Source organism: Alphaproteobacteria bacterium, assembly GCA_019635875.1.
GTDB lineage: Bacteria > Pseudomonadota > Alphaproteobacteria > Reyranellales > Reyranellaceae > JAFAZJ01.
On record JAHBYP010000009.1, the window covers coordinates 1 to 107,561 of the forward strand.

Below are 107,561 nucleotides of genomic sequence, written 5' to 3' on the forward strand. Positions count from 1 at the left end.
GAAGCGTCCGGTTCTGGTCATTGGCGGCACTCGCGGCACCGGGCTTCTGATTGTCCGCCTGCTGCGCCAGCGCGGCTATCGGATTCGGGTGCTGGCACGCGACACGATTGGGGCCGCTGCCGAACTGGACCGCTCTATTGAGATCGTCGCCGGGGATCTCACGAAGGCGGAGACGCTTCCTGCAGCGGTGGCGGACGTGGATCACATTATTTTCACCGCCGGCGCGCCGAGCGGGCGCTACGCGCCGGAGCGCGTCGTCAAGGCGACCGACTATCAGGGCGTGGCGGACACGATCGCGGCTGCTCACCAATCTGGGTTCCTCGGTCGCTTCGTCTATCTCAACTCGATCGGCATCGCGACACCTTCCTGGTCCGCAACTCTGATCAACCTGCTCAAGAGGAATACGCTAGTCTGGCGTCGGCGCATTGAAGATGACATTCGTGCCAGCGGCTTGGACTACACGATCATCCGCGTGGGTTTCCTGCTTGATCGGCCTGCCGGGAAACATGCAATCGACCTCGGGCAGGACGCACTGCCGCTGGCCCCCCGGAACCGGATCGCCCGCGCCGATGTCGCGGAGGCGTTCGTCGAAGCCATGGAGCATCCGCGCGCCTCCCGGACGACGTTCGAGATTGTGTGGGGCAAGGGCGCGCGACGGGAGAGCTGGACGTCCCTGCTCGATCGGCTCAAGCCTGACCCCGGATGACAGGTGCCCAACCGAAGGACCGCAGGTACGCGACAATGGCGTCCCCAACGGGAAGGTAACGGATGGGTGATTTCAATAGGTTAGACTGGCCGATGTTGCCGGAAGGTACTCGTGGAATCGCGTATCATTCCACCCCCGGCGCGGGCGCGGCATAGGAGGCGCGGGATGCCCATTCGTCCAGAGAACCGCAGCCGCTATCCGAAGGACTGGCCGGCGATTAGCCAGCGCATCCGGCAGCGCGCCGACGGCAAGTGCGAGGAGTGCGGCGTTCCGAACTACGAACTTGGCGGGCGGCTCGATGGCGATTGGTTCAAGGCCCTGCCGACAGGAGACAACGGGCTCCGCCTGACATGGCCGCAACCGGGAGAAGCCGGATGGTGCCGGCGCGGCGAGCGCACCGAGCGGCTGCGGATCGTGCGTATCATCTTGACCGTCGCACACCTGGACCACACGCCGGAGAACTGCGCCGACGACAACCTGAAAGCCCTCTGCCAGCGCTGCCACAACCGCTACGATTCGGCCATGCGCCGCTCGGGCATCAGGCAACGTGCGCGCGCCAAGATGGCGATTGGCGACCTGCTATGACCCGCCACGCGCTCGCCCTGCTCTGCCTGCTGCCCGTGGCCGCCGCGGCGGAGACGGTGACGGGCCTGCCGCACGTCGTGGACGGCGATAGTCTGCGCTTCCCCGGCGTCGAGGTGCGGCTAGAGGGCCTGGATGCGCCGGAATGGAACCAAACCTGCCGCCGCGCGGACGGCGCCGAGTACCGCTGCGGCCAGGATGCGACGGCCGCCCTGCGTGCCCTCATCGCCGGCCGCCCCGTGACGTGCGTAGGCGTGCCGCAGCCGGACGGGACGGAGCGCGACCGCTACGGGCGCCTGTTGGGCGACTGCCGCGCTGGCGACACGCACCTGAACGCCGCGATGGTCGAGGCCGGATGGGCGCTGGCGTACAGGCGCTATAACCTGCGCCTTGTGCCGCATGAAGACCGCGCGCGGGCGGCGAGGCGCGGGATGTGGCAAGGTGAGTTCGTGCCGCCGTGGGAGTATCGGCGGGAGCGGAGTGGACGGTGAGAGAGGCGGACGATGATGACGCGCGAACTGGCAATTGAGCGGTTGCAAGCCGAAGCGTCCCGGACGGACATCGAGTCAGCGCATCTCGCCGCCGACGAGGTGCTTTGCGATCTACTCAAGGCGCTGGGCTATACCGACGTGGTTGACGCCTACAACAAGGTCATCAAGTGGTACGCCTAGCCCCGCCGCGCATCCGAGGTTCCGCCCCGCGCGCGGATGGGGTATAAGGGGCGCGCTGCGTTTGGGGAGACGAGCCCCTACGGTACAACAGCCGCTTGCACGCCAAGAGCGGGTCGCCCGGAAGTCAATCGGCTGGGGTCCGCGACGTAACGCCGGAAGCCTCACCGGCCCGCAGCTACAGCCGCCCGCCTGACATCCTCGCCGACGCTCGCGACTACTGGCCCCGCTCCGCCTGCCAGCCCTTGATCCACTGATCGCACCGTCGAAGCTGGCCCTGGGCGGCCGCGGCGGCGGCGGCATAGACCACGGCCCGCTCCCGCCAGTCCACCATGCCCTCGACGTTGGGCGCGGGCTGCGGCTCGCAGGCGCCAGGCGGCGGCCCGGCTGGATAGACCCGTTCGATCTTGGTGACGACCTCAGGGGGCTTTGAACAGGCCGCAAGCAGAAGGGCGGCCATCAAGATAGCGCGGGTCATAGATTGCGTCCTGTGCTATGATTCTTCATGAACTTTTCAAGCGCCGACTTCGAGATAATTCGCGACATTCTTGCTGAGAACAGCATCCCGGAACCAAATTCTGGTTGTCACCTTTGGCTCGGATATGCGCCGGGATTCGGGCATGGCCGCATCAAGTACCGCGGCAAGATGATCTATGCCCATCGGGCGGCTTGGCTTTGTAGGCATGGCGACATAGCCGCGCCGTGCGTTCTTCACAGGTGTGATGTGCCAGGCTGTGTCAATCCCGACCATCTGTTTCTCGGCACGCGATCCGACAATGACCGCGACATGAGGACCAAGGGAAGGCAAAGCGGCGGGCGCGGACAAAAAGTCTGGACCGCCAAACTCGATGAGGCGGCGGTGTATGCCATCCGTGCTGACCTCCGGAGTCGCCGCATCATAGCCGCTGAGTTTCGCATCGACAGAAGCGTCGTTGATCGCATTAAGAGGCGGGCCAGTTGGGTGCATCTGCCCGACTAGTTCCGAAAAAGCCGATCAAGCGCCTCGGCGTCCATCGGGTCTATCTGACAGGCGCTTCCATTTCGGATCCTCTCTCGGATGGCGGCGACTTGGGCGCCCAGCTCGGCGGCGTCCTTGAGCGCGGTCGCGCTGATCGCCCGGTTGCGTTCGGCTTCGGCGACGGCGCGGCGGCGCTCGTCGAGCAGAGAGACGTTGGCCTCCAGCGCGGCGTTGAGCGCGACGCGCGCCATGGCCCGGCTTTCGTAGAGGTTCGGCACCCAGATCGTGAGCGTGCCCACCAGCGCGAGACCGGCGACGCCCAGCGCGCCCGCGAGGATCTTGGTGATCATGCGGCCACCTTCGCCGCCGCCATAGCCGCCCGCGTCTGCGGCCCGATCCAACCGTCGCGCGTGCCCACGTCGTAGCCCTTGATCAGCAGCTCGGCTTGCGTGCGCCGCGCCGCGTTGCGGCCGTCGTCGGCGATGCCCAGCCCAAGCCGGACCTCGCGCCAGCGCACGAGGTGATGCACCTGGAACTCATCGGCCGCGAGGCCGGGATTGGTGACGTGCATGGCGCGCAGGAACCCCGTCTCGGTGCCGGCCGCCGCGTGCGCGCCGATGCGGTTGATCTTGTAGAACGCCGCCGCCGCGCGCGAGCCCTCGACGGGATCGCTCAGCAGATCCGGGTTGGCGTAGAAGTCCGTCCCGGTCGCCTCGCTCACCGCGCGCTGGTTGTTGCCGCCCGTGATCTGCAGCGGCCCGAGCCCGCGGCGCCGGTAGCCGTCGCCATCCTGCGTATTGCCCAGCTTCGGATTGGCGGGCCGGCGATCGTCATAGAGCCAGTTGTAGAACTGCTCGTCGAAATACTGCTTTCCCCGCCGCTTCCATTCCAGCATCAGCTCGACGGGCGGCGTGCGCGCGGTGCCGAAGACGTAGACGATGCGCTCGGCCATCGTGCCGAAGTAGCTGACCTCGGCGAGCCGGGAGAGCTGGCCCGACTCGTTCGCCATGCTCGCCAGCCAGCACGCCATGACGTGCGGGTTGTCGGCCAGGCCGAACTCCTTGGCGGCGGCGTCGAAGCCCGGCCCCCAGGCAAGGCATGCCTCGCGCGTGGCGATGGGGTAGCAGGCGGCCAGCGTCGCGGGGGTCAGGTCCATCATGACAGTCCTTTCGTGCGCTCCCACGCCGCGCCGAAGACGTAGCTACCGACCGTGCTGGCGAGGATGCCGCCCAAAGTCATCACCGTGAGGCGGCCCAGCTCGGTGTCGTGCTTGTCGATCACGACGTAGGCGATCAGGCCGGCGCAGAAGACCAGCGTTCCGAAGACGGCAGAGCGCCGCCACTTCCAGCCGGTCGGGTTCTTTGGGTCTGGCGTCATCGCGGCCCCCCGCCCTTCGTGTCGATGAGCCGATCCATCCGCTCGACCAGCACCGCCGTCGAGGTGATCAGCTTGTTGGTCTCCGTCGTCAGCCGCTCGATGCGCTGGTCGGTGATGTCCATGCGGCGGGATTGGGCACTGGCCCTGTCATCGTTGGCCACGATCCGCGCCGTCAGCCGCGCCTCGACCTGGTCGACCCTGCTGGCCAGCTCCGAGCGCAGCAGCTTGAGCTCGGTGCGCATGTCGAGCAGGCCAAGGCCGGCAGGGACCAGCGCACCGCAGGCGATAACCATCGCTCCGCGCGCGATCAGCGTCAGGACGGCGTTGTGCGCCAGCTTCTCGGCCTTGGAGGCGGCGTCGGCCATCAGTCCCACCCCGCAGCGACGTCGATCGCCGCCAGCGCCTCGGCGTCTCTCGCGGCGAGGATGGCATCCTTGAGATCGCGCGCGCGGACCTGCAGCACGGTGACGACGCGGTCGGCCTCCAGGGCGAAGTCGCGGAACTGTTCGGCCGTCAGCACAGTGCGGCTGTTGTCGGCGGCGATGATGCCGATGTCGTCGGGCCAGTCGACGCCCGGCACGCCCGACAGCACCCAGCCGGCGCGCGTCGCGCGGCCGTTGATGAAGGCGCGGCTGCGTTCGTTGAGCTGGTAGGCCTTGCCGTCGTAGGTGAAGCCGGCGACTTCGCGGCGGGCGAGCTCGGCGGCGACTTCGGCGATGCGGCCTGCCTTCGCCACGTCGAGCGGCAGCGCCCAGCCGCCGTCGCTCCAGACATGGCGCGGCGAGGGCGGCGGCTCGGCGGTCTCGTCGTCCTCGACCACGCGGCCGGGCGCGACGATGGTGTGCGGCTGGCCGGTGTCCTTGTCGTAGACCACCTCGCCGCGATGATCCGCGACCAGCGACCAGCGCTCGCCGTCGAACACCGCCACCTTGCCGGGCTGCGGCGCCGGCGGCTCGACCCGCGTGGCGTTGGGCGGCAGCAGCCACACCGCGCGCTTGTCCGGCCACCAGTCGTTGGGCGACAGCCGCGCCTTCTGGCTGCCTTCGAGCGCGCCGTGCTCGTCGAACAGCCACACCGTGGGTGCCGGCGGCGCGTCGGCGAGGGCGCCCGAGGGGATGCCGGCGCGGCCGGCGCGGGTCGGTGTGTCGCTCATGTCTTGATGATCCAGTTCAGCGCGCGGTTCTTGGGGCGGGCCTCGCTGCCGACACTCGCCACCGTCAGCTCGCCGTTGTTGCTGGCGTTGGCGCCGACCTGCAGGCCCGCGCTGCCGCTGACGCCGTAGGACACGCCCGTGCCGTGCGCGTGCGCCTTGTTGTCGTCGGCCTCGTAGCTGCCCAGCGCCCGGCCGCTGGCCGCCTTGCCGCGCGGGAAGAGGTTGCGCAGGTCGGGCAGGTTGAAGGTGGTCGAGCCGTCGCCCAGGCCGTAGAGCGATCGCGTGTAGGAGTGCGTGCCGCTCTGGCCGCCCGAGGTGTTGATCGCCGTCCCGGCCGCCGCGTTGGCTTCCGTCGTCGCCAGCCGGAAGGTGTCGGCGTCGACATAGATGACGAAATATTCGTTGCCCGCCGTCAGGCCGGTCGGCAGCGCGCCGGTGGTCGACAGCCGCAGCCGCTCGCCGCCGGTGAAGCCGTGGCTGGTCTTGGTGACGACCCCGGGCGAGGCGATGGTCACGGTGAAGGTCTGCGCCGTGAAGCCGGGATCCGTCACCAGCGCGTCGAACAGGTAGGGGTAGGTGGCGCGCGACACCGCCGAGCCGTCGCACAGCAGGAAGGCGGCAGGGATGTCGCTCGTCGGCCAGGCGACGATGTAGCCCGAGGGAACGTGGTAGTAGACGTCGTCGGCCGGGATGGCCTGGTCGCCGGCGGTCGGCGACGGCACCACGACGGGCTCGGTGAAGACGTTGTTGCCGGTGAACTCGTTGTCGCCGGCCAGCGTCGGCACGTCTTCCGCGGCTGGCACGCCCATCGCCTCCCGAGCCAGCGCCAGCGTCGCCGCGGCCACCACCGGCGCCATAGCCAGCGACACGGCGCCCGACTCGGTCACGCCGCTGTAGAGCGCCAACTCGCCGTCCGGATCGAAGCCGACGAACTTGCTGGCCCGGTCGGCGTCCGTCGCATTGAGATCGCCGATGGCGGCCTGCGACGGCGAGAGCTTGAGCGCCCGGCCCTGTTGCTCGCGCACCTGCTGCAGCTGCATCGCCAGCAGATCCAGCGCGCGCTCAATAACCTCGGGATAGAACCCGCCCTGATTCTTGATGTCCGTCGCCTGCGTATAGGGCACCACGCGCAGGATCGTCAGCAGCGTGCCGGTGGCGATCGCCGGGGCGTAGGTCACCGTGCCGCCCGGGTTGGCCGCCTGGTCGGCGTTGAGCGCGACGGTGTAGACGCTGGGATCGAGCGTCGAGTCGGCGCCCTCCGCGTCGGTGTACACGACGGTGAGGTGCGTCTCGTCGAGCACCGCAAAAGTGAACGGCCACGACGTGGTGGCGTCGTTTCCGGTGCCGATGACTTTCGATGTGCTGGACGATACGGTCATCTACGCTACTCCACCGCCACGCGAATATAGGTGCGCCCTCGCGTGCGGGCGATTTTCCCCTCTAGGGTCGTTTCTCCGGGCCATACACAAGCCCGTCGAGCCAGTCCTTGATGTCCTTGGGCGACTGGTCGCCCTCGATCACATCCCACAGGAATTGCGACGTGTTGCCGAGCTGGCCGACCGGCAGGCCCAGCAGGTAGCCCGGAACCTCGATCGCGCGCTTGAGGAAGCCCTCGTTGACCTCGCCCTCGCGCGCCAGCTTGATGAAGTCGTTGCTGAGGCGCAGGAGCGTCTCGCCGGCGCGCGCCGCGGGCGTGAACTGGTAGCCACCCCGGAACTTGCCGCTGATGCTGTTTTCGAGCCCGGACGCCAGATCGCGCGCCACGGGCACGCTCATGGGCAGGTTGAACAGCACTTTGCGCGCGGCCCAGGCGCCCAGGTCTTCATCCTCATCCGGGCCCTGCCCGCCGGCCCAGGCGCCGAACAGCGCCGGCACGACCAGCAGCCACCACGAGCGCGCCGCGATCATGGCGAAGTCGCCGACCGACTCGGCTTCGCGCACGTCGCGGGCGAGCTGCCGCTGCCGTTGGTACAGGTGCGAGAAGTAGCTGTAGAACATGGTCGCCAGACGCCAAATCTCGTTGCGCCGCGACACCGCCGGCAAGTCCTTGGTGGCGCCGCTGCCCTGCGAGTCGCGCACGGCCTTGTTGGCGGCGTAGACCGCATCGCCGTCGTCCATCCCGGAGCGCAGCGCATTCTCGTAGGCGCCGATCCACGTCGGCACCGACACGGCCATGTCGAGCATGCCGATGCCGTAGAAGGCGAAGCGTCGCGCGTCGGCGATCAGGCCGCGCTTGTCGACCAGGTCGCGCACGTTGTCGCGGATGGACTGGTCGACCTGGTTGAAGCGCGCCGCCATCTCGTCGGACTTGCCGGTGACGAAGGCGTGCGCCTCGGCCGGGTTGCGCAGGAACGTCTTGACGCCCGACGCCAGCGCCCGCGTGCCGATGCGCTCGACCGAATCGCTCAGGCCGCCGAGCTGCGCCAGCATGGTGGTGAAGCGGAAGCCCATGCCCACCAGCGTGGTGTGAAGCCGGGCCTGCTTCATGAAGTCTTCCCAGAACTTCAGGCCCTTGTTGTCGTTGGCCCACTCGTTGGCGATCGATTGCAGCCACGGGCGGAACTGCTTGTAGTATTCGCGGCCCAGCGCCTCCTCTATCGCCTCGCGCACCCGGTTGTCGCCCAGGAACCGATCGGCCTGCATGATGGCCTCACGGTGCGTCAGGTCGTGGATGACCTCGGTGATGTGCCGGGGGATCACCTCCAGATCGAGCCACAGCGGCCGCGCGTAGCCCTCGGTGCGCTCTTTGGTGAAGCCCTTGGGCGTCGTGGCGCGCGTGTAGTTGTTCTCGAAAAGCTGGTCGGTGGTCTTCTGCGAGCGGGCATCCACGTCGAAGCTGCGGCGCGGATCGTAGACCAGCGGATAGTAGCCGCCGCGATAGGTGCCGTGCGGCGTCGCCACCTCGCGCGCCTCGACCTTCTCGGGCTCGACGCCGTTGATACGCCGTTCGAGCTCGGCGATCTGCGGCCACAGGGTCTCGATCAGATCCCATGTGCCCTGCACGAAGTCCCAATCCTCTTTCCGCAGCTCGCGCGCCAGCACGGCGTCGACCGCCTCGGCGTCCCAGCCCTCGCCCTTGAGCAGCTTGGCCCGGTTGCCCTCGTTGCCCATGTTGAGCGCCATCGCGACCAGGCGCGAGCGCAGCATGACCGAGGGGCGGCCGTCCCTGGTCGGCAGGCCCGGCAGCGTGACCTTCTCCTGCCAGCGCTCGACCGTGCCCTCGGGAAGCGCCTTCATCAGCGCGGCGAACCCGTCGAGCTTTTCCTTCTGCAGCTTGCGCTCGGCGGCCTGCGCTTCCTCCATCGGGCGGAAGACCACGCGGTTCATCACGCCGTTGCTGTCGCCGCCGTCGAGCCAGTCGACCAAGGTCTCGATCTTGAGCAGCGAGGCGTCGGCGCCACGGATGATGTCGCCCGCCCGCCCGAACTTGCGCTCCAGCGCGGTCAGGCCCCGATCATCACCCCCGCCTCCCCGCTGGGGGGTGAGGTTGATGGCGGCGACCGCCTCGTCAACCGTGGCGTCGAACTCGCGCTTTTCCTTGTTGAGCGTCAGTTCCTTTTTCAGCCGGCCCAGGTGCGCGATCTGGCGCACGCTGTCGTACAGGCCCCGGAACTCGCTCACCAGGATCTCGCTGTAGTGCCGGCGCTGCGCCTCGTCGAGCAGCGCCTCGGGAATCGCCACGTCGACGCCTTCGGCCTCCATCCGGGCCGCGAAGTCCCGCAGCGCCACGCGGCGCTCTGTGAGCCTGCGGGTCTCAGTGTGGAAATCGTAGCGCTCCAGCAGGCCGTGGATCTGTTCGAGGTAATCCTGATCCATCGACTTCAGCGTGCGGGCGCTGGCGTAGCGGTCCATCAGCCGCTGGCCCTTCTCGACCAGCTCGCGCGCCTTCTTCGCCTCGACGTACATCGCATGGGCGATCATCTGGCGCTGCTTCTGGCGGAAGGCTTCTTCGTGGTCGCCGGCCAGCACCGCGTCGAGTACCGCCCTGCCCGCCTTCGCCTCGGCGCGACGATGCAGGGCCACGTCGACCGCCTCGCGCACCGGCTGGGCGGCGATATGGTCGGCGGCGTAGCGGCGGATCACGGCCAGGGGCGATGGCTCGATTCCGGCCTTGCGGCCCAGTGACCGCAGCTCTGTCGCCAGCACGTCGAGCTGATCCTCGTTGTGGATCGCGTCGAGGGCTTCGCGCTGGATAGAGCCGTCGTTCAGAAGATCGCCGTGGCGCTCGGCCATGATGCGGTCGACCTCGGCCGCGATGGACGCCTCGCGCACGGAGCGGCCGTCGCCGGCAGCCTTCATGCCGCGCTTCTGGACCTCCAGCGCCAGCAGCGCGTCGACCATCTCGCGGCCCGACGCGAAGCCCAGCGACTCGGCGAGGATGTCGGGATGCACGCCGCCGGCCTCGACGTAGATCGGCGGGATACCCTTGGGCAGCGCGTCGAGCACCGTGGGCACGCTGTACATATCGAGCAGCGCGTCCTTGCTCAGCCGCATCCGGCCGCCCAGGGTGTCGCCCGCCAGCGTCTTGCCGGTGCGCAGGTAGTGCAGCGCGTTCAGGTCCGGGCGCTGGTCGATTTCCTCGCGCACCTCGGCGCGGACCCGGGCGGCCTCCTCGTTCCATTCGCGGGTGCGCCGCCGGCGGATCGCCTCCATCGTCTTGCGCAGCAGATCGGTTTCCGCCGTCGAGCGCGCGCGCTGCACCGACTCGGTGTAGGCGGCGAACTCCGCGTCCGTCATGCCGGCCTGGTCGGCGCTGGCGAAAAGCTGCTGCGCGGCCAGCTCGGTGCGCGCGAGATCGATCTGCTCGTCGGTCGCCACAAGCCGATCCATCACCGCGCGGATTTCATCGTTGATCGGCGAGTTGAGCCCGGCCACCGTGCGGTAGATGCTGACCAGCCACGCCTTGAAGCGCTGGAAGACGCCGCCCAGCTCCAGCGACGGCGCCTTGCCCTCCATGAAGTAGGTTTCGACCGCCCGGGCCCAGCGCTCGTGCTGGTCGACCGTGACCGCCTCGCCGGGCTTGATGCCGAGGAATTTCTCGACCGCCGCCCAATCGTCGCGCACCTGCTGTTGCGCGGCGGCGTCCGTCGAATCGGCCCGCAGCTCCTCCAGCCACAGGTGGCCCGTCTCGTGCAGGAACGTGCTCAGGTCGGCGCGGGCGAAGAGCGAGATGATCGACCGGCCGTCGCTGAAGGCGATCTTGCCGCGCGCCATGCCGCTGCCGTCGGGTTGCGTGTAGCCCCCCGCATCCTGCCCCAGCTTCGCCAGCGCGGCCTTGATCTCGGCGTTCGTGTTCTCCTTGCCGACGCCGGCGCGTGACGTGGCCTCGTCCAGGTCGGCCAGCGCCGCCGCATAATCCGCCCGCCAGTCGCGCGTGTTGTCGGCGACGTGGCGCTTGCGGCCGGCCAGTTCCTCGCGCATCGCCTCCAGCAGGTCGTCGATCGTCGGGCGCTCGGTAAACTCGGGGAAATACCCGTTCTCCCACGCCGACAGCGCCATGTCGTCGAGCGACAGCTTGGCCTTGTCCTGCACCAGCTTGCGCACGCCCGGCTTGCCCTTGTGCCACTTGTCGGCGTCCATCGCGGCCAGATCGCCGCCCTCGTCGACCAGCCCGCCCTTCTCGCTGACGAACTCCAGCAGCGACGGCCCCATGAGCTTGCGCTGCGACGCCGCCGCCTTGCCCTTGCGCCAGGCGTCTATCAGCAGGTCCATCTGGTCCGGCGGCACCCGCGCGATCGTGTCGGGCATGACGCGGCGCAGTTCGAGCCCGGAGCGCCGGTACGCCTCCATCGCATCGGTGCCCAGCCGCGCGCCGCGGGCCTGATACCGGGCGGCGTACAGCGCGGCGTACTGGCGGGCGACGTCGGGGGTGAAGCCGGCGTCCTGCGCCTTCTGCACCACGTCCTCGAACACCTGCTGACCGGGGGTCGCGGCCTTGGCTTCGGCGACAGCCTCGCGTCCGATGCGCGCGCCCTCGGTTTCGAGGAAGCTTTGATAGGTCGCTTCGAAGTCACGCGCCTGCACCAGCGACATGCCGCCGGGGGTCAGGCGCAGATCTTCCTTGAAATACTCATGGAAGCCCGCGGCCGCGATGTGCTGGGCATAGTCGGCCATCGGCAGCACCACGTCGCCGCCGACTGCGATCGCCGCCTTGACCTGCTCGTCGATCCCCATGCGGCGCACCAGCGCCTCGGCCTCGTCGGGCGGCAGCGACTGGAAGAATTCGACCACCTTCTCGGCGGGCAGGTAGACCTTGGCATCCGGCGCCACCTCGCCGACGAACTCGCCGAGCGCGCCGGGCGCACGCTGCGCCAGCGGATTGTTGGGCAGATCACCCATGGTCTTGTCGAAGCGCTCCAGACCGGCAACGGTGGCGGTGGCCTCGTTGCGCATCCGCTCGGCCTCGTTCGCCAGCTGCGCGCCACGGCCACGCCAGCGCATGCCGGCCACCTCAAGGGGTGCGCCGCTCAGCTCGCCCAGCGCCTCGGCCAGAACGGCGCCCGGCTTGATCTCGCGGCCAGCCGCCGCGGAACCCAGCGCCTCGCCGCCGGCGCCGGCGCCAGCCTGCACCCCCATCTGCGCCACGACGTTGGCCGCCTCGCGCCCAAGCCCGGCCTTGACGAAGGGGGTGAGCGTCGCGCGGCCAACACCCATGCTCGCAGCATCGATCGTGCCGACCACACCGGCCTTGATCGCCGAGCGCTGGAGAACCTTCTGCATCAGCGCCGGGTCGCTCAGCGCGACGGCGAGCTTGGCCTGATCCTTGGTGTCGACGCCCAGCTCTTCGAGATTGTCGACGATGCCGCTCAGGAACTCTTGGCCGAACGAAGAAAGGCCCGTCGCGGCAACGCCGGCCACCGGCCCGCCTACCACCGTGGCGCCGACGCCGACGGCGAGCTGGGCGGAACTCTGCGCCGCCAGATCGAAGATCACGCCCAGCGGGTCCTTCATGAAGGCGCCCCAGGCATCGGCCCAGGTTTTCGCCTCGCTCAGCTCGCGCATGGCGGGGCGCATCGGAATGTCCGCAGCGGCGGCGCCCGACGTGATCGCGTCGCGCACGGCTCCGGCCAGCACGCGCCGGCGTGCCTCCGGGCTGGCGTCCTGCGATCCAGCGATATGCGCGCCGATGAAGCCGAGCGCCGGCAGACCAAGACCCGCCGTCAGCAGCGGCAACACCTGCGGATCGGTGTAGCGCCACGTCTCGCCGCCCTGCGCCGCGTTGATCGCCCGCAGCGCGTCGAAGCCCTGGACGGTCCCGAAGTACGTGCGCTTCAGCTCGTTCCAGAACTTCTCGAACGCCCCGAGCTGTTCGTAGGCATCGACGGCCACGCGCGCGTTGAGGGGGTCGGTCAGCCACAGCCGCGTGCGCGGCAGTCCCGCCAGCAGCTTGTCGAACTCGTTGACCTGCGCCCGGCTCTCGATCGCCGGCAGATTGCGCTCGACGTAGGCGGGATCGACGCCCGCGCGTCCGGCCAGCATGGCGGCCTTCGCGGCCTTGTCGGGATTGGTCCCATAGGCGCCGAACAGCGAGGAGCGCAGCGCCGCCGTCTGCCGCGCGTCGGCCTCGCGCACCGCCTCGTCGAAGGTCGCCGGCTGATCGGGCTTCAGCAGGTCGCGAGTCGAGACGCCGTTGAGCAGGCCGTCGAACTCGTTCATTTCTTCTTCTCGATCGGCTTGAAGACCTCGCCGAGGCCCCTGTCCCACCACCGCTGCACCGCGCGCTCGATGCCTGTGCGCTGGCCGTAGTCGCGGCTGGTCACGGGCGGCGGCGCGTCCGGCGGCGGCAGGATGACCGCGCCCAGCTCATGCGGCTGCACTGGCGGCGGCGCGTCGGGCGACGGAACCTCGACAGTCGAACGGGCGCGCACCTGATTGGCGATGCGCCAGGCGTTGACGATGGAGACTTCCGTGACCGGCTTGCCCTGCCGGCGCAGCGATCCGACGAGCTGCGCCACGACCTCCGGCTTGCTCCTCAGGTCCGGCTCCATCTGCGTCGCCGCGAACATCGCCACCTTGAGATCGTCCGTGACGCCGGCGACCTTCTCGGCGGCAAAGACCTTGTCCCAGGTGGCGACCATCTCGCGCGGCACCTTGTCGACCGTGACCTCGAAGCGCGCCTTGTCGCTGCCGAAGAAGCCGCTGGTGCCGCTGACCGGCTTGGCCAGGCGGTCGACGATCGCCTGCGTCTCCTCCAGCGTCAGCTTCTTGCCCTTCTCGCGGGTCGAGCGCGCCACTTCGAAATCCACGGCGCGGCGGAAGGCGGCCACCCTCTTGGCGGCGTCGGTGCCTTTCTTTGGCGTCGGGTCGAGGCCCAGCACGCCGCGCAGGGCGTCGTCCTGCATCTGCCGCAGGGTGCGCTCGCCGGTGATGTTGCCGTCGGGATCGCCCTTGCGGATGTCGCCCTGCATGCCGACGAACTTGTCGAAGCTCGACTTGGACAGCTTGGCCCGGAACGTCAGCAGGTTGAGCGCGGCGAACGCGGCCCGCTCATTGGCGTTGTCCGAGGTCGCCATGCGATGCAGCGCGTAGTAGGCCTCGTCGTCGTCGGTGTCGGTGCCCTTGGCGACCTTCTTCGAGAGGTCCCTGATGCTCGCCTGTTGCTTCGGATCGAGCGCCAGCCACATCGCCGCCGGCATGGCCTCCAGCGCCTGCCCCGGATTGGCGCCGACCCACGCCACCGCGTCGTCGAGCGCCTTGTCCATGCGCTCCTTCCACAGCGCGTGCGCGCGGCCGAACTCGGCTTCCGCCACGCCGACGTACTTCTGCCGCTCTTGCGGATCGGCGATGCCCAGCGCATCCACGCGCGCGAGGTAGTCGGCGCGGCGAGGTTCCGGTGGTGGACCGGCCGTGGTCCGCGCCACCGGCTGATCCTCCATGCCCGGCTGCCCGGGCTTCAGCTTGTCGGCGATGCGCGGGAAGGCGGCGCGCGCCTCGCGATCGTCGGCGATGCCGAAGGCGGTGCGCGGCAGCCACACCTTGGCGCCGTCGGGGATCTTCTCGGGATCGCCACCAGCGGCCAGCCACTTGTCGACGTTGCCCGGCCCCCAGCCATAGGCCAGCCGCGCCAGCAGCCAGTTGCCGCCGTACTTGTCGGCGTACTGCTTCATGGCCTGCGCCGTGTGCTCGATCGACGCCTTGGGATCCTTCGGATCGAAGCCCCGGGCGCGCGCCCATTGCTCGCCCCACTGACCCAGCCCGACCGAATCGACGCCCGGCCCCTGGTCGTTGCGGTTGCGCGCGTTGGGGTTCCAGCGCGACTCGTTCCAGATGGTTGACGCCAGCAGCGCCTTGGGCACGCCGTGCTTGGCCGCCGCCGCATCCACGTCGGGGGCGAACTGCGACGGCACGGTGTAGACGCCGCCCGCGCTCCCGCCGTCCCGCAGGCTCTGGCCGAAGCGCAGCGCCGCTCGATTTTCCACCGACGCCTTCACCAGCGCGTCGAGCCGGTCTGTGTCGAGCGGGTCGAACTGCGCACGGTGCTTGGCGTACCACGCCGCCGCGCCGTCGGGATCGGTCGGCAGGCGGCCCTCAAGCTGCGCCTTGAACATGGCGCCGCGATACTTCCGCGCCTGCGCCTTCGCCACCTCGTCGCCCAGGTGCGCATTGGCCTGCATCACGGCCTGCTCGCCGACCGTCAGGGCGATCAGGAATTGCTTGTCATCGGTCGCCGCCGCGCCGTCGCGCAGCGCATCATCGGCCCGCGCCGTGAAGGTTGCCGTCTGCCACGCCTGCCGCTGCGTGCGGGTGTGGTCGTTCATCGTCTGCAGCGTCGAGTCGAAGTGCGCGCCGACGATGCGGTCGATCATGCGCTTCTGGTCTTCGTTGCGGCCAAGCGCCGTGTACTTGGCCCGCAGCTTCTCCAGCTCGTCGAACGTGCCCTTGAAGCGATCGATGGCGTCGCGGCCGCGCTGGGCAAGGAACCCGTTCGCGGGATCCGCCATCAGACGCGTGACCTCGCCGCGGAACTGGCGCTCCACGTCGTAGGCGGCGGCCTCATTGTCGCGCGCCGCTTCCTCGAGCAGCATGTCGCGCAACTCCCGCGACATCTGCCGGCCCTGAGCGCCCAGCTTCTCCAGCCCCGCGCCCGCGCCCTGCCCAAAGTCACCGGCGCCAGCGTTGATGTTCTGGTAGCCACCACCGGGCACCGGCTGCGGCGACACGCCGGCCGGCTGGTAGGGGGCGATGCGGATGCCGGCGGCCATCAGAAGCCCAGCCCGCTCAGGCGACTACCGGCGCCCGCCGGATTGCCCCAAAGCCTGATCCCGGCGCCCGTGCGCTGGAAATCACTGTACATCTTGGCCCCTTGGAACGCCCCGCCGAGGATCGACCCGCCGGCGCTCAGCCAGCTGCCCAGCGTCGAGGTGCGGCTATCGGCCAGGCGCGCGGCCGCGTCGTAGTTCATGCCCTGCACCCGGTGCCCATACGCCTCGCGCTGGAAGTTGCTGCGCACCGTGAGCGCGTCCATCTCGCCCAGCCCGGCGGTATCCATCTGGATATCGAGCGGCGAGCCTTCGTCGAGCACCGACCCCTGCCCGGCCAGCCCGGCGCGCTGCGAACCCAGGATCAGCGCCGCCCGCCGGCGCATCCGGTCTTCCTCGATGTCGCCGCGCTTCTCGGCGTCCTGCGCATTGCGCTCGGCGATGATCTGGTTGTTGCGCGCCACCTGCGCCTGGTAGGCGGCCTGCTGCGAGGCGGCCTGACCCTGCATGATCGTGCCGACGGCGCCGATCACCGCCGAGCCGATGGTGGCGATGGTAGCCAGCTCACACATCGGCGCGCCTCAGCTCGAAAGGATGGAACGGCAGCCGGGCGACGCCGTAGGGCACCGGCGGCAGGATGGTGAAGCCGATCCAGCGCAGCCAGCGGACGGAGAGCGCGTTGCGGGCATCGACCCAGTTGGACAGCAGCGGGAACATCGTCAGCCAGCGGCGCACCGTCGGACGGTTGCGGCGGGCGACCGCGAAGGCGTGGCGGGCGACCAGGTCGGAGCCCAGCAGCCAGGGCGCGCCGTGACCGCCCAGCAGGGAGAGCGGCCCGACGCCCCACAGCGCGATAATCCCCTCGGGGGTAGTCGCAGCCCACGCCTCGGAACTGCGCGCCAGCGAGCGCCGCAGCGCGTCCAGCGGGGCATCGCCCGACGCCGCCTCGATCTCCAGCCGGTCGGCCTCGCGCAGGTCAGGTGCCAGCGCCACCGCGTCGGCGTCCGTGGCGGGGCGGATCAGGATCTCAGCCACCGACGTCGAGCCTCGGGATGATCGCCAGCACCCGCGCCGGCAGGCCCGGCGTGGCCCGCAGGTAGACCCGGCCGCCGTCGCCCCACTTCGGCTCGATCAGCACCTCGCGGTCGCCGGTGAACAGCGCGATGGGCTCGCCGTAGGCTTCGTCCGAGCGTTCCTTGATTTCCGTGAGGCTGCTGGCGCTCGGCCCGACCAGCAGGCCGCGCGACTCGTCGACGCGCACCACCACCTGCCCGACCCGCTTGCGCCGGCCCTGCACCGTCGGCTGGCCGGCGTCGGCGTCGAGCGTCTGCAGGTCGCAATCGTAGGGCAGCCCGACCAGGGCACGCGAGGCGGGCCGCTCCAGCGCCGCGGTGCCGTTGCCGACCACCACCTCGGGCATCTTGCTGCCGTCGGCGAAGACGTCGACCGTGCGGCCCTCCAGGTGCCACAGGCCGCCGACCGAGGATGCCAGCAGCGCCCAGTCGGCGGTGTCCGTGTCCTGCAGGGCGGCCGGGGCGTTCGTCTCGAGGCGGGCCGTCACCGTGTCGCCATCGGTGTAGGCCGTGATCGTCGCCCGCACCTTGGCGTCGCCCGAGCGCAGCTCGTAGATCCTGCCGACCGAGGCGGCGGAGAACGGCGCGTGCCCGGTGGCCTGCAAGGTCACCGAATCGCCCATGTCGTAGCCGGCGCCGGTGATCTTGAGGTAGTCGTCCGTCACCGCGTTGTTGCCGTCGTAGGCCAGCGCGCAATCGAGGAACCAGGCATCCCGCAGCTGCGAGAACATGCGCGAGGCCATGCGCTCGACGTAACGCACCGTCTGGCCGCCGACCGTGCGCGCCACGGTCATGTAGAGCACGTCCTCGCTGCCCTCGCTGATCACGCACACCGATTCGACCGTGCCATCGGTGACGTGCCGGGCCCAGGCGAAGACCTCGTGCTCGCGCATGTAGGTCAGCGCCAGCAGTACGCCGTCGTCGCGCACCGCCCACACCACCTTGTGCGGCACCTGCGCCCAGGCCCATTCCTGGATCGCGTGGCCGTCGAACAGGTGCGCGGCCATCACCGACAGGTCGACGCCGGTCCAGCCGTCCTTTTCAAACTGGTAGCGCAGGTCGCGGACGATGCTGCCCTTCTCCTGCACGAACAGGATGGAGTCGTTGACCACGATCGGCGGCACATGGTTGGCGCCGGCGTAGCTCTGCGCCCGCAGGTTCGTGTTGGCCGGCGTCAGCACGTCGGCCTGCGCGCCCGGCCAGCACATCCACTCGGCGCCCGAGGTGAAGACGATCAGCGCGCCAACCGACACCAGGTGGCGGATCTCGTTGACCTGGCGCGAGGCGATGGTGCGGGTGATGGCGTCGTCGTCCTGCGTCGGCGTGCTGACGTTCATGTTCTTGTAGGAGCCGCTGGCGGTGGCCCAGATGGTCTGCGGCTTGTTGGCCGAGCCGCCGAAGAACTTGCGCTGCTCGTGGTAGTTGACGCAGCCCGGCCATTCGCCGGCACCGTCGAAGGGGTTGCGGCTGCCCGGCGGGGCGTCCGTGGTGTCGGCCCTGATCTTGTCGTCGACGAAGCCTGTGGGGCCATCGCCGGCGTTGCCGACGAATCCATAGATGCCGTTGCGCTGCTTGTAGACGTTGTAGGAGCCCGCGCCCGCGGCGTTGGTCCAGTGCACGCTGATGAAATCGCCCGTCGCCGCGTTCCAGTCGTGCTCCTGCTTGAACGTCGCATTGCCCGCGCTCGACGGCAGCGATTCCTCACCGCTTTCGGCGTTGATCGCGGTCACGACGTAGCTCCAGGGGGCCGAGCCGCTGACCGAGGACGGCGTCGCCGTGACGCCGGTCGGTGCCGCCTGCTCCGAGGCGAAGGTGATGGTGCTGAGCGCCCATGACGCATGGCCCGAGCGCGTCAGGTCGCGCGGCGCGTAGCCGGGATGCGTCAAGGTCAGCGTGTCGGCCGACTGCGTGAATTTCAGCGTCGGCAGGTCGGCGGCGGCGTAGGGCGTGGCGAGCGTGTAGAGCCTTGCGAAGGTGCCGCCCGAGGTGAAGGCGCCGTAGCCCGAGGTGTCCACGCCCGAAAGCTGGAAGGTATCGGTGGTGGCGCCCGCGACCGTGAAGTAGCGGCCGTTGAGCTCGGTCATGCCGCCGATGCCCGAGGCATAGACTCGGTCGCCGTTCGACCAGCCGTGCCCGGTTATCTCGATCACGCCGGAACTGGCATTCGACGCCGCGACGACGCTCTGCGCCGCTTCGGTGACATAGCCGCCATCCTTGATGACGCGCATCGTCTGGTGGCCGAACTCGAGCGCGTAGGCCTGCTCGGTGTTGAACTGGAACGGGATCAGCCGCGAGCGCACTTCGTGGTCGATGCAGGGCCCGACCCACAGCGTGCCCGGCCGGTTCTGCGCCCCGCCCTGCGCCATGATCATCCAGTTCAGGCAGGTCGCCAGGCCGATGTGGTACTTGGCGAGATCGACGCGCGCGTGCAGCGCCGGCGCGAGCTCGCCGGCGGCGAAGGACGGCTGGATCAGCGGCGTGCCCATGACTTGCTCCCCCTCAGCCCGAGTAGCCGCGCGCCTGCAGGAAGTCGGGCACCTGATGATCGGTGGTCCAGACGCCTTCGTTGGCCTCGCTCGCCATCGCCTCGGCGATCCTCGCCTGCGCGCGGCGCGCGACGGCGTCGGCCAGCGACTCCTTGTTGGTGATCGGCAGCGCGATCGCTTCCGCCAGCCGCCACGACAGCGCCTTGACGAATCCGGCACTGAAAAGCTCGCTGTTCTCGACGATGCGCGTGTAGACGCCCTCGGCCTGCGACTGGTTGGTGAATATCGCCACCACGTCGTTGCCGCTGCCATCGGCGATGCCGCCGAGCTGCCAGTCGACAGGCGCGCCGGTCAGCCGCGGCCCGGACCAGATGCCCCGGAAGCGCGCGCACTTGTTGGGCACGCTGTAGACGTAGCTCCAGCCGGTCGGCGCGGTCTCGCTGCGCAGGGCCAGGGTCTCGACCCGGCGCGCGAAGTTCCAATCGAACTCCCGCAGCAGCTCGTCCCTGACCTGCGTGTAGTTGGCCTTGCAGATCCGCGCCTCGACGCTCGCCTCGTCGAGAGAGGCGATGGTGTCGCGCGTGCCCAGTCGGGAAAGCGCGAGGTTGCAGATGGCGACGATGGAAGCCATGGCCCTACTCCATCCGCTCGCGCCACGCCCGCAGCCGGCAGGTCGCGCCGCACGGCTCTGCCGGGCGCACGCTCTGAATCGCCACCGCCTCGGCCGGCGTCGGACAGAGTCCCGTGCTCATCGGCTCCCAGCCGGCGCGGTAGACCATGCGACCGTCCGGCATCGGCTCGAAGCAGCCGGCCATGCCGCCGCGGTCGGGACCGCACGCGGTAAGCGCGAGCAGCAAGAGCGCGGCGCGGGTCATAGCGCCGCGAGATCGGCGCGAACCGCCGTCACGTCGGTGATGGCCTGCGCCACCGAACTGCCGCCTTCGTCATCGCCGAGATCGCTCAGGATGCTGACGATGTCCGTGTTGGCCTGATCCAGTCCGGCGATGAAGGCGGTCAGGGTCGCGTCGGCGGCGGCCACGTTGACGCCAGCCATGATGGCGCTCATGGCCTCCAGCAGCAGGCCCTCCAGCATCGCGATAACGGTTGAAACCGAGTCGCCGCCGGTGTCGGCGCCCAGCGCCGCCAGCGACGTCGCGGCGGCAGTCGCCTGCGTGATGATGTCGTCCTGCTTGGCCGTGGTGGCGAGACCTTCGGAGTCGATGGAAACACCCGCCACCACTACCGGCAGTGGGTTATCCTCGCTGACGACGGTCGGCGTGGCCTCGGAAGTAAGGAATTCGATCTGCATTACGCTACTCCTGCTGATCGAGAGAGGCCCGCGTCAGGCGGCCTTGGGCACGCCCATGCGGCGGGCGATTTCGGCCTTGATGAACTCGGTCGAGGCGGCAGCCGTGTTCACCGTGTCCGGCGCGCCCAGCTTGCTCGCCAGCAGGATGATCGAGCCGGCGTTGCCCTTCTCCCAGCCATCGGGGATCGGCACCACGGCCGCGGGCTGCGGCGGCGTGAACGGCGCGGGCACCGGCGTCGAGCCGGGCGGCGGCATGAAGACCTCGACCTCGCCGCCGGCCAGCGAATCGCGGCGCGCGACGGCGGTCTGCATCGTAATGCCCTTGCTCTTGAAGTAGGCGGCCTGCCGGCGCTCGCCGTCGGCGTCGGTCGGCACCATCTCGAGCCCGGGGTTGCCGGCATACTCGACGAACACCTCGGTCTCCGGCGGCACGACGCGCATGACACCGTCGACGTAGCTGGTGGCCTTCAGGCGGTAGCGGCAGGGCTTTTCGTAGACGCTCATGGTTCACCTCGGAAAAATCCGCCGCCGGCCCGCCAGGGAGGAGAGGATTGGCGTAGCGGCCGGCGGCGGTCGGAGAAGGCTCAGAAGCCGGTGGTGAGCAGGCCGCTGGCGTAGTGCGCCTGGGCCTGACGATCGCGCAGCAGGCCGGCGCGGACGGCGCCCGCCGTGAAGTCGGTCGTGCCCGGCGTGTAGTAGAGCCGGAGGTAGCGCTGTACGCCGGCCGGCAGCTTCCACTTGGCGATCTCGTAGCCCGCCACCAGCGACGCCTTGGCGACGCCGGAGATGGACTGGAGCGTGACCGCCGTCGCGAAGCTCGACTGCGTGTCGGTCTGCAGCGCCACGGCCAGGGTGGACGAGCCGCCCGAGAGCATGGCCGTGGTGACGCCGAGGAACACCTCCATCGGCTCGCCGACGCCGATGTCGCGCGACACGCCAAGGTCGATGTAGTCGGTGGAGGCCGCCGAGTCGGTGATGGCCTGGTCGTTGCTGAAGAGGTTTTCCTTGTCGAAGATCATGGACGGTACTCCGTGAATGGGTTGCGCCGAGGGCCGGTCAGGAGACGGTCGACTCGGTGTTGAGGATCGCATCGCAGGTGCGCAGCGGGATGCCCTGGAACGAGGTGCGCTGCTTGCCGTCGATCTCGTCGAACTTCAGCGCCAGCGTCGTCTTGTTGATCGCCTGGATGTCGAACCAGGTCCGCATGGCGCGGTTCATGTAGAACACCGGGCGGCCCATGCCCATCATCGGGATCTTGTTGATCGCCCTGATCATGTAGTTCATCAGGTTGATCGGCGTTGAGCCGGCGATGTCGCTGAGGTCGATGTTGCAGATGCGCACGACGTAGCGCCAGTCGCGCAGCGTCAGGCCCGCATCCCACTTGAAGTGCGTGCGATACGCCTCGTACTGGTTGCCGGCGGCGTCGAGCACCGTCTGCTGGCCCTTGTCGTTGTGCTGCAGGCCGGCCTTGCTGCCCTTGGGGAAGATGCCGTGACAGCTCTGATCGCCCCACACGACGAGCCAGATCGAGGTGTTGTCCGAGCCCGAGCCGCCCGCCTTGATGACGTTCGTGCCGTTGCCGGCGGTGCTGAGGTTGTAGCGCGGCTCCAGCCCGGTGATGCGTTCGGGGTTCGTGGCCTGGTTGCCGTAGAACAGCGCCGTGGCGAGCTGCTGGTTCATGCCTTCGATGAAGGCGCGGTCCTCGCTCAGCCGGAACTCGGCGGTGTTGCCGTTGAGATCGGCCAGCGCCTTGTCGATCTCGCTGTAGACCTCCAGCATGCCGCAGGCGTCGTCGACCTGCGCCGTCGTGCTCTTGGTCTTGGGGACGCCGTAGTTCAGCAGGCGCCAGGTGGCGGACGGCAGGCCTGTGCGGACCGTAGTGCGGTGGCCGGTCGGCAGGTTGCCTTCCATCCACAGCATGTCGGTGAGGATTTCGTTGGTCTGCCCGAGCAGCTCGACGATCTTGCTGATCTTGCCATCCGGGTCCGAGCGCTTCGCGTGGTCCGCGAGCGTCAGGGCAGTGGTGCCGATAGCGGCCATTGGTGGGTACTCCTACTCAACTCGTGCTGGCGGCCGGCCTCAGCCGGCCTTGCTCTGGTTGGGATACAGCGTCTCGGCGGCGCTCTTCTCGGCAGCGGCGGGGCCGCCGGCGAGCACGAGCTTGTCCTCCGAGATCGCTTTGCCCACGTTGACGACGAAGCGCACGATGTCGGGGTGATTCCCCGCGCCCGTGACCATCATCGCCTGACGCAGGCCGGGTGGGCCGAAGCGATCCATGGCCTTGCCAGCAGCGGATATCGACTCATCGAATCGATCACCGCCGATGTCCTTGTCGGCCTTGACCTCGCCTTTCCACTTCTCCTGCAGGTCGCCCCAGGCCTTCGCCTGAGCCTCGCTGAAGCTGTTGATCTTGCCGGTGTAGAAATCGACGAGCTGCTGCGCCTGTTCCTGCGGCAGCTTCATGCCGGCGAACAGAGTCTTGGCCTCGCCGAGCGTCGCGGCGTCCACCTCGACGCCTTCCGGCAGCTTGAAGTCCTGATACTCGATGGGCTTGTCGGCGTCGGCGGCCTTCGTGTCTTTTGACTCCGTGCCAGCCTTGTCCCCTGTTGCAGCCTTCGACGTCTCGGCTTCCGTGCCGGCGGTCGCCTTGGTCTCGGTCGCCGTCTGCTCTGCAGCGGTCACGGCCGCATTGCCCAGCACGTTGTCGGCGGTCGCCGTCGTGGTCGCCTGCGTCTCGGTTGCGGTCGTGGTCGTGGTCTCGCCACTCATGCTCTACTCCTTGCGCGCCCGAAGCGCGAAGCGGTGTCCATTGCCGTCGTCTTCCGACGCGACAATCTCGAAATCGCCGCGATACACGGCGCGGTAGTCGGCCATCGGCGTGACGCCCACCTGCTTCTCGTACTCGCCGCGATCGAGGAACGTCAGCGACGCCGGCGGGATCACGCGCGTATGGCCGGGATCGCCCCAGGCCCACGGGCTCGACAGGCTGGGCACCGTGGCGAACAGCACGCCGCCGGGCTTGAGGATCCGATGCAGCTCGTCGAACTGGCCGAAGAAGAACCGCCAATCGCCTTGCGAGCCGCAGTGCTCGAGCACCTCGTAGGCGGCGATCTCGTCGAAGGTGTCGGCGCGGAACGGATACGGCAGCACGTTGAGGTCGTGCAGCACGTCGCAGCCGGTGGCCGGGTCGATGTCGAGCGTGACCAGATGGCCCCACTCCGGCCAGTCGCCGGGCAGGCCGATGCGCCGGTCGCGCCGGTTGCCGCAGCCCAGCAGCAGCGAGCGCTTGACGGAGGTCGCCGCGTCAAGCATCGGCGTTCTCCTCGGTCATCGTCTTGAAGTGGTCCGGGCACACGCGCTGGAGCTGGGCCAGCAGCCGCAGGCCGACGTTGCGCTCGCCCTCGTGGAAGTACGTCATGTGCGGATCGCCCGAGCGCGCCGACGTGCGATACAGCCCGCAGGCGCCCAGCATGTCCCACACCCAGGCGCGGCCCTGCTTGTGCGACATGAAGGCCATGATCGCGGCGTCGAGTTCCTTCTGCCGGTCCTTCGCCGAGCGGGCACGGTCCTGCACCTGCTTCTGGTCGGCGACGTCGAGCGGGGTTCTCGGTTCGGCGCTCATGCCGCCCTCGCCGTCGCTTCCGGCAGCGGCTCGACGCGATGCGTCACGCAGCCGATGTGGCCGACCTGCGTCGTCAGCCAGTCGTCGCACAGCACGCGGTAGCCGGCCTCGCGCGCGCGCTCGAAGAACCAGCGGTCCTCGCCCGTCTCGCGGCCGGGCGTCTCGTCGAAGTTGAACCACGGCTCCGGCACGTCGGCGAAGACCCTCATCGACACCAGCACGCAGCCCATGCCGAGATAGCCCATCGCGGTCATGTCTTCGGGCACGCCGGCCTGATCCGGCAACATCGGGCCGATCACGCTGCCCTTGGGATCGTTGCGCCGGCGATAGGTCGCGCCGACGATCGGCTCGTTGTGCGACAGCAGCCGGTCGATCGTGTCGGGCGGGAACGTCATGTCGGAGTCGAACCACAGCGCCCAGTCTGCGCGGCGCTCCAGCGCCCGGCGCACCAGGTTGTTGCGGCTGCGGGCGAGGTTGCTCGACCGCTCGTTCATGATGTCGATCACCCGGGCAGAGCGCGAGCAGCGCACCACCGCGGCCAGCGACAGCGCGAAGTCGGCGTGCAGCAGGTCGCCCGAGGGGATCAGAATTGCGACATGACTCATTGCAGCCCCATCATCGTGGCGAGCGCGTTCTGCCCGCCGCCCACCTCGGTGTCCGCCAGCACGGCCGCGCCCTGCACCGCCGTCGGCGCCAGCTCGGCGGCCTTCTGCGCCGCGATCTCCTGAGCGCGCTGGGCGCGGATCGCGGCGACCGCGTCAGCATCGCGGATCATGTCCGGCGGCGCGTTGAGCATGTCGGCGTAGACCTCGGTGGCCCGGTCCTGGTCGATCTTGTCGAGCACGGCGGGATTGACCGCCGCCTGGTTGCCGACGAACGCCAGCAGCCGCTCGATGCTGGTCAGGCCGACCGACTTCTGCGCCTGGGCCAGGATCGAGATGTACTCGAACTGCAGATCGGCGCCCGACTCCATCAGCTCGCGCGGCGGCACCGGCAGGCGGTTGCGGCTGGCGAGGATCCCGATCACGCGGCGCAGGCAGCGGTCGAGCAGCTCGTCGTGCAGGCGCTCCAGCGCCGGCCCGAGCATCAGCATCTTTTCCTCGCGCCGCTCGATCACCTCGAGGTTCTGGCGCGGCTGGATACCGTCCATCTGCGAGAGCATCAGGAACAGGTCCTCGTAGAACGCCCGGCTGATGCTCTGGCGCACTTCCTTCTGCGCCTCGCGCACGGCCACGATGGAGCGCGCGTCGATCACGAAGGCCGGCTTGAAGGCGTCGCTGGTGTTGGTCGGCAGGAACGTCACGCCACCGGGAAGCGCGCTCATCGGCTCGTTGCGCAGAGCCACCGGCGCCTGCATCGGCGGGCGGCTCGTCTTGTCGACCAGCTCGGCGTGGCGACGGGCAAGCAGCTGCGCCGTGCGTACGTCGGGCAGCGCGTCCATGCCCGGGCTGCGGCCGTAGGCATCATTGCCCGTCGTGGTCCAGCGCGGGCACATCGCGGGGAACTCGTCATAGCCGCGATAGCTCAGCACGCCGTCGCAGTGCGTGCCCTTCTCGTAGTAGACCGAGCGGAACGGCTTGTCTTCGGAGAGCGCGCTGTCGGCGACCCGGCCGTCATTGGGCTCGATCGCGTGCACGACCTCCTTCTCAAGGTCGAGATCGCCGCGCTTGTAGGCGGTCTGCACGTCGACGCTGGCGTTCTCCAGGCCGAAGCGCTGCACGATCTGCCCGACCGTCATCGGGAACACGCGGTAGAGCGTGTCGACGGCCAGCCGCGCCGACGAGCCGAGGTAGTATTCCCCGACCGTCAGGGCATAGCAGCGGATGTCGTCCTCGTCGTCCTCGTCGATCAGCAGCACGCCGGTGCCGAAGACGCCGAGCTCCTCGTAGACCGAACCCAGCGCGTTGTAGGCGTTCGAGCGCGCCAGCGTGTCGAGCACCACCTGCCGCACGTCGTCGAGCCACGCCTTGACCGCCTGCGACTGGCGGCGCTCGTCGCGCATGCCCAGCGTGAAGCGGAACCACGGCCGCGCCGGCGAGGTGACGCCGGACATCATGCCCGCGGCGAAGGAGCGTGCGGCCAGCGCGGCGGTGGGGTCGAGGATCGCGGTGTTGAGCTTGTCGCCCTTGCCGCCCTGGTTGGGCGTCACGAGGAACCGGCCGCGCCGGGGGAGGATGAACTTGGCGAGTTCCTGATAGTGCGTGAACCACGACACGCGCTCCCGATCAAGCGCGGCCAGGCGGCGGTCGCACTGCTTGCGCAGCTTGGCGATCTGCTGACTGTCGCGGCTGTACGCTGCCACTGTCGACCTCCAGACGGGTCCGGCGCCCCGCCCTTACGCGACTACGCTACTGACGGCCGCCGGGCCGCCGCGCCCCCCGCAACGCTACTGACCCAAAAGAACCTTCCCGCCCGTCGTGCTGGCCCTCGACGTGTCGCCGCCGGGCCCGGTCAGGATGGTCGAGCTGTAGCCCTGAGCACCGATCGCCTTGCGCTTGGCCGATGCGCGCGCCTGCTGCACGCCGGGATCGACGTCGGTAGGCGGGTCCGGCGGCGGAGCGGGAACCGGCGGTACGGCCGGCGCTTTCGGGAAGAAGCACATGGCGGCAAAATACCGCCCGGCCGCGCAACGGCCTATTTTCCCACCCAGCGTCGTAAGCCTATGAAATCGCTTTCGATTGGCTAGATGGCCGCCAGCGGGTCGTAGTCAACCTGCACGCGGCCGGGCTGGCCGATGTGGATTCCGGCATACGCGCCGTGCCTAGGCTGCACCGGATAGGCGAAAGTCAGCGCCAGCGCGTCGCCCATGTCGGGCGAGGCCAGCCCGCGCTTCTTCATGTCCTCTTTCTTCTCGAGCTGGATTTCATCGCGGCTGTTGAAGCCGTACTCCGGGCCAGTCAGATCGTCCGCCAACTCGGCGTCGTCTGGAATCGCGCCGTCCTTCAACCACTCGCGCGCGTTGCCCCACATCTCGGCGCGCTTGTTGGCGTACTTGGCCGTGACGTTGTTGACCCGCGTGCCATCGGAGGCGCCGCCGAACTCGACGCCCATCACGCCGTAGGTGTTCAGCTGGGCCAGGCGGTCGACCACGCCCGCCCCCATGCCCATGTCGATGAAGATCGCGTCGGCATGGTGCGTGCGCGCCGCCTCGGCGATGCGAGCCGCCACCTGCATCAGGTCGGGGATGCGCATGCGGATGGGCGGGATGGTGCGCGCGTCGCGGCCGCGGCGGAAGAAGATCACCGTGCGGTCATCGCCACCGCGCGCGATGTCGCAACCCATCACCAGCGCATCCGAGAGCATGGAGCGCGCCTCTTCCTTGCGCGCCTTCTCGACCCTGTCGGACGGGATGAACTGGCTGTCGCCGGCGCGCGGGAACTCGCCCTTGATGCGCTTGCGGGCGAAGTCGCTGTCCTCGCCGTAGTCGTCGATCCATTGCTGAATCTGCGCCTTGTTGGTGCCGGGCACGGTGCGACTGTCGATCTGCCGACAGGACCAGCGGGCGCGATACCTGCCGAAGCACTCACGGAAGCGGCCGGTGTTCTGCGTCGGGTTGCCGAACACCACCCAGATGATCTCGGTCTCGGCATCGGTGAGCGCGCCCTCGGAGACTTCCCAGATCGAGTCGTCGATCGACGAGGCCTCGTCGAACAGCAGCACGATGCGCTTGCGCAGATTGTGCAGGCCGGCGAAGGCCTCGGTGTTGTTCGCCGACCAGGTCATGCGATCGCCGCGCCAGGTCTTCGACCGGCCTTTCTCCCGGCTGGTGATCGCCGTCTCGGTGATCTCGAACAGCTCGCTGCCGATCATCATGTTGAACCACTTCACCACCTGCGGCCAGGTCTTGGTCCGGAGCTGCTGTTCGGTGTTGGCGGTGATCGCGGTGATCGCATCCTCGAAGGTCGCCAGCGCCCACAGCTTGATCCACGCCATCAGCGCCGACTTGCCGATGCCGTGGCCCGAGGCGACGGCGATGCGGATCACCTCCCAGACGTTGGCCGCGGCGTTGGCCTTCAGCCGGTCGCCGATCTCGCGCAGGACGTCGCGCTGCCACTCGCGCGGCCCCGCTTCGTGCTCGAGCGGCCCAGGCTCCCCCCAGGGGAAGGCGTACTCAACGAAGCCGAGCGGGTCGCGCGTGTAGCTGCCAAAGCGCTCGGTGACTTCGTCGGCCTCGGCTTCGGTCATTTCGTCGGCACCCTCTTCCGCGCGCGCGCCAGCCGATCGGCGATGCTGCCGCGCAGGTCGACCTCGCTGCGGTCGACGAACATGCCCATGGTCTTGCCGAGCCAGCCCCAGGCGCTCACGCGCGCGCCGTGGGTGGTGTTGTCGCCTTCGCGATTGGCTTCCTTCAGCAGGCCCACGATCACCATCTGCTGCGTCAGCTCGGTCTTTTCGGCGAGCTTGGCGCGGCCTTCGGCAACCGCCGCCTGAACCTTAATATTCGCCAATAGCTGCGCCGCGCCCTGACTCGCCGTCTTGGCGCTGTACCCCGCGCGAATCGCCGCCTGCGTGGCGTTCAGGTCGATCAGATACTCGGCGACGAACCGCTCTTGTTTCGGGGTCAGGGGCATCAGAACCGCCCCGCAGCCGTGACGGCCGCGAGATAGTCCCGCGCCGGGGATCGCTCCACCTCACCGGCGCGCGGCAGAATTCGGCCCATCGCGCCCCGCTTGAACCGAGGCCTGGACCAACTCGTCCAGCGCCACCGATCGCCGACCATCACGCCCATCAGGCGCACCTTGAAGCCGCCGCGCGCGTTCGAGCCCCATATCACCAACTCGTCGGCGTCTTGCAGCATCCTGATCGCGAGCCTGACCGTGTCGATGTTCACTCCCACGGCCTGCGCCATGTCACCAAGCGTCGGGCACGGCTCACCGGCCGCGCGTGCGATCAGGTGGCGCACCTCGTCGAGCACCGCGCTGGCCGGGACTGCGGGCGGGCGGCCGCGGGGGAGCATCAGGCGGCGTCCTTGCGCCGATCGGGACGCGGCCCCCAGTGGTCGCGCCACTTCCACGCCTCGTCCCAAGTGCCGCGCTCGGCGTAGAGCCGCTCGAGCATCGCGCGCAACGGGCCATCGTCCGCCGATCCGTCGCCCGAGGCGTCCGGCAGCGGCGTGGTGTTGCGAGCCTTTGCTGCCGCGACGGCCTCCGCGAACCAGCCGAAGCCGCGCGGTGGTTTGGATTTGGCCTGCAATTTCAGGCACTCGCCGTCGATCGCCGGCAGCACGTCGCGCTCCAGATCGGCGCCCTCGGCAAGCCAGGCATCGATCTGCCCGAGGCTGGCCGTGAGCGAGGGATAGGCGCGCAAGTCGTTGCCGATGCTGGGGAAATGCTTCTCGACCAGCGCCAGACATCGGCCGCGCGGATCTCGGCGCAGGAACGCCGGCATGGGTCCGGGATCGCCGCTGGGCGAGGGCGGCGGAGGCGGGTCGGCGACCGAGCTCGGTTGCGCGGGTTCGGGACTCCCCCTCTGCCCTTGAGGTTCTGGCTTCTGGCCTCTGGCCTCTGGCATATGGGCTTTATGGGGGGGGTTAACCCCATTGCCGCCTTTTGGGTTATCCGGCGGCTTATCGTTGCCCTTAAGAGTGGGGTTGCCGCCACGGCCTCCGTTCTCGGCGTCCTTCTCGGCCTTGGCCTTATCCCTGACCATGCGACGGCTGAAGATCACGCCCTTGTCCGTCACGCTATAGACGCCGGCCAGCTTCAGCTCATCCAGCAGCTTCTTCACCTCGCGCTCGCTGCCCCCCAGGAGCGATGCGAGCTGGGCCGTCGTCGGCACGGTGCCCTTGACCACCAAGTGGCCGAACGGCTCGGCTTCCTGCATCAGGCTCAGCAAGTCGATCCATAAGCCGCGCGCCGCGAACCCGCACATGCGCAGCGCAGGGTCCGCGCGCCAGTCCGCGCCATACCACTTGATCCAGGGCTTTCGTGCTGCGCTCACATCAGCCCTCCATCGTGGAACTGCGTTCGCACGCCATCCCAGCGGCAATGCGCGGTGAAAGGCGCCTCGCCGTCGCGCTGCTTGGCGACGATGATCTCGGCCTTGCCGCGGGCGTTCTCGAGCCGGGACAGATGCTCCATCTCGTCGGCGACGGTCGGCGGCTTGCCGCCCCTGCCGGCCGGCTTCGACCGGGCGAGGTAGTATTCCTCGCGGTAGACGAACAGCACGGCGTTGGCGTCCTGCTCGATCGAGCCCGACTCGCGCAGATCGCCCAGGTCGGGCCGCTTGTCGTCGCGCACGTTGACGCCGCGGTTGATCTGGCTGAGCACGATCAGGGCAATGCCGAGTTCCTGCGCCAGCCCCTTGAGCGCGCGGGTCATCTGGCCCAGCTCCTCGGCGCGCGTGCCGGCGCGGCGCAGGCCATCGTCGGGCTGCATGAGCTGCAGGTAATCGACGATCGCCAGGCCGATGCCGTGCTGGCGCTTGAGCCGGCGCAGGCGGGAGCGGATCTGAGCCACCGACAGGCCCGGCGTGTCGTCGAGCCACATCGGGCGCCCCTTGAGTGCCCGGGCGGCGCCGTCGATCCGGTTGTACTCGCCCTGACTGATATCGCCATCCTTGATGCGCGTGCTGCTGATGCCGCTGTGGCGCGCCAGCCGGCGGGTTGCCCACTGACCGCTCGACATCTCCATGGCGAAGATGCCGACGCCGACGCCGCGCAGCTCGTTCGCCTCGGCGATGTTGTCGGCCAGGGCCGACTTGCCCGAGCTGGTGGCGCCGGCGATGTAGACCACGTCGCCCGGCTCGATCCTGAGCTTGGCGTCGAGCTCGCGCAGGCCGGTGACGATGCGCCTGGACTGGCGCTCCCGGTCCGGCAGGTCCCTGTCCCGCATCGCCGCGTCGGCGGCCAGCAGGGCGCCTTCCGTGCTGTCCTGCGCCCCCACGACGCGATCGGTGGCATGGCCCGACGTGTCGATCCCCGCCAGCATCGACTCGGCCTCGGCTACCAGCTCGCGCGCCGGCCGGTCGCCCGGCTCGTGCGCCGCGGCAATGATGGCGTTGCCGATGTCGCACAGCTGCCGGCGATGATGGAGGCTCACCAGCCGCTGGCCGTAGTCGGCCGCGTCGAGCGTGTGGATCGCCGCCATCGCCAGCTTGGCGAGATAGCCGACCGGAGTAATGCCGGTGCCCTTGAAGTCGCCTTCGGCCAGCATGCCGGCCACCATGTTGGGCGTGGCGACCACCTTGCGGTCGACCAGGCCGCGACAGGCGGCGAAGATCATGCCGTGCAACGGGTCGGCGAAGTGGTCGGGACGCAGGAAGTCGAGCGCGTGCATGGCGCCGTTGTCGACCAGGATCACGCCGAGCACGGCCTGTTCCATGGCGAAATCGTGCGGGGCCTCGCGATCCCCCGCCGCGTTGAGCCAGGCGACGTTGCTCATGCTGCCGCCTTGGCCGGCGCGAACCGGTCTGTTTCGAGCCCCCACACGGTCCATCCCGGCCTTTGCTGTCGGGCGAACAGCTCGAGGTAGGGGCCGGCGGCGTACTCGACGGCACGACGGTAGAACTCGTCCGGCTTGCGGCTGTGCTCGCGCACCGGGGCAAGGATGACCTCGCGCACCGACTTGCTGAGCCGCTTGGCGTTGCCGCGCCTGCCCAGCACCACGAACTCGGCGTTCTTGCGCGTCGTCAGGCCCAGCCCGACGTGCAGGTCACTTTCCAGCAGCCGCACGACCGAGAACTGGCGCGCGTCGATGGTCTTGCGCAGCTTGATCCAGGTGAAGGCGACCGAGGATGGCTTGAAGCCCCACGCCTTCATGATCGGCAGATGCTTGCCCTCGACGAACAGCGGGCCGGTGATCCAGAGCATCAGGTGCGCGTCGTCGGCGGCCAGATTACGCACCGGCAAAGCGGCAATGTCGTCTACGCCCATCACGCGGTAGTGCTTCTCGGCATCGCGCCGGCTCGTCCAGTTGGACATCTGCAGGGCGGTGCGCGCGCGGAAGTGCCACGGCGGATCGGCCGCGATCAGCCCGAAGTGCCGGCGCGGCAGGCCGGTGAACGGGTCGCCCGTCACGCCGCCCTCCCCAGCCCGCGATCCCAGCCGGGGGCGCGGCCGTGCGCGTGCAGGACGTGCGAGAGGATGCCGATGGCGTCACCCTCGTGATCGGTGCGCACGAGGATCCCGAGCTGCCGGCAGCGCGCCATCACCTGGTGCTTGTCGGCACGGCCCGAGCCGGTGAACGACTTCTTCCACGTCGGCACGGCGACTTCCTCGCAATCGACGCCGGCGTGCGCCGCGCCCATTTCGGCGATCGACACCAGCCCGATCAGCAGACGCACGGTCAGCCACATGGTCTGCAGGTTCTGGCCGCGCGGCGGGATCGGCGACTCGAAGGCGATCAGCGTCGGCTTGTGGAGCTCGATCGCCTCGCCCAGCCACAGGTCGAACGCGGCGAACCGCCCGCCGAAATCCTCGGGATCGGCCGGCCGCGGCAGCTTGTGCGTGCCGAAGATCGGCGCCGCGGCGGGGCCGCCCACCGCGAAGCCGACAGAGGTGCTTATGTCGAGCGCCAGGGCCTTCATGCGTGCCCGGCGACGCCTTCCGCCGTCTGCACGGCGCCGGCACCCTTGGCGTTCTGCTCGCCGACCCAGCCCTCGCGCCACAGCGCGTGCGCCTTGGCGTCGCCGTCGTAGGGATTGTCCGAAATCTCGACGCCATCGTGATAGGCCCGCGCGCCCTCGGCGCTGTACTCGGCCTCGACCTTGGCCTTGGCCGGGTCGCCGCCGTTCTTGTACTTGCGCGCGCCGGGCGCGTTCTCGGCCACCCAGCGGTTCCAGCCGCCGGTCCAGCGCGCGTGCTCCTCGGTGCCCGCCTGGTGCGGGTTGTTGCTCGCCGGCTCGCCGTTCTTGCCGGCGTGGTAGCCCGCCGCATCGGCGTCCATGACGTCGACGGTCTCGACGTCGGCGAACAGGTTCCATTGCGTGCCCAGCGGCGCGTTGAGCATCTTCAGCACGCGGCCGACGTTGCGGTAGTGCGAGACGACCTCGCCGGCCTCCTGCTTCTTCAGGCCCAGCGCCTCCATGATCGCCGCGACCGGCGCGCCGGCCTTCTTGGCCGCCTTCTTGATGGCCGCGAACTCGCCGCGCACGCTGGCCGTCTCGCGCAGCTTTTCCTCGAGCCGCAGATGCGCGCCCTGGATCTGGTCGATGTGATGCTGCAACGTCGCCTCGTCGAACTCGGCCGGCGGCGTCTTCGAGTTGTGCCCCTTGCCGCCGCGCGTCGGCGTGTCGACCTTCTCGGCGTCGGCGAGGCGATCCATCGCGGTCTTGGTCTTCGATCTGCGGGCCATGTCGGCTCCTTCGTGAGAGAGGGCGTCGATGCCGTCGACGCGGCGGACTCAACGCAATGTCGGGGCGGTCACTTCCTCCGCTTCCTCGGCAGCACCGTGATCACATGCCCGCCCGGCGCGACCACGGCGATGAGCGCGGTCTTGCCCACCAGCACGGCATGGCGCTGCGAACTGTCCGGCTGCGTCGAGAGGTGCAGCGACTTGCCGGCCGCGACGTCGGCGGTGATGCGGTCGAGGTCGGCGCCGGTCAGCTCGAGCCCGTAGCGCTGGCGGGCGCGGGTGATGGCGTGGGGTTCGGGCATCAGGCGACGCGCGACAGGCGCGCGGCGTTACCCTGCATCCGATCGAGCTCGCGGGCGATCTCGTCGAGCAGCGCGTTTGCCAAACCGACGAAATCGGCCGGTGTCGGCGCCTGTGCCGACCCGACGTCTTTGCCGGGGCTGGCGCCGCACAAACGATCCAGCGACATGGTCATCGCGCCGTTGTGCTGCTGCATCATCGACGCGGTCATGCGCAGGCGGTCGACGATAACCTCGGCCTGGCTCTTGTCGCGGGCCTCTGTGGCGCCTTCGCCAAAGCTGCGAGTTGAGAGAGCTTGCATTGTCGTCTCCTTCGTTGAAGTCAAACAGCAGCAGCCACCGCCACGACGATCATCGCGACGATGGCGATGCAGGCGTACAGCACGGCGCCGGCGATCAGCGAGCGGCGGTCGTTGATGAAGGCCGGTGCGTCGCGGCACGGCGTGATGCCGCCGCCGGCGAGCATGTTGCGGGCGAACGGCGAGCCCTTGGCCGTGCGTGCGGGCGTCATGCGGCTTCCTTCCCCATCAAGAGCAGCTGCACGCGCTCGGCCTCGCGCTCGTACTCGGCCGGGCTCATCCGCAGGGTCCGCAGGTTGTCGAGCGTTTCACGGATCACGGAGCGAAGGTCGATCCGCTCGGCAATCGTGAGGCTGCCGGCCTTGCAAAGCCTGTCGTGCCAAGCGGTTAGCTTTTCGGTGATGTCGGGCTGGCGTCGCTCGGTCATGGCGCCGGTCCGTTAAAACGCTCGGTGACGTACCGCCCATCGCGCAGGAACCGGCGCAGGTGCGTGACCTTGCCGGTGACGAGATTCGTCTGCGTCGGGCCGATCCATTCCCGCTCCTGCAGCTCGGCCGCGCGCTGCGGCGAGACCTCGACGCGGGGAGCGGGGATGTGTTCGATGATCTCGGCCATCTCGGCGCGCACCGCTTCCTCGGCGAGCCGCTTCTGCTTCCGGCGTCGCTGCCAGGCGGCCAATGCACTATCGCCGGACTGCTTCCAGCCGCTGTTGGCGAGCTGCCCAGGCGCGGCGAAGATCGTCTTGCAGCGCGCGAGCTGCTTCGGGCCGTTGCGGTTGCGCTTCGGGGGCGAGGCGAGCGCCGCCGGATCGAACTGCTCGACCCCGCTGCGGCGCATGCGGTCGCGCTCGCGGGCTTTGGTGTGATCGATCATCCGGCCCATCACATCATCTCCCTCTTGTCGCCCCAGCCCCACGGCGGCTCGGTCGCGGCACGCGGCCCCTGTTCCGCCGCCTCCATCTCGGCGATACCCGCCTCGACTCGATCCAGCGCAGCGATGGCGTCGCGCATGTCAGCGGCAAGCCGCAGCGGCAGGCCGGGCCGACGCAGCAGGGCACGCAGCGCATCGGCGGTGGTGTCAGCGGGGCGCATGTCAGGCGGCCTCGTGGTTGGGCGCGCGCTTGCCCGAGCCGCTACCGGGCGGCAAGGTCAGGCCGAAGCGCAGGGAGGCGACAATGGCGAAGGTGGTTCGGCTCACGCCGCAGATGGCGCGGGAGCTATTCGGCGACACGCTGATGGCGCCGCCAGTGAAGACGGTCGACATCATGCAGGGCGAGCCTCCGGGCGGTCTGACGATTGGTCTGCGACTGACAGATGGGTCGTACCTCCAGCTACCGTTTCCACCCGAATCGCTGGGCCTCGTCCGTCAGATGCTCGGAGCGTGTAGCGCTCTACTTCGCACCCCAGACGACGCAACGAAGCAATGAGCAGGTCGATCAGGTCCATCCGCAGTCGCTCGCGAAGGCCGACCGACCGCAGCCGCGCGAACATGCCCGGGCCGACCAGGCCGCGCGTCGAGACCCGATCCGCCCCGGGCCGCGACCGCCCGTTGAACCGCGCCACGTCGATGCCGATGATGTTGCGGTCGTTCATGCGGCGTCCTGGGCGGGGGTTGGGGTGATGCCGGGGCGGCGAGGCCTCGGCTTGGCGAGCATCGTCGCGGCCCGCCGCATGAACTCACGACCATCGACCTGTTGCCGAACGGACCCCAAATGATCGAGGGCCACGCGAGCATCGGGCGAGATCGCCACCGGCGGCGGGGAGGGCGATTGCCGATCGGTCGATTCGCCCGGGAACTGCATGCGCGGAGACATCAGGCGGCGTCCCGATCAGCCGACTGGTCGATGCCGTAGAAGTCGGCGGCCGTGACGGCGCCGTTCGCCATGGCGATGATCGCGCGGCCCTCGTCCGGCGCTGGCTGGCGCTGGCCGAGCACCACGCGGCGAACGGTCCAGAAGCTGATCGGTCGGTCCAGGCGCTCGCGGAGCTTCTTCGTCAGCCAGGTCACCGACCGATCGTCGCCATCCAGCCAAGCCTTGAGCTTTTCGCGCTGCACAACATTCGGGGTGGCTGTCATTTCTTCCGGCCTATTAGGAGGGTGGCTTGACAATGTGCCGATCTCGCACAATTGTCAACTGCCTTGCAGGTCGCCCATGTGCAACATTCGGCAAAGACGCCCTGTGCGCCATTCGCACATATCGCGCGGATGGGAAACCGTCTTCGAAGGATCAGGGAGTCACAGGGTCGAACGCTGGAGGATGTTGCCAGCGAGGCCGGGCTGTATCACGGCACGCTCAGCCGGCTCGAGCGCGGCGGGATCCTCAAGGACTATCAGATGACCGCGCTCGCCAGGGCGCTCGGCGTGCCGACGTCGGACATTCCCGAAACCGAGATGGTGCCCGCGATCAACTACATCGGCGCCGGCGCCGAGTTCTATCCGATCGACGACTATGCCAAAGGTCAGGGCCTTGGCGAAATCGAGTGTCCGCGCGGCCTAAACCCAGCAACCACCGTCGCCGCCATCGTGAAGGGCGCATCAATGGAGCCGATGGTCTTCGACGGCTGGTATGTCTTCTACAGCCGCGAGCCCGAGCAGGATGTCTATGGCGTGGTCGGAAAGCTCTGCGTCGTGAAGCTGGCCGACGGCAGGATGATGCTCAAGCAGGTGCGGCGAGGCCCGACGCCCGGCCGATTTAATCTCATCTCGATCAACGCCGGCCTGATCGAAGACGTAGAGCTAGAATGGGCGTCACCCGTGAAGCACATGCAGGCGCCAGAGTAGACGGCGGATATCAGCCGCGAGCCCTCATGGCGGCCTGGTTGGCTTTCAGCAGCGCACGAAGCGCATGCGCGTACTCAGCGCGTTCGTTGACCAAGTCCCAGAGATCCTTGGGCATCGGGCGCTTCGTCTTCATGTTGTAGTCGATGTGATAGTCTCGCATTTCGCGCAGATACTCGATGTGCTCGGTCGCGTAGTCGTCCAGGCTGGCTTCGTCAATCAGACGGTCCCTCCAGCGGCCCTCAGGCTCAACCTCAGGATCGAAGTTGCCCGACCTAATAATCTCTTGCGCCTCTTCGGCCGCGAGTAAGCCAACCGACATCACGCCAAGCTGATAGGTCGCCTCATCCGGCGCCCCGGCCAGTGGCAGGCTGGAACGCCGCGGCCTCGCCTCGCCGAAAAGGTGTCGCAGCCAACGCACGCCATCACCCGAACGTAAACACGAAGGGCCGGCCACCGATGTTGCCCTGCCCGGTCCCGCGCGTGCCGGTCGACACAAACTCAAATGGCCCGCTGCGACCGTCAGCGCAGACGAAGGTGCCCGCGCCTTGGCGCCGGTTCACGTAGACGAAATCCCCGGAGCACTGCGCACCCTTCGAGGAGTAGATCGTCAGAGTGCCGCCGCCGTCCATGTAACCCGTGGCCTTGCCCGTGAAGGTCTCGTCCGAGTCGGACATGCGGCCACGAACGTCGAGCGTCATCGAACAGGCGGACAACGCCGCCGCGCACGCGGTGATTGCCAAGAGGCGCCCCAACTTCCCCTCCCCGGTTGAGATTCCGGCTGATCATGCGCGGGACAAAGCCAGAACCTCAGAGCGTATTCGGCACATGACCCGGCGGACGCTGAGCGGCTTCTACGCAGAAATGTGCCAAACACGCACATTTTGCGATTGACTTGAATGTGCCGATCCTGCACATTTCCACCCGTGCCGGCGCTGGTGCCGGTTCGTGGGGACAGGGGCGGCGGTGCGGGCGAACAGCCGGCCGCCGATCCCGGTCAGAGGAGCGGGCGATGACCGAAGCGGAGCGGATCGAGCTGATGGACAAGGCGGCCCGCGCGGTCGGCCACATCGGCAACGGCCATTACCTGCTCGCCGAGTGCCTGCTGTCCGACGTGATGGCGAAGCTCGCGCCAGCCGGTGCGGCCCAGGTCGCCGCCCAGCGCGCCAAGCTGTTCGGGGAGAAGCGCGATGCCGCGTGACATCGCCGCCCTCCCCGTCGCCACCAAGCCGAGCCCCGACACGCTGGCCCAGGCACGCGAGCGGCGCGCCGAGCTGTTCGGCCGCGATCTGCCAGACGGCGATCGTGAGCCCGGCCTGCTCGCCAACCTCGCGACGATGCGGCGGCGCGGCATGCATCCGTTCGAGCGCGCGACGCTGCCGATGCTGCGGCGGACGCTCGCGGCGGTGAACCGGCAGGCGTTCAAGGTGCTGCCGTGACCCGCGAATCCTGGATCGTCTCGTGGCTCGACGCGGCCGCCGCCAAGGACGAAGACCGCGACCTTGCCGACTTCGCCTGCGAGCGCACGGCCCTCAATCGCGGTCACGCCGAGAGCGTCGGGCGCAAGCTGCTGAAGCAGGGGAAGGTCTGCGGCAGTTCGGTCGAGATCAAGCGCGTCCGCTACTTCCGCGACGAAGATGGTGTGCCGGATGAGACCATCCTCGAATCGCACGAGGTCCGGCTGTGACCCGCGACGAGGAATGGGCGCTGATGCTGGCGTGGGTGGCGAGCGATGACGAGGCGCCCGTGCGCGACGACGGGGCGACGCTGTTGGATTGGACGACGTGATGCTGTTCCCGCGCCAGAGTGAGCTCGATCAGCTCGCACGCCACATCTACCAGTCCGGCGTCAACAGCGGCCAGGACCAGGCCGCGCTTGTCGCGACGAACTTCGCCGGGACGTTCGGCTACAGCCGCGAAGACCTTCTGCATCGCGCGCGCGAGATCGCCCGCGATGAACGGCATCAGCCGGTCGACAACGCGAGGATCGCGCGGTGGTGAAGGTGGCCCCATGACCCGCGCCCCATCCGAAGCCGAGCGCAGTGCGCTGGCCCGCGAGCGCGCGGCGGCGCTGGCGCGGGTGATGCGCAGGCGCGAGTCCGAGGCCGACTGGCGGCTCCTGCAGGACAACCCGCCGCCGAAGAAGGACGCGCCCCATGCCTGACGCGCTCACCCTCGGCGCGGGCATCCATCCGCATATCGCGGAGAGTGCCTATCACGCCGACCCCTGCCCCGAGCCTTCGCTCAGTGCGAGTATCGCCAAGATGCTCGTCAGCCAGTCGCCGCTTCATGCCTGGACGGCGCATCCCCGCCTCAATCCCGCGTGGCAGTCGGACGAGTCATCGAAGGCTCAGGACATCGGCAGCGCGGCGCATGCGCTCTTGCTCGGCGTCGGGCGCGGCATGGAGGTTATCAAGTTCAAGGACTACCGGAGTAATGCCGCCAAGGACGCGCGCGATGCGGCACGCGAGGCCGGCAAGGTGCCCGTCCTTGAGGACGATGCCGGCGACGTGCGCGCCATGGTCCTGTCGGCCCGCCAGCAGCTCGCCGCGCATGAAGTCGGCGACGTGTTCGACGGTTGTATGGCCGAGCAAACGATGGTCTGGCGCGACGATGATACGTGGTGCCGCGCCCGGATCGACTGCCTGCCCGCCGACTTCACGGGCGAGGGCCGCGTGCGCCTGGTGGACTACAAGACCAGCAGCGGCAGCGCCGAGCCGGACGCCTTCACGTCGCGCCTGTACGGGATGGACGGCGACATTCAGGCGGCGTTCTACGAGCGCGGCATCCTGAAACTCTACCCGGCGGTGCGCGAGGTCGAGTTCCTGTTCATCGCTCAGGAGACCAAGCCGCCCTATGGCTTGTCCGTCGTGGCGCTCAGCAACAAGGCGCTGGATCAGGCGCGGGAGCGCGTCGAGGAAGCGTTCAAGGTTTGGCGGACGTGCATAAAGGCGGATCGCTGGCCGGGCTACGTGCCACGCATCTGCCGCGTCGATCCGCCCGGCTGGCAGGGCAAGCAGCACGAGGAGCGGAAGATCCTCGGCACCACACCAAGCGGCCTGCTGAAAGTCGCCATGGACTGGCAGGCACCCCACAGGAGGACGGCATGACGTTCAAGTTCGACCAGGCGCAGCGCAGCGACACGAAGGCGCTCATCGGCCTTTACGGCCAGTCCGGCAGCGGCAAGACCTACAGCGCGCTCATGCTCGGGCGCGGCCTTGTCGGGGCGACTGGCAAGCTGGCGATGATCGACACGGAAAGCGGGCGCGGCGCGCTGTACGCCGACGTGATCCCCGGCGGCTATCTCCGCGCCGACCTCGGCGCCCCGTTCACGCCGCAGCGCTACATCGCCGCCATCGAGGACGCTGAGAAGGCTGGCATCGAGTGTCTGGTGATCGACAGCATGTCGCACGAGTGGGAGGGCGTCGGCGGCGTGATCGAGATGGCCGGCGCCATCGAGCAGCGCACCGGCAAGCCCGGACTGCATTGCTGGAAAGAACCCAAGGGCGCGCATCTCAAGATGCTGCTCAAGCTGCTGGGCACCAACATGCACGTCATCTGCTGCCTGCGTGCCAAGCGCAAGTCGCGGCAGGTCACGAACGAGAAGGGCAAGCAGGTCATCGTCAAGGACGAGTTCGCATCACCGAAGCAGGATGGCGACTTCATTTTCGAGATGACGGTTCACGCCGAGATCCTGCCGGACCACACGATGCGCGTGACCAAGATCAGCCATCCCGAACTGGCGAGCGTTATCCGCAGCGGTGAGCGCATCACCGTCGAGACGGGCGCGAAGCTGGCGGCCTGGGCCAAGGGCGGTGCTGTCTCGACGCCGCCCGTAACCACCCCGCCGCAGCAACAGCAGCCGCCCGCGTCCGACTTCCCCGGCGACAGGCCGAGTTGGCAGCCGCCGGCATCGCTCAAGGTCGCGCTGGCCGCCATCGCCAACATGGAGCCGTTGGAAGCGCGCGTCTGGCAGACCAACGCGACGGCTTGGCTCGCGACGATCCCGCCGAAGGCCGCCGACAGCATCACGGCAGCGCTTGCCGAGCGCATCGGCCCCGACGAGCCGCCGCCCGCCGACGATGACGAGCGGTGGGCAGCATGACCGCCCGCGCGAAGCGGCCGAGGCCGAAGGCGGTGGAGGTCGAGACTGGCTTCCGTGGCGCATACCGCTTGGATAGCGCACTCCCGTGCCCGTTCTGTGGCGAGCCTCCGATCCTTGTGCCTTGGCACGGCGGCGGACCTCGGAAGCGGAACCTCATGTGCTGGAATGACGCGTGCGGCGTTGAGCCAAGCGTCTGCGGCAGCACGGAAGCTGTCGCCATCGCCATGTGGAACAAGCGCACCGCGGCGCCGGCCGCAGCGAGGGGGAAGTGATGGGATATCGAGACTATCGCGTGACGGTCCAGTACACGTTCGCTCGCAAGAAGGGTGGCGTGTCGCTCGGTCTGACCGTGAAGGCCGAGGACGAAGAAGACGCCATAGACAAGGCCATTGCCGAGCATGTCGCGCCGTACAAGGCTCGACGGTTCCATGCAGCCAAGGCGGAGCGCGCACGATGACCCCCGCCGCGCGTGCCGAGCGGGAGGCACGCACGCCTTCGCGCGCGCCTTCCTCGCAGCCACCCTTCGCGCGCACCAGGAGGACCAATGCTGACGGATGACAGGCTGCGGGCCATCGTGGCTGACGGCGAACGAGTGGCCCAAGAGTCTCGATTTGAATCGGACCAACGCTACTACGCTGACGTAGCCGCCGCTCTCCGCATGGTGCTGGCGGTGCGGGAGTTGTGCACGGCGTGGGAACAGATCGCCAGTAGCAACACAGCAGCCACCGACTACCTTCTCGGCATGCGCCACCAGATGAAGGATTGCGCCCTCCAAGCGCGCGCCATCGTCGGCGGCGCGGGAGGCGAGGCATGACGCTTGCCGAGAGAATGGGCGGTCATCGGTTCAAGGTCGGCCAGCGTGTGCGTTTTAGCGAGTACGCGCGCGGCCGATTCATTCTGCCGAAGTCGCGCGAGAACGCGATCGGCACCGTCACCAAAGTTGACGAGTTCGGCTGCCCAACCGTCCGATGGGACCACCGCAAGACTGCGTCCGGCTACAATTGGGCCTTCATTGAGCCGATCCGCAAGACGGAGCCTCGGGCATGAGCGGGCGCGACGAGCTGGCGGCGGTTGCACGGAACGCGATCATGGATCACGTCGGCGGGAGTCCGACTGACTTCGGCATCCTCGACGCAGACCCCGTCCTGTCGGATGCGGAGTATGAGACGCTCGGCAATCTCGTCGCCGAAGCGGCCCTCACCCACCTCCAGTCCGACGCCGTGATCGAGCGCATGGCTAGGGGGATACACGAACACTGGCGGCGGTCCCTCCCCGGCGATGACTGGGATGCCATGAAGAACGACCACCGGGCTGTGTGGCGCGACAAGGCCCGCGCCGCCGTCGCAGTGCTCGGGAGGGGCCATGGTTGACCGGCCGCAGCGCATCCAGCGCAAGCGCACCAAGGGCTGGAAGATGCCGCCGAACACGGTCGTTGTCGATCGGTCGAGCGGCTTCGGCAATCCGTTCTCGATTACCAAAGGAACGTCTACGCACATGGGCGTGACGACGGAGACGTGGTGTATCGGCACTTGGAGCGGCCCCGGCATGTGGTTCCGTGACACTCCCGCCGAGGCTCGGGAACTGGCGGTGTCGGCGTATCGGGCGTGGATCAATCACCCGGCGCAAAGCAACCTACGAGACAAGGCGCGCCTCGCGCTCGCCGGAAAGAATCTGGCGTGCTGGTGCAAGCCGGGCGACGCCTGCCACGCCGACGTTCTGCTGGAGCTGGCGAACGGGCCAGCGCTCGGGAGGGCGGATGGCTGAGGCCCCCTCCTATCCCCCGCGCGGCCTGTCTCGCGAGGAGGCGGCGCGCTACATCGGCGTGGGCGCGACCAAGTTTGACGAGATGGTGCGCGACCGCCGCATGCCGAGGCCGAAGCGGATCGACGGCCGGGTGGTATGGGATCGCATCGCCCTGGACGCCGCGTTCTCCGATCTGCCGGATGACGGGAAGCGGGAAAATCAGTTCGACGTGGCCTTGAACATCCGGCGGCCGGCGGCGTAGCGTTGCGGCCGATGACGCCCCGCCCCTACCTCAGCAGCTTTCGCGACCGGCACGGCACGACGCGCTGGCGCTTCAGGCGCGGCAGTCGATCAGTCTACCTTCCCGGCCAGCCCGGAGAACACGCCTTCGAGGCCGCCTATTGCGCCGCCCTTGAGGGCCGCGCGCCGACGCGCGCCGAAGTCCGTAGGCACCCGGCCGCGACCGTAGCTCGCTCACTTAAGGCGGCGTGGCGGATCGTGACAACGCAGACCGCCGAGTGGCGCGCGCTCAAGGCGTCATCCCGAGCGCAGCAGACCGCCGTTGCCGAACGCTTCCTGACCTCGACAGGCCCCAACTCGACACTTCCCTATGGCGACATGCTGGTTGCCGAACTACAGCGCCGCCACGTCAAGGCGATCCTTGCCAGCATGGCCGACACGCCGCACGCTGCCGAACACGTCTTGCGCCTCTTGCGGCGCCTCATCGGCGTGGCGCTCGACGAGGAATGGACTGAGACAGATCCGACGCACAGGCTACGCTATCGCCCGCAGCTTGAAGGCTGGCGCGCCTGGACGACGGAAGAGCGCGAGCAGTACGAGGCGCACTGGCCGGTCGGCTCAACGCCTCGCCTCGCCTACGCGCTCGCCCTTTGCACTGGACAGCGCCGATCCGATGTAGCGGCCCTGCGTTGGGCGAACTTGCGCGACGGCGGGATCGTACTGACACAGATCAAGACCGGCCGCGCCTTGTGGCTGCCGATCCTGCCGGCGCTGGCCGAAGCCCTCGCGGCCGCGCCTCGCGAAGGGGCGACAATTCTTGTCACCCGCTACGGCCAGCCGTTCTCCACAAAGGCGCTGGGCATGCGGATGCAGGGCTGGACCGAGGCCGCTGGCCTGCCGTCTGGCTGCACGTTCCATGGGCTGCGTAAGACGCTGGGCAAGCTCCTGGCCGAGGGCGGCGCGACCACGCGGCAACTGATGGACATTCTCGGCCACACGAACATGCAACACGCCGAGCTGTATTCCCGCGAAGCAGAACAGCGGCGCCTTGCGGCGGCCGGTATGCGCGTGCTGACGAAGCCTCGACTGGTGAAGGGCTAACCGGGTGTCTACCCGTGGCGTCTACCCCGCCACGAACATCTTGGTCCACAACGGTGCTGGCGTCCCCAACGGGATTCGAACCCGTGTTACCAACGTGAAAGGCTGGTGTCCTAGGCCTCTAGACGATGGGGACGTCGCGGCGCGCCGGATGTGTAACGGTTCGCGCGGGGAAATCAAGCCGCCCGGCTGCCCTCACGATGCGACATTGCGGTCCCACCAGTCCCGGGTGCGGTACCAGGCGCCGACCATGGGCAGGAACCAGGGATTGCCGCTGTAGAGCGGCACGGTGGGGAAATCCTGCCCGTCGAAGGCGTTGACCGGAGCATTGGAGCCGCCGGCGATCTTTCGTGCCGTCTGGAAGCCCAGATACGACATCATCGCCACGCCGGAGCCGTTGCAGGCCATCAGGTAGTGCATGCCCTGCTCCATGCCCATGTGCGGCAGGAAGTCGAAGGCGAAGGCGACGTTGCCGGTCCAGGCATGCGTGACCTTGGTGCCCCTGAGCTGCGGCCAGCGGTCGAGCATGTAGCCGTGCAGCACCGGTGCGCTGACCTCCGGCGAGACCTGGGTGAAGCGCGCGCGGCCGCCGAAGATCACCCGCTTGTTGTCCGGCGACTGGCGGTAGTAGCAGAGCACGCGCTTGGTATCGCTGATCACCCGGTTCTTCGGGATCAGGCTCTGGACCAGGTCCTCGGGCAGCTCCTCGGTGGCGATGATGTGGCTGGCCACCGGCACCAGGCGGCGCTTGAGCGTCGGTGTCAGATCCGTCGTGTAGCCGTTGGTGGCGATCACCACCTCCTTCGCCTCGATCGGGCCCTTGCTGGTGAGCACGGTGAAGCCGCCGGTCTTGCGTTCGATCTTCTCGGCGTCGCATTGCGCGCAGAGCCTCGCCCCGGCGCGGTGCGCCGCCTTCAGCAGGCCGCCATAGTACAGCGCCGGGTGCAGCTGGCCGGTGCGCTCCACCACCATGCCGCCGTGGTAGTAGTCCGAGGCGATCTCCTCGCGCTGGCGCTCGCGCGGCACCATGTAGGTACCCAGTCCCCCGCTCTCGTTGTAGGTGCCGGTCTTGGCCGCCTGCTCGTCGTAGTGCCGCCTGGTATAGGCGCCACTGAACCGACCGCTCATGCGCCAGTGGCACTCGATGCCCTCGCGCTCGATCACGGTCTGGACCTGCGCCAGCGAATCCGCGGCGTCGGCCAGCATGCGGGCCATGACGTTCTTCCACGCCTCGGGATCGCTCTTCACGCCCTTGCCCGAGAAGCCCTTGCCCAGGGTCGTGCCGCCGCTGACGCCGCCGCCGTTGCGCGTCGAGGCGCCGATGCCGAAATCGCCGCGCTCCAGCACGGTGACGTCGATGCCCGAACGCGCCAGCTCCAGCGCCGTCGACAGCCCGCCATAGCCGGCGCCGACCACCAGCACGTCGGTCTTCTTCGGCGGGTCCTGCGACAGCTCGTTGGAGGGGTGCCACCATTCCCACCACCAGGGCATCGCCTTGAAGTCCTTGTGGAAGACGCTGTCGGCCATGCTTCCCTCCCCGTTCGGCGACACAGTCGCGCGCAGCGGCACTGGATTCAAGCTAGGCTGCCGCACATGGCCGCCGATCCTGTCATCGCTCGCCTGATGAAACTGGCCGCCAAGGCCGGGCTCGCCGAGGTCGAGGAGAGCATCTGGTATCGCACGCCGTCGCTGAAGGTGGCCGGCAAGTCGATGATGCGCGTCAAGGACGACGATACCCTCGTCTTCCGCTGTTCGCTGGAAGACAAGGAAATGCTGATGGCGGCGGCACCCAGGGTCTATTTCGAGACCGACCACTACAAGGGCTGGCCGGCCGTGCTGGTGCGGCTGTCGAGAGCCAGCGACAAGGATCTGACCGCCAGCCTGATCCGCGCCTGGCGGTTGATGGCGCCCAAACGCCTGATGGGCCGCCGCCGATAGCAATTCGGCCGGTGCGATCCCATATCCGGCGCAACGAGGAGAGCGTGACATGGCCCGGGGCGATCCGCGCGACTGGATGTGGTCTGAGGCGTTGCAGATGCTGGCGCGGGCCGAGGGCCTGCATCGCGAGGTCTTCCGCCCGCGCCCAAGCCCGCGCGAGGCCACCTGGGAACCCCCCGTCGACGTGCTGGAGACCGACGACGCCGTGCTGATCCTGCTCGCCCTGCCCGGCGTCGATCCGGCACAGGTCAAGGTGGTGATCGAGGGCGGCATCCTGGTCGTCACTGGCGAGCGCGTGCTGCCCGATGAGCTGCGGCGCGCCGTGATCCACCGGCTGGAGCTGCCGCGAGGGCATTTCGAACGACGCCTCGAGCTGCCGGCCGGCCGCTACGACTCGGCACGCAATTTCGCCGCCAATGGCTGCCTGGTAGTGCATCTGGGCAAGGCGGGTATGCGCGGAGGTGCGCCATGACCCCCGACGACGTCAACCCGAACGCCACCCGGACGGCGGCGAAGCCGCTGCCGGCCGACGCCATGATCGTGCTGCCGGTGCGCGACGTCGTGCTGTTCCCGGAGATCGTCATGCCGATCGCCGTCGGCCGGCCCGCCTCGATCGCGGCCGTGCAGCAGGCCGCGCGCGAGCAGCGCCAGATCGTCGTCGTGCTGCAGCGCGACGCCGAGGCGACCGAGCCCAGGGCCGGCGACCTGCACGGCACCGGCACGCTGGCCAACATCCTGCGCTACATCAAGGCGCCCGACGGCACGCATCACATCGTCTGCCAGGGCGCGCAGCGCTTCCGCATCACCGAGTATCTTGACGGCTACCCCTTCCCCGTTGCGCGCGGCCTGCACATTGCCGAGCCTTCCGGCGAAGGATCGGATGTCGAGGCGCGCTTCCTGGTGCTGCGGCAGCAGGTCAACGAGGTCTTCGAGCTCCTGCCGCAGGTTCCCGCCGAGCTGCGCCAGACCGTCGAGGCGACCGAGCAGCCCGGCGCGCTGGCCGATCTCGCCGCGACCTATCTCGACGCCAAGCTCGAGGAGAAGCAGGAGGTTCTCGAGACCAGCGAGCTGATCCCGCGTCTCGACAAGGTCTCCTCCCTGCTCGGCAAGCGCCTGGAGGTGCTGCGTCTGTCCAACGAGATCGGCCGGCAGACCAAGCAGACCCTCGATGCGCGCCAGCGCGAGATCCTGCTGCGCGAGCAGATGGCCGCCATCCAGCGCGAGCTGGGCGAGGACGAGTCCGGCAAGCAGGAGATCGCCGCGCTCGAGAAGGCGATCGCCGAGTCGAAGATGCCCGAGGAGGTCGAGAAGCAGGCGCGCAAGGAGCTGCGCCGCCTGCAGCGCACGCCCGATGCCTCGGCCGAGCACGGCATGATCCGCACCTATCTCGACACGCTGCTCGAGCTGCCGTGGGCGCCGCCCGAAGCGCGGCCGATCGACATCGCCGAGGCGCGCCGCATCCTCGACGCCGATCATTTCGGCCTGGAGAAGATCAAGCAGCGCATCGTCGAGTACCTCGCGGTGCGCAAGCTGGCGCCCGAAGGCAAGGCGCCGATCCTGTGCTTCGTCGGCCCGCCCGGCGTCGGCAAGACGTCGCTGGGCCAGTCGATCGCCCGCGCCATGGGGCGCAAGTTCGCGCGCGTGAGCCTGGGCGGCGTGCACGACGAGGCCGAGATCCGCGGCCATCGCCGCACCTATATCGGCGCTATGCCCGGCACCATCGTTCAGGCGATCCGCAAGGCCGGCTCGCGCGACTGCGTGATGATGCTCGACGAGATCGACAAGATGGGCCGCGGCATCCAGGGCGATCCGTCCTCGGCCATGCTCGAGGTGCTCGACCCCGAGCAGAACGGCACCTTCCGCGACAACTATCTCGACGTACCGTTCGATCTCAGCCGCGTCGTCTTCATCGCCACCGCCAACATGCTGGAGACCATCCCCGGCCCGCTGCGCGACCGCATGGAGATCATCGCGCTGTCGGGCTACACGTCGGGCGAGAAGTTCGAGATCGCCAAGCGCTATCTCGTGGGCCGCCAGCTCCAGGCCAACGGGCTGAAGCCGGAACAGGCCGAGATCGACGACGAGGCGATCCGGCACATCATCGACGCCTATACGCGCGAGGCCGGCGTGCGCAGCCTCGAACGCGAGATCGGCCGCGCGCTGCGCAACGTCGCCGTGCGCATCGCCGACGGATCGGAAACACATGTGCGCGTCACCGTCGACGCCCTGGAGAAGATCCTCGGGCCGATCCGTTTCGAGAACGAGGTGGCGCTGCGCACCAGCGTGCCCGGCGTCGCCACCGGCCTGGCCTGGACTCCGGTGGGCGGCGACATCCTCTTCATCGAGGCGACGCGCACGCCCGGCGGCGGCAAGCTGATCCTCACCGGCCAGCTCGGCGAGGTGATGCGTGAGAGCGCGCAGGCCGCGCTCAGCCTGGTGAAGAACCAGGCGCAGTCGCTGCGTATCGATTCCGCCCAGTTCGAGAAGAGCGACATCCACGTCCACGTGCCGGCCGGCGCCACGCCGAAGGACGGCCCGAGCGCCGGCGTGGCGATGTTCATGGCGCTCGCCTCGCTGCTGACCGGCCGCGCCATCCGCAGCGACACGGCGATGACCGGCGAGATCAGCCTGCGCGGCCTCGTGCTGCCGGTCGGCGGCATCAAGGAGAAGGTCGTGGCCGCGCACGCCGCCGGCGTGAAGCGCGTGATGCTGCCGGCGCGCAACCGGCGCGATTTCGACGACATCCCGGAGGAAGTGCGCACTGCGCTTGAGTTTACCTGGCTCGAACGCGTCGACGATGCGGTCGCCGCCGCACTTCAATCAGCAACAGTCGAACGCGCGGTGGCCGATTGATCTTGCCTTCCCCCTCAGGGGCAGGGCAATCGCATATGGCCTTCAAAGGCTGGGGGCGCGCCACTCCAGCGAAGCATCATGAGCGCCACTGGAGCGGCGCGGCCCGACAAGGCAACAATCCATATGCGATAGCCCTGCCCTCCGGGGGAAGGTAGAGATTCAGCGCGCCAGTGCTGCGTCCTCGATCTGGAACTGCACGTCCTCGCGGCCGTTCCAGCGGTTCACCCGGGCGACGCCGGCAATGTGCAGCGGCGCGCCGGCAGTGTTCGTCAGCGCATCGCCCAGCGGCCGGCCGCCGGCACGGAAGGCAATCGCGTTCACCCGCGCGCCATCGCTGCCGGTCAGCTGGCAGCGCACATGGTTCTCGCCGACACCCTGCCACCAGCTCACCACCATCGAGGAAAGCGCGAAGCGCGGCTCGGGATTGCCGACACCGAACGGTGCGCAGCGTTCCAGGGTGCGAAGGAAATCCAATGTCAGGCCGCTCGCGGCAACGGCCCCGTCGAGGCTGAGCGAGGGAACCAGCGCGCCATTGGGCATCTGCGCAGCGACGCGCTCGACCATGAAGTCGGCAAACGCCTCGGCCATGCTGCGCGCCACGGTCAGGCCGGCCGCCATGGCGTGGCCGCCGCCATTGATCAGCAGCCCGGACTGCCGCGCGGCGATGACGATCGAGCCGAGATCGACACCGCGGACCGAGCGGCCGGAGCCCTTGCCGACGTCGCCGTCGTAGCCGATGACGAAGACTGGACGATGGAAGCGCTCGACCAGCCGGCTGGCGACGATGCCGATGACGCCGGGATGCCAGCCATCGTCCATCACCACGATCGCCGGCGGCAGCACGGGCGGCTCGCCGATGCGCGCCAGCGCCGCGTCGAGCACCGCCTGCTCGATGGCGCGGCGCTCGGCGTTGAACTGGTCGAGCCGCAGCGCCAGTGCCCCGGCCTCGTGCGGATCGTCGGTCGACAGCAGGCGCGTGCCGAGATCGGCCTGGCCGACGCGCCCGCCGGCGTTGACGCGCGGCCCAAGCAGGAAGCCGGCATGGAACGTGCCCGGCGCTTCGTTCATGCGCGCGACCTCGGCGAGCGCCACCAGGCCGGCATTGCCGCGCTCGCGCATCACCCGCAGCCCCTGGCGCACGAAGGCGCGGTTGACGCCGGTGAGCGGCACCACATCACACACCGTGCCCAGCGCCACGAGGTCGAGCCATTGCCGCAGGTCGGGCTCCGGCCGATTCGCCCCGTAGCGGCCCGCTACGCGCAGCGCGCGATTGACGCCGACGATCAGCAGGAAGGCCACGCCCACCGCCGCCATCTGGCGATGCGGGCTGGTCTCGTCGAGACGGTTGGGGTCGACCACGGCCACGGCGCGCGGCAGAAGCGGCTCCGCCACGTGGTGGTCGATCACGATCACGTCGAGCCCGGCCTCGGCGGCGGCGTCGAGGGGCGCGAAGGCGGTGATGCCGCAGTCGACCGTCACCGCGACGGCGACGCCCTGCGCCTTGAGCTTCAACAGCGCGGCGGCGTTGGGGCCGTAGCCTTCGGTGAGACGGTCGGGGATGTAGGCGACGATGTCGGCGCCGACGCCGCGGAAGAAGCGCAGCAGCAGCGCCGAGGACGTGGCGCCGTCGACGTCGTAGTCGCCATAGACGGCGATTCTCTCGCCGCGCGTCACCGCGCCGGCCAGCCGCGCGATGGCCGCGTCCATGTCCTTCAGATGCGAGGGGTCGGGCAGAAAGCGCCGCAACGTCGGCTCGAGGAAGTCGCCGACCTCGTCGATCGCCACACCGCGGGCCGCCAGCAGGCGCGCCACGGCGTCGGGCAGGCCGTGGCGCTGGGCGATGGCCAGCGCGGAGCGGTCATCCGCCGCGCGCGAGATCCAGCGCCGGCCGCAGGCCGACTTCTCGACTCCGAGGAATGCCGGCTCAGAGGCCATCTTGATTACCCGTCGTCCTGAGCGAAGCGAAGGACCTCGCAGTGGCACGAACTACAACGACCGCTGGATCCTTCGCTGCGTTCAGGATGACAGCGGTGCTCGCCTAGGCCCAGCTCGGGAGGCCGGTCTTCACTGTGTAGTTGTGCAGGGCGTGGACATAGCGCACCGTGCCGGTCTTCGAGCGCATCACCAGCGAGTAGGTTTCCGCACCGTTGTGGAAGCGGCGCACGCCCTTGAGCATCGAGCCATTGGTGACGCCGGTGGCGGCGAACATTACGTCGCCCTTGGCCATCTCCAGCATCGAGTACTTCTTGTTGAAGTCCTTGATGCCCAGCCGGGTCGCGCGACCGCGCTCGTCGTCGTTGCGGAACAGCAGACGGCCCTGCATCTGCCCGCCGATGCAGCGCAGCGCCGCCGCGGCCAGCACGCCCTCCGGCGCGCCGCCCGAACCGAGATAGATGTCGACGCCGGACTCCGGCTGCGACGTGGCGATCACCCCCGACACGTCGCCGTCGCCGATCAGCATGATGCGTGCGCCTGCCTCGCGCGTCTTGGCAATCAGCTCGCTGTGCCGGGGCCGATCGAGGATGCAGGCGACCAGATCGGAGACCTCGACCCTCTTGGCCTTGGCGAGGTTCTTCAGGTTCTCGGCCGGCGGCGCATCGATATCGACCACGCCGTCGGGCAGACCGCCACCGACGGCGATCTTGTCCATGTAGACATCGGGCGCGTTGAGAAAGTTGCCGTGCTCGGCCATGGCGATAACCGCCAGCGCGTTGGGCCCGCCCTTGGCGGTGATCGTGGTGCCCTCCAGCGGATCGAGCGCGATGTCGATCCTGGGGCCGGCGCCGGTGCCGACCCTCTCGCCGATGAACAGCATCGGCGCCTCGTCGCGTTCGCCCTCGCCGATCACCACCGTGCCCTCGATCGACAGGCCGTTGAGCGCCTGGCGCATGGCGTCGACCGCGGCCTGGTCGGCGGCCTTCTCGTTGCCGCGGCCCATCAGCTTGGACGCCGCAAGCGCGGCGGCTTCTGTCACCCGCACCGCCTCGAGCGCAAGGTTGCGATCCATCCTGGTGTCGACGTCGGCCATGGCACCCTTCCTCTCTGAATTCCGTCGCAACCCTACCTCCCCCCGCTGGCGGGGGAAGGTGCCCCAAGGGGGGATGGGGGTGGCGGCATCGCGGCCAGATGCGACCATCGATGCTGTCGCACGAGCCATCCCCATCCGGCGCTTCGCGCCACCTTCCCCCGCCAGCGGGGGAAGGTAAATGTCCCAAGCACGTCAGAAATCCTCGATCCGGATCAGGTTCGGCTTCTCCAGCACGGTGCCGAGCGCGGCGATGCGGCCCGCCGCGCGGACCATCGCCTGCTCCTCGGTCTCGTGCGTCACAAGCACGACCGGCACCGAGTCGTTGGGCCCGTGTGAGCGGCCGTGCTGCAGCATCGACTCCAGCGACACCTGCTCGTCGCGCAGCGCCGCGGTGATGTCGGCAATGACGCCGGGCTGATCGCGCACCATCAGCCGCATGTAGTAGGCGCCGCGCCGCTTCTCGATCGGCGAGACCGCCCTGGGCGAAAGCTTGGCGGTGGGCACGACGAAGGGCGGCAGGCCATGGCCCCGCGCCACGTCGATGAGATCGGCGACCACGGCCGAAGCGGTCGGGCCGGCGCCGGCGCCCCTGCCCTGGAACATGGTCGAGCCGACGAAATCGCCCTCGACCACCACGGCGTTGAACACGCCGTCGACATGCGCGATCGGCGTCTTGTTTGACACCATGCAGGGATGCACGCGCTGCTCGATGCCGTGCTCGGTCTCGCGCGCGATGCCCAGGAGCTTGATGCGGTATTCCAGCTCCTCGGCGAAGGCGATGTCGAATGCGCCGATGCGGCGGATGCCCTCGACATACACGCCGGCGAAATTCACCGGCGCGCCGAAGGCCGCGGCGGCGAGGATCGACAGCTTGTGCGCGGCATCGACGCCGTCGATGTCGAAGCTGGGATCGGCCTCGGCGTAACCCAGCTTCTGCGCCTCGGCGAGCACGTCGCCGAAATCGCGCCTGGTTTCGCGCATGGTTGTGAGGATGTAATTGCAGGTGCCGTTGAGGATGCCGTAGAGCCGCTTCACGCGGTTGCCGACCAGTCCCTCGCGCAGCGCCTTGATGATCGGGATGCCGCCGGCCACCGAGGCCTCGAAGCCCAGCAAGGTGCCCTTGGCCTCGGCCAGCCTGGCAATCTCCGCGCCGTGCAGCGCCAGCAGCGCCTTGTTGGCGGTGACCAGGCTCTTGCCGTTGGCGATCGCGGTCTCAACCAGCTTGCGCGCCGGCCCGTCGGAGCCACCCATCACCTCGACGACGACGTCGATGTCCTGCGCCGTCGCCAGCGCCAGCGGATCGCTCTCCAGGCGGATGCCTGACAGGTCGACATCGCGCCGCTTCTTCAGATCACGCGCCGAAGCGGCGACCACCACCACCGGCCTGCCGCACCGCAGGGCCAGCAGATCGGCCTGCTCGCGCAACAGCCGCACCACCCCGCCGCCGACCGTGCCGAGGCCGGCGATTCCCACACGCAACGCCTGTGACATGATTGCCCTCGGTCCGTGATCAGGCGCGCGCCTTGATGAGCGTGACATTGTCGCCAATGCCGCGCAGGTACAGATCGATCGCCTTCTCGGGGTCCGAGAGCACGACCTTGACGCTGCGGATGGCCTGGCGGATGCGGTGCTTGTTCTCCACCAGCGCGATGCGCACGTGGTGATCGCCGTACTCGCCGAAGCCGATTCCGGGCGAAACCGCGATGTTGGCCTGGGTCAGCATCAGCTTGGAGAACGCCAGCGAGCCCAGCTGCGCGAAAGGCTCCGGGATCGGCGCCCAGGCGAACATGCTGGCGGCCGGCGACGGGATGCTCCAGCCGGCCGCGTGCATGCCCTCGATCAGGATGTCGCGGCGCTCCTTGTACGTGGCGCGCGCTTCGGCGACGCAGTCCTGCGGCCCGTTGATCGCCGCGGTGGCGGCGACCTGGATCGGCGTGAAGGCGCCGTAGTCGAGGTACGACTTGATGCGCGCCAGCGACTGGATGAGCCTCTTGTTGCCGGCGGCGAAGCCGATGCGCCAGCCCGCCATCGAGTAGGTCTTGCTCATCGAGGTGAACTCGATGGCGATGTCGCGGGCGCCCGGGATCTGCAGGATCGACGGCGGCGGCCGGTCGTCGAAATAGATCTCGGCATAGGCCAGGTCCGACAGCACCCAGATGCCGGCGCGGCGGCAGTACTCGACGATCGGCCGGTAGAACTCGAGGTCGACGACCTGCGCCGTCGGATTCGACGGATAGTTCAGCACCAGGGCCAGCGGCTTGGGCACCGAGTGGCGCACCGCACGGTCGAGCGCCGGCATGAACTCGTCGATGCTGAGCGCGCCCGGCACCGGGATGTGGCGGATCGAGCCGCCGGCGATGATGAAGCCGTAGGGATGGATCGGATAGCTCGGATTGGGCGCCAGGATGATGTCGCCCGGCGAGGTGATCGCCTGGGCGAGGTTGGCCAGGCCCTCCTTCGAGCCGATGGTGACGATGATCTCGCTCTCGGGGTCGAGTTCGACGCCGAAGCGGCGCTGGTAGTACGCGGCTTGGGCCCGGCGCAGGCCGGGAATGCCGCGCGAGTTAGAGTAGCCGTGGGTGCGCGGGTTGCCGGCGGCCTCGGCCAGCTTGGCGACGATGTGCGGCGGCGTCGGCAGGTCGGGATTGCCCATGCCGAGGTCGATGACGTCCTGGCCGGCGCCGCGGGCGCGGGCCTTCATCGCGTTCACTTCGGCGAACACGTAGGGCGGCAGGCGCTTGATGCGGTGGAATTCGCTGTCGTCCATGGGATGGTCCCGGGTTCAGGCGTCTCGTGGAGGGTTGATAGCAAATCCGGCCCGCTTGGGGGCCGGACTTTACGCTTGGGGATATCGCCGGCCGGCAGTCAGAAGTCGAAGAAGATCTCGGCTCGCCGGTTGGCGGCGATGCCGCGGGCGGTGGCGGTGGTGTAGATCGGCTCCTCGTCGCTGAGCGCTTCCATGACGATGGAGTCGTGCGGTACCCCGGCGCGGATCAGCGCGTTGACGATATTCGTGCCGCGCCTGACCGAGACATCGAGGTTGCCAGTCCTCAGGCGATGCACGCTGGTTGCGTATACATCGTGGCTGGCGTGAGCGTAGATGCGCACCACGCCACCGTTGCGTCGATGGATGCGCGCCACGTCGCGGATGACCGCGAGATCGACGCCGTCGAGCGCCGAGGAGCCTTGGTTGAACTGGATCACCGCGATCTGCAGCGGTCCGCCGGTATAGGCCGTCGGCGGTGGGCTGCTGAGGACGCCCGGCACCGGGGCGGCTGGCGGCGACGGCGCCGCTGCGACGGGCGGCGGTGATACAGGCGCTGGAGTCGACGTCGGGAGCGGTGGAGGCGGCGGCGCGGAGGCAACGACTGGTGACGGTGCAGGCGGCGGTGGCGCGGGCGCGGGCGAGACGACCGGTGCCGGCGCGGGTGGCGGCGACGCAGGCGCGGGTGTGACGACCGGCGGCGGCGGCGCAACGGCAGGGGCCGGCGCAGGCGCGGACGGGCGCGGCGGCGGCGGCGCGGACGCAACGACGGGGGCCGGTGCGGGCGCAATCGCCGGCGGCGCCGGCGGCATTGCGTGGGTCACGACGGGAGCCGGCGCGGCTGCTCCCTGCCTGGCGCGATCAGCCTCGAGCTGGGCAAGGAAGCGGCGATTGAGGTCGTCGGCCGTCGTCCCGGCAGGCGACGGCTCCGGCGCTGGTGCCACCGGTGGCGCGTCGGCGACGGCAGGTGCGGGTGTTGCATCTCGAGTGGACGGTGGTGGTGGTGGCGGTGGCGCCGACGCGACCGCAGGCGCCGGGTCGGGCGGCGGAGGTGGCGGCGCCGAGGTCACTGGTGGCGGCGCAGGTGGCGGCGCAGCCGCCGTCGCGGCCGGCGGCGGCTCCTGCGGCTTGGCCGGGCTCGCGGGCACCACTGAACCGACCTGCTGGCCACGGGTCTCGTCAGCGGCGGCGACCGAGTCGTCGTAGCGGGTCTTGCTGCGGTCGATGGCGATACCGCCGGTCGGCACCCGTCGGTCCGCCGGTATGGTGCCTTGGGTGGCGCCGGGCGGCGGGGTGGGAAGGCCGTCGCTGTCGCAACTGGACAAGGAGGTCGCGGCGAGCAGCGCCAGCAGCACCGCCCTTGGAACACCACCCAACCTCAGCATCGCGCCGTTCATTCGTTCGTTACCCCAGAGCCGGCACCAAATTGACGCCGCCTGACGCGGTTCATAAGGTGATCGTCCCTTGTGCGCCAGCCGAGGGGCTTGCCGAGGACGCGCCGGTAATTGCGCCCAGTATCGCAAAGCCAATCGTGTAAGGCAATGAACTGCAAGGAAAAAGGTTCACCGGAGGAAGCCATGGCCGATCCCCAGACGCCGCAGTTCAAGGCCCCTGACGCCGCCGCGATGCAGGCGCTGTGGCACGACATCGCGCAACGCAGCCAGGACGTGTTGCGCGACTTCGCCGAGCGCCAGAAGGGCCAGCAGCCGCCCGACGCCCAGGCACTCGACCCCCTGAACCTCACGGGCACCTTCCTGGACTTTACGGCCAAGCTGATGGCCGATCCCGAGAAGCTGGTGCAGGCCCAGATGGCGCTGTGGCAGGACTACGCCAGGCTCTGGCAAGCCACCGCCGACCGCATGATGGGCAAGCCCGCCGAGCCCGTCGTCGAGGCGCCGAAGGGCGACAAGCGCTTCAACGACGCCTCATGGCGCGACGAGGCGATCTTCGACCACGTCAAGCAATCCTACTTGCTGACCTCGCGCTGGCTGATGGGCCTGCCCAAGCAGACCGGCGGTCTCGACGATCGCGCGCGCCAGAAGATCGAGTTCCACATTAAGCAGTTCGTCGACGCCATGGCGCCCACGAACTTCGTGGCCACCAATCCACAGGTGCTGAAGGCGACGCTGGAAAGCGGCGGCGAGAATCTGGTCAAGGGCCTGCGCAACGTGCTGGAGGACATGCAGCGCGGCGGCGGCAGGCTGGCGATCCGCCAGACCGACATGGAGGCCTTCGAGGTCGGACGCAATGTCGCGACCTCGCCCGGCAAGGTCGTGTTTCAGAACGACATGATGCAGCTGATCCAGTACACGCCCTCGACCGCCGAGGTCTACGAACGGCCGCTGATGATCGTGCCGCCATGGATCAACAAGTTCTACATCCTCGACCTGAAGCCCGAGAACTCGTTCATCAAATGGGCGGTCGACCAGGGCTATACGGTGTTCGTGATCTCCTGGGTCAATCCCGACGCACGGCTGCGCCACAAGAGCTTCGAGGACTATATGCTCGAGGGCCCGCTGGCGGCGCTCGACGCCATCGAGAAGGCGATCGGCACACGCGAGGTCTCGGCCATCGGCTACTGCATCGGCGGCACCCTGATGGCCGCGACCCTGGCCTATTGCGCGGCGAAGAACGACACGCGCATCGGCAACTGCACCTTCTTCACCGCGCAGATCGACTTCACCGACGCCGGCGAGCTCACCGTCTTCATCGACGAGGAGCAGATCGCCAACATCGAGAAGCTGATCGCCGAACGCGGCTACATGGACGGCGCCGAGATGGCGACGACCTTCAACATGCTGCGCAGCAACGACCTGATCTGGTCGTTTGTGGTCAGCAACTACCTGCTCGGCAAGGAGCCCATGCCATTCGACCTGCTGTTCTGGAACGCCGACGCCACGCGACTGCCGGCCGCCATGCACAGCTACTACCTGCGCAACATGTACCTGAAGAACCTGCTGGTGCGGCAGGGCGGCGTCACCCTTGCCGGCGTGCCGATCGACCTGCGCAAGGTGACGGTCCCCTGCTACATCCAGGCCGGCAAGGAGGATCACATCGCACCGGCGCCCTCGGTCTACAAACTGACCAAGGTCTTCTCCGGACCGCTGCGATTCATGCTGGCCGGCTCGGGCCACATCGCGGGCGTCGTGAACCCGCCCCGGGCCAGGAAGTACCAGTACTGGATCAACGAGGCGGCGTCGACGAACTACCCGGCGACGCTCGAGGAGTGGCGCGCCGGCGCGACCGAGACGCCGGGCTCGTGGTGGCCCGACTGGGATCGCTGGCTGTCGGCGCAATCGGGGCCGAAGGTTCCGGCCCGCGAGCCGGGTGCGGGAGGCCTGAAGCCGATCGAGAACGCGCCGGGCAGCTACGTAAGGGTCAAGACGGACACCTGAGCCTCGCGGCTGGCCGCCACCACATGGTCGATTTGCCGGTCCAGGCTGCGCTGGCCGGGATATTCGGCACTTATCGTTCACTCATTTCTGTCGGGGAGACGGACATCATGATTTGGCGCCGCGCGATCACTGTCCTGGCGACCGCCCTGTTCTGCGCCCTGTCGGGCGGCGCGAGGGCCGGTGACATGGTCTGCGTCATCCCCGGGACCGGCTCGGCCGCGCCGTTCTGCATCGACGACTCCGGCATCGTCGCGCTGGACGGAACGGAGAAGCTGCCCTTCCGGTTCATCCGCCATGTCGCGGCCTGCGGCCCGCGCCTGGTGGTCGCCAGCACTATGGAAGTGGCGTTCCGCGAGGGCGGCGGCGTCTGGACCAAGATCGCACGACACGGCAAGTCCGTCACGAGCTCGCTGGGCTGCGACACCAAGGGCGCGATCTTCATCGGCCACAAGGACGGCATTGCGCGTTTCGACGGCGGCCGGTGGACCGACACGCCCTATGCCGCCCTCAACGTCGCCAACGGCATGCTCAATGGCGTGAAGCGCTTCGTCACCACACCCGACGACTCGCTCTGGGCGGTGCTGGGCCGCAGCCTGGCGCGCTACGAGGCCGGCGAGTGGAAGGCGATCGCCGACCTGCCGACCTTCCCCAACGAGCATGTGCGCTTCACTGACGCCGTGGCCGACAAGGATGGCCGCCTCTGGCTGGTGCATAGCGGCGGGCTGTCGATGTACGACGGTAATGGCTGGACGGTGCACAAGGAGAACCTGATCGGTCCCTCGGGCGTCGCCGTTGATGGCACCGGAAGGGTGTGGATCTCGGTCAACGACGGTATCCGCACGTTCTCCGACGGGACGTGGCGGAAGACGCCGATCGGTGGCATGGAGCCGCAGATCAGGTCTCGCGACATCGCCTTCGACGGCAAAGGGCGGCTGTGGATCGCCAGCAGCTGGGGCTTGGGTGCGGTCGAGAACAACGTCGCGACGTTCTGGCGCATGGCCAATTCCGACGTGCCGTTCGACGACATGCGTACGCTGGTCATGGCCGGCAAGGGCCCGGCGAGCTTGCCGTCGGCGCAGGACAAGCCGACGGGCGGCATCAAGGGCAAGCTCGAGGGCGACGGCAACACCGGCCTCGCCGACGTGCGCATCGAGTTCTGCAACGTGCGCCTGAGCCGCTTCAGCGCCTTCCGCGCCGGCCAGACGCCCTGCTCCACCCAGGCGCCGCTGACCTTCACCACGCGCACCGCCCAGGACGGCACGTTCGGCGTCGAGAAGGTGCCGCCGGGCGACTACTCGATCGTCGTCGAGCGCGAGGCCGGCAAGTGGGTGCTGCTCACCGGCAGCATCGGCATCACCGCGGAATTCGTGCGCGTGGCGTCAGGCAAGGTGACGTCGATTCCGACGATCACGGTGAAGGCGAAGTAGCGCGGACGGTTCAGCCCGACAACTTGCCGAGCACGACCGGGCGGTTGATGTCGCCATGCTCGAAGGCGACGATGACCTCATCGCCCGGGCGCAGGCTGGCGGCGCAGGAGGCGGCCCAGCTGGAGTCGCCTCCCGGCAACGCAGGCAGGCGCAGCCGCACACGTCCCTTGCGCATCGGGTCCAGGGAATCGGTGACGATACCCCGCGCGACGCCGTTCATGACCGCCATTGCTCTCCTCCCTCGCGAATGAAAATCCCCCGTCAGCGACCGGCACAGTCGCCGAGCGCCTGATCGAAGATCGACAGGCCGAGATCGATCTCGGCATCGGTGATGGTGATCGGCGGCGCGATGCGGAACACGCCCAGCCCGCCGCGGATCACCGATGTGCTCATGCCCAGCTCGCGGCAGCGCGCCGTCACCTGGCCGGCGAGATCGGGGGCTGGCTCGCGCGAGTGGCGGTCCTTCACCAGCTCCATGCCCAGCAGCAGCCCCCTGCCTCTGACGTCGCCGACGACCTCGTGGCGCTGCATCAGGCTCTCGAGTCCGGCGCGCAGGCGGGCGCCGGCGCCGCCCGCGCGCTCGACGAGCCTGTCGCGCAGAATCACCTCCAGCACCTTCAGGCCGACCGCCGCCGGCAGCGGATCGTTGGCATGCGTGGTGTAGAACAGGAAGCCGCGCTCGTGGCAGCGCTCCTCGACTTCAGCTGTCGCCAGCACGGCGGCCAGCGGCAGGCCGGCACCTAGCGTTTTCGACAGCGTGAGCAGATCGGGCGCCACGCCGTCGCGCTCGCAGGCGAACAGCGTGCCGGTGCGGCCCAGCCCGGTCTGCGCCTCGTCGAGCACCAGCAGCATGCCACGCTCGCGGCACTTCGCCTCCAGCGCCTTGAAGTAGCCCATCGGCGGCTCGATCACGCCGCCCGAGCTCAGGATCGGCTCGGCGATCACCGCGGCGAGCGCGCCGGTGCTCTGGCGATCGACCAGCTCGAAGGCGTAGTCGAGTTCGGCGCGCCAGTCGTAGCTGTCGGCAGTCGTGCCCTTGCCGCCGAACGTCGGGCGATAGAGATCCGGCGCGGGAATCACGATCGAGCCCGGCGCCGACGGACCATAGCCACGGCGCGACGCGTTGTAGGTGGCGGCCGCGGCCGCGCCGGTCACGCCGTGCCATGAGCGGCTCAAGCCCACGACCTCGAAGCCGCCCGACGCGAGCCTGGCCATGCGCAGCGCTGCGTCGTTCGACTCGCCGCCGGTGCTCAGCAGCAGCACGCGCTCGAGCCTGCCCGGCGCCAGCTTCGCCAGCATCTCCGCGAGATCGACGACGGGCCGGCTGAGGATCGAGCTGTAGAGATGATCGAGCTCGCCCACCCAGTGGCGCACCGTGGCGACGATCTCGGGGTGGCTGTGGCCGAGGATCGCGCTCATCTGGCCGGAGGCGAAGTCGAGGATGGCGCGGCCGGCAGAGTCGTAGAGGTAGGATCTGGCAGCGCGTTCGATCACCATCGGCTGGAAGTCGGCGCCGTAGCGGATCAGGTGACGCCGCGCACGCTCCCAGAATGCCGAATCGGTCGAAGCCGAGAGACTGTCGGGCGCCATGTCGAACTCCCCTTCCAACCGGAGGTTAGCGGTAATTGCCGCCTTTCGCCCTGACCTTCTTTCCTGCCGGTCGCTTGCTCGAGATCAGGCCGCGCATCTCGGCGCCCTTCTCGCTCCACCAGGCGTGCAGGATGCCGACGTCCCAACCGATGCAGAAGTGCTTCACGCCCATCTCGAGGTAGCGCCCGGCCTGGGATGGATCGCCGAGCTCCACGCGCGGGTGGATGCCCTTCTTCAGCGCCGTCTCGATCGTCTTGCGCTCGGCCTTCACCACATCGGGATGGGTCCACTGGCCGGGCACGCCGATGCTCATGCCGTAGTCGGCCGGGCCGAACTGCACCATGTCGATGCCCGGCACCGACAGCACGTTGTCGAGATCCTCGACGCATTGCCGCTTCTCGATCATCAGCGCCACGACCACGTCGTCGAGCGCCTTGACGAAGGCCGGCGAGCCGGCTTCGCGGACCGTGCCGACGTCGCGGCGCATGCCGACGCCGGCCAGCCCGCGCGTGCGCGGCGACTCCGCGCGCACGGCCTTCACGCAGGCCTCGGCATCCGCGACGGTGCGCACGTCGGCGAACAGGATGCTCTGGAAGCCCGAACCGACGGCGCGCATCGTCTGGTGCGTCCACTGCGTCTGCTCGACCTTCATCATGCCGCCGATTCCCGCCACCTCCAGCGCACGGCCGAGATTGTCGAGGTCGTGCAGGGTGAAAGGGCCGTACTCGGCGGTGAACTCGACGTAGTCGTATTGCCCGCTCTGGCCGATCAGCTCGACCAGTGTCGGCCAGGTCGAGAGGATGTGCGTGCCGAGCGTCGGCTCGCCGCGGTCGAGCTTCTGGCGCAGCCTGTTGCGACGCATGGTGTTCCTGCTCCTATCCCGTCATCCCGAGCGCAGCGAGGGGATCCAGGATTGTTCGAGACGCCTCGCTGCGCTCTCGATGGCAGTCCTAGACGTTCAAATACCGCCGGCTGAGCTTCACGTAGTTGGCGCAGGTGCGCTTGATCATCTCGAGGTCCTTCTCGGCGACGTCGCGCATCTTGCTCGCCGGGTTGCCGGCCCACAGCTCGCCCGTCTTCACCACCTTGTTGGGCGGCACCAGCGCCCCGGCGGCGACCACCGCACCGCTCTCGACCACGCAATTGTCCAGCACCGTGGCGTGCATGCCGATGAAGGCATCGTCCTCGACGGTGCAGGCGTGCAGCAGCGCCATGTGGCCGACCGAGACGTTCTTGCCCACGATCGTGCCCACCCCGCGCGAGGCGATGTGGATCACCGTGCCGTCCTGGATGTTGCTGTTCTCGCCGATGCGGATGCCCGGGCCGTCGCCGCGCAGCACGCAGGTGAACCAGATGCTGGCGTTGGCGGCGATGTCGACATCGCCGATCAGGGTGGCGTTGGGCGCAACAAACGCGCTGGGATCGACGCGCGGCACGAAATTGTTGAACGGAATGATCAGCCCGGCCATCGACCCCACGCTCCCCGCGCCTCTGTGTTCCCGGCGACACACCATGACCGACGCGTGGCGGCGGTCAAGGCGCAGAGCCATGCAACTTCTTGATTCCCGCGCTGTTCAGCGTATGTATCGCCTCGCGGACCATCTTTGGTTCGTGTCCCGTCCATCAAAAGGATAGAGGTGATGTCCACCACGGCGAACATGCCCAAGGTCTTCATCGACGGCGAAGCCGGCACCACCGGTCTTGGCATCCGCGAGCGTCTGCTCCAGGTGCCGGGCATCGAGATGGTCAGCGTGGCGGCCGAGCGACGAAAGGACCCCGAGGCACGACGCGCCGTGATGTCGGACGTCGACGTCGTCATCCTCTGCCTGCCCGACGACGCGGCCAGGGAGTCCGTGGCACTTGCCGACTCGCTGGGCGAGAAAGCGCCGCGCGTGCTCGACGCCAGCACGGCACATCGCGTGGCGCCCGGCTGGGTGTTCGGCTTCCCCGAGCTGACCCCCGATCAGCCGGCGGCAATCCGCGCCGCGCGCAAAGTGAGCAATCCGGGCTGCTACCCCTCGGGCGGCATCGCGCTGATCCGGCCGCTGGTCGACGCCGGCTTCATCCCGCGCGACTACCCGATCGTCGTGCATGCCGTCTCCGGCTACAGCGGCGGCGGCAAGTCGATGATCGAGGCCTTCGAGACCGGCAAGGCGCCGTCCTTCGAGGTCTACGGCCTGCGGATGGAGCACAAGCACGTGCCCGAGCTGCAGCTCTATTCCGGATTGACGCGTCGGCCGATCTTCGTGCCGCAGGTCGGCAACTACCGCCAGGGCATGATCGTCAACGTTCCCCTGCATCTCGACACGCTGAGCAAGAAGCCCAGGGCCGCCGACCTCGAGGCGGCGCTGATCGAATGGTACAAGGGCAGCGACCGCATCAGCGTCGTGTCGGTGAACAATGCCGACAAGGCGGTCGACCGTCTCGAGCCGGAGGCGCTCAACGACACAGACAAGATGGAGCTGCGCGTCTATGCCAACGAGAAGCACGGCCAGGTGATCCTGACCGCGCGCCTCGACAACCTCGGCAAGGGCGCCTCGGGTGCCGCCGTGCAGAACCTCGGCGTGATGCTGGGTCTGGCGGCTTGACACACCACTGTCGTCCTGAGCGAAGCGAAGGACCCAGCGGTCTTCCGATCACACAGGAACGGCGCCGGTGACCTACCGGCGCCGCTTTCGTTTGGCGCAATCACCGCAAGGTCCTTCGCTGGCGCTCAGGAAGACGAGGATTCTACAATCGTCGCCAACGAACATCCGAGGGAACGTTCGATGCCGCAGTTCGAGTCCGACGGCCACGCCATCGCCTATGACGAATTCGGCGGCCCCGACGCCAAGCGCCGCATCGTGCTGGTGCACGGCTTCAGCTCGAACAAGACCGAAGGCTGGAAGCGCATGGGCTGGTACGACGCCTTCGCCGCCAAGGGCTTCCGCGGCGTGGCGCTGGACGCGCGCGGCCACGGCCAGAGCGCCAAGCCGCACGATCCTGCGGCCTATGACCGAAGGCGCATGGCGCACGACATCGTGGCGCTGATGGACCATGTCGGCTTCGCGCGCGCCAACCTGCTGGGCTTCTCGATGGGCTCGCATCTCTGCCTTACGGCCGGCCTGCTGTGGCCGGAGCGCTTTGGCGACCTGATCCTCGGCGGCATCGGCGGCAAGCTGCTGGAGGACTCGCCGCGCGACGACAGCATGGCCGAGGCGATGGAAGCCGAAGACCCCGCGACGATTCCCGATCCGATGCGCCGCAGCTTCCGCCAGTTCGCCGACGAGCAGGGCGAGGATCGCCTCGCACTCGCCGCCTGCTCACGCGGGGAACGCTTCCCGATCGACCGCGCGGCGCTGGGCAGGCTGGACCTCGCGACGCTGGTCGTCGCCGGCTCACACGACGAGCTCGCCGGCAATCCGCGCACGCTGGCTCAGGCGGTCCCCGGTGCGAAGGCGGTGAGCATCCCGGGCTGCGACCATTTCTCGATCATCGCCCATCCGCTGTTCAAGGCGAGCGTGATCGATTTCCTCGAGGGCTTCATGGACTAGGGTCGAGCCCCCTGCCCCTGGCGCGGCTCTGTCCCGGCCAGCAGCCGTTGGATGTTGGTGCGATGGAGCACGACCACACAGATGCCGCCGGCGATCACCATGAGCCGATAGGGTAACGGTTGCTCCAGGCCGCAGATCAGCGCAATCGTCAACGCCGCCAGCATGCCCCTGAGCAGCTTCCCGGCCAGATAACCCGTGGGCGTGGAACCGAAGAGATAGGCGACCGCGATTGCGGCGGCACTCGCCATCCAGAGTGCCATGGTCTTCACCTCGACGTTGAACGCCGACCGACTAGAGCAGCGAGCGCAATCTTGAAGTCACCTGTCATCCCGGGCGCAGCGAGGGATCCAGGTTCAGCCCTAGATCCCTCGCTGCGCTCGGGATGACAGGCGCGTTTGACTTATCGCTGGTCGCTCTAGATCTTCCGGGCCAGCTCCGCGGCCTTGCCGATGTAGCTCCACGGCGTCATCTCGAGCAGGCGCTTCTTCTCCGCCTCGGGGAGGGACAGGGTGGCGATGAAGCCTTGCAGTGCCTCCTTTGTGATCGCCTTGCCCCGCGTGATGTCCTTCAGCTGCTCATACGGATTGGGTACGCCGTAGCGGCGCATCACGGTCTGCACCGGTTCGGCCAGCACCTCCCAGCAGGCGTCGAGATCGGCGCGCAGGCGCTCGGGATCAGCGTCGAGCTTGTTCAGGCCGCGCAGGCAGGAATCATACGCGATCAGCGCGTAGCCGGTCGCCACGCCCATGTTGCGCAGCACGGTCGAATCGCTGAGGTCGCGCTGGAGGCGCGAGATGGGCAGCTTTTCCGAGAGATGGCGCAAGGTGGCGTTGGCGAGGCCGAGATTGCCCTCGGAATTCTCGAAGTCGATCGGGTTCACCTTGTGCGGCATGGTGCTGGAGCCGATCTCGCCGGCCTTCAGCTTCTGCTTGAAGTAACCGAGCGAGATGTACTGCCAGATGTCGCGGTTGGCGTCGATCAGGATGGTGTTGGCGCGCGCGATGGCGTCGAACAGCTCGGCCATCGCATCGTGCGGCTCGATCTGGATGGTGTAGGGATTGAAGACGAGGCCCAGCGATTCGATGAAGCGCCTGTTGAAGCTCTCCCAATCCAGATCGGGGTAGGCCGACAGGTGGGCGTTGTAATTGCCGACCGCGCCATTGAACTTGGCGGTGAGCTGCACGCCGACGATCCGTTCACGGGCACGCAGCAGGCGCGCGGCGACGTTGGCCATCTCCTTGCCCAGCGTGGTCGGCGATGCCGGCTGGCCGTGCGTGTGCGACAGCATCGGCAGGTCGGCCAGATCGTGCGCCAAACCGCGGATGCGGCTTACCACGGCGTCGAACGCGGGCAGCAGCACCCGTTCGCGCGCGGCGCTGAGCATCAGCGCGTGCGCGGTGTTGTTGATGTCCTCCGAGGTGCAGGCGAAGTGGATGAACTCAGTCGCCCGCATGACCTCGGCGTTGTTGGCGAGTCGGCTCTTCAGCCAGTACTCCATCGCCTTCACGTCGTGGTTGGTGCGCGCCTCGATGTCCTTCACCGCCTCGGCGTCGGCCTCGGTGAAGTTGGCGATCACGCCATCGAGCTCGGCGATCGTCGCCGGCGAGAATGGCGCGAGCTCGCCGATCTGCGGCGCGGCCGCCAGCGCCTTGAGCCACTCGATCTCGACCCTGATGCGATGGTGGATCAGGCCGAACTCCGAGAAGAACGGGCGCAGACCATTGAGCTTGGCGGCGTAGCGGCCATCCAGGGGCGAGAGCGCGGTCAGGGGCGAGAGGTTCATGGGATCATGTAGCGCCGTTGCAACTTCCCGGACAAAGAAAAAGGGCGCCTTGCGGCGCCCTTTCTCGTGTCCAAGGCCGAGATCGATCAGCGCTTGGAGAACTGGAAGCGGCGGCGGGCGCCGGCGCGGCCGTACTTCTTGCGCTCGACCACGCGGGAGTCGCGGGTCAGGAAGCCGCCCTGCTTCAGCGGCGGGCGCAGGTCCGGCTCGTAGAGCGTCAGCGCCTGCGAGATGCCGTGGCGCACGGCACCGGCCTGGCCCGACAGGCCGCCGCCGACCACAGTGGCGACGACGTCGAACTGGTCGACGCGATCGGCGATCTGGAACGGCTGCTGGATCATCATGCGCTGAGTAGGCCGCGCGAAGTAGACCGTCTGGTCCTGGCCGTTGACCGTGATCTTGCCGGAGCCCGGCTTGATCCAGACCCGGGCGACGGCGTTCTTGCGCCGGCCGGTGGCATAGGAGCGGCCCTGGGCGTCGATCTCCTTGCCGCGCGGCTGGGCCTCGGCCGTCGACATGCTGGCGACGATGTTGGCCGCGGACTTGCGCAGGCCGGAGGTCGGAGTGGTGGTGGGTTCGATGGCCATGGTCAGCCGATCCTCGAGTTCTTGCGGTTCATCGCGGCGATGTCGAGCTTCACGGGCTGCTGCGCCTCGTGCGGATGGGCGCCGCCGGCGTAGACCTTGAGGTTCTTCATCTGCTTGCGCTGCAGGGGGCCGCGCGTGATCATTCGCTCGACTGCCTTCTCGATCACCCGCTCGGGGTGCTTGCCGCCCAGCCGCTGGCCGATCGTGGCCTGCTTGATGCCGCCGGGGTAGCCGGTGTGCCAGTGGAACACCTTGTCGGCGAGCTTGTTGCCGGTCAGGCGCACCTTCTCGGCGTTGATCACGACGATGTTGTCGCCGCAATCGACATGCGGGGTGTAGGTGGCGAGATGCTTGCCGCGCAGGCGCGTGGCGATGATCGTCGCGAGGCGGCCCAGAACCAGGCCGTCGGCGTCGATCAGCACCCACTTCTTCGCCACCTCGGCGGGCTTCAGGTTGAAGGTCTTCATCGGTCCAATCCGCTAAAACGGTGCGCGGAGATACGTGAGGCAGCGCGGCAAGTCAAGCACGCGCCGGCGCCATGTGTTTAATTTAATCAATATAATCAATATATTAAGATTGAGGTATTATTTTACCCCATGACCACGGTCCGGCGGGATCGAATAGGTCAGGGTGACATGGGCGATCGGCTCGAACAGGCCTTCCGAGAAGATCGACATCTCCGCCACGGCCAGCCGCCGGCCCAACTTCAAAAGACGCGCCTCGCCGATCAGATCCCTGCCCGCCTCGCCCTTGCGCAGGAAGTTGATGTTGAGGTTGGTGGTGACGGCCAGCGCCACCTTGCCGATCTGCGAGAGGATCAGCAGGTACGTGCCGCAATCGGCAAGCCACATCAGGGTCGGGCCTGAAACGGTGCCGCCCGGCCTCAGATGACGCCGGTCGATCAGGGCGCGCACCTTGATGCGCCCCTCGCCGACCTCCTCGACCTTCACCGTGACATTGGCCTGCGCTTCGGGAAATTCCTCGTGCAGGAAGGCTTCGAGCTGGGACGCGTTCATGACAACCGGCATGGCGCGGACCCTACCTCAGGCCGCAGTCGATTGCGCGCGCAGCGAGGGCCTGCGGCGACTTTCCTCAGCGAGCCAGGCGACCGCCTTCACGGCGGCGTCGAAGGCCGCGGGGGCCGACGGATGGACGGCTCCCGAGAAATAGAGCACCGGCGTCCAGCCGCCGGCATCCTCGGGATCGCGGCGGAACTCCTCGAAGCCGTAGCTGCCGTCGGGGCGCCGGAACAGGTCGACGCAGCGATCGTGCTGCGGGTTCTCGATGCTGGCGAAGACCAGCCACGACCTGTCGATGCGCCGGGACATGGTCGCTAGGCCAGGCGCGTGAAGGTTTCCTGGACCATGTGATAGCCCAGCGCGCGGTAGGACTCGAACTGTTCCTCGTCGAAGAACTGATCGCCCGTGCTGTGATGCGGGAAATCCTTCTGCACGGCGCGGTACTTCAGCACCGAGGCATCCTCGCGTCCGGTCAGGCTGCTCTTGATGTAGATCAGCCAGCCGCAGGCGCCGCGGCCGTAGTCGATGCGGCCGATGGCAGCGTGGCGTTTGCTGATGCCGTCCTTGTCGGGCTTGATCGCCGAGGGGTCGATGTCGATGTTGACTGCCCTGTCGATACGCGCAAAGCGAACGAGATCGCCCAGGCTGGTAAAGGAAAAATCGCCGTCCTGCTCCGCATCGATTGCGATGATCACCCGGCAGCGGCGGCGGATCAGCTCGTAGATGCCGAGATTCTCGATGTGGCCGCCATCGGAGACATTGATGAACTCCGACGTGGTGTCGAGCGCGCCCACCATCTCGCGCAGCAGCTCATCGACGCCGGCATTGGCATAGGCCGGCCGCCTGCCGCTTGCATCGCGCGCGAAGCGGTCCGACATCACGAGCCGCGGGCTGGGCAGCCAGTAGCCCAGGCGCACATTGACCAGCGCCAGCAGGAAACGCAGCGCGGGGTTGGTCAGGCGGCCGGCATTGGCCGCCGCGGCCCCGGCCGAGATCGCCACGGCCGAGGACAGCTTGAAGCGCGGGAAGACCTCTTCCAGCGCGTCGGTGCGCATGAAGTCGACCTGGGTGCTGCCGACATGGCACGGCGAGAAGGTGAAGAAGGTCGCGTTGCGGCCCCGGCCGCGATACTCGTCCCGATCGACGAAGTTCAACGCGGCGTTGATCAGCGGAAATGGCGCCGTGGTCACATCCATCGCACTCAGCTTCAGCTCGCTCTGCGACGCCACCGTGTTGCGGTTGTGCAGATCGGCCGAGAACAGGAAGGTGTTGGCCAGCTTGTCGCGATAGTGGCTGTGCGGCGAGACGTCGTTGGCGATGTAAAGGTAGACATTGACGAGCCACACCAGGCCGGCGACGCCGATCAGCCCGGCGGCATAGAGGACGGCCAATCCGACGGGACCCTGCGCCGCGATCCACGACACGATCGTTGTGCCGGGCGTGATCTGCACCCACAGGCCCAGATCAGCGTCGCTCCAGACGCCACCATGGAGCGCGATCGCGGCCGTGATGAGGATGCTGCCGCCCCACAACACAACCGGCCCGACAAGGGCTGCGGCCAGCAGCAGCAGCGCTTTGCGGGCCCAGCCCGGCAACTTCTCGAACCGGCCAAGCCAGGTGGAGCCGATGATTGCCAGCGCGAGGGCGCTGACGCCCTTCCACGAAACATCGTCATCCGCCATCGCCACCCCGACCCATGCGGCCACCACCGGCTGCAGCATCAGGAACAGCGCGCCGGCGCTGACCAGCAGGGCCTGCGCCTGCGCCTGGCGAAAGGACTCACGTGCCAGGCCGGCGGCGGGATCGACGCTGTGCTGCGCCGGGCGCAGTGCGGCAGGATCGGGCCGCCATTGCCCGCGCATGGTCTCGAACACGACCTGTCGGCGCCACTCCAGCATCGCGACGGCCACGACGATGAGCCCGGCGATCATGCCGTAGGCCTTGTCGATCTGCCACGCCGTGACGCCGGCGATGGTGGCGCCCACTCCGAACAGGAATCCCCACGCCAGCTTGTGATGGCCGCCTTCCAGCCAGTTGCGAACGGGACGACCGATGACGAAGAACGTCGCCCACAGCACGCCCAGCATGGCTGCCGTCGCGCCCAGCAGCTCGGCCGCCTGCGCGGCGTTGCGCAGCCGCGGGCAGGTCAACATTGCGAGCGTGATCGCCGACAGCAGCAGCACCAGCGGCAACATCGCCCAGAGATTCAGGAAGAGGCCGCGCACCAGGAGAACGGGTGCGAAGCCGTACTCCAGCACCTTGCCGCGCGGGATCAGATACTGGGCATTGGCACGGAGATAGCGGAACAGGACGGTCTCGCGAATGCCGACGACATGGGGAAACGGAAAGATCCATCCTGGGTCGGGTCGCGGAAACGGTCGCGGCGCCGCGCGCGCGCTGGGCGGGCCCTCCCCGGTCGACGCCGCGCGCACCGGCGGCGCCCCGGTGGCCATGCGCGCGCCGGTAATGTTGGCGTTGAGGCAAGCTGCCGTGTAGCCACCGCCGGAGACGCTCGACAGATAGTCCACGTGCCGCATCACGCCCTTGGCATCGAGCGCCTGGATCGCGCCCAGGCAGGTCGCCGCCGAACGGATGCCGCCGCCCGACAGTGCCAGGCCGACGAGGTTGTCCGACGTTGGCCGATCGCGGGGGCCGTTGCCCTCCACCCAATCGTCGCCGACAAGCGGCCACCGATCCGGCGGCCAGCTTGCCGGCTCGTCGCGTTGCGGCTCGTACTTGCCGGTGTCGCGGAAGCGCTCGTCCGCGATAAAGCTCACCAGCCGTTCGGTGTCCTGGCCGGCGCAACCGACGCCGACCGCGATGCGACGCCGACGCACGACCGCAAGCTCCTCGGCGAAGACCGTGCTGAACCTCAACGCATCGCTTGGCATGCCCAGCCCACCCCACTTCGACCGGAACCACCGATGACGAGCGCAGCCATCGGGTCTAGACTCATCCACTCGACAGCGTAGCGCCCCGTGCGGCGCGGAACCAGTGGATGCAGCGATGTCAGATCCCGCAACCGTCAACGAACCCGTGCTGCTGCGCGAGGACCATGGCCGCGTCGCCGTGCTGACGCTCAACCGCCCCAGGGCGATGAACGCGCTGTCATCCGCGTTGATCGCCGCGCTCGACCAGGAGCTCGACCGGCTCGATGCCGACGGGACGATCCGCGTCGTGCTGATCCAGGCCAATGGCCGTGCCTTCTGCGCCGGCCACGACCTGCGCGAGGTGCGCTCCAGCGAGGACTACGCCTTCCACTACGACCTGATGAGCCGCTGCAGCGCCATGATGCTGAAGATCGCGCGGCTGAAGCAGCCGGTGATCGCCAAGGTGCGCGGCATCGCCACCGCCGCCGGCTGCCAGCTGGTGGCGCAGTGCGATCTCGCCATCGCCTCCTCAGAGGCGAAGTTCGCGACGCCGGGCGTGCATATCGGCCTGTTCTGCGGCACGCCCTCGGTGCCGCTGGGCCGCAATGTCGGCGCCAAGCGTGCCCTCGACATGCTGTTCACCGGCGAACCCGTCAGCGCTGAGACGGCGCTGCGCGACGGCCTGCTCTCGCGCGTCGTGCCCGACGATCAGCTCGACGGCGCGGCGATCGAGCTGGCGCAGCACATCGCCTCGAAGAGCCCGCTGGTGCTGTCGCAGGGCAAGGCGCTGTTCCACAAGCACATGGCGATGGGGCTGGAGCAGGCCTACGCCTATGCCAGCGCCGCCATGGCCGGCGGCATGATGCGCGAGGACGCCAAGCTCGGCATCGACGCCTTCGTGCAGAAGAAGCCCCAGCCCGACTGGCCTGGACGGTAGCCCGCGGCGCGCCCTTGTGAAACGCGGTCCAGCGCCGCAATCTCGTCCTGACGAACAGCGCTAGGGGAAACGACCGTGCGATCGAACAAGATCAAGCAGATGTGGCGTGACGGGCAATGCGTGACGCTGGGATGGCTCTCCGTCTCCCACGGGTTCACGGCGGAGGTCATGGCGCGCCAGGGCTTCGACGCGCTGTGCGTCGACCTGCAGCACGGCACCGCTGAAATGAATGACGTCGGCCCGATGCTGCAGGCGATCTCGCAGACCGACACGGTGCCGGTCGTGCGCGTCGCGTGGAACGAGCCGGCGGCCATCATGAAGGCCCTGGACCTTGGCGCCTACGGCATCATCGTGCCGCTGGTTAACACCGCCGAGGAAGCCGCGATGGCGGTGGCCGCATGCCGCTATCCGCCCGTCGGCATGCGCTCGAACGGACCCGTGCGCGCCGTGCACTACGGCGGCAACGACTACGTCGCCAAGGCCAACGACGAGATCGTCGTCATGGCCATGATCGAGACCAAGCAGGGCCTCGCCAACCTCGACGCGATCTGCGCCACGCCCGGCCTCGACGCCGTCTATATCGGGCCGGCCGATCTGTCGTTCGCGCTGGGCCTGCCGCCGCGCGGCGACAACCCCGATCCGCTCCACATCGCCACCTGCGACAAGATCCGCGAGGCGGCGCACAAGGCCGGCATCAAGTGCGTCATGCACTGCGCCGGCGCGGCCTTCGCGGCCGGCGCGGTGAAGCGCGGCTTCGACATGGTGATGCTGACGTCCGATCTGTCGTGCATGATCGCCGGCGCACGCCAGCAACTCGACGAGCTCAAGGCCAAGACGCGCTGAGGCGGCGGACGCCAACTCTCTGAAAATTCGACAGTTCCGCACGCAGTGAAAATCCACTTGCATCCACACCGACTAGTTGGTATGTATATCCGTACCAAACGGTATGGACCTGTCGAGATGACGACCGCGACCGCTTCTTCGTCCCGCTCCCGGCTGCTCGAGGCCGGCTCGACCGTGATCCGCGCCAAGGGCTACACGGCGACGACGGTCGACGACATCTGCGCCGCGGCCGGCGTCACCAAGGGCAGCTTCTTCCATCATTTCAAGACCAAGGAAGAGCTGGTGCTGGGCGCCGTGGCGCACTGGAACGAGTGGACCGAGACGGTGTTCGCCGCCGCCGATTATCACCGGCACGACGATCCGCTGCAGCGCCTGCTGGGCTACGTCGACCTGCGCATCTCCATTCTCGATCGCGGGATCCCCGAGTTCACCTGCCTGCTCGGCACGCTGGTGCAGGAGACCTACGCCACCCATCCCGCCGTGCGCGAGGCCTGCGATCGCGGGATGTCGAGCCACATCGTCGCCATCACGCGCGACGCGGAGGCCGCCCGGCAGCTCTACGCGCCGAACGCCGAATGGACCGCCGAAAGCGTCGGCTACTTCATCCAGGCCGTGCTGCAGGGCTCGTTCATCTTCGCCAAGGCCAAGCAGCAGGCCGACGTGGCGCGCCAGAACCTCGCCCACCTCAGGCGCTACCTCGTGAGCCTCTTCCCCGCCTCCCCTTCACCGCGTCGATAAGGAGTATCGATCATGCCCAGCACCATCCGCCTGCATCGCGTCCTGAAGGCCCCGCCGGAGCGCGTCTATCGCGCCTGGCTCGATCCGGCGGCCAACGCAAAGTTCCTGCCGCCCAACGGCTTCACCTGCACCGTCCACCACATGGACGCCAAGGTCGGCGGCACCTTCCGCATGTCGTTCACCAACTTCAGCGGCGGCGGCAGCCACGCCTTCGGCGGCGAGTACCTCGAGCTCAAGCCCAACGAGCGCCTGCGCTACACCGACAGGTTCGACGATCCCAACCTCCCGGGCGAGATCCGCGTCACCATCGACCTGACAAAGGTGTCGTGCGGCACCGAGATGAGCATCGTGCAGGAGGGCGTGCCCGACGTGATCCCCGCCGAGGCCTGCTATCTCGGCTGGCAGGACACGCTCAATCAATTCGCCGCGCTGGTCGATCCCGAGATCCCGGGCTGAGCTACTTCAGGACGATGATCGCGCCTTCCTCGAAGAGGTAGTAGCCGGTGGCGCCGTCGAACACGACGCGCGCCACCGTATTGCCGGGTCCGCTCGCCCTCGCGCACTTCACCGCACCGGCGAGGACCGCGCCCGACGTCGGCGGCAATGCGCCGGGCAGCATCAGGCGGGCGGCGATTTCGGCCGGTCTCGGCTGGATGTCGCTGTAGTCGGCGCCGCTCTCGCAGCTCGTATAGAGCGGATTGGTGAACCGGCCGGGAGCCAGCGTGATCTTCCGGCCGACCGCCTGGTTGATACCCGCAAGCGTGCGGGCATCGCAGGTCGGGCAGATCACGCGCTCGATGGTCCAGGCCCGCTGCCACGGCTCGGCGGCATGCACGCCGGTCGCGGCCGCTAGACAGGCGATCAGTGCCAGGCGACGCATGGCTAGCGAATCCGCGTCAGCGTGTGCGCCGTCAGCCGCTCCTCCAGCGCGCCGGCCGGCGCCGTGATTCCCAGGCCCGCCAGATAGGTGAAGAGCGCGCGGACGGCGGGCTGGTTGGCGGCGGCCGAATCGCTGTCGGGCAGGCTTTCCCAGCCGTTGAAGCCCGCGGCCTTGCCGATGGTCATCCATGTCGCGTGGCGCACGCGCTTGCGGCCGGCGACGTCATCGGCACGCTGCTTCATCTCCTTCTCGACCGTACGGCCCAGCGACTGGTTGCCCGGCGCACCGATCGACATGGCGCGCACATGGCTCAGGCCATCGAGCGCGCCGGCGGCCTTGGGAAAGACGTGGTCGACGTTCCAGTCGCTGCCGGTCGGCCGGCCCCCCATGCCCAGGCGGGTGCGCGCGAACTCGTCGAACAGGTCGCGATAGTTCTTGTCGCGCGGATCGACCCACAGTTCCGGCTCGTTGCCCTGGAACCAGACGAAGGCCTGCGACACCGCGCGCGAGCCCAGCGTCTCGAGCCGGCCGCCCAGCCGCATGGTGCGGGGCCCGCTGCCGCGGCCGACGATGTTGTCGATGCTGGCGATGCCGATCCACGCCTCGCCGCCGGCAAGGAATTGCGTCACCAGAACCTGCAACTGGCGCTGCAATGGTGCGGGCCAACCCGGAATCATGGCGCTCTCCCTTCGCTAGTCGGCGGCGTCCGTCATACTCGTGCCGTAGGTCGAGGGCATGACAGTCTTCACCGATTGCGCGCGCTTGGCGAGCCAGTAGGCCTGGGCCGGCGGCACGCTGGCGAAATCCTGCTCGACGCCCAGCTTGCGTGCCGCATCCATCGGCCAGTTCGGGTTGTAGAGCAGCTCGCGCGCCAGCGCGATCAGGTCGGCCCTGCCCTCCTGCAGGATCGCCTCGGCCTGGTCGGCGTGCACGATCAGGCCGACCGCCATGCTCATGATGCCGGCGTCGCGCCGCAGCGTCTCGGCATAGGGCACCTGGTAGCCGTAGGTCACCGGGCCGGCACTGACCACCGGGCTGCCGCGCATGCCGCCCGAGCTGCAGTCGATCACGTCGACGCCCTTGGGCTTCACCATCCTGGCGAGTTCCACGCTCTGCGCCGGCCCCCAGCCCGAATCGTCCTCGACCGAGAGCCGCAGGAACAGCGGCTTGTGCGCCGGCCAATGCGCGCGCACCGACTCGATCACCTCGATGCAGAAGCGCATGCGGTTGAGCTCGGAGCCGCCGTACTCGTCGTTGCGCTTGTTGGAGAACGGCGAGAGGAACTGGTGGATCAGGTAGCCGTGCGCGCCATGCACGTCGAGCACCTCGAAGCCCGCCTCGTGCGCGCGCCGCGCCGCCTGGCCCCAGCGCTCGACGACCTCCGGGATCTCCTCGCGCGACAGCGCGCGTGGCACCGGATCTGTCGCCGGCGACGCCTCGGCGCTCGACGACACCAGCTCCCATCCCTCCCAGTCGAAGACCTCCGGCGCCCCTGGGTCGAGCAGCGGCGCGCCGCCTTCCCATGGCCGCCGGCGCCTGGCTTTGCGGCCGGAATGGCCGAGCTGGATGCCGGGCACGGCGCCATGCTGACGAATGAACTCGACGCAGCGGCGTACGCCGGGAATGAACCTGTCGTCCCACAGGCCGAGATCGCCCACCGTGCCGCAGCCGCGCCGCTCGACCTTGGTCGATTCCATGATCACCAGGCCGGCGCCACCCGCGGCGTAGCGGCCGGCGTTCATCAGGTGCCAGTCGGTGGCGAAGCCTTCCTTGGCGGCGTACTGGTGCATCGGCGCCACGACGACGCGGTTCTTGAGCGTCACGTCGCGCAACTGGATCGGCGTGAACAGCAGAGGCTGGGCCACTCGTTTCGCTCCCGAATTCACTGGCATTCCAAGCGTAGCGAGGAATCTCTCGGCGATGGAGTCCCGATTCGACGAGATTCCTCGCTACGCTCGGAATGACAGGAATCGTATAGTCCGGCCATGTCGGTCGATCACAACCACTACCCCGATTCCTACCTGCGCCAGGTGCTGCGCGACGTCAAAAGCATCGCCATGGTCGGTGCCTCGGCCAACTGGAACCGGCCGAGCTACTTCGCCATGAAGTACCTGCTCGACAGCGGCTACCGCGTCTATCCGGTGAATCCCGGCGCGGCGGGACAGGAGATCCTCGGCCAGAAGACCTACGCCTCGCTCGACGAGCTGCCGGAGAAGGTCGACATGGTCGACATCTTCCGCAACAGCGAGGCCGCCGGGCCGATCACCGACGACGCCATCAGGCACGGCGCCAAGGTGGTGTGGATGCAGCTCACCATCCGCAACGACGATGCCGCCAGGCGCGCCGAGGAGGCCGGCCTGCGCGTGGTGATGAACCGATGCCCCAAGATCGAGCACAGCCGCCTGGTCGGCAAGCTGGAATGGCACGGCATCGCTTCGGGCGTGATCAGCAGCAAGAAGCGAAAGCTGTAGCGCGGGGACGTCCGCCAAAGGCACGGGGAGGAAACACGGCGATGGAGTTCGGCGTCTTCGATCACATGGACCGCGCCGGCGCCTCGCTCGGCGCGCAGTTCGAGAGTCGGCTGAGGCTGATCGAGCTCTACGAGAAGGCCGGGTTCCGCGCCTATCATGTTGCCGAGCACCACGCCACGCCGCTGGGCATGGCGCCCTCGCCCAGCGTCTTCCTCGCCGCCGTGGCGCAGCGCACGAAAACGCTGCGCTTCGGCCCGCTGGTCTACACGCTGAACCTCTATCACCCGCTGCGGCTGATCGACGAGATCTGCATGCTCGACCAGCTCAGCAATGGTCGCCTTGAGCTGGGCATCGGCCGCGGCATCAGCCCGTACGAAGTGGGCTATTACGGCGTCGATCCGGCCACCGGGCCGCAGCGCTTCGCCGAGGCCTATGCGGTGATCCTAAAGGGCTTGACGACGCGGTCGCTGAGCTACGATGGCGAGTACTTCACCTACAGGGACGTGCCGATGGAGCTGCAGCCGGTGCAGCTTCCGCATCCTCCGCTGTGGTACGGTGCCAATACCTACGACCACGCCGAACGGCTGGCGAAGGATGGCGTCAACGCGGTGATCGGCATGAGCCCGTCCTCGGTGCGCGGCTTCACCGACAAGTACCGCGCCGTGTGGCAGGCGGCGGGCCGCGACCTGAAGGACCTGCCGCGGCTGGGCATCAGCCGCCACATCGTCGTCGGCGACAGCGACCGCGAGGCGCAGGCCATCGCAAGGCGCGGCTTCCTGCTGTGGTATGACGCGCTGATCCATCTGTGGCGTAAGCACGGGGTCGGCCTGCCGCGCCAGCTGATCCCCGAGAAGTTCGAGGACGCGCTCGATCAGGGCTACATCGTCGCCGGCTCGGCCGCGACCGTGCGCGAGCGCATGCGCCGCGACAACGATACCGCCGGCATCAACTACTGCCTGTGCCGCATGGCCTTCGGCGATCTCTCGTTCGAAGAGGCATCCCGCTCGGTCGAGCTGTTCTCGCGCGAGGTCATGCCTGCGTTGCGCTGACGGCGGCTCGCGAATTGCACGGGATCGGTCGACAATGGGCCCGCCGAATCCCAGGGAGCGTTCGATGGACACGGTCATCCAGCAGAGCCGCGCCGACATGAGCGATGCCGAATGGCAGGCGCGCTGCGATCTCGCCGCACTCTATCGCATCAGCGACATGTACAACTGGACCGACACGATCGACACGCACATGACGGTGCGCATCCCGGGCGAGCCGAAATGCTTCCTGATCAACAATTACGGTGAGCTGTTCCACGAGATCACCGCGTCGAGCCTGGTGAAGATGGATATCGACGGCAACGTCTACGCCAAGGACGGCCGTTTCAACGCTGCCGGCTTCACCATCCATAGCGGCGTCTACAAGGCGCGGCCCGACGCCAACTGCGTCATGCACACCCATACCCGCGCCGGCACCGGCGTGTCGGTGCTGAAGCAGGGCCTGAGGCCGATCAGCCAGGACACGCTCGCGGTCTACGACGAGCTGGTCTACCACGAGTACGGCATGCCGACCTCGGTCGAGGAATGCGAGGCGCTGGGCGTCACCTGCCAGCACGGCAATTCGGTCGTGCTGCGCAATCACGGCCTGCTGACGGTTGGCGCCACCATACCCGGCGCGCTGCGCCGCATGTACATGCTGGAGCGCGCCTGCGAGGTCGAGGTCATCGCCCGCGGCCTCGACGAGGAGCCGACGCCGATCGACCCCGACGTGATCCGCCAGTACGGCGAACGCGCGAAACAGATGCGCGCCCATCCCGACTGGGGCCTGACCTACTGGAAGGCGGCGCTGCGCCAGATCGAAGGCAAGGGCACCGACTGGCGTCAATAGCCCTCAGGCCGGCCGGCGTGCCAGGGCGAGCATCGCGCCCAGGCCGCAGATCACCGCACCGGAACCCTGGCGCAGGCGGCGGACGATCGAGGCCCGGCGCCCAAGCGTGGCGCGCGCCCGCGACGCCATCAGCACCACGACGACGTCGACGGCCGAGTTCAGCAGCACCGGGATCGATCCGAGCACCACGAACTGCAGCGACACGATCCCCGCCGGATCGATGAACTGCGGAATGAAAGCCAGGAAGAACGCCGCAGTCTTGGGGTTGAACGCCTCGACGATGATTCCGTCGCGCAACGCGCGACGCGCGCCGGTCGTCTCCACGTCGATCGGCAGCGGCGCGCCGGCTTCGCGGATGGTGCGGATGCCCAGCCAGACAAGATAGGCGGCGCCGGCAAGCTTGAGGGCGGTGAACGCTTCGGCGCTGGCCATGATCAGCGCCGACACACCTACCGCACCGCCCAGGACGTGCACCAGACCGCCGATGCTGGTGCCGAGAACGGATGCCAGCCCCTCGCCTCGTCCGCCGGCGAGCGATCGCGCGGCGACGTAGAATATCCCCGGCCCCGGCGACAGCGCGATCACCAGCGCCGCGCCGAGGAACAACAGCCAGCTGGCGAAGTCGAGCATGTGCGCACCCGTACGATGAGACGCCAGCCTCGCACGTCGGAGGATTGTGCAGGCGGCGAAATTGTCCCGATACCCTATCGCCCGCGCAGCACGCGCGCGGCCTGCGCCAGTGCCAGGCCGCCGAGCAGCCAGGCCGCGGCCGGCCCCCAGGTGAAGACCGGCGCCAGTTCAGGCACGCGCGCCAGGCCGCCACCGATGACGACGAAGCGCCCAAGGGTGGCCAGCGCCAGCACGGCCCAGAGGATCGCCATGGCGATGCCGACGCGGCCGGGCGCACCCAGCGATGCGGCGGCGGCGAAGGCCGATACGAACACCGCGCCCCAGGCGCATCCTGCGATGAACTGCGCGGCGATCAGCATCGGGAGGCTCGTCGCCAGGACGCTGCCGACGATGCCGACTACGCCGCACATCGCCGCCAGCGCCATCACCTGGAGCGCGCCGTGACGTTTGGCGAAGGCGGCGGCCGGGAACATCGCGAGGTTGAAGCCGATCCAGAACACCGGCATCAGCATGTCGAGGTCGCCGGGCTTGGCGAAGCGCAGGTAGCCCGGCGCGGAGTTGACGAAGAAGTGCAGCTGGAAGCCGAGCGCGGCGATTGCCATGGCGATGAAGAACAGCATCGCGGCCGGCGAGCCGTACACTGGCGCCTTCGGCTCGTCGGCGGCCGGTGCGTCGGGCGCCCGCGCCAGGGCCCGCTCGACCCAGATGATGCCGAAGGTGGTGGCCAGCAGCACGATGCTGGAGAACGCGAAAGGCAGGCGCGGATCCATCTCGCGCAGGGTCACGCCGAGATAGGGCGAGATCGCCCCGGCCAGCGCCAGCCCGCTGAGGTTCAGCGCCAGCACCAGCGGCAGGCGCGGCTTGGCGGTGTAGTTGCCGAGGATCACCAGCGGCGGCACGCGCAGCGCCGAGGACGTCAGCGTCCATACCAGCAGCAAGGCGATCAGCGCGACCTTCGCCACGTCCTTGTCGAGCCGCACGGCCTGCGGCAGGAGCAGGAACGCCAGGCACGAGATCGCGGTCAGCGCCACGATCATCGGCCCCAGCCGCCGCAGCGCGGCACGCGCCCGATCGATCCAGACGCCAATGACGAGATCCGACAGCATGAAGGCGATCTGATCGGCCGCCAGGATCCAGATGAACAGGCCTCTGGAGAGCCCCGACTGCTCCAGCAGGCTGGGCAGGAAGATCACGTAGACCGTCCAGCCGATGGCGAAGAAGAACTGGACGACAGCCAGATAGATCGCCGCGGCGTGCGGGACGGCACGCTCCTGCCTGGCGGTCATATCGCTCATTTCACGCCGTCCTGAGCGCAGCGAAGGACCTGGCAGTATCGCGGCCAGGTCGATCCATCGTGCTTGCTCGCATCACCGCAGGGTCCTTCGCTGCGCTCAGGACGACGATGCGACTAATCGCGGTACGACGGATCGATGCTGTCGAGCTTGCGGATCAGGGCCGGCCATTCGAGCTGGCCGAGACGACGGCGCACGCCGGGCTTGAACAGGTGGTTCGACGCCTCCACGGTCTCGCGCGGCGGCAGGCTGAGCTCGGTGTTGCACGACAGCGCCATCACCTGCAGCTGGCAGGCGCGCTCGAGGCGCCAGATGTTGTTGAAGGCCTCGGGGATCGACGGCGCGACGGCGAGCAGGCCGTGGTTCTTGAGGATCATCACCTCGCGATCGCCGAGGTTCTTCACCAGGCGCTCCTGCTCGTCCATGCGGATCGCCGGGCCCTCGTAGTCGTGGTAGCCGATGTCGATGAAGCGCATCGCCGTCTGCGCCAGGGGCATCAGGCCCTGCTTCATCGCCGAGACCGCCATGCCGGCCAGCGTATGGGTGTGGATCACGCAGTCGACGTCGTGGCGCGCCTTGTGGATCGCGCTATGGATCACGAAGCCGGCGCGGTTGGCGCCCAGGCCCGTGGGGTCGAACAGCGTGTTGCCCTCGTAGTCGACCTTGACGAAGCACGAGGCGTGCATCTGGTCGTAGAGGTAGCCATAGGGATTGAGCAGGAACGTGCCGGGCTCACCCGGCACCTGGGTCGAGATGTGGTTGGCGATCATCTCGTCCATGCCATAGAGGTGCACCAGGCGGTAGCAGGCGGCGAGATCGACGCGCTTCTGCCATTCCTCGGCGCTGACCTGCTCGCGGACGGTCTTGGCGTTCTTCAGGACGGTCACGGACATGCTTTTCCTCCCGGGCGGGTGCGGCACTATACACCGCTCATGAACGGGAGATAGGGATGCCCGGCCGAGGAAATCCGGATCAGCAAGGTCGGGATCTCATGTCATCGCGAGCGCAGCGAGGGATCCAGGCAGCTCCCCTGGATCCCTCGCTGCGCTCGGGACGACAGATCAATTCATCGGGGCTTCACGCCGCCAGCGACTTGATCGCCGCGTCGACTCCGCCTTCGCGGTACGGGATGCCCGCGGTCTTGAAGGCCAGCTCGACCGTGGCCAGCGAGCCCAGCAGCATCGGCTCGTTGAGATCGCCCATGTGGCCGATGCGGAAGACGCGGCCCATCAGCGGCCCGAGCCCGCCGCCGAGCGACAGGTTGTAGCGGTTGAGCGCGACATTGCGCATGGCGTTGGCGTCGTGACCGTCGGGAATGATCACGGCGGTCACCGAGTCGGAAAGCCGCGAGGGATCGGCGCAGAACAGCTCCAGCGCCTTGACCTTGCCGCCGATGCCCTTGGCGCCGCAGGTCGCGCCATCCATCGAGGCGCCGCCCCAATGCACGACGGCGGCGCGCGTGGCGTCGGCCAGCCGGCGGTGGCGCGCGAAGATCGCGTCGAGCCCCTCCTCCTCGATCATCCTGATCGACTCCTCGAGCGCGAAGAAGAGATGCACCGGCGTCGTGCCGACGAAGCTCTGCGGCTCGCGCCGGGTCATCATCTCCCAGTTCCAATAGTGGCGCGGCAGGCCAGGCTTCTTCGACATATCGAAGGCCTTCTGGCTGACGCCGGTGAACGACATGCCGGTGGGCAGCATCAGGCCCTTCTGGCTGCCGCCGACGCAGACATCGACGCCCCAGGCATCCATCCTGAAGTCGTAGCAGCCCAGCGACGAGATGGTGTCGACCAGCAGCAGCGCCGGATGCCTGGTATCGTCGATGGCGCGGCGGATCTCGGCGATCGGCGTGGCGAGCCCGGTAGCGGTCTCGTTGTGCACCGTGAGCACCGCCTTGATCTGGTGCGCCTTGTCGGCCTCGAGACGACGCGCGACGTCGGCGACGCGCACGCCCATGCGCCAATCGGCGGCGACGCGCTCGATCTTCAGGCCGAGATTCGTCGCCATCTGCTCCCAACTCTCGGAGAAGTAGCCTGACTCGAGCATCAGCACCGTGTCGCCGGGCTGGAACAGATTGACCAGCGAGGCCTCCCAGGCGCCGTGGCCGCTGGAGGCGTACATGAACAGGTGCTGCTGCGTCTTCAGCACGCGCTTGACGCCGGCGTGGCAGAAGCGGTGGATCGCCATGAATTCCTCGCTCAGGAAATCGAGCGTGGCGCGGTCCATCGCGCGCAGGATGCGATCGGGAATGTTGGTCGGTCCGGGATTCTGGAAGAACTGACGGCCCCGGGGCTTGGCGTTCACGACTTGGGCTCCTGCGACTTTTCCTTACAAGACGGCGCGAATTTAGGCGCGTTGCGCCCGCCCTGTCACCAAGGCAGGATCGCACATCAGCCAATCGACACATTTTGATTGTGACGATCGGCATCCGCGTTCCGGAGGCCACGATGAGCGAGCAGCGCAAACCCGGGTTCGAAACCCTGGCGATCCACGCCGGCGCCGCCCCTGATCCCAGCACCGGTTCGCGCGCCCTGCCGATCCACCAGACGACCGCCTATGTCTTCGAGGACGCCGACCACGCCGCGGCCCTGTTCAACCTGCAGACCGTGGGCTTCATCTATTCGCGCCTGACCAACCCGACGACGGCGGCGCTGGAGGCCCGGCTGGCGGCGCTCGAGGGCGGCCGCGGCGGCATCGTCTGCGCCTCGGGTCACGCGGCGCAGGTGCTGGCGCTGTTCCCGCTGATGGCGCCGGGCGATGAGGTGGTGGCGAGCACCAAGCTCTACGGCGGCTCGGTGCAGCAGATGAAGAACACCTATCCCAAGTTCGGCTGGAAGGCGGTGTTCGTCGACCCGGATGATCCCGAGAACTTCCGCAGGGCCATCACGCCGAAGACCAAGGTGCTGTTCATCGAGAGCCTGGCCAATCCCGGCGGCGTGGTCTGCGACATCGAGGCGATCGCCCGCATCGCCGAAGAGGCCGGCGTGCCGCTGCTGGTCGACAACACGCTGGCGACGCCCTACCTGTGCCGGCCGATCGAGTACGGCGCGACCTTGATCGTGCACTCGACCACCAAGTTCCTGTGCGGCACGGGCACGTCGATGGGCGGGGCGATCGTCGATTCCGGCAAGTTCGACTGGTCGCGCGGCGGCAAGTTCCCCAGTCTCGCCGGTCCAGAGCCCGCCTATCACGGCCTGAACTTCTACGAGACCTTCGGCGACATGGCCTACACCTTCCACGGGCACGCCGTGGGCCTGCGCGACCTCGGTCCGTCGCAGTCGCCGTTCAACGCCTGGGTCACCATGCTGGGCGTCGAGACCCTGGGCCTGCGCATGGAGCGGCACTGCGCCAACGCGCAGAAGGTCGCGGAGTATCTCGAGAAGCATCCCGCCGTGGCGTGGGTGAACTACGCCGGCCTGCCGTCGAACAAATACAACAGGCTGGCGAAGAAGTACCTGCCCCGCGGCGCCGGCTCCATCTTCACGTTCGGCCTCAAGGGCGGTTACGACGCCGGCCTGAAGCTGGTCGACTCGCTGGAGCTCTTCTCGCACCTCGCCAATATCGGCGACGCCAAGAGCCTGGTGATCCATCCCGCCTCGACGACGCATCGCCAGCTCACCAATGAGCAGCGCATCGCCGCCGGCGCCGGCCCCGACGTCGTGCGCCTATCGATCGGCATCGAGAGCGTCGAGGACATCATCGCCGATCTCGAGCAGGCCTTGCGCCAGACCAACCAGCAAGCGGCCAGGGCCGCCGAATGATTTCTGTCATGTCGAGCGCAGCGAGACATCCATAGATTCCTCGCTGCGCTCGGAATGACATCTCCAGGGAGGGCACCATGTCCGCAGCACGAAAGGCGCGCGCCGTCGGCTTCAATCATGTCGCGCTCGAAGTCGGCGACATCGAGGAGGCGCTGGCCTTCTACGGGCGTCTGTTCGAGTTCAAGCTTCGCGGCAAGGACGCTACCTCGGCCTTCATCGATCTTGGTGACCAGTTCCTTGCGCTGCAGAAGGGCCGCAGGCAGGCGCCCGACGACGGCCGTCACTTTGGCCTGGTCGTCGACGACAAGGACGCGGTCCGTAAGGCACTGGCCGATGCCGGCATCAGCCCGCTGCCGGGTCCCTTCCTCGATTTTCTCGATCCCTGGGGCAACCGGATCGAGATCATCGGCTACGACAACATCCAGTTCACCAAGGCGGCGAACGTGCTGCGCGGCATGGGACTGGCGCATCTGTCGAAGAACGAGAACGCGATCAACGAGCTCAAGGAGAAGGGCATGACGCCGGACTGAGGTTCCGCGCCGGGCTCGAAGGACGGTTCGGAAGGGAGAGACGATGACCAAGGTGAAGATCTACGGCTCGCCGCAGTCGCGCGCCGCCCGGGCGCTGTGGTGCGCACGCGAATGCGGCGTCGAGCACGAACACATCGTGCTCGACATGAAGTCGGTCAAGGATCCCGAGTTCCTCAAGGTCAACCCCAACGGCAAGATGCCGGCGATGATCGACGGCGATCTCGTGCTGTTCGAGTCGATGGCGATCAACCTCTATCTGGCGAAGAAGTACGGCGGCGCGCTGTGGCCCTCGTCGGTCGAGGGTGAGGGTCTCGCCTACCAATGGTCCTTCTGGGGCATGACCGAGATCGAGCGCCATCTGCTGACGATCGTCGTCGACGCCTTCATGACGCCGCCCGACAAGAAGAACCCCAAGGCCGTGGAGGACGCCAAGGCGGCGCTGCAGAAGCCGCTGGCCGTTCTCGGCGATACGCTGAAGGGCAAGCAGTACCTGCTGGGCGACACCTTCACCATCGCCGACCTCAACCTCGCCTCCGTCATGGGCTGGGCCAAGCTGGTGAAGCTCGACATGACGGGCCACGGCGACGTCGCCAACTGGCTCGACCGCTGCCTGTCGCGCCCGGCATTCCGCGGGAAATAGGGCCTACTCGGCCGGCTGTGCCACCGCAGCCGGCTCGCGCCTGCGCTCGCCGCCGGGCAGCAGCAGCGACACCAGGCCCATGGCGACGGCGGCGACGGCGAGGCCGAGGAACAGCCAATCGAGGTCGCCGGTGCGCTCCTTGACCCGCGCGATCAGCCAGATCGCCAGCGGGCCGGCGCCGAAGGCGACGATGAACTTCGCGCCGAAGCCCAGGCCGTGGAATCGGCTGGGCGTGTAGCGCGCGATCATCAGATTCTCGACCGGGCCGGTGGCCGAGCTCAGGATGGCGGCGATCACCGCGCCCGACAGCACGATCAGGCCGCCGCCCTCCGCCACCATCAGCATGGCGAAAGCCGCGAGACTGGTGGCGATGACGTAGATCGCCTTCAGCGGATAGCGGTCGAGCACGCGCTGGCCCATGACGTACTGGGCGATGCCCGACAGCACGTAGATCATCGACATGGCCAAGCCGACCCAGAGCACGATCTGGGTTTCGACGCCGAAACTCATGAAGAAGCCGCGGATGGCGTCGATCTCGCCCGTCAGGCGGCCGGAGAACAGCAGGCCGGCGCCATAGAGCATGGCCTGCCACTGCACGCCGCCGACGAACATGGTGACCGAGAGGATGATGAAGACGCGCCAGAATGCGCTGCGGCCGGCCTGCACGCCGGGCATAGGCGGCATCGGCCGGTCGCCGACGGCACCCGCGCGCCAATGGTACCAGAGCGCCGTCGCCAGCCCGAGGCAGACCAGGCCGGGCACGATGAAGGCGGCGCGCCACGAATGCAGGCTGATCAGCACCGCGGGGAAGACGCCGTAGAGCGCCAGGCCGGCGCTGCCGAACAGGCCGTTGACGCCCATGGCGTGGCCCTGGCGCGAGGCGGTGCGGATCACCCAGGCAATGCCGACCGAGTGATAGATCGAACCGAACAGGCCGATGCCGCCCAGCGCGATGCCGAGCATCAGCGTGTCGCCGGTCGGCACGAGGCCGCAGGCGATCGAGCTCAGGCCTAGCCCCACTAGCATGACCACGATCATGCCCGGCGCGCTCCAGCGGTCGCTCAGCCAGCCCGCCGGCAGCGCGCCGACGCCGAGCAGGATGGCGGCCGGCGCGTAGAGCTCAAGCAGCTGGTGGTCGGCGATGTTCCAGCTCAGCGCCAGCGACACCACGATCACCGAGTAGAACGCGGTCATCAGGTGCATCAGCGCGTGGCTGAGCGAGGAATAGAGCAACGTCAGCCGCTCGCCCGGCATGGCAAGGCTCGGCAATGGCGCGGCGATCGACATGGGCGGACTCGGGGGGCGGCAACTACGCGTAGGGGGCCGCACCATCTGCCCAAAACCGTGCAACCGCAACCGGTGCACGTGCATTCCGGCCCTTCTCAGATCGCCGAGGACGGGTCGGTCTCGGACTCGATCCATTCCAGGAAGCCGGGATGGCCGTCGCTGACTGGCCGCGCCACGATGCACGGCAGCTCGTAGGAGTGCAGCTCGATCACGCGCTCCCGCAGGTCGTCGAAGCGCTCCTCGACCGTCTTGGCGATCAGTACCACCTCGCGGCCGCTCTGCACGCTGCCCTGCCAGCGGAACACCGAGCGCACGCCGTCGAAGATGTTGACGCAGGCCGCCAAGCGTTCGTCGACCAGGGCCTGGGCGATCCTCTCGGCCTCGGCGACATCGCCGGCGGTCATGTAGACGGACAAGACTTGGGACATGGCGCGCTCTTGGACCTACCACATGCAGCGAATCCGGAAACGGGATGAGGTCAAGTTATATTTCCGTTCCTTTTCAGATAGTTGTGGATTATTCTTACAGATGGGGTGGCTGGCTCCAGGGCCGGACGCGGGGGTTCTAGACTATCATGGCAAGCGCCGCTCAAGTTCTGAGATTTGAGGATAGAAAAAGTCCTCAAGATATTGATATTCCGACAGAACGTGACATCACGTTTCTCCGGCGCGGGCTCAACCAGGCCGGCGGCAAGCTGCCGCTGTTCGATCTCGACGGCCAGGCCTTCGAGCCTGACATGATCCGTCGCTGCATCGCGCTGGGCTGGGCCGAACCGTGGTTCCGCAACCCCACGAAGCCGGACTGGCTGGTGTGCAAGCTGACCTCGGAAGGCCGGCTGATCGCCGAGAAGGGCTGACGCCGCTTCGGCGAAGTTGGTCGGGGCGGCGGGATTCGAACCCACGACCCCCAGTCCCCCAGACTGATGCGCTACCGGGCTGCGCTACGCCCCGACCGTGGGCGGTACTTAGCGCTTCCCGCCCCCGCTTTTCAACGCTGCTGAAACCCCAAAATGACAGACGCCGCCGGGGAGACTTCCGGCGGCGTCCGATTTCAGGATACAGGCGAGCTGATCAGTGCTGGCCGTGCAGCGTGCGGCGCAGCAGCTCGAGCGCGTTCTGCAGATCGTCGAGCACATTCTCGATCTCGCGGCGCTTGCCGCCGTCGAGCTTGGCGGTGGGACGCGGCAGGGCAACGTTGGTCGCCGGCTGCGGGCCGGTGCGCGGCATCGAGCGCACGTCCGCGTCGACCGGCATGAGACGGCCGGTCTCGCCCTCCTCGCGCGCCGCCAGGCGGCCACGGCCCTCCTTCAAGAGGCGCTGCACGCCCTTGATGGTGTAGCCGTCGTCGTAGAGCAGCGAGCGGATGCGACGCAGCAGATCGACGTCCTCCGGGCGATAGTACCGCCGGCCCCCACCGCGCTTGAGCGGGCGGACCTGGCTGAACTTGCTCTCCCAGAAACGCAGGACGTGCTGCGGCACGTCGAGTTCTGTAGCGACTTCGCTAATCGTTCGGAACGCGAGCGCCGACTTCTCGACGCGGCGCTCCATCCCCTGAGCGCTGACAATGACCATTATTCACCTTCCACATCATCATTGCTTATCGGTACATTATTGATGCGTGCTTTGAGCACGTTAGACGCGCGGAAGACGAGGACACGCCGCGGCAGGATTGGAACTTCCTGTCCGGTTTTTGGATTACGGCCGACCCGCTGACCCTTGTCGCGAACCGAAAAGCTCCCGAAGGATGAAATCTTCACCGTCTCGCCGCGGGCGAGCGCGTCGGCAATCTCACCGAGGATCACCTCGACAAGATCCGCCGACTCGTTACGGGACAGACCCACTTCCTGGAACACCGACTCGCTGAGATCAGCGCGGGTGATCGTCCGTTGATCCATTCAGCCTTCCCCTTCCCCTCTTAAACCATAGTGTAAGAAGAGCTCGCGGTCAACATCACAACACGAGCTTAAGCATTGAAATTACGGCGGGATTAGGGGGCTGTTTCAGCCGAAATGAAAGCGGAAACCTGCAATCGACGTGACATTAAATGCAGTCGAATCGGGCATTTAGAAATTGCCATTAACCTGAAACATTATGCGTGGGCGCAGGTCGGCATGCTGAAGTTCATGCGGAGGATAAATTGTCTTCTCCACACCGGCGGCCGACTTCGGCGCGGCGGCTAAGCCTACCAGCGAACCAGGCTGGCGCCCCAGGTCAGGCCGCCGCCCATGGCCTCCAGCAGCAGCAGGTCGTCGCGCTTGATCCGGCCGTCCGAGACCGCGGCCTCCAGCGCCAGCGGGATCGACGCCGCCGAGGTATTGGCGTGGTGGTCGACGGTGACCACGACCTTGTCGGCCGCCAGGCCGAGCTTCTTGCCGGTCCCGTCGATGATGCGCTTGTTGGCCTGGTGCGGCACCAGCCAGTCGATGTCCGAGGCCTGAAGCCCGACCTTGCCCATGGTCTCGCCGACCACCGCCGCCAGGTTGGTCACGGCGTGCTTGAAGACCTCGCGGCCCTGCATGCGCACGAAGCCGGCGGTGCCCGTGGTCGAGGGACCGCCATCGACATAGAGCAGGTCGTGGTAGCGGCCGTCGGAGTGCACCGTGCTCCACAGGACGCCGCGATCCGCGGCCGTGCCCGTGCCCTCGCCCGCCTTCAGCACCACGGCACCGGCGCCATCGCCGAACAGCACGCAGGTGGCGCGATCGTTCCAGTCGAGGATGCGCGAGAAGGTCTCGGCGCCGATCACCAGGGCGGAGCCGGCCATGCCGCCCTTGATCATGTTGTCGGCGACCGACAGCGCGTAGATGAAGCCCGAGCACACCGCCTGCACGTCGAAGGCGGCGCCGCGATGCATGCCCAGGGTCGACTGCACCTTGGTGGCCGTGGCCGGAAAGGTCTGGTCGGGCGTCGCCGTGGCCAGCACGATGAGGTCGAGGTCGGCCGCCTTCATGCTGGCGCGGCTGAGCGCCTGGTCGGCCGCCTTGATGGCGAGATGCGAGGTGAACTCGCCCTCGGCGGCGATGTGGCGCGAGCGGATGCCGGTGCGCTGGACGATCCACTCGTCGGAGGTGTCGACCTTGCGCGCCAGCTCGTCATTGGTCATGACGCGCTCGGGCAGATACGCCCCGCAACTCTCGACGATCGACCGGATCATGGCGTGCCCGTTCCTCCGGCCACCGCCACCACAGGCTCGGCCATTTCGGCGTCCACAATCTCGCGCAGCTTCTTCAGATCGCCTACGACCTTGTCGTTCAAATTGTATTTCACAAGATCAACGGCCACGCTGATGGCATAGGCGAAGCCCAGCGCGTCGGTGCCGCCGTGGCTCTTCACGCACACGCCGTTGACGCCCAGGAACACGGCGCCATTGTAACGCCGCGGATCGACCCGCTTGCGCAGCTTGGTCCAGGCGCCCGAGGCCAGCACATAGCCCAATTTGGCCAGCGTCGAGGTCTTGAAGGCGTCGCGCACGAAGCCGGTATAGAGCTTGGCTGTGCCCTCCATGGCCTTGAGCGCCACATTGCCGGTGAAGCCATCCGTGACCACCACGTCGACGGCACCGGCGCCGATGTCGTTGCCTTCGATGAAGCCGTGGAAGCGCACCGGCGAGCCCTCGGCCTTGAGCATGGCGGCGGCGTCGCGCAGGGTCTCGTTGCCCTTGCCCTCCTCCGAGCCGACATTCAGCAGGCCAACGCGCGGCTCATCCAGGCCCAGCACGGTGCGGGCGAAGACCGAGCCCATCACGGCGAATTCGGCGAGGTTGTTGGCGTCGCACTGCATGTTGGCGCCGAGGTCCAGCATCACCGTCTCGCCGCGCACCGTCGGCAGCAGCGAGGCCATGGCCGGCCGGCGCACGCCCGGCAGGGTGCGCAGCATGACGCTGGTCGAGGCCAGCAGCGCGCCGGTATTGCCCGCCGAAACGATGCAGTCGGCCTTGCCGTCGGCGACGGCGTCCAGCGCCATGCCCATGCTCGAGGTGGCGCGCTTGCGCAGCGCCTGCCGGGGCGTGTCGTCGTTGGTGACGACGTCCTCGGCCGGCACGATCTCGCAGCAATCCTTGAGCCAGCGCACGCGCTTGACCAGGTCGGCCAGCCTCGTGGCCGGGCCGAACAGTCGGAACGCGATGTCGGGATGGCGTTCGCGGGCGATGCCGGCGCCGCGGACGACCATGTCCGGCGCCAGGTCGCCGCCCATGCCGTCGAGCGCGATGACGATCTTTCGCGTCACGTCGGCCGTCGCCGGACGGAAATCAGCCGTTGGCCGCCTTGGCGACCACCTCGCGCTTGCGGTAGTAGCCGCAGGCCTCGCAGACGTGGTGCGGCCGCATCAGCTCGCCGCAATTGGCGCACTCCACGAACGCCTGGCCTTCGAGGGCGTGATGCGACCGGCGCATGTTGCGGCGAGACGGGCTCACCTTCTTTTTGGGAACAGCCATTCTGAATCTCCGTGGCGGGCCAGGGCGTCAACGCCGGCCTCGACAATCCGGGGGCAGGTCGCGAGGGCGCTTTCCTAGCCAAAATGCGACAGTGCGGCAAGCGCTTTGCCGCCCGGCCCTCCCCTCATTCCCGCCCCTTCAGGCGGCTCTTGAGCCCCTCCAGGGCAGCGAAGGGGTTGGGCCTGGCATCGCCCGGTTCCGGGGCAGGTTCATAGGTCGCCCCGGGCGCCCGGGGAAAGGGGTCGAGCGCCAGCGACAGGTGGTCGGCGACGATGGCGCCGACGTCGATCGTGTCGCCCTCCAGCGGCTCCGGGGCGTCGGGATCGTCGACGCCACCCCCCGCCCCGGCGGCGAAGCGCAGATCGAACGTCTCGTCGATCGCCTGGGGCACCGGCTCAAGGGTGACGACACAGGCCTGCACCACCTCGGCGCGCAGCCGGCCAGACACCGTCCAGACGCCCCCCACCCCCGGCCGGACACTCACCTGGGCCTGCAGCGCCGGCAGGTCCAGCAGCTCGAAGCGCCTGGCCAGAGCGGCGCGCTCTGCGTCGTTGGCCTGCACGTCGATGTCCATGCCGCGCGCCGGCACTCTCTCGAGCCGGACGAGGCGGCTCAGCTCCTCGGGCGGGGCGGTCATGCGTGTCTCCCGGGCATCGGCCAGTCGATATTGCCGGCCAGCAGCGCCGCGCCGTCGATCTTTTCCAGGCTGCCCAGCGTATCGGCGACGTAACGCGTCAGCGATGCCAGGGCGTCGCCGTTCGCCGGGGTCTTGCCGAAGACGTTGCGCTGCAGGGCCTCGCCCAACCGGCTGTCGTCGCCGGCCAGCCAGGCCTCCCGGAATGCCCCGGCCCGGCCCTGAAAGCCTTCGGCCATGCGCTTGATCCGCCGGCCGACGCCGAGATCCTGCGCGCCCATCTCCCGTACCGTTAGATCGAGATGGCCGAACATGGTGTCGAACAGCGCCTGCTTGAGCGGACCGCTTCCGGGCTCGGCGTCGAGGCGGTGCATGACCATCCAGGCGTGCAGCACCAGCAGGTCGAAGCGGCCGTCGACCGTGTCGGGCACGCCGAGCTCGGCGTAGAAGGCCGGCGCACGCGCCTGGGTGGCGAGGGCGGCATAGAGCCCGGCAAGGCTCTGCCGTTCCTTCGCCCGGCGGCGGAAAACACCGAACATCGCCCTTCGCTCCCAGTGGCGGAAATGAACCGGCGGATCTGAACCTGGCGGAATTGACAGGCCGGCGCTCCGTCGGCAATTTGACGCCGTACCGGCCCCTCGCCTCCGGTCGTTTAGGACAGCCCGTCAAGGGGTTCAAGCCGATGAAGATTCGACAGATCGCCGCGACTCTCACCGTGGCGTTGCTGACCGCGGCCTGCGGCCAGATCGTCGACCAGCGCGGCCACCAGCCGGTGCCGGGCACGATCGAGAAGCTCGAGGTCGGCGCCCAGGGCCGCGACGACGTGCTGCGCCTGATGGGCAGCCCCTCGACCATCGCCACCTTCGGCGACGAGGTCTGGTACTACATCTCGACCAGGAACGAGAGCACGGCCTTCCTGCCGCAGCGCGTGATCGAGCAGCGCGTGGTCGCCATCAGCTTCGGCGGCGACGGCCGCGTGCGCGAGATCAAGCAATACGATCTCAAGGACGGCCGCCAGGTCGAGATGGTGGCGCGCAAGACACCGACCTCGGGCAAGGAGCTCACGATCGTCGAGCAGATCCTCGGCAACGTCGGCAAGTTCAGCGCGCCGAAGAAGCAGGTGCCCGGCGCGGGCGGCCCGGGCAGCGACTACTAGCCTCCGATGGTCACCGGTTTCGTCTGGGACGAGCGCTTCGTCTGGCACGACAGCGTCAATATCGCCGCGACCTATCCCCCCGAGGCGCTGTTCGAGCCCTTTCCCAGCTTCGAGTCGCCGGAGACCAAGCGGCGCATCAGGAACCTGCTCGAGGTCAGCGGCCTGCTGGCCCGGCTCACCCCGATCGCCGCGCGTCCGGCCACCGAGGCCGAGATCCTGCGCGTGCACGACGCCGCCTATGTCGAGCGGCTGAAGGCCGCCGAACTGCAGGTCTACGGCGAGGTCGGCCCGCGCACCCGCGTCGGTCCCGGCACCTACCAGATCGCCAGGCTCGCCGCCGGCGGCGCCATCGAGGCGGTCGACGCGGTGCTTTCCGGCAGGGTGCGCAACGTCTACGCCCTGATCCGCCCGCCCGGCCACCATGCCGAGCGCGATGTCGGCATGGGCTTCTGCTACCTGTGCAATGGCGCCATCGCCGGCAGGCATGCCATGGAAGCGCATGGCCTCAAGCGCATCGCCTATGTCGACTGGGACGTCCATCACGGCAACGGCACGCAGCAGGCGTTCTGGCGCGATCCGCGCGCGCTCACCATCTCGCTGCACCAGGAGCAGCTCTTTCCCGTCGACTCCGGCTATGTCGACGATGTCGGCGAAGGCGACGGCGCGGGCTTCAACATCAACATTCCCCTGCCCGCCGGCTCGGGCCACGGCGCCTACCTGCACGCCTTCGATCGCGTCGTGCTGCCGGCCCTGCGCCGCTTCCAGCCCGAGCTGCTGTTCGTCTCCAGCGGCTTCGACGCCGGCAACCACGATCCGCTGGGCCGCATGATGCTGCATCCCGGCAGCTACCGCGAGATGACCGCGCGCCTGATGGCGATCGCCGACGAGTGCTGCGGCGGCCGGCTGGTGATGACGCACGAAGGCGGCTACGCGCCGGCCTCGGTGCCCTACCTGGCGCTGGCCACCATCGAGCGCATGAGCGGCGCCAATGCCGGCGTCGCCGATCCCTTCGAGCCCGCCTGGTCGAAGGTCCCCGGCCAAGCCCTGCACGCGCACCAGGAGAGCGCCGTGCAGGCGGTGGTCGACAAGTTCGCGGCGCTGGGTCGACTGTAGAGCGACGAGCGATAAGTCAACCGCACCTGTCATCCCGAGCGCAGCGAGGGATCCAGGCAGGTTCCCTGGATCCCTCGCTGCGCTCGGGATGACAGGTGGGTCTGATTGACCGCTCAATGCTTTAGGCGCTGTGAGGGATTGTGAGGGGAACCTGCATATGGACCGTCCGCGCGCGCGACGGCGTTAACCCGACCAAGCCTCACAATCCCTCACACCCGGCCTTACCTTGGGAGGGGTGAAGGATGGTGAAGGATTTTCCCATATCGACCGTCCGCGCGCGTTACGTCGATTAGCCGATAAAGGTTCACCATCCTTCACCCCTTCGGCTGGTCGTCAAAGCAAAAGCCCCGGCGGATCGCTCCGCCGGGGCTTGTCGCTTTCAGGTGCTGCGCGCGATCAGTGCGCCAGCGCGGCGAGCAGCAGGAGCGCCACGATATTGGTGATCTTGATCATCGGGTTCACGGCGGGGCCCGCCGTGTCCTTGTAGGGGTCGCCGACGGTGTCGCCGGTCACGGCCGCCTTGTGCGCGTCCGAGCCCTTCATGTGCTTGACGCCGTCCTTGTCGACGAAGCCGTCCTCGAACGACTTCTTGGCGTTGTCCCAGGCACCGCCGCCGGCGGTCATCGAGATCGCCACGAACAGGCCGGTGACGATCACGCCCAGCAGCATCGCGCCGACCGCCGCGAAGGCGTCCGCGGGGCCGGCGATCCAGCGCACGACGACGAACAGCACGATCGGCGACAGCAGCGGCAGCAGCGACGGGATGATCATCTCCTTGATCGCCGCCTTGGTGAGCATGTCGACGAGGCGGCCGTACTCGGGCTTCACGCCCTCCTTGCCCTCGCGCAGGCCGGGAATCGACTTCAGCTGCCGGCGCACCTCCTCGACCACCGAGCCCGCGGCCTTGCCGACCGCTGTCATGCCCATGGCGCCGAACAGGTACGGCAGCAGGCCGCCCAGCAGCAGGCCGACCACGACGTACGGGCTGGTCAGCGAGAAGGTCACCGCCTGCACGCCCAGCTTGCCCTGGGCGATGAAGTACTCGAGATCGGCGGTGTAGGCGCCGAACAGCACCAGCGCGCCAAGGCCGGCCGAGCCGATCGCGTAGCCCTTGGTGACCGCCTTGGTGGTGTTGCCCACGGCGTCGAGCGCGTCGGTGTTCTTGCGCACCTCCTTGGGCAGGCCCGACATCTCGGCGATGCCGCCGGCGTTGTCGGTGACCGGACCGTAGGCGTCCAGCGCCACGATCATGCCGGCGAGCGACAGCATCGCCGTGGTCGCGATGGCGATGCCGAACAGGCCGGCCAGCAGGTAGCAGATGATGATGCCGGCGCAGATGATCAGGGCGGGCAGCGCCGTCGCTTCCATCGACACCGCGAGGCCCTGGATCACGTTGGTGCCGTGGCCGCTGACCGAGGCCTGGGCGACGGACTTCACCGGCTTGTAGTCGGTGCCGGTGTAGTACTCGGTGACCCAGACGATCAGGCCGGTGACGACGAGACCGACCAGGGAGCACCAGAACAGGCTCATGCCGGTGAAGGTCGAAGTGCCGACGGTGAGCTGGGTGCCCATGCCGACGATGTAGGCCGTGACCGGGTAGAACGCGATCGCCGACAGGATGCCGGTGGCGATCAGGCCCTTGTACAACGCCCACATGATGCGGTTGTCGGAGCCCAGCTTCACGGCGTAGGTGCCGATGATCGAGGTGATGATGCAGGCGCCGCAGAGCGCCAGCGGATAGAGCATCATCGCCGCGGTGGCTTCCTTGAAGAAGATCGACGCCAGAACCATGGTCGCGACCGTGGTCACGGCGTAGGTCTCGAACAGGTCGGCGGCCATGCCGGCGCAGTCGCCGACATTGTCGCCGACGTTGTCGGCGATCGTCGCGGGGTTGCGCGGATCGTCCTCCGGGAAATCCTCCTCGACCTTGCCCACGAGATCGGCGCCGACGTCGGCGCCCTTGGTGAAGATGCCGCCGCCCAGACGGGCGAAGATCGAGATCAGCGAGGCGCCGAAGCCCAGCGCCACCAGCGAGTCGATCAGGATGCGATGGTCGACCTTGGCGGCCAGCAGCACGTAGTAGTAGACGGCGACGCCCAGGAGCGCGAGGCCGGCCACCAGCATGCCGGTGACAGCGCCCGCCTTGAACGACAGATCGAGGCCCGCCGCCAGGCTCTTCTGCGCGGCGACCGCCGTGCGCACGTTGGCGCGTACCGAGACGTTCATGCCGATGAAGCCCGCCGCGCCCGACAGCACGGCGCCGATCAGGAAGCCGATCGCCGGCCAGACGCCGAGCGCGATGCCGAGCACGACCAGCACGACCACACCGACGATGGCGATGGTCGTGTACTGGCGCCGCAGATAGGCGCTGGCACCCTCCTGGACCGCCAGCGAGATCTCCTGCATGCGCTTGGTGCCGGCATCGGCGGCCATCACCCCGCGCCCGGTGACGAGGCCGTACAGCACGGCCAGCACGCCGCAGCCGATCACGGCCCAGAGGATGTTCGACATGGTCTTTCCCGTAGTTTCGAGGCGCTCAGGACGGCGCCCGTTGAACGATCACGCGCCGACGAGGACCGCACTGGAGCCGCAGCCGCTCTGTGACCGCCGCTGTCCCCCCGGATCGAAGGCGGGCGATACATGCCAGACCATGCCCGGCGACGCAATCGATTCGCTCACGATTTCAAGGCGATGAGGGCTCGCTCGCATCGCGCATCTGCTCTTCCCTTTCTCCGCTGGCAGGGAAAGATGCCCGAAGCACGGATGGGGACGGCCGGCATTGCGGTCAGTCACGACGGTCGGTGGTGTCGCACGAGCCACCGCCATCCGCCGCTTCGCGCCGCCTTCCCTCGTCCGCGGGGGAAGGTGGTCACATAACCAATTGATCTATCATCGAATTCCCGCCGGCAAGGCTCCCGGCTTCAGGCGCAGCCAGACGATCGCGGCCAGGGCCACCCCGACCAGCGGCAGGGCGAGGTAGTTCAGCGCGCTCCAGCCCCAGACCTGCTGCAGGATGCCGGCCATCAGGCTCGATGCCGCCGTGGTGCCGAAAACCAAGAAGTCATTGAGCGCCTGCGCCTTGCCCTTCTCGGCCGGGCGGTAGGTCGTCGTCACCAGGGTGGTGGCGCCGACGAACATGAAGGCCCAGCCGACGCCCAGCACACTCGAGCCGATGTGGAAGTTCCAGATGTCGATACCGGCCAGCGAGATCGCGAGCGAGAGCGCCAGCAGCGCCGTTCCCGTCAGCATCACCCGCGTCACGCCGAAGCGGCCGATCAGGTGCCCTGTGAAGAATGCCGGCACGAACATGCCCATGACGTGCCAGAAGATGGTGACCGGCGCGAGATTGGCGTCCAGCCCGCAGGCGACGATCGCCAGGGGCGTCGCCGTCATCAGGAAGGACATCACGCCGAAGGCGATCATCGCCGCCGTCACCGCCACGAGGTAGGTCGGCTGCAGCGCGATCTCCGACAGCCTGCGTTGCGGCCCGCTGACCTGCTCGACTTTGACCGGCGGGAACTCGATCAGGCGCAGCACCAGGAAGGCCACGGCGTGCAGCACGATCAGCGCCATGTAGGTGGCGAGGAACTGGTGCGGCAGCAGGTCGGGCGTGAGCCGCGCGATGCCCGGTCCGAGGATCGCGGCGGCCACACCGCTGGCGGTGACGTAGGAGATCGCCTTGGCGCGATCGGCCGGCGCCACCAGCTCGGTGGCGGCGAAACGATAGAGCTGCATGTTGGCCACGGCATAGCCCAGCACGAGGCCGCCGGCGCACAGCAGCGGGAAGTTCGCGAGGTAGATCGCCAGCGTGCACAGCAAGCCACCCAGCATGCCGACGAGCGCGCCGAGGCCGAAGCCCACCGGTCGGCCGTAACGCTGCCCCATCAGCGCCGCCGGAAAGATCGACAGCATGACGCCGAGGTGCTGCATGGTGATCGGCAGGGTGGTCCAGTAGAAATCATTGCCGGCGATGGTCTTGGCCGCCAGCGCCGTGGCCGAGATCACCAGCACGTTGCCGCTTTGCGCCAGTGCCTGGCAGACGACGAGCAGCAGGACATTGCGCACGGCCCGCGAGGGGGCGCGGCCGGCGGAGAGGGCTTCAGTCATGGTGCGCGGACCTTAGGCACGGCCGCTTCGCGCACAAGCGCGATATTGTTCAGGCCGTCTCGTGAATCGGCCGATTGCCTTGGTCCAACCTTCCCCCGGAGGGGGAAGGTGCCCGAAGGGCGGAAGGGGGATGTCGAAGACGGACACCGGCTTCGTTGAGACATCCCCCCATCCGGCGCTGCGCGCCACCTTCCCCCTCCGGGGGAAGGTGGCGACCAAGCCTCTAAAGCGACGAGCCCGAATTCGGCGCCGCCCTGGATCCCTCGCTGCGCTCGGGATGACAGGTGGGTCCGATTGACCGCTCGATGCTCCAGCAGCTCAGGTCGTCGGCCTGGCGATCGAGCCGGTCCAGTGCGCGCGCGTCTGTTCCCATGTCGGCACTGGCCGTTCTTCATAGGGCCTGTCCCAGTGGTCGACATTGCTTTGATCAATGATTGTCGAGGGCAGCATGATCTCCCTGGGGACCGTCTCGCCGCGCAGATACCGCGCGGCCGCCTCGACCGACAACTCGCCGAACGCCAACGTGTCGAACGACGCCGTCGCCAGCATCGTGCCGGACCTGATGGCGGCAACGGCCTCGGGCGTTCCGTTGATGCTGGCGACCGGAAACGTCCGGCCGCTTTCCCCGAGCGCGTCGATGACCCCCAGGGCCATCATGTCGTTGGCGACGAGCATGCCGTCGATCCTGGCGTGCCGTCGCAACACCTCCTGTGTCGCGGCACGAGCCGGCTCGCGCAGAAGGTAGCCGCAGACCGCCTCTACGATCCGGATGCCGGGATACCTTGCGGCGGCATCGACAAATCCCTTGTGGCGCTCGGGGCTGGCGATCGCGCTGGGCGTGCCGTCCATGATGACGATCTCTGCGGAGCCACCGAGATGGTCGAACAGATGGCTCGCGATATCGCCGGCCATCCGGACGCTGTCGGTCGCGACATAGTTGACCCAGCTACTCGTCATCGGCTTGCTGACGATGTGGAACACGGGGATGCCGAGCGCATCGGCCTCCCCGATCGCGTCGTTCAGCGCGCTCTCGTGCGCCGGCAGCAGGACGATGGCCGAGGGCCTCGCGGCCACCACCTGCCTGATCAGCATACGCTGCTCGTCGATGTCGTCGGGAACGGCCGGCGCCGCGCTGCGAAGCGTCAGGCCGAAGCGGGCAGCGGATTTCGCGGCGCCGACCAGGGCACCACCATAGGCCGGGTTGACCCTGTTCTTCATAATGACGACGATGTCCGCGGCCATGCCTGCGTCTCCCGCGGGCCGCTGGGACGACGACTCAGCGCTTCCGGTCCTGATGATACTCAGGATCACGCGCGGCGACACGACCTCGCAGCGGGCCGTCAGCTCTTCGATTCGATGCGCGGGCATGTCGTAGTGCGGCCAGCGCCCGGCGTGGAACCAGCCACGCGACAGGCGAAGATCCTGCGCCATCACGTGCAGGTTATCGACGCTGTACGGCAGGCACACGATGTGGCGGGAACGATCGCAGAGATAGCGCAGCCGGATCATGTGCGGCCGAGCCGGCTGGTCATCTCGAGCAAAGCGAGGGATCCAGTGCTCGCCGAGATCCCCCGCTTCGCTACAGGGGCCGCAGACGGCCCCGGGGATGACAGAAGCCGGAACATGCTCTACCGGTGACGGTAGCTGGTTCTCTCGAGCGACATCGGCTTGCCGCCCTGCATGGCTGTCACGCCCCTGCCCGCCTCGATGCGGCCGATCTCGGTGAGCGGCACGCCGACCTCCCGGGAGAGCTCGGCGAGTGCCTCTCGTGCCGAAGCCGGCGCCGTGAACAGCAGCTCGTAGTCGTCGCCGCCGCTGATCGCCAGACGCAGCAGCGAGGCATCGCGATCGATCGCGCGACGCGCCGGATCCGACAGCGGCACGCGCTCGACGTCGATCGCCGCTGCGACCGCGGATCGCGCGCAGATGTGGCCAAGGTCGCCGATCAGCCCGTCGGACACGTCCATGCATGCGCCGACGAGACCGCGCAGGCGCGGGCCAACGACCGTGCGCGGCTGCGGCAGCAGGTAGCGCGCGGCCAGGGCGGCGCCATCGTCGCCGCCAGCGCCTTCGAGCTCGCCCTTGCTGGCGCGCAGGCCCAGCGCACCGTCGCCGATCGTGCCGCTGACGAACACCGCGTCGCCGACCTTGGCGCCGGCGCGGCCCAGCGACTGCCCGGTGGGCACCACGCCCAGCGCCGTCACCGAGATGGTCAGCGGCCCGGGCGTCGACACCGTGTCGCCGCCCGTCAGGTCCATGCCGTACTCGCGCTGGTCGAAGGCGAGGCCGTCGCAAAACGCGGCCAGCCAGGCATCGTCGATGTCGTCGGAAAGCGCCAGCGCCAGCTGATAGGTCCAGGGACGGCCGCCCGCGGCGGCGACGTCGGAGACGTTCACCCTGAGCGCCTTGCGCGCGATCAGGTCGGGCGGATGATGCGCGAGGAAATGCACGCCGCAGACCAGGGCGTCGGTCGTCACCACGATCTCGTGGCCGGCCGGCGGCGACAGATGCGCGGTATCATCGCCCAACCCTTCTGCGCCGGGCACGCCCGAGGCCAGCGGCCGCAACAGGCGCGCGATGAACTCGAACTCGCCCAGGCGCTCGCGGGCCATCGCCGTCAGCCGCCGTCCGGCGTCGTCGCCTTGCCGGCGGGCGTCTCGAATTCCGCGGCCCGCAGGCGGCGCGCGATGCGGTCCAGCGTCACGTTGACGAAGGCCGGCTCGCCGCCGGCGAAGAATTGCTGGGCGACATCGACGTACTGGGCGATGGTGACGCGTGCCGGCACGTCGTTGCGGCGGTCGAGCTCGTAGATGCCGGCGAGCAGGATGGCGCGCAGCAGCTTGTCGATGCGCTCGACCGTCCAGGTGTCTCGCAGGTTCTCGGCGATGGTCCTGTCGTACTCCTCGCCGCGCTTGGAGGCGCCGGCCACGACTTCCTGGAAGAAGCTGCGGTCGGCGTCGGCCGACATGCCACCCTCGCCGTCCTCGCGGCTGCGGAAGCGCAGGAACTGCGTCACGACCTCGCGCGGCTCGTCGTTGCCCTGCAGCCACTGGAACAGCGCCTGCACGGCCGCGACGCGCGCCAGGCCGCGCCTGCGCGCCATGTCGTCCGATAGCTTGTGCGTGGCCATCAGGCCTCGCCGTATTTGTGGCGCAGTCCGATCATCGAGATGCAGGCATAGGCCACATCGCCGCCTTTGTCCTGCTCATTGCGTCGCGCGCGCACCCATGCCTGCTCCTCGTTCTCCACCGTGAGCACGCCGTAGCCGATCGCCAGCCGGCGCTGCACCGAGAGGTCCATCAGCCCGCGCGCGCTCTCGCCGCAGACGTAGTCGTAGTGGCTGGTCTCGCCGCGTATCACGCAACCCAGCGCAACGTAGCCGTCGTACTGCCGGCCGCCGGCGCCGGGACGGCCGGCGGCGATGGCGATGGCGCCGGGCAGCTCGAAGGCGCCGGGCACGGCGATGCGCTCCCAGGTGCCGCCATGGTCGCGGATCACGGCGATCGCGCCCTCGGCCAGCTCGTCCGCGAGCTCGGCATAGAAGCGCGCCTCGACGATCAGCACGTGCGGCGCTCGCGACAGGGCGATGCGCGGCCGGGCGGCGCCCTCGCGTGCTGCCATGATCAGTCTCCCCCGCCCTTGGTGGGCAGCGGCCGCTGGCCGACGATCTCCAGGCCGAAGCCCTCGAGACCGACGATGTTGCGCTTGGTGTTTGTCAGGAGCGTCATCTGGTTGATGCCGAGATCGAGCAGGATCTGCGCGCCGACGCCGTAGTCGCGCAGCTCGCCGGTCGGCGGCTCGACCTTCTCGCCGGCGCGCCGGCGGTTGATGGCGAGCTGCACCGCGATCGGCTCGCGGATCAGCACCAGCACGCCCCGGCCCTCCTCGGCGATGATGCGCATCGCGCCCTCGATCTCGCCGCCGCGGCCGGTGATCTTCTCGCCCAGTATGTCGGTGAACAGGTTCATCGCATGAACGCGCGCCAGCACCGGCCCGCCGGTCGCGACATCGCCCTTCACCAGCGCGACGTGCTGCGCGAGCGTCGCCTTGTTGACGTAGACGATGACGCGGAACTCGCCGCCGACATGGCTGTCGAGCGTCGTCTCGGTGACGCGCTTGACGATCGAGTCGTACTTGCGGCGATAGGCGATCAGGTCGGAGATCGTGCCGATCTTCAGGCCGTGCATCTGCGCGAAGCGGATCAGGTCGTCGCGGCGCGCCATGGTGCCGTCGTCGTTCATGATCTCGCAGATCACCCCCGCGGGGGCGAGGCCGGCGAGCCGCGCCAGGTCGACCGCGGCCTCGGTATGGCCGGTGCGCTCCAGCACGCCGCCCTCGCGTGCCAGCAACGGGAAGACGTGGCCCGGGGTGACGATGTCGCGCGGCCCGCAGCTGGGATCGATGGCCACGGCGACCGTGCGCGCGCGGTCGGCGGCGGAGATGCCGGTGGTGACGCCCTCGCGCGCCTCGATCGAGACGGTGAAGGCGGTCTGGTGGCGCGTGCCGTTGTTCTGCGCCATCAGCGGCAGGCCGAGCTCCTCGACGCGCTTGCCGGTGAGCGCCAGGCAGATCAGGCCGCGGCCGTAGCGCGCCATGAAGTTGATCGCCTCGGGCGTGGCCATCTGTGCGGGGATCACGAGGTCGCCCTCGTTCTCGCGGTCCTCGTCGTCGACGAGGATGAACATCCGGCCGCGTCTGGCCTCCTCGATGATCTCGTCGGCCGGCGCCTTCATCTCCGAGAAGGTGACGCGCCACGGCTCCTTGCCGACCATCGTCATGACGATCTCCCCTCGAGCTGGCGCGCAACGTATCGCGCCAGCATGTCGACCTCAAGATTCACCGGATCGCCGGCGTGCGCCGTGCCGAACGTCGTCTCGCGCTGGGTGTGCGGAATGATGTTGACGCCGAAGCGCGAACCGTCGACCTCGTTGATGGTCAGCGACACGCCGTCGATCGCCACCGAGCCCTTCGAGGCGATGAAGGCCGACAGCGCGGTCGGCGCCTCGAAGACGTAGCGCAGGCTGCCGCCCTCCGGCGTGATCGAGCCGATGCGGGCGACGCCGTCGACATGGCCGTAGACCAGGTGACCGCCCAGCTCGTCGCCGAACTTCAGCGAGCGCTCCAGGTTGATGCGCCGGCCGACCGTCCAGGCGCCGAGCGTGGTCTTCGACAGCGACTCGCCCGAGACATCGACCGTGAACCAGGAGCGGCCGTTCGCCTTGCCCTTGGTCGTCACCGTCAGGCAGCAGCCCGAGCAGGCGATCGAGGCGCCCAGATCGACGCCGTCCATGTCGAAGCGCGTGGCGATGGTGAAGCGCAGATCGCCGGACTGGCCGCCCGGCACGACCGAAGTGACCTCGCCGATGTCGGTGATGATGCCCGTGAACATGGCGGGAACCTAATGACCTCGCGCCCAGGTTTCCAGCGCGTCGGCGCCGATTTCCTGTAGCGATTGCCTTGTGTACCGCCGTGCGAGCTCGAGCCTTTCCAGCCCGTAGCCGGCCACCGCCGCCAGCCCGTCGCCGCCGATCACCAGCCCCGCCCGGAAGATCGCCAGCCGGTCGACCAGGTCGGCGGCCACAAGCGAGGCCGCCAGCCTGCCGCCGCCCTCGACCAGCACCCGCGTCAGGCCGCGAGCGCCGAGCGCGGCCAACGCCGCCGGCAGGTCGACGGTGCCGGACGGCGTGGCCGGCACCTTGACGATCTCGACGCCGGCGTCGGCGAGCGCGGTCGTCTCCGCGCCTTCGGTGCAGACCAGCCACACCGGCACCCGTCCTGCGCCAGCGACCATCTTGCAATTGCGAACTAATCGCGCCTTGCTGTCGACGACGACGCGGACCGGCGAGCGCCCGGCCAGCCCCGGCAACCGGCAGGTCAGCTCCGGGTCGTCGGCCAGCGCCGTGCCGATGCCGACGATGATGGCGTCGTGCGTGGCGCGCAGCAGCTGGCCGCGCGCCCGCGCCTCCTCGCCGGTGATCCACTTGCTCTCGCCGCCGCCCGTGGCGATGCGCCCGTCGAGAGATGTCGCAAATTTAAGGGTCACCAGCGGCCGGCCTTCGCGGACGCGCAGGAAGAAGCCGGCGTTGAGCTCGTCGGCCTCGGCCTTGCGCACACCCTCGACTACGGCGATGCCGGCATCGCGCAGGCGCTTCAGGCCGCCGCCGCCGACGCGCGGGTCGGGATCGCCGGTGGCGACGACGACGCGCGCCACCCCGGCCTCGACCAGGGCATCGGCACAGGGCGGCGTGCGGCCGTGATGCGAGCAGGGCTCGAGGCTGACATAGGCGGTCGTGCCCGCCAGATCGCGGCCCGCCTGGCGCGCCGCCTCGATCGCCGCCGCCTCGGCATGCGGCCGTCCGCCGGGCGCCGTGCGGCCGCGCGCCACCACCCTGCCCCGGTCGACGAAAACGCAGCCGACCGTCGGGTTGGGCCAGGTCTCGCCCATCCCCCGGCGCGCCAGCGCCAGGGCCATGCCCATGAATGCCGCATCGTCGGTCATGCCGGCACCGCATCGTCCGCAGGCGGCAGGTGGTCGAGCCCGGCGTGGTTCAATCGCTGTCGATCTCGTTGAGGTCGCTGACGAAATCCTCGAAGTCCTTGGCCTCGCGGAAGTTCTTGTAGACCGAGGCGAAACGGACATAGGCGACGGGATCCAGCGCGCGCAGCGCGTCCATCACCAGCTCGCCGATCTGCGTCGAGGCGATCTCGCTCTCACCCGAGCTTTCCAGGCGCCGCACGATGCCGTTGACCACGCGCTCGATGCGCTCGGGATCCACGGGGCGCTTGCGGCAGGCGGTGACGATCGAGCGCGCGAGCTTGTCGCGGTCGAAGGCGACCCGCTGGCCGTTCTTCTTGATCACGGTAAGCTCGCGCAGCTGCACGCGCTCGAAGGTCGTGAACCGCGAGCCGCAGGCCGGGCAATAGCGCCGGCGGCGGATCGCGGAATTGTCCTCGGTGGGACGCGAGTCCTTCACCTGGGTGTCGTCATTGCCGCAGAACGGACAACGCATTCGAATCCCCCGTTACATCCCTGTTGCCTGGTGGCCTTGTGATGGCCGCTCAGGCGCCCCCGTAGATCGGGAAGCGGCGGCAGAGCTCGAGCGCCTTGCCGCGCACTTCCTGCTCGACGAGGCGATTGCCCTCGACGCTGTTCGCCGACAGCCCGTCGAGCACGTCGGCGATGAGGTTGCCGATCTGACGGAACTCGGCCGGCCCGAAGCCGCGCGTCGTGCCGGCCGGCGAGCCCAGCCGGATGCCCGAGGTCACCGTCGGCTTCTCCGGATCGTTGGGGATGCCGTTCTTGTTGGTGGTGATGCCGGCGCGGTCGAGCGCCTTCTCGGCCAACGTGCCGGTCGTGCGCTTGGCGCGCAGGTCGACCAGCATGACGTGGCTGTCGGTGCCGCCGGAGACGATCGCCAGGCCGCGCTCGATCAGCGACGCCGCCAGCGCGCGTGCGTTCTCGACCGTGCGGTGGCCGTAAGTCTTGAACTCGGGCCGCAGCGCCTCGCCGAACGACACCGCCTTGGCGGCGATGACATGCATCAACGGCCCGCCCTGCAGGCCGGGGAAGACGGCGGAGTTGATCTTCTTGCCCAGCTCCGAATCGTTGCTGAGGATCATGCCGCCGCGCGGACCGCGCAGCGTCTTGTGCGTCGTCGTCGTCACGACATGCGCGTGCGGCAGCGGGCTGGGATAGGCGCCGGCGGCAACCAGGCCGGCATAGTGCGCCATGTCGACCATGAAGAAGGCACCGATCTCGTCGGCCACCCTGCGGAAGCGCGCGAAGTCGATGGTGCGCGAATAGGCCGAGGCACCGGCGAGGATCACCTTCGGCCTGTGCTGGCGCGCCATCGCCTCCATCCGCTCGTAGTCGATCAGCTGGGTATCGGGCTTCACGCCGTAGGACACGACGTTGAACCACTTGCCCGACTGGTTGACCGGCGAGCCGTGGGTGAGGTGGCCGCCCTCGTTGAGCGACATGCCGAGAAAGGTGTCGCCCGGCTTCATCAGGGCGAAGAACACCGCCTGGTTGGCCTGCGCGCCGGAGTGCGGCTGGACATTGGCGAAGGCGCAGTCGAACAGCTTGCAGGCACGCGAAATCGCCAGCGCCTCGACCTTGTCGACCTCCTCGCAGCCGCCGTAGTAGCGCCGTCCCGGATAGCCTTCGGCGTACTTGTTGGTCAGCACCGAGCCCTGCGCCTCGAGCACCGCCCTCGAGACAATGTTCTCGGAGGCGATCAGCTCGATCCAGTCGCGCTGGCGGTGGAGTTCGCCATCGAGCGCGTGCTTGACCTCGGGATCGGTCGCGCCGAGGCCGGCGGAAAAGAAACGGTCGTCGAGGATCGTGGCGTTCATGACGCGCTCCGTGACAGCTTGCCGACCCGGGCGGCATGGCGGCCGCCGTCGAAGGGGGTATCGAGGAAGACGCGCAGGCAGTCGCGGGCGACTTCCGGCCCGATGAGCCGGGCGCCCAGCGCCATGACGTTGGCGTCGTTGTGCTGGCGGGCCAGGCGCGCGCTGGTGACGTCGTGGACGACGGCGGCGCGCACCGATGATTCGCGGTTGGCGGCGATGGAGATGCCGATGCCGGTGCCGCAGACCAGCACGCCCCGGCCCGCCTTGCCGTCGCGGATCGCCTCGGCCAGAGCGCGACCATAATCGGGATAGTCGACGGACTGCGTGGAATGGACACCCAAGTCGAGCACCTCCTGGCCCGCCGCCTGAAGGTCCCCCTTCAGCAGCTCCTTCAATTCGAAGCCGGCGTGATCCGACGCCATTACTATGGTTTGCGCGGCCATCGGCGCGAACGACCCATTACTGTACCCGGAAGGGCACCGATACCATATCTCGCGCGGCCCCGCCAACCTCGCACAAGCACTTGTTGGATAACGGGTAGTCCATTGAAATCGCGGAGAAAAAAGAACGGCCCGGCGATCACCCGCCGGGCCGCTTCGCAATCTATCCGTAGTGGCCTACTTGGTCGACGGGTAGGACTTGCCGTCCTTCCAGACATAGATGTCGTAGACCGGATTCTTGATGTCGCCCTTGGCGTCGAACTCCAGCGGGCCGACCGCGGAGTCCCACTTGCCGGAGCGCAGGGCGGCAGCCACGGCGTCCGGCGCGATCGACTTCGCCTTGTTGGCGGCGTCGGCCCAGACCTTGATCGCGGCATAGCTGAAGAGCGTGTAGCCCTCCGGGTTGTACTTGGCGTCGCGGAACTTCTTCACCAGCGCGGCATTGGCCGGGAAGTCCTCGGCCTTGGGCGGGAAGGACATCAGCACGCCGTTGGTGGCGGCGCCGCCGAGCTGGCCGAACTCGGCCGTCTCGAGCGAGTCGAAGCCGATCATCTGCGCCGCCAGGCCCTGCTCGCGCGACTGCTTGATGATCAGCGCGCCGGCGGTGTGATAGCCGCCGAGCACGATGATGTCGATCCGCGCCTGCTTCATCTTGTTGATGAGCGCG

130 protein-coding genes and 2 tRNA genes (1 of these 132 running past the window's edge) are annotated in these 107,561 nt (G+C 68.3%); 42 read left to right on the forward strand and 90 right to left on the reverse strand.

Annotated elements, in window-relative coordinates; genetic code table 11:
- The 4 genes from KF889_25315 to KF889_25330 all read left to right on the forward strand — a co-directional run.
- Positions 1 to 706: SDR family oxidoreductase (locus KF889_25315; GenBank protein MBX3502778.1), on the forward strand; the 706-nt coding region annotated here is incomplete at its 5' end.
- 165 nt (positions 707 to 871) lie between these two features.
- Positions 872 to 1,291, forward strand: coding sequence for a hypothetical protein (locus KF889_25320; protein MBX3502779.1), 420 nt, complete (start codon positions 872 to 874; stop codon positions 1,289 to 1,291).
- Positions 1,288 to 1,779 carry a thermonuclease family protein gene (locus KF889_25325; protein MBX3502780.1) on the forward strand — a complete coding sequence of 164 codons (492 nt, stop codon included), beginning with the start codon at positions 1,288 to 1,290 and terminating at the stop codon, positions 1,777 to 1,779. Before KF889_25320 ends, KF889_25325 begins: the two co-directional genes overlap by 4 nt.
- 12 nt (positions 1,780 to 1,791) lie before the next feature.
- Positions 1,792 to 1,959 carry a hypothetical protein gene (locus tag KF889_25330; GenBank protein ID MBX3502781.1) on the forward strand — a complete coding sequence of 56 codons (168 nt, stop codon included), beginning with the start codon at positions 1,792 to 1,794 and terminating at the stop codon, positions 1,957 to 1,959.
- A 214-nt stretch (positions 1,960 to 2,173) separates the two neighbouring features.
- Here the strand turns inward: KF889_25330 and KF889_25335 are convergent, their stop codons facing one another.
- Positions 2,174 to 2,434, reverse strand: coding sequence for a hypothetical protein (locus KF889_25335; protein MBX3502782.1), 261 nt, complete (start codon positions 2,432 to 2,434; stop codon positions 2,174 to 2,176).
- A 27-nt stretch (positions 2,435 to 2,461) separates the two neighbouring features.
- On the opposite strand from KF889_25335, the gene KF889_25340 reads away from it, so the two are divergent.
- Positions 2,462 to 2,935, forward strand: coding sequence for an HNH endonuclease (locus tag KF889_25340; GenBank protein MBX3502783.1), 474 nt, complete (start codon positions 2,462 to 2,464; stop codon positions 2,933 to 2,935).
- Here KF889_25340 and KF889_25345 read toward each other — a convergent pair.
- The 39 genes from KF889_25345 to KF889_25535 all read right to left on the reverse strand — a co-directional run bounded on the left by KF889_25345 (position 2,932) and on the right by KF889_25535 (position 36,100).
- A complete protein-coding gene (locus tag KF889_25345; GenBank protein MBX3502784.1) occupies positions 2,932 to 3,264 on the reverse strand; it encodes a hypothetical protein in 333 nt (110 codons plus the stop codon). The genes KF889_25340 and KF889_25345 overlap by 4 nt on opposite strands.
- Entirely contained in the window at positions 3,261 to 4,070 is an 810-nt protein-coding gene (locus tag KF889_25350; protein ID MBX3502785.1) for a hypothetical protein, read from the reverse strand. The genes KF889_25345 and KF889_25350 overlap by 4 nt, the downstream gene beginning before the upstream one ends.
- A complete protein-coding gene (locus KF889_25355) occupies positions 4,070 to 4,291 on the reverse strand; it encodes a hypothetical protein (GenBank protein MBX3502786.1) in 222 nt (73 codons plus the stop codon). Before KF889_25355 ends, KF889_25350 begins: the two co-directional genes overlap by 1 nt.
- Positions 4,288 to 4,656 (reverse strand): hypothetical protein, encoded by a 369-nt coding sequence (locus KF889_25360; GenBank protein ID MBX3502787.1) that lies wholly within the window; start codon positions 4,654 to 4,656, stop codon positions 4,288 to 4,290. Before KF889_25360 ends, KF889_25355 begins: the two co-directional genes overlap by 4 nt.
- Entirely contained in the window at positions 4,656 to 5,444 is a 789-nt protein-coding gene (locus KF889_25365) for a DUF4376 domain-containing protein (protein MBX3502788.1), read from the reverse strand. Before KF889_25365 ends, KF889_25360 begins: the two co-directional genes overlap by 1 nt.
- Complete coding sequence (locus tag KF889_25370; GenBank protein ID MBX3502789.1) at positions 5,441 to 6,823, reverse strand: tail fiber protein; 1,383 nt, start codon at positions 6,821 to 6,823, stop codon at positions 5,441 to 5,443. The genes KF889_25365 and KF889_25370 overlap by 4 nt, the downstream gene beginning before the upstream one ends.
- 61 nt (positions 6,824 to 6,884) lie before the next feature.
- Positions 6,885 to 13,100, reverse strand: a complete 6,216-nt coding sequence (locus KF889_25375; protein MBX3502790.1) for a hypothetical protein — start codon at positions 13,098 to 13,100, stop codon at positions 6,885 to 6,887.
- A complete protein-coding gene (locus tag KF889_25380) occupies positions 13,097 to 15,646 on the reverse strand; it encodes a transglycosylase SLT domain-containing protein (GenBank protein ID MBX3502791.1) in 2,550 nt (849 codons plus the stop codon). Before KF889_25380 ends, KF889_25375 begins: the two co-directional genes overlap by 4 nt.
- Entirely contained in the window at positions 15,646 to 16,215 is a 570-nt protein-coding gene (locus KF889_25385) for a hypothetical protein (GenBank protein MBX3502792.1), read from the reverse strand. Before KF889_25385 ends, KF889_25380 begins: the two co-directional genes overlap by 1 nt.
- Entirely contained in the window at positions 16,208 to 16,678 is a 471-nt protein-coding gene (locus tag KF889_25390; protein MBX3502793.1) for a hypothetical protein, read from the reverse strand. Before KF889_25390 ends, KF889_25385 begins: the two co-directional genes overlap by 8 nt.
- Positions 16,671 to 19,202 (reverse strand): hypothetical protein, encoded by a 2,532-nt coding sequence (locus KF889_25395; GenBank protein ID MBX3502794.1) that lies wholly within the window; start codon positions 19,200 to 19,202, stop codon positions 16,671 to 16,673. Before KF889_25395 ends, KF889_25390 begins: the two co-directional genes overlap by 8 nt.
- 13 nt (positions 19,203 to 19,215) lie before the next feature.
- Positions 19,216 to 19,833, reverse strand: coding sequence for a hypothetical protein (locus tag KF889_25400; protein ID MBX3502795.1), 618 nt, complete (start codon positions 19,831 to 19,833; stop codon positions 19,216 to 19,218).
- A 4-nt stretch (positions 19,834 to 19,837) separates the two neighbouring features.
- The gene (locus KF889_25405; protein MBX3502796.1) at positions 19,838 to 20,077 is read right to left on the reverse strand and encodes a hypothetical protein; all 240 of its coding nucleotides are present in this window, start codon (positions 20,075 to 20,077) and stop codon (positions 19,838 to 19,840) included.
- Positions 20,074 to 20,511 (reverse strand): hypothetical protein, encoded by a 438-nt coding sequence (locus KF889_25410; GenBank protein MBX3502797.1) that lies wholly within the window; start codon positions 20,509 to 20,511, stop codon positions 20,074 to 20,076. Before KF889_25410 ends, KF889_25405 begins: the two co-directional genes overlap by 4 nt.
- Before the next feature lie 33 nt (positions 20,512 to 20,544).
- A complete protein-coding gene (locus KF889_25415) occupies positions 20,545 to 21,015 on the reverse strand; it encodes a hypothetical protein (GenBank protein ID MBX3502798.1) in 471 nt (156 codons plus the stop codon).
- Between the two features lie 80 nt (positions 21,016 to 21,095).
- Positions 21,096 to 21,530 (reverse strand): hypothetical protein, encoded by a 435-nt coding sequence (locus KF889_25420; GenBank protein ID MBX3502799.1) that lies wholly within the window; start codon positions 21,528 to 21,530, stop codon positions 21,096 to 21,098.
- 37 nt (positions 21,531 to 21,567) lie between these two features.
- Entirely contained in the window at positions 21,568 to 22,551 is a 984-nt protein-coding gene (locus tag KF889_25425) for a hypothetical protein (GenBank protein MBX3502800.1), read from the reverse strand.
- A 39-nt stretch (positions 22,552 to 22,590) separates the two neighbouring features.
- Positions 22,591 to 23,280 (reverse strand): peptidase, encoded by a 690-nt coding sequence (locus tag KF889_25430; protein MBX3502801.1) that lies wholly within the window; start codon positions 23,278 to 23,280, stop codon positions 22,591 to 22,593.
- A gap of 3 nt (positions 23,281 to 23,283) precedes the next feature.
- On the reverse strand, positions 23,284 to 23,823 hold the full coding sequence (locus KF889_25435; protein MBX3502802.1) for a methyltransferase domain-containing protein: 540 nt from the start codon (positions 23,821 to 23,823) through the stop codon (positions 23,284 to 23,286).
- Positions 23,816 to 24,133 carry a hypothetical protein gene (locus tag KF889_25440; protein ID MBX3502803.1) on the reverse strand — a complete coding sequence of 106 codons (318 nt, stop codon included), beginning with the start codon at positions 24,131 to 24,133 and terminating at the stop codon, positions 23,816 to 23,818. The genes KF889_25435 and KF889_25440 overlap by 8 nt, the downstream gene beginning before the upstream one ends.
- Positions 24,130 to 24,738 carry a glycosyltransferase gene (locus tag KF889_25445; protein ID MBX3502804.1) on the reverse strand — a complete coding sequence of 203 codons (609 nt, stop codon included), beginning with the start codon at positions 24,736 to 24,738 and terminating at the stop codon, positions 24,130 to 24,132. Before KF889_25445 ends, KF889_25440 begins: the two co-directional genes overlap by 4 nt.
- Positions 24,735 to 26,435, reverse strand: coding sequence for a hypothetical protein (locus tag KF889_25450; GenBank protein MBX3502805.1), 1,701 nt, complete (start codon positions 26,433 to 26,435; stop codon positions 24,735 to 24,737). The genes KF889_25445 and KF889_25450 overlap by 4 nt, the downstream gene beginning before the upstream one ends.
- A gap of 380 nt (positions 26,436 to 26,815) precedes the next feature.
- Positions 26,816 to 28,318, reverse strand: a complete 1,503-nt coding sequence (locus KF889_25455) for a terminase (protein ID MBX3502806.1) — start codon at positions 28,316 to 28,318, stop codon at positions 26,816 to 26,818.
- Positions 28,315 to 28,704, reverse strand: a complete 390-nt coding sequence (locus KF889_25460; GenBank protein ID MBX3502807.1) for a terminase small subunit — start codon at positions 28,702 to 28,704, stop codon at positions 28,315 to 28,317. The genes KF889_25455 and KF889_25460 overlap by 4 nt, the downstream gene beginning before the upstream one ends.
- Positions 28,704 to 29,090: a GntR family transcriptional regulator gene (locus KF889_25465; GenBank protein ID MBX3502808.1), complete on the reverse strand. Its 387-nt coding sequence runs from the start codon at positions 29,088 to 29,090 to the stop codon at positions 28,704 to 28,706. Before KF889_25465 ends, KF889_25460 begins: the two co-directional genes overlap by 1 nt.
- Positions 29,090 to 30,073, reverse strand: a complete 984-nt coding sequence (locus KF889_25470; protein ID MBX3502809.1) for a hypothetical protein — start codon at positions 30,071 to 30,073, stop codon at positions 29,090 to 29,092. The genes KF889_25465 and KF889_25470 overlap by 1 nt, the downstream gene beginning before the upstream one ends.
- On the reverse strand, positions 30,070 to 31,515 hold the full coding sequence (locus KF889_25475) for a replicative DNA helicase (GenBank protein ID MBX3502810.1): 1,446 nt from the start codon (positions 31,513 to 31,515) through the stop codon (positions 30,070 to 30,072). The genes KF889_25470 and KF889_25475 overlap by 4 nt, the downstream gene beginning before the upstream one ends.
- A complete protein-coding gene (locus KF889_25480) occupies positions 31,512 to 32,150 on the reverse strand; it encodes an adenine methyltransferase (protein MBX3502811.1) in 639 nt (212 codons plus the stop codon). Before KF889_25480 ends, KF889_25475 begins: the two co-directional genes overlap by 4 nt.
- A complete protein-coding gene (locus tag KF889_25485) occupies positions 32,147 to 32,659 on the reverse strand; it encodes a hypothetical protein (GenBank protein MBX3502812.1) in 513 nt (170 codons plus the stop codon). The genes KF889_25480 and KF889_25485 overlap by 4 nt, the downstream gene beginning before the upstream one ends.
- Positions 32,656 to 33,426: a hypothetical protein gene (locus KF889_25490; GenBank protein ID MBX3502813.1), complete on the reverse strand. Its 771-nt coding sequence runs from the start codon at positions 33,424 to 33,426 to the stop codon at positions 32,656 to 32,658. Before KF889_25490 ends, KF889_25485 begins: the two co-directional genes overlap by 4 nt.
- Positions 33,427 to 33,494: 68 nt before the next feature.
- Positions 33,495 to 33,728, reverse strand: coding sequence for a hypothetical protein (locus KF889_25495; GenBank protein MBX3502814.1), 234 nt, complete (start codon positions 33,726 to 33,728; stop codon positions 33,495 to 33,497).
- The gene (locus KF889_25500; protein MBX3502815.1) at positions 33,728 to 34,027 is read right to left on the reverse strand and encodes a hypothetical protein; all 300 of its coding nucleotides are present in this window, start codon (positions 34,025 to 34,027) and stop codon (positions 33,728 to 33,730) included. The genes KF889_25495 and KF889_25500 overlap by 1 nt, the downstream gene beginning before the upstream one ends.
- A 20-nt stretch (positions 34,028 to 34,047) precedes the next feature.
- Positions 34,048 to 34,236 (reverse strand): hypothetical protein, encoded by a 189-nt coding sequence (locus KF889_25505; GenBank protein MBX3502816.1) that lies wholly within the window; start codon positions 34,234 to 34,236, stop codon positions 34,048 to 34,050.
- Positions 34,233 to 34,451, reverse strand: coding sequence for a hypothetical protein (locus tag KF889_25510; protein ID MBX3502817.1), 219 nt, complete (start codon positions 34,449 to 34,451; stop codon positions 34,233 to 34,235). The genes KF889_25505 and KF889_25510 overlap by 4 nt, the downstream gene beginning before the upstream one ends.
- The gene (locus KF889_25515; GenBank protein ID MBX3502818.1) at positions 34,448 to 34,906 is read right to left on the reverse strand and encodes a hypothetical protein; all 459 of its coding nucleotides are present in this window, start codon (positions 34,904 to 34,906) and stop codon (positions 34,448 to 34,450) included. The genes KF889_25510 and KF889_25515 overlap by 4 nt, the downstream gene beginning before the upstream one ends.
- Positions 34,906 to 35,115, reverse strand: coding sequence for a hypothetical protein (locus KF889_25520; protein MBX3502819.1), 210 nt, complete (start codon positions 35,113 to 35,115; stop codon positions 34,906 to 34,908). Before KF889_25520 ends, KF889_25515 begins: the two co-directional genes overlap by 1 nt.
- Before the next feature lies 1 nt (position 35,116).
- The gene (locus KF889_25525; GenBank protein MBX3502820.1) at positions 35,117 to 35,290 is read right to left on the reverse strand and encodes a hypothetical protein; all 174 of its coding nucleotides are present in this window, start codon (positions 35,288 to 35,290) and stop codon (positions 35,117 to 35,119) included.
- Entirely contained in the window at positions 35,287 to 35,616 is a 330-nt protein-coding gene (locus KF889_25530) for a hypothetical protein (GenBank protein ID MBX3502821.1), read from the reverse strand. The genes KF889_25525 and KF889_25530 overlap by 4 nt, the downstream gene beginning before the upstream one ends.
- Before the next feature lie 220 nt (positions 35,617 to 35,836).
- A complete protein-coding gene (locus tag KF889_25535) occupies positions 35,837 to 36,100 on the reverse strand; it encodes a hypothetical protein (GenBank protein ID MBX3502822.1) in 264 nt (87 codons plus the stop codon).
- A 63-nt stretch (positions 36,101 to 36,163) separates the two neighbouring features.
- Here KF889_25535 and KF889_25540 point away from each other — a divergent pair, with 63 nt between their 5' ends.
- Positions 36,164 to 36,805, forward strand: coding sequence for a helix-turn-helix transcriptional regulator (locus KF889_25540; GenBank protein MBX3502823.1), 642 nt, complete (start codon positions 36,164 to 36,166; stop codon positions 36,803 to 36,805).
- Between the two features lie 10 nt (positions 36,806 to 36,815).
- On the opposite strand, the gene KF889_25545 is transcribed toward KF889_25540, so the two are convergent.
- Together KF889_25545 and KF889_25550 are read right to left on the reverse strand one after the other, a co-directional pair.
- Positions 36,816 to 37,223: a hypothetical protein gene (locus tag KF889_25545; protein ID MBX3502824.1), complete on the reverse strand. Its 408-nt coding sequence runs from the start codon at positions 37,221 to 37,223 to the stop codon at positions 36,816 to 36,818.
- Between the two features lie 4 nt (positions 37,224 to 37,227).
- Entirely contained in the window at positions 37,228 to 37,545 is a 318-nt protein-coding gene (locus KF889_25550; protein ID MBX3502825.1) for a hypothetical protein, read from the reverse strand.
- 269 nt (positions 37,546 to 37,814) lie between these two features.
- On the opposite strand from KF889_25550, the gene KF889_25555 reads away from it, so the two are divergent.
- The 15 genes from KF889_25555 to KF889_25625 all read left to right on the forward strand — a co-directional run bounded on the left by KF889_25555 (position 37,815) and on the right by KF889_25625 (position 43,990).
- Positions 37,815 to 38,003, forward strand: a complete 189-nt coding sequence (locus tag KF889_25555; GenBank protein MBX3502826.1) for a hypothetical protein — start codon at positions 37,815 to 37,817, stop codon at positions 38,001 to 38,003.
- On the forward strand, positions 37,993 to 38,241 hold the full coding sequence (locus KF889_25560; protein ID MBX3502827.1) for a hypothetical protein: 249 nt from the start codon (positions 37,993 to 37,995) through the stop codon (positions 38,239 to 38,241). The genes KF889_25555 and KF889_25560 overlap by 11 nt, the downstream gene beginning before the upstream one ends.
- A complete protein-coding gene (locus KF889_25565) occupies positions 38,238 to 38,489 on the forward strand; it encodes a hypothetical protein (protein MBX3502828.1) in 252 nt (83 codons plus the stop codon). The genes KF889_25560 and KF889_25565 overlap by 4 nt, the downstream gene beginning before the upstream one ends.
- 97 nt (positions 38,490 to 38,586) lie before the next feature.
- A complete protein-coding gene (locus KF889_25570; GenBank protein MBX3502829.1) occupies positions 38,587 to 38,802 on the forward strand; it encodes a hypothetical protein in 216 nt (71 codons plus the stop codon).
- Positions 38,803 to 38,812: 10 nt separating this feature from the next.
- Positions 38,813 to 38,965: a hypothetical protein gene (locus tag KF889_25575; protein MBX3502830.1), complete on the forward strand. Its 153-nt coding sequence runs from the start codon at positions 38,813 to 38,815 to the stop codon at positions 38,963 to 38,965.
- Positions 38,958 to 39,911 (forward strand): PD-(D/E)XK nuclease-like domain-containing protein, encoded by a 954-nt coding sequence (locus KF889_25580; GenBank protein MBX3502831.1) that lies wholly within the window; start codon positions 38,958 to 38,960, stop codon positions 39,909 to 39,911. The genes KF889_25575 and KF889_25580 overlap by 8 nt, the downstream gene beginning before the upstream one ends.
- On the forward strand, positions 39,908 to 40,906 hold the full coding sequence (locus tag KF889_25585) for an AAA family ATPase (GenBank protein ID MBX3502832.1): 999 nt from the start codon (positions 39,908 to 39,910) through the stop codon (positions 40,904 to 40,906). The genes KF889_25580 and KF889_25585 overlap by 4 nt, the downstream gene beginning before the upstream one ends.
- Positions 40,903 to 41,178 (forward strand): Lar family restriction alleviation protein, encoded by a 276-nt coding sequence (locus tag KF889_25590; GenBank protein ID MBX3502833.1) that lies wholly within the window; start codon positions 40,903 to 40,905, stop codon positions 41,176 to 41,178. Before KF889_25585 ends, KF889_25590 begins: the two co-directional genes overlap by 4 nt.
- A gap of 20 nt (positions 41,179 to 41,198) precedes the next feature.
- Positions 41,199 to 41,363: a hypothetical protein gene (locus KF889_25595; GenBank protein ID MBX3502834.1), complete on the forward strand. Its 165-nt coding sequence runs from the start codon at positions 41,199 to 41,201 to the stop codon at positions 41,361 to 41,363.
- An 87-nt stretch (positions 41,364 to 41,450) separates the two neighbouring features.
- Positions 41,451 to 41,720, forward strand: a complete 270-nt coding sequence (locus KF889_25600) for a hypothetical protein (protein MBX3502835.1) — start codon at positions 41,451 to 41,453, stop codon at positions 41,718 to 41,720.
- A complete protein-coding gene (locus KF889_25605) occupies positions 41,717 to 41,953 on the forward strand; it encodes a hypothetical protein (protein MBX3502836.1) in 237 nt (78 codons plus the stop codon). Before KF889_25600 ends, KF889_25605 begins: the two co-directional genes overlap by 4 nt.
- Complete coding sequence (locus tag KF889_25610) at positions 41,950 to 42,276, forward strand: hypothetical protein (GenBank protein MBX3502837.1); 327 nt, start codon at positions 41,950 to 41,952, stop codon at positions 42,274 to 42,276. Before KF889_25605 ends, KF889_25610 begins: the two co-directional genes overlap by 4 nt.
- Positions 42,269 to 42,670, forward strand: a complete 402-nt coding sequence (locus KF889_25615; GenBank protein MBX3502838.1) for a DUF4326 domain-containing protein — start codon at positions 42,269 to 42,271, stop codon at positions 42,668 to 42,670. Before KF889_25610 ends, KF889_25615 begins: the two co-directional genes overlap by 8 nt.
- Positions 42,663 to 42,911 carry a hypothetical protein gene (locus KF889_25620; protein ID MBX3502839.1) on the forward strand — a complete coding sequence of 83 codons (249 nt, stop codon included), beginning with the start codon at positions 42,663 to 42,665 and terminating at the stop codon, positions 42,909 to 42,911. Before KF889_25615 ends, KF889_25620 begins: the two co-directional genes overlap by 8 nt.
- 11 nt (positions 42,912 to 42,922) lie before the next feature.
- Positions 42,923 to 43,990, forward strand: a complete 1,068-nt coding sequence (locus tag KF889_25625) for a tyrosine-type recombinase/integrase (GenBank protein ID MBX3502840.1) — start codon at positions 42,923 to 42,925, stop codon at positions 43,988 to 43,990.
- 57 nt (positions 43,991 to 44,047) lie between these two features.
- Here KF889_25625 and KF889_25630 read toward each other — a convergent pair.
- Positions 44,048 to 44,123: transfer RNA gene (locus tag KF889_25630), tRNA-Glu, on the reverse strand.
- A 59-nt stretch (positions 44,124 to 44,182) separates the two neighbouring features.
- Entirely contained in the window at positions 44,183 to 45,514 is a 1,332-nt protein-coding gene (locus KF889_25635; protein MBX3502841.1) for an FAD-binding oxidoreductase, read from the reverse strand.
- A gap of 66 nt (positions 45,515 to 45,580) precedes the next feature.
- Here KF889_25635 and KF889_25640 point away from each other — a divergent pair, with 66 nt between their 5' ends.
- From KF889_25640 to lon, 3 genes are read left to right on the forward strand one after another with little or no spacing between them, the layout of a single operon-like run.
- Positions 45,581 to 45,925, forward strand: a complete 345-nt coding sequence (locus KF889_25640; GenBank protein MBX3502842.1) for an MmcQ/YjbR family DNA-binding protein — start codon at positions 45,581 to 45,583, stop codon at positions 45,923 to 45,925.
- A 49-nt stretch (positions 45,926 to 45,974) separates the two neighbouring features.
- Entirely contained in the window at positions 45,975 to 46,397 is a 423-nt protein-coding gene (locus KF889_25645) for an Hsp20/alpha crystallin family protein (GenBank protein MBX3502843.1), read from the forward strand.
- Positions 46,394 to 48,778: an endopeptidase La gene (gene lon, locus KF889_25650; GenBank protein ID MBX3502844.1), complete on the forward strand. Its 2,385-nt coding sequence runs from the start codon at positions 46,394 to 46,396 to the stop codon at positions 48,776 to 48,778. The genes KF889_25645 and lon overlap by 4 nt, the downstream gene beginning before the upstream one ends.
- A 159-nt stretch (positions 48,779 to 48,937) precedes the next feature.
- On the opposite strand, the gene recJ is transcribed toward lon, so the two are convergent.
- The 5 genes from recJ to KF889_25675 all read right to left on the reverse strand — a co-directional run bounded on the left by recJ (position 48,938) and on the right by KF889_25675 (position 55,073).
- Positions 48,938 to 50,713: a single-stranded-DNA-specific exonuclease RecJ gene (gene recJ, locus KF889_25655; GenBank protein MBX3502845.1), complete on the reverse strand. Its 1,776-nt coding sequence runs from the start codon at positions 50,711 to 50,713 to the stop codon at positions 48,938 to 48,940.
- 103 nt (positions 50,714 to 50,816) lie between these two features.
- Positions 50,817 to 51,785: a class II fructose-bisphosphatase gene (gene glpX, locus KF889_25660; protein MBX3502846.1), complete on the reverse strand. Its 969-nt coding sequence runs from the start codon at positions 51,783 to 51,785 to the stop codon at positions 50,817 to 50,819.
- Positions 51,786 to 51,998: 213 nt separating this feature from the next.
- The gene (locus KF889_25665) at positions 51,999 to 53,297 is read right to left on the reverse strand and encodes a homoserine dehydrogenase (protein ID MBX3502847.1); all 1,299 of its coding nucleotides are present in this window, start codon (positions 53,295 to 53,297) and stop codon (positions 51,999 to 52,001) included.
- A 19-nt stretch (positions 53,298 to 53,316) separates the two neighbouring features.
- On the reverse strand, positions 53,317 to 54,573 hold the full coding sequence (locus KF889_25670) for an LL-diaminopimelate aminotransferase (GenBank protein MBX3502848.1): 1,257 nt from the start codon (positions 54,571 to 54,573) through the stop codon (positions 53,317 to 53,319).
- A gap of 98 nt (positions 54,574 to 54,671) precedes the next feature.
- A complete protein-coding gene (locus KF889_25675; protein ID MBX3502849.1) occupies positions 54,672 to 55,073 on the reverse strand; it encodes an OmpA family protein in 402 nt (133 codons plus the stop codon).
- Between the two features lie 41 nt (positions 55,074 to 55,114).
- Between KF889_25675 and KF889_25680 the strand changes: the two genes are divergently transcribed.
- The 3 genes from KF889_25680 (at position 55,115) to KF889_25690 (ending at position 59,392) form a co-directional block, all read left to right on the forward strand.
- On the forward strand, positions 55,115 to 55,261 hold the full coding sequence (locus tag KF889_25680; GenBank protein MBX3502850.1) for a hypothetical protein: 147 nt from the start codon (positions 55,115 to 55,117) through the stop codon (positions 55,259 to 55,261).
- Positions 55,262 to 56,147: 886 nt separating this feature from the next.
- The gene (gene phaC, locus KF889_25685; protein MBX3502851.1) at positions 56,148 to 57,965 is read left to right on the forward strand and encodes a class I poly(R)-hydroxyalkanoic acid synthase; all 1,818 of its coding nucleotides are present in this window, start codon (positions 56,148 to 56,150) and stop codon (positions 57,963 to 57,965) included.
- 107 nt (positions 57,966 to 58,072) lie between these two features.
- The gene (locus KF889_25690) at positions 58,073 to 59,392 is read left to right on the forward strand and encodes a hypothetical protein (GenBank protein ID MBX3502852.1); all 1,320 of its coding nucleotides are present in this window, start codon (positions 58,073 to 58,075) and stop codon (positions 59,390 to 59,392) included.
- Between the two features lie 10 nt (positions 59,393 to 59,402).
- Here the strand turns inward: KF889_25690 and KF889_25695 are convergent, their stop codons facing one another.
- From KF889_25695 to KF889_25710, 4 genes are all read right to left on the reverse strand, one after another.
- Positions 59,403 to 59,621: a hypothetical protein gene (locus KF889_25695; protein MBX3502853.1), complete on the reverse strand. Its 219-nt coding sequence runs from the start codon at positions 59,619 to 59,621 to the stop codon at positions 59,403 to 59,405.
- A gap of 32 nt (positions 59,622 to 59,653) precedes the next feature.
- Complete coding sequence (locus tag KF889_25700; protein MBX3502854.1) at positions 59,654 to 60,982, reverse strand: aspartate aminotransferase family protein; 1,329 nt, start codon at positions 60,980 to 60,982, stop codon at positions 59,654 to 59,656.
- Positions 60,983 to 61,007: 25 nt separating this feature from the next.
- Positions 61,008 to 61,844 (reverse strand): 2,4-dihydroxyhept-2-ene-1,7-dioic acid aldolase, encoded by an 837-nt coding sequence (locus KF889_25705; GenBank protein ID MBX3502855.1) that lies wholly within the window; start codon positions 61,842 to 61,844, stop codon positions 61,008 to 61,010.
- Between the two features lie 88 nt (positions 61,845 to 61,932).
- Complete coding sequence (locus KF889_25710; GenBank protein MBX3502856.1) at positions 61,933 to 62,451, reverse strand: gamma carbonic anhydrase family protein; 519 nt, start codon at positions 62,449 to 62,451, stop codon at positions 61,933 to 61,935.
- Positions 62,452 to 62,622: 171 nt separating this feature from the next.
- Between KF889_25710 and argC the strand changes: the two genes are divergently transcribed.
- Positions 62,623 to 63,570, forward strand: coding sequence for an N-acetyl-gamma-glutamyl-phosphate reductase (gene argC / locus KF889_25715; protein MBX3502857.1), 948 nt, complete (start codon positions 62,623 to 62,625; stop codon positions 63,568 to 63,570).
- Positions 63,571 to 63,750: 180 nt separating this feature from the next.
- The gene (locus KF889_25720) at positions 63,751 to 64,515 is read left to right on the forward strand and encodes an alpha/beta hydrolase (GenBank protein MBX3502858.1); all 765 of its coding nucleotides are present in this window, start codon (positions 63,751 to 63,753) and stop codon (positions 64,513 to 64,515) included.
- Here the strand turns inward: KF889_25720 and KF889_25725 are convergent.
- From KF889_25725 to KF889_25755, 7 genes are all read right to left on the reverse strand, one after another.
- Positions 64,512 to 64,775 (reverse strand): hypothetical protein, encoded by a 264-nt coding sequence (locus KF889_25725; GenBank protein MBX3502859.1) that lies wholly within the window; start codon positions 64,773 to 64,775, stop codon positions 64,512 to 64,514. The two genes, KF889_25720 and KF889_25725, sit on opposite strands and share 4 nt — an antisense overlap.
- A gap of 155 nt (positions 64,776 to 64,930) precedes the next feature.
- The gene (gene purB, locus KF889_25730; protein MBX3502860.1) at positions 64,931 to 66,298 is read right to left on the reverse strand and encodes an adenylosuccinate lyase; all 1,368 of its coding nucleotides are present in this window, start codon (positions 66,296 to 66,298) and stop codon (positions 64,931 to 64,933) included.
- 86 nt (positions 66,299 to 66,384) lie between these two features.
- Positions 66,385 to 66,885, reverse strand: coding sequence for a 30S ribosomal protein S9 (gene rpsI, locus KF889_25735; protein MBX3502861.1), 501 nt, complete (start codon positions 66,883 to 66,885; stop codon positions 66,385 to 66,387).
- Between the two features lie 2 nt (positions 66,886 to 66,887).
- Positions 66,888 to 67,352 (reverse strand): 50S ribosomal protein L13, encoded by a 465-nt coding sequence (gene rplM / locus KF889_25740; GenBank protein ID MBX3502862.1) that lies wholly within the window; start codon positions 67,350 to 67,352, stop codon positions 66,888 to 66,890.
- A gap of 117 nt (positions 67,353 to 67,469) precedes the next feature.
- Complete coding sequence (locus KF889_25745; protein ID MBX3502863.1) at positions 67,470 to 67,901, reverse strand: PaaI family thioesterase; 432 nt, start codon at positions 67,899 to 67,901, stop codon at positions 67,470 to 67,472.
- A gap of 27 nt (positions 67,902 to 67,928) precedes the next feature.
- Positions 67,929 to 68,213: a hypothetical protein gene (locus KF889_25750; protein MBX3502864.1), complete on the reverse strand. Its 285-nt coding sequence runs from the start codon at positions 68,211 to 68,213 to the stop codon at positions 67,929 to 67,931.
- A 5-nt stretch (positions 68,214 to 68,218) separates the two neighbouring features.
- Positions 68,219 to 70,795 carry a patatin-like phospholipase family protein gene (locus KF889_25755; protein MBX3502865.1) on the reverse strand — a complete coding sequence of 859 codons (2,577 nt, stop codon included), beginning with the start codon at positions 70,793 to 70,795 and terminating at the stop codon, positions 68,219 to 68,221.
- A 115-nt stretch (positions 70,796 to 70,910) separates the two neighbouring features.
- On the opposite strand from KF889_25755, the gene KF889_25760 reads away from it, so the two are divergent.
- The 4 genes from KF889_25760 (at position 70,911) to KF889_25775 (ending at position 73,748) form a co-directional block, all read left to right on the forward strand.
- Positions 70,911 to 71,711, forward strand: coding sequence for an enoyl-CoA hydratase (locus tag KF889_25760; GenBank protein MBX3502866.1), 801 nt, complete (start codon positions 70,911 to 70,913; stop codon positions 71,709 to 71,711).
- A 99-nt stretch (positions 71,712 to 71,810) separates the two neighbouring features.
- On the forward strand, positions 71,811 to 72,554 hold the full coding sequence (locus tag KF889_25765) for a 2,4-dihydroxyhept-2-ene-1,7-dioic acid aldolase (GenBank protein ID MBX3502867.1): 744 nt from the start codon (positions 71,811 to 71,813) through the stop codon (positions 72,552 to 72,554).
- A gap of 117 nt (positions 72,555 to 72,671) precedes the next feature.
- A complete protein-coding gene (locus tag KF889_25770; protein ID MBX3502868.1) occupies positions 72,672 to 73,292 on the forward strand; it encodes a TetR/AcrR family transcriptional regulator in 621 nt (206 codons plus the stop codon).
- 12 nt (positions 73,293 to 73,304) lie between these two features.
- Complete coding sequence (locus KF889_25775; protein MBX3502869.1) at positions 73,305 to 73,748, forward strand: SRPBCC family protein; 444 nt, start codon at positions 73,305 to 73,307, stop codon at positions 73,746 to 73,748.
- Position 73,749: 1 nt separating this feature from the next.
- Here the strand turns inward: KF889_25775 and KF889_25780 are convergent, their stop codons facing one another.
- The 3 genes from KF889_25780 to KF889_25790 are packed head-to-tail and all read right to left on the reverse strand — an operon-like array spanning position 73,750 to position 76,064.
- Positions 73,750 to 74,172: a hypothetical protein gene (locus KF889_25780; protein ID MBX3502870.1), complete on the reverse strand. Its 423-nt coding sequence runs from the start codon at positions 74,170 to 74,172 to the stop codon at positions 73,750 to 73,752.
- A 2-nt stretch (positions 74,173 to 74,174) separates the two neighbouring features.
- Positions 74,175 to 74,849 (reverse strand): hypothetical protein, encoded by a 675-nt coding sequence (locus KF889_25785; GenBank protein MBX3502871.1) that lies wholly within the window; start codon positions 74,847 to 74,849, stop codon positions 74,175 to 74,177.
- A gap of 15 nt (positions 74,850 to 74,864) precedes the next feature.
- Positions 74,865 to 76,064, reverse strand: a complete 1,200-nt coding sequence (locus tag KF889_25790) for an NADH:flavin oxidoreductase/NADH oxidase (GenBank protein ID MBX3502872.1) — start codon at positions 76,062 to 76,064, stop codon at positions 74,865 to 74,867.
- Positions 76,065 to 76,157: 93 nt separating this feature from the next.
- On the opposite strand from KF889_25790, the gene KF889_25795 reads away from it, so the two are divergent.
- From KF889_25795 to KF889_25805, 3 genes are all read left to right on the forward strand, one after another.
- Positions 76,158 to 76,643 (forward strand): CoA-binding protein, encoded by a 486-nt coding sequence (locus KF889_25795; protein MBX3502873.1) that lies wholly within the window; start codon positions 76,158 to 76,160, stop codon positions 76,641 to 76,643.
- A gap of 41 nt (positions 76,644 to 76,684) precedes the next feature.
- Positions 76,685 to 77,692, forward strand: coding sequence for an LLM class flavin-dependent oxidoreductase (locus KF889_25800; GenBank protein ID MBX3502874.1), 1,008 nt, complete (start codon positions 76,685 to 76,687; stop codon positions 77,690 to 77,692).
- A 64-nt stretch (positions 77,693 to 77,756) separates the two neighbouring features.
- A complete protein-coding gene (locus KF889_25805; GenBank protein ID MBX3502875.1) occupies positions 77,757 to 78,518 on the forward strand; it encodes a class II aldolase/adducin family protein in 762 nt (253 codons plus the stop codon).
- 3 nt (positions 78,519 to 78,521) lie between these two features.
- On the opposite strand, the gene KF889_25810 is transcribed toward KF889_25805, so the two are convergent.
- The 4 genes from KF889_25810 to KF889_25825 all read right to left on the reverse strand — a co-directional run bounded on the left by KF889_25810 (position 78,522) and on the right by KF889_25825 (position 82,741).
- Positions 78,522 to 79,148, reverse strand: coding sequence for a LysE family translocator (locus tag KF889_25810; protein ID MBX3502876.1), 627 nt, complete (start codon positions 79,146 to 79,148; stop codon positions 78,522 to 78,524).
- 74 nt (positions 79,149 to 79,222) lie between these two features.
- Entirely contained in the window at positions 79,223 to 80,443 is a 1,221-nt protein-coding gene (locus tag KF889_25815; protein MBX3502877.1) for an MFS transporter, read from the reverse strand.
- A gap of 113 nt (positions 80,444 to 80,556) precedes the next feature.
- Positions 80,557 to 81,333: a class II aldolase/adducin family protein gene (locus KF889_25820; GenBank protein ID MBX3502878.1), complete on the reverse strand. Its 777-nt coding sequence runs from the start codon at positions 81,331 to 81,333 to the stop codon at positions 80,557 to 80,559.
- Between the two features lie 184 nt (positions 81,334 to 81,517).
- The gene (locus KF889_25825) at positions 81,518 to 82,741 is read right to left on the reverse strand and encodes an aminotransferase class V-fold PLP-dependent enzyme (GenBank protein ID MBX3502879.1); all 1,224 of its coding nucleotides are present in this window, start codon (positions 82,739 to 82,741) and stop codon (positions 81,518 to 81,520) included.
- A gap of 143 nt (positions 82,742 to 82,884) precedes the next feature.
- Between KF889_25825 and KF889_25830 the strand changes: the two genes are divergently transcribed.
- From KF889_25830 to KF889_25840, 3 genes are all read left to right on the forward strand, one after another.
- On the forward strand, positions 82,885 to 84,198 hold the full coding sequence (locus KF889_25830; GenBank protein MBX3502880.1) for an O-acetylhomoserine aminocarboxypropyltransferase: 1,314 nt from the start codon (positions 82,885 to 82,887) through the stop codon (positions 84,196 to 84,198).
- A gap of 77 nt (positions 84,199 to 84,275) precedes the next feature.
- Entirely contained in the window at positions 84,276 to 84,728 is a 453-nt protein-coding gene (locus tag KF889_25835) for a VOC family protein (protein MBX3502881.1), read from the forward strand.
- Positions 84,729 to 84,771: 43 nt separating this feature from the next.
- Positions 84,772 to 85,368, forward strand: coding sequence for a glutathione S-transferase family protein (locus KF889_25840; protein ID MBX3502882.1), 597 nt, complete (start codon positions 84,772 to 84,774; stop codon positions 85,366 to 85,368).
- A gap of 3 nt (positions 85,369 to 85,371) precedes the next feature.
- On the opposite strand, the gene KF889_25845 is transcribed toward KF889_25840, so the two are convergent.
- Positions 85,372 to 86,655 (reverse strand): MFS transporter, encoded by a 1,284-nt coding sequence (locus KF889_25845; GenBank protein ID MBX3502883.1) that lies wholly within the window; start codon positions 86,653 to 86,655, stop codon positions 85,372 to 85,374.
- A 95-nt stretch (positions 86,656 to 86,750) separates the two neighbouring features.
- Positions 86,751 to 87,083 carry a divalent-cation tolerance protein CutA gene (locus KF889_25850; GenBank protein ID MBX3502884.1) on the reverse strand — a complete coding sequence of 111 codons (333 nt, stop codon included), beginning with the start codon at positions 87,081 to 87,083 and terminating at the stop codon, positions 86,751 to 86,753.
- A 200-nt stretch (positions 87,084 to 87,283) separates the two neighbouring features.
- On the opposite strand from KF889_25850, the gene KF889_25855 reads away from it, so the two are divergent.
- Positions 87,284 to 87,511 (forward strand): hypothetical protein, encoded by a 228-nt coding sequence (locus tag KF889_25855; GenBank protein MBX3502885.1) that lies wholly within the window; start codon positions 87,284 to 87,286, stop codon positions 87,509 to 87,511.
- Between the two features lie 17 nt (positions 87,512 to 87,528).
- On the opposite strand, the gene KF889_25860 is transcribed toward KF889_25855, so the two are convergent.
- The 8 genes from KF889_25860 to KF889_25895 all read right to left on the reverse strand — a co-directional run bounded on the left by KF889_25860 (position 87,529) and on the right by KF889_25895 (position 92,262).
- Positions 87,529 to 87,605 (reverse strand) — tRNA-Pro (locus KF889_25860).
- A gap of 120 nt (positions 87,606 to 87,725) precedes the next feature.
- A complete protein-coding gene (locus tag KF889_25865) occupies positions 87,726 to 88,202 on the reverse strand; it encodes a MerR family transcriptional regulator (protein MBX3502886.1) in 477 nt (158 codons plus the stop codon).
- Positions 88,203 to 88,225: 23 nt separating this feature from the next.
- A complete protein-coding gene (locus KF889_25870) occupies positions 88,226 to 88,549 on the reverse strand; it encodes an integration host factor subunit alpha (GenBank protein ID MBX3502887.1) in 324 nt (107 codons plus the stop codon).
- Positions 88,550 to 88,836: 287 nt separating this feature from the next.
- Positions 88,837 to 89,808 (reverse strand): ketoacyl-ACP synthase III, encoded by a 972-nt coding sequence (locus KF889_25875; protein ID MBX3502888.1) that lies wholly within the window; start codon positions 89,806 to 89,808, stop codon positions 88,837 to 88,839.
- The gene (plsX, locus tag KF889_25880; GenBank protein MBX3502889.1) at positions 89,805 to 90,881 is read right to left on the reverse strand and encodes a phosphate acyltransferase PlsX; all 1,077 of its coding nucleotides are present in this window, start codon (positions 90,879 to 90,881) and stop codon (positions 89,805 to 89,807) included. The genes KF889_25875 and plsX overlap by 4 nt, the downstream gene beginning before the upstream one ends.
- A gap of 22 nt (positions 90,882 to 90,903) precedes the next feature.
- The gene (gene rpmF, locus KF889_25885) at positions 90,904 to 91,089 is read right to left on the reverse strand and encodes a 50S ribosomal protein L32 (protein ID MBX3502890.1); all 186 of its coding nucleotides are present in this window, start codon (positions 91,087 to 91,089) and stop codon (positions 90,904 to 90,906) included.
- A 124-nt stretch (positions 91,090 to 91,213) separates the two neighbouring features.
- Positions 91,214 to 91,726, reverse strand: a complete 513-nt coding sequence (locus KF889_25890; protein ID MBX3502891.1) for a DUF177 domain-containing protein — start codon at positions 91,724 to 91,726, stop codon at positions 91,214 to 91,216.
- On the reverse strand, positions 91,723 to 92,262 hold the full coding sequence (locus KF889_25895) for a ubiquinol-cytochrome C chaperone family protein (GenBank protein ID MBX3502892.1): 540 nt from the start codon (positions 92,260 to 92,262) through the stop codon (positions 91,723 to 91,725). Before KF889_25895 ends, KF889_25890 begins: the two co-directional genes overlap by 4 nt.
- Before the next feature lie 143 nt (positions 92,263 to 92,405).
- On the opposite strand from KF889_25895, the gene KF889_25900 reads away from it, so the two are divergent.
- Together KF889_25900 and KF889_25905 are read left to right on the forward strand one after the other, a co-directional pair.
- Positions 92,406 to 92,879, forward strand: coding sequence for an outer membrane protein assembly factor BamE (locus KF889_25900; GenBank protein ID MBX3502893.1), 474 nt, complete (start codon positions 92,406 to 92,408; stop codon positions 92,877 to 92,879).
- A 6-nt stretch (positions 92,880 to 92,885) separates the two neighbouring features.
- Positions 92,886 to 93,992, forward strand: a complete 1,107-nt coding sequence (locus KF889_25905; protein ID MBX3502894.1) for a class II histone deacetylase — start codon at positions 92,886 to 92,888, stop codon at positions 93,990 to 93,992.
- Between the two features lie 396 nt (positions 93,993 to 94,388).
- Here the strand turns inward: KF889_25905 and KF889_25910 are convergent, their stop codons facing one another.
- From KF889_25910 to KF889_25970, 13 genes are all read right to left on the reverse strand, one after another.
- Positions 94,389 to 96,503, reverse strand: a complete 2,115-nt coding sequence (locus KF889_25910) for a sodium-translocating pyrophosphatase (protein MBX3502895.1) — start codon at positions 96,501 to 96,503, stop codon at positions 94,389 to 94,391.
- 378 nt (positions 96,504 to 96,881) lie between these two features.
- A complete protein-coding gene (locus KF889_25915) occupies positions 96,882 to 98,099 on the reverse strand; it encodes an MFS transporter (GenBank protein ID MBX3502896.1) in 1,218 nt (405 codons plus the stop codon).
- 318 nt (positions 98,100 to 98,417) lie between these two features.
- Positions 98,418 to 99,608 carry a substrate-binding domain-containing protein gene (locus KF889_25920; GenBank protein ID MBX3502897.1) on the reverse strand — a complete coding sequence of 397 codons (1,191 nt, stop codon included), beginning with the start codon at positions 99,606 to 99,608 and terminating at the stop codon, positions 98,418 to 98,420.
- A 119-nt stretch (positions 99,609 to 99,727) separates the two neighbouring features.
- Positions 99,728 to 100,711 carry a thiamine-phosphate kinase gene (gene thiL / locus KF889_25925; protein MBX3502898.1) on the reverse strand — a complete coding sequence of 328 codons (984 nt, stop codon included), beginning with the start codon at positions 100,709 to 100,711 and terminating at the stop codon, positions 99,728 to 99,730.
- A 5-nt stretch (positions 100,712 to 100,716) separates the two neighbouring features.
- Entirely contained in the window at positions 100,717 to 101,229 is a 513-nt protein-coding gene (gene nusB, locus KF889_25930; protein ID MBX3502899.1) for a transcription antitermination factor NusB, read from the reverse strand.
- A complete protein-coding gene (locus KF889_25935; protein ID MBX3502900.1) occupies positions 101,229 to 101,720 on the reverse strand; it encodes a 6,7-dimethyl-8-ribityllumazine synthase in 492 nt (163 codons plus the stop codon). The genes nusB and KF889_25935 overlap by 1 nt, the downstream gene beginning before the upstream one ends.
- A gap of 2 nt (positions 101,721 to 101,722) precedes the next feature.
- Positions 101,723 to 102,871 carry a 3,4-dihydroxy-2-butanone-4-phosphate synthase gene (gene ribB, locus KF889_25940; GenBank protein ID MBX3502901.1) on the reverse strand — a complete coding sequence of 383 codons (1,149 nt, stop codon included), beginning with the start codon at positions 102,869 to 102,871 and terminating at the stop codon, positions 101,723 to 101,725.
- 2 nt (positions 102,872 to 102,873) lie between these two features.
- Complete coding sequence (locus tag KF889_25945) at positions 102,874 to 103,488, reverse strand: riboflavin synthase (protein MBX3502902.1); 615 nt, start codon at positions 103,486 to 103,488, stop codon at positions 102,874 to 102,876.
- A 9-nt stretch (positions 103,489 to 103,497) separates the two neighbouring features.
- Positions 103,498 to 104,598, reverse strand: coding sequence for a bifunctional diaminohydroxyphosphoribosylaminopyrimidine deaminase/5-amino-6-(5-phosphoribosylamino)uracil reductase RibD (ribD, locus tag KF889_25950; GenBank protein ID MBX3502903.1), 1,101 nt, complete (start codon positions 104,596 to 104,598; stop codon positions 103,498 to 103,500).
- Positions 104,599 to 104,647: 49 nt separating this feature from the next.
- A complete protein-coding gene (gene nrdR, locus KF889_25955; protein ID MBX3502904.1) occupies positions 104,648 to 105,109 on the reverse strand; it encodes a transcriptional regulator NrdR in 462 nt (153 codons plus the stop codon).
- 49 nt (positions 105,110 to 105,158) lie between these two features.
- Complete coding sequence (locus tag KF889_25960; protein MBX3502905.1) at positions 105,159 to 106,454, reverse strand: serine hydroxymethyltransferase; 1,296 nt, start codon at positions 106,452 to 106,454, stop codon at positions 105,159 to 105,161.
- Positions 106,451 to 106,897: a ribose 5-phosphate isomerase B gene (rpiB, locus tag KF889_25965; protein ID MBX3502906.1), complete on the reverse strand. Its 447-nt coding sequence runs from the start codon at positions 106,895 to 106,897 to the stop codon at positions 106,451 to 106,453. Before rpiB ends, KF889_25960 begins: the two co-directional genes overlap by 4 nt.
- Positions 106,898 to 107,071: 174 nt before the next feature.
- Positions 107,072 to 107,561 carry the final stretch of a branched-chain amino acid ABC transporter substrate-binding protein gene (locus KF889_25970; GenBank protein MBX3502907.1) on the reverse strand. The gene runs 629 nt beyond the window's last position, so the window shows 490 of its 1,119 coding nt (coding positions 630–1,119); its start codon lies off the right edge, out of view; its stop codon occupies positions 107,072 to 107,074.

Excerpts from the sequence above, each read along its gene's own strand:
- KF889_25775 (MBX3502869.1), top strand. The coding sequence starts at position 73,305 with ATGCCCAGCACCATCCGCCTGCATCGCGTCCTGAAGGCCCCGCCGGAG.
- recJ (MBX3502845.1), bottom strand. The coding sequence starts at position 50,713 with ATGGCCTCTGAGCCGGCATTCCTCGGAGTCGAGAAGTCGGCCTGCGGC.
- KF889_25725 (MBX3502859.1), bottom strand. The coding sequence starts at position 64,775 with ATGGCACTCTGGATGGCGAGTGCCGCCGCAATCGCGGTCGCCTATCTC.
- KF889_25345 (MBX3502784.1), bottom strand. The coding sequence starts at position 3,264 with ATGATCACCAAGATCCTCGCGGGCGCGCTGGGCGTCGCCGGTCTCGCG.
- KF889_25905 (MBX3502894.1), top strand. The coding sequence starts at position 92,886 with ATGGTCACCGGTTTCGTCTGGGACGAGCGCTTCGTCTGGCACGACAGC.
- KF889_25400 (MBX3502795.1), bottom strand. The coding sequence starts at position 19,833 with ATGGCTTCCATCGTCGCCATCTGCAACCTCGCGCTTTCCCGACTGGGC.
- KF889_25960 (MBX3502905.1), bottom strand. The coding sequence starts at position 106,454 with ATGAACGCCACGATCCTCGACGACCGTTTCTTTTCCGCCGGCCTCGGC.
- KF889_25835 (MBX3502881.1), top strand. The coding sequence starts at position 84,276 with ATGTCCGCAGCACGAAAGGCGCGCGCCGTCGGCTTCAATCATGTCGCG.
- KF889_25710 (MBX3502856.1), bottom strand. The coding sequence starts at position 62,451 with ATGGCCGGGCTGATCATTCCGTTCAACAATTTCGTGCCGCGCGTCGAT.
- KF889_25370 (MBX3502789.1), bottom strand. The coding sequence starts at position 6,823 with ATGACCGTATCGTCCAGCACATCGAAAGTCATCGGCACCGGAAACGAC.
- KF889_25415 (MBX3502798.1), bottom strand. The coding sequence starts at position 21,015 with ATGAGCGTCTACGAAAAGCCCTGCCGCTACCGCCTGAAGGCCACCAGC.
- ribD (MBX3502903.1), bottom strand. The coding sequence starts at position 104,598 with ATGACCGACGATGCGGCATTCATGGGCATGGCCCTGGCGCTGGCGCGC.
- KF889_25695 (MBX3502853.1), bottom strand. The coding sequence starts at position 59,621 with ATGGCGGTCATGAACGGCGTCGCGCGGGGTATCGTCACCGATTCCCTG.
- KF889_25915 (MBX3502896.1), bottom strand. The coding sequence starts at position 98,099 with ATGACTGAAGCCCTCTCCGCCGGCCGCGCCCCCTCGCGGGCCGTGCGC.
- KF889_25785 (MBX3502871.1), bottom strand. The coding sequence starts at position 74,849 with ATGATTCCGGGTTGGCCCGCACCATTGCAGCGCCAGTTGCAGGTTCTG.
- KF889_25355 (MBX3502786.1), bottom strand. The coding sequence starts at position 4,291 with ATGACGCCAGACCCAAAGAACCCGACCGGCTGGAAGTGGCGGCGCTCT.
- KF889_25475 (MBX3502810.1), bottom strand. The coding sequence starts at position 31,515 with ATGAGCAACGTCGCCTGGCTCAACGCGGCGGGGGATCGCGAGGCCCCG.
- KF889_25580 (MBX3502831.1), top strand. The coding sequence starts at position 38,958 with ATGCCTGACGCGCTCACCCTCGGCGCGGGCATCCATCCGCATATCGCG.
- KF889_25805 (MBX3502875.1), top strand. The coding sequence starts at position 77,757 with ATGGACACGGTCATCCAGCAGAGCCGCGCCGACATGAGCGATGCCGAA.
- KF889_25920 (MBX3502897.1), bottom strand. The coding sequence starts at position 99,608 with ATGATCCGGCTGCGCTATCTCTGCGATCGTTCCCGCCACATCGTGTGC.
- KF889_25360 (MBX3502787.1), bottom strand. The coding sequence starts at position 4,656 with ATGGCCGACGCCGCCTCCAAGGCCGAGAAGCTGGCGCACAACGCCGTC.
- KF889_25620 (MBX3502839.1), top strand. The coding sequence starts at position 42,663 with ATGGCTGAGGCCCCCTCCTATCCCCCGCGCGGCCTGTCTCGCGAGGAG.
- KF889_25645 (MBX3502843.1), top strand. The coding sequence starts at position 45,975 with ATGGCCCGGGGCGATCCGCGCGACTGGATGTGGTCTGAGGCGTTGCAG.
- KF889_25385 (MBX3502792.1), bottom strand. The coding sequence starts at position 16,215 with ATGTGTGAGCTGGCTACCATCGCCACCATCGGCTCGGCGGTGATCGGC.
- KF889_25755 (MBX3502865.1), bottom strand. The coding sequence starts at position 70,795 with ATGCCAAGCGATGCGTTGAGGTTCAGCACGGTCTTCGCCGAGGAGCTT.
- KF889_25435 (MBX3502802.1), bottom strand. The coding sequence starts at position 23,823 with ATGCTTGACGCGGCGACCTCCGTCAAGCGCTCGCTGCTGCTGGGCTGC.
- KF889_25380 (MBX3502791.1), bottom strand. The coding sequence starts at position 15,646 with ATGGCCGCCGGCATCCGCATCGCCCCCTACCAGCCGGCCGGCGTGTCG.
- KF889_25485 (MBX3502812.1), bottom strand. The coding sequence starts at position 32,659 with ATGAAGGCCCTGGCGCTCGACATAAGCACCTCTGTCGGCTTCGCGGTG.
- KF889_25490 (MBX3502813.1), bottom strand. The coding sequence starts at position 33,426 with ATGGCCCGCAGATCGAAGACCAAGACCGCGATGGATCGCCTCGCCGAC.
- KF889_25460 (MBX3502807.1), bottom strand. The coding sequence starts at position 28,704 with ATGCCCCTGACCCCGAAACAAGAGCGGTTCGTCGCCGAGTATCTGATC.
- KF889_25375 (MBX3502790.1), bottom strand. The coding sequence starts at position 13,100 with ATGAACGAGTTCGACGGCCTGCTCAACGGCGTCTCGACTCGCGACCTG.
- KF889_25760 (MBX3502866.1), top strand. The coding sequence starts at position 70,911 with ATGTCAGATCCCGCAACCGTCAACGAACCCGTGCTGCTGCGCGAGGAC.
- KF889_25820 (MBX3502878.1), bottom strand. The coding sequence starts at position 81,333 with ATGTCCGTGACCGTCCTGAAGAACGCCAAGACCGTCCGCGAGCAGGTC.
- KF889_25665 (MBX3502847.1), bottom strand. The coding sequence starts at position 53,297 with ATGTCACAGGCGTTGCGTGTGGGAATCGCCGGCCTCGGCACGGTCGGC.
- purB (MBX3502860.1), bottom strand. The coding sequence starts at position 66,298 with ATGAACCTCTCGCCCCTGACCGCGCTCTCGCCCCTGGATGGCCGCTAC.
- KF889_25445 (MBX3502804.1), bottom strand. The coding sequence starts at position 24,738 with ATGAGTCATGTCGCAATTCTGATCCCCTCGGGCGACCTGCTGCACGCC.
- phaC (MBX3502851.1), top strand. The coding sequence starts at position 56,148 with ATGGCCGATCCCCAGACGCCGCAGTTCAAGGCCCCTGACGCCGCCGCG.
- KF889_25895 (MBX3502892.1), bottom strand. The coding sequence starts at position 92,262 with ATGTTCGGTGTTTTCCGCCGCCGGGCGAAGGAACGGCAGAGCCTTGCC.
- KF889_25420 (MBX3502799.1), bottom strand. The coding sequence starts at position 21,530 with ATGATCTTCGACAAGGAAAACCTCTTCAGCAACGACCAGGCCATCACC.
- KF889_25870 (MBX3502887.1), bottom strand. The coding sequence starts at position 88,549 with ATGGATCAACGGACGATCACCCGCGCTGATCTCAGCGAGTCGGTGTTC.
- ribB (MBX3502901.1), bottom strand. The coding sequence starts at position 102,871 with ATGGTCGGCAAGGAGCCGTGGCGCGTCACCTTCTCGGAGATGAAGGCG.
- KF889_25800 (MBX3502874.1), top strand. The coding sequence starts at position 76,685 with ATGGAGTTCGGCGTCTTCGATCACATGGACCGCGCCGGCGCCTCGCTC.
- KF889_25425 (MBX3502800.1), bottom strand. The coding sequence starts at position 22,551 with ATGGCCGCTATCGGCACCACTGCCCTGACGCTCGCGGACCACGCGAAG.
- KF889_25340 (MBX3502783.1), top strand. The coding sequence starts at position 2,462 with ATGAACTTTTCAAGCGCCGACTTCGAGATAATTCGCGACATTCTTGCT.
- KF889_25780 (MBX3502870.1), bottom strand. The coding sequence starts at position 74,172 with ATGCGTCGCCTGGCACTGATCGCCTGTCTAGCGGCCGCGACCGGCGTG.
- KF889_25875 (MBX3502888.1), bottom strand. The coding sequence starts at position 89,808 with ATGATCCGGTCGATCGTCGAGAGTTGCGGGGCGTATCTGCCCGAGCGC.
- rpmF (MBX3502890.1), bottom strand. The coding sequence starts at position 91,089 with ATGGCTGTTCCCAAAAAGAAGGTGAGCCCGTCTCGCCGCAACATGCGC.
- KF889_25850 (MBX3502884.1), bottom strand. The coding sequence starts at position 87,083 with ATGTCCCAAGTCTTGTCCGTCTACATGACCGCCGGCGATGTCGCCGAG.
- KF889_25700 (MBX3502854.1), bottom strand. The coding sequence starts at position 60,982 with ATGGCGCCCGACAGTCTCTCGGCTTCGACCGATTCGGCATTCTGGGAG.
- KF889_25575 (MBX3502830.1), top strand. The coding sequence starts at position 38,813 with ATGACCCGCGCCCCATCCGAAGCCGAGCGCAGTGCGCTGGCCCGCGAG.
- KF889_25495 (MBX3502814.1), bottom strand. The coding sequence starts at position 33,728 with ATGCCCGAACCCCACGCCATCACCCGCGCCCGCCAGCGCTACGGGCTC.
- KF889_25320 (MBX3502779.1), top strand. The coding sequence starts at position 872 with ATGCCCATTCGTCCAGAGAACCGCAGCCGCTATCCGAAGGACTGGCCG.
- KF889_25330 (MBX3502781.1), top strand. The coding sequence starts at position 1,792 with ATGATGACGCGCGAACTGGCAATTGAGCGGTTGCAAGCCGAAGCGTCC.
- KF889_25610 (MBX3502837.1), top strand. The coding sequence starts at position 41,950 with ATGAGCGGGCGCGACGAGCTGGCGGCGGTTGCACGGAACGCGATCATG.
- KF889_25815 (MBX3502877.1), bottom strand. The coding sequence starts at position 80,443 with ATGAGCGATATGACCGCCAGGCAGGAGCGTGCCGTCCCGCACGCCGCG.
- KF889_25335 (MBX3502782.1), bottom strand. The coding sequence starts at position 2,434 with ATGACCCGCGCTATCTTGATGGCCGCCCTTCTGCTTGCGGCCTGTTCA.
- KF889_25410 (MBX3502797.1), bottom strand. The coding sequence starts at position 20,511 with ATGCAGATCGAATTCCTTACTTCCGAGGCCACGCCGACCGTCGTCAGC.
- KF889_25560 (MBX3502827.1), top strand. The coding sequence starts at position 37,993 with ATGCCGCGTGACATCGCCGCCCTCCCCGTCGCCACCAAGCCGAGCCCC.
- KF889_25605 (MBX3502836.1), top strand. The coding sequence starts at position 41,717 with ATGACGCTTGCCGAGAGAATGGGCGGTCATCGGTTCAAGGTCGGCCAG.
- KF889_25690 (MBX3502852.1), top strand. The coding sequence starts at position 58,073 with ATGATTTGGCGCCGCGCGATCACTGTCCTGGCGACCGCCCTGTTCTGC.
- thiL (MBX3502898.1), bottom strand. The coding sequence starts at position 100,711 with ATGGCCCGCGAGCGCCTGGGCGAGTTCGAGTTCATCGCGCGCCTGTTG.
- rpsI (MBX3502861.1), bottom strand. The coding sequence starts at position 66,885 with ATGGCCATCGAACCCACCACCACTCCGACCTCCGGCCTGCGCAAGTCC.
- KF889_25440 (MBX3502803.1), bottom strand. The coding sequence starts at position 24,133 with ATGAGCGCCGAACCGAGAACCCCGCTCGACGTCGCCGACCAGAAGCAG.
- KF889_25845 (MBX3502883.1), bottom strand. The coding sequence starts at position 86,655 with ATGTCGATCGCCGCGCCATTGCCGAGCCTTGCCATGCCGGGCGAGCGG.
- KF889_25745 (MBX3502863.1), bottom strand. The coding sequence starts at position 67,901 with ATGAACGCGTCCCAGCTCGAAGCCTTCCTGCACGAGGAATTTCCCGAA.
- argC (MBX3502857.1), top strand. The coding sequence starts at position 62,623 with ATGTCCACCACGGCGAACATGCCCAAGGTCTTCATCGACGGCGAAGCC.
- KF889_25555 (MBX3502826.1), top strand. The coding sequence starts at position 37,815 with ATGACCGAAGCGGAGCGGATCGAGCTGATGGACAAGGCGGCCCGCGCG.
- KF889_25585 (MBX3502832.1), top strand. The coding sequence starts at position 39,908 with ATGACGTTCAAGTTCGACCAGGCGCAGCGCAGCGACACGAAGGCGCTC.
- KF889_25640 (MBX3502842.1), top strand. The coding sequence starts at position 45,581 with ATGGCCGCCGATCCTGTCATCGCTCGCCTGATGAAACTGGCCGCCAAG.
- KF889_25510 (MBX3502817.1), bottom strand. The coding sequence starts at position 34,451 with ATGACCGAGCGACGCCAGCCCGACATCACCGAAAAGCTAACCGCTTGG.
- nusB (MBX3502899.1), bottom strand. The coding sequence starts at position 101,229 with ATGGCCACGCACAAGCTATCGGACGACATGGCGCGCAGGCGCGGCCTG.
- KF889_25840 (MBX3502882.1), top strand. The coding sequence starts at position 84,772 with ATGACCAAGGTGAAGATCTACGGCTCGCCGCAGTCGCGCGCCGCCCGG.
- KF889_25325 (MBX3502780.1), top strand. The coding sequence starts at position 1,288 with ATGACCCGCCACGCGCTCGCCCTGCTCTGCCTGCTGCCCGTGGCCGCC.
- KF889_25530 (MBX3502821.1), bottom strand. The coding sequence starts at position 35,616 with ATGAACGACCGCAACATCATCGGCATCGACGTGGCGCGGTTCAACGGG.
- KF889_25720 (MBX3502858.1), top strand. The coding sequence starts at position 63,751 with ATGCCGCAGTTCGAGTCCGACGGCCACGCCATCGCCTATGACGAATTC.
- KF889_25750 (MBX3502864.1), bottom strand. The coding sequence starts at position 68,213 with ATGTCCCGGCGCATCGACAGGTCGTGGCTGGTCTTCGCCAGCATCGAG.
- KF889_25405 (MBX3502796.1), bottom strand. The coding sequence starts at position 20,077 with ATGACCCGCGCCGCGCTCTTGCTGCTCGCGCTTACCGCGTGCGGTCCC.
- nrdR (MBX3502904.1), bottom strand. The coding sequence starts at position 105,109 with ATGCGTTGTCCGTTCTGCGGCAATGACGACACCCAGGTGAAGGACTCG.
- KF889_25365 (MBX3502788.1), bottom strand. The coding sequence starts at position 5,444 with ATGAGCGACACACCGACCCGCGCCGGCCGCGCCGGCATCCCCTCGGGC.
- KF889_25500 (MBX3502815.1), bottom strand. The coding sequence starts at position 34,027 with ATGCAAGCTCTCTCAACTCGCAGCTTTGGCGAAGGCGCCACAGAGGCC.
- KF889_25600 (MBX3502835.1), top strand. The coding sequence starts at position 41,451 with ATGCTGACGGATGACAGGCTGCGGGCCATCGTGGCTGACGGCGAACGA.
- KF889_25350 (MBX3502785.1), bottom strand. The coding sequence starts at position 4,070 with ATGGACCTGACCCCCGCGACGCTGGCCGCCTGCTACCCCATCGCCACG.
- KF889_25625 (MBX3502840.1), top strand. The coding sequence starts at position 42,923 with ATGACGCCCCGCCCCTACCTCAGCAGCTTTCGCGACCGGCACGGCACG.
- lon (MBX3502844.1), top strand. The coding sequence starts at position 46,394 with ATGACCCCCGACGACGTCAACCCGAACGCCACCCGGACGGCGGCGAAG.
- KF889_25635 (MBX3502841.1), bottom strand. The coding sequence starts at position 45,514 with ATGGCCGACAGCGTCTTCCACAAGGACTTCAAGGCGATGCCCTGGTGG.
- rplM (MBX3502862.1), bottom strand. The coding sequence starts at position 67,352 with ATGAAGACCTTCAACCTGAAGCCCGCCGAGGTGGCGAAGAAGTGGGTG.
- KF889_25705 (MBX3502855.1), bottom strand. The coding sequence starts at position 61,844 with ATGCGTCGCAACAGGCTGCGCCAGAAGCTCGACCGCGGCGAGCCGACG.
- KF889_25515 (MBX3502818.1), bottom strand. The coding sequence starts at position 34,906 with ATGGGCCGGATGATCGATCACACCAAAGCCCGCGAGCGCGACCGCATG.
- KF889_25900 (MBX3502893.1), top strand. The coding sequence starts at position 92,406 with ATGAAGATTCGACAGATCGCCGCGACTCTCACCGTGGCGTTGCTGACC.
- KF889_25765 (MBX3502867.1), top strand. The coding sequence starts at position 71,811 with ATGTGGCGTGACGGGCAATGCGTGACGCTGGGATGGCTCTCCGTCTCC.
- rpiB (MBX3502906.1), bottom strand. The coding sequence starts at position 106,897 with ATGGCCGCGCAAACCATAGTAATGGCGTCGGATCACGCCGGCTTCGAA.
- KF889_25810 (MBX3502876.1), bottom strand. The coding sequence starts at position 79,148 with ATGCTCGACTTCGCCAGCTGGCTGTTGTTCCTCGGCGCGGCGCTGGTG.
- KF889_25430 (MBX3502801.1), bottom strand. The coding sequence starts at position 23,280 with ATGAGTGGCGAGACCACGACCACGACCGCAACCGAGACGCAGGCGACC.
- KF889_25910 (MBX3502895.1), bottom strand. The coding sequence starts at position 96,503 with ATGTCGAACATCCTCTGGGCCGTGATCGGCTGCGGCGTGCTGGCCGTG.
- KF889_25935 (MBX3502900.1), bottom strand. The coding sequence starts at position 101,720 with ATGGCAGCACGCGAGGGCGCCGCCCGGCCGCGCATCGCCCTGTCGCGA.
- KF889_25525 (MBX3502820.1), bottom strand. The coding sequence starts at position 35,290 with ATGATGTCGACCGTCTTCACTGGCGGCGCCATCAGCGTGTCGCCGAAT.
- KF889_25590 (MBX3502833.1), top strand. The coding sequence starts at position 40,903 with ATGACCGCCCGCGCGAAGCGGCCGAGGCCGAAGGCGGTGGAGGTCGAG.
- KF889_25945 (MBX3502902.1), bottom strand. The coding sequence starts at position 103,488 with ATGTTCACGGGCATCATCACCGACATCGGCGAGGTCACTTCGGTCGTG.
- KF889_25520 (MBX3502819.1), bottom strand. The coding sequence starts at position 35,115 with ATGCGCCCCGCTGACACCACCGCCGATGCGCTGCGTGCCCTGCTGCGT.
- KF889_25615 (MBX3502838.1), top strand. The coding sequence starts at position 42,269 with ATGGTTGACCGGCCGCAGCGCATCCAGCGCAAGCGCACCAAGGGCTGG.
- KF889_25770 (MBX3502868.1), top strand. The coding sequence starts at position 72,672 with ATGACGACCGCGACCGCTTCTTCGTCCCGCTCCCGGCTGCTCGAGGCC.
- glpX (MBX3502846.1), bottom strand. The coding sequence starts at position 51,785 with ATGGATCGCAACCTTGCGCTCGAGGCGGTGCGGGTGACAGAAGCCGCC.
- KF889_25790 (MBX3502872.1), bottom strand. The coding sequence starts at position 76,064 with ATGCCAGTGAATTCGGGAGCGAAACGAGTGGCCCAGCCTCTGCTGTTC.
- KF889_25865 (MBX3502886.1), bottom strand. The coding sequence starts at position 88,202 with ATGGAGCGCCGCGTCGAGAAGTCGGCGCTCGCGTTCCGAACGATTAGC.
- KF889_25395 (MBX3502794.1), bottom strand. The coding sequence starts at position 19,202 with ATGGGCACGCCGCTGATCCAGCCGTCCTTCGCCGCCGGCGAGCTCGCG.
- KF889_25890 (MBX3502891.1), bottom strand. The coding sequence starts at position 91,726 with ATGACCGCCCCGCCCGAGGAGCTGAGCCGCCTCGTCCGGCTCGAGAGA.
- KF889_25535 (MBX3502822.1), bottom strand. The coding sequence starts at position 36,100 with ATGACAGCCACCCCGAATGTTGTGCAGCGCGAAAAGCTCAAGGCTTGG.
- KF889_25465 (MBX3502808.1), bottom strand. The coding sequence starts at position 29,090 with ATGCTCCCCCGCGGCCGCCCGCCCGCAGTCCCGGCCAGCGCGGTGCTC.
- KF889_25455 (MBX3502806.1), bottom strand. The coding sequence starts at position 28,318 with ATGACCGAAGCCGAGGCCGACGAAGTCACCGAGCGCTTTGGCAGCTAC.
- KF889_25830 (MBX3502880.1), top strand. The coding sequence starts at position 82,885 with ATGAGCGAGCAGCGCAAACCCGGGTTCGAAACCCTGGCGATCCACGCC.
- KF889_25505 (MBX3502816.1), bottom strand. The coding sequence starts at position 34,236 with ATGACGCCCGCACGCACGGCCAAGGGCTCGCCGTTCGCCCGCAACATG.
- KF889_25795 (MBX3502873.1), top strand. The coding sequence starts at position 76,158 with ATGTCGGTCGATCACAACCACTACCCCGATTCCTACCTGCGCCAGGTG.
- KF889_25670 (MBX3502848.1), bottom strand. The coding sequence starts at position 54,573 with ATGGACGACAGCGAATTCCACCGCATCAAGCGCCTGCCGCCCTACGTG.